Raw genomic sequence first — 102,658 nt, 5'->3', positions numbered from 1 at the left:
GAGATAGACTTTTTCGACTTTGGCGTCGGGACGCATCATGAGCGGCTGGCTCCTGAGAGGTTTCGGGAGCTCAGCATCGGGGATCAGGTTGGGGCTTGGAATGTGGGGTTGGTGAGGCGGTTACGCAGAAATAGAGTGCAGGCAGGTTCGAATCCCTCTTTCACCGCCATATTCGATACAAGCTAAAGCCCTGATTTCTGAAAAGATCTCAGGGCTTTTTCGTTTCTGGCGTTTAGGCTTAGGACCATTTCAGGACCAAAATTCCATCTTCTTACACAACCGCACATGACTTTCAGCTCTTTCCTACATCACGTGCCTGGTATCAAGCTTTTGTCAAACATCCTCTGCATCCTCATGCCTGATAGGCTAGACGCCTGCACATAGACACCTCAAGGACGATCAATAACCAGTCAGGATGAGAAATGCTGAACGAAAGAGACGAACTGGAAGTTGACAAGCTGCAGGCAGAGCTTCAAAAGCTCAATGCCGAGGCACGCAAGCTGAACGCCGAATCCACCAAACTCAAAAGGGAGGCCGTGTATTATCCGTTTGTCGCCACCAGCGGAATCATTATGGTGGTGATGAGCGCTGCTGCCTTTATCAGCAAATTGTAAGCCTTACGCATTGATAACGCCTGTTTGGCTCCAGCAATGAATGCGACCGGCACTCCCTTACTCTCTTCAAGGATGACCATGGACCGCCAACACGCTCTTCAGCAAATACGCGAAGATCGCCTGCGCCTCGAAAAAGAGTTGCGCGACTCGGCTGACCCTCGCGCTGAAATGCGCAGCATGCTGCTGTCCGCCAGCCTTGGCGCCGTGTTCACCGTGGGATTATTCGTGGCGGCCTACACGTTTTTTTCCTGAGGCTTTTACGCAGTACACCTCATCTTTCGTGTGGGTTAGCATGCACGCCCTGACCCATGCACTACCGAGCCCCATGAAGAACATCGCTTTACTGCTGTCAATGCTACTGACAACCAGCATCGCCCATGCCGCAGGCGATGCCGAAGCCGGCAAGGCGGTTTACACCCGGCTCTGCTCGGGCTGTCACAAGATCGGCCCATCGGCACGCGCAGCCTTCGGCCCGCAGCTCAATGGCGTCATCGATCGCCCTGCCGGGCAGACCGATGACTACAAGTACACCGATGCCTTACATGCCTCGGGCATCGTCTGGACCCCCGAGAAAATTGCAGCTTTCGTCAAGGATCCGGATGGCGTGATTCCCGGTACGCGCATGAAGCTGTGGTGGATCGGCAATGATCAACGCATGGAAGACCTGCTCGAATATCTCAGATCCAATCGCTGACGCTATTCGTCATCCGGCTCGTTGTAAGGTGGATAGTCGCCTTTGGGTGCGTCCTTTTCTGGCGTTTTGGCCGGGGACAAAGGATCAACCTGCGGATCCTCGACATCCGGCGACTCGGGATCGAAGTTCAGGTCATCTGATTCAGGGTCTGACATGCAAAATCTCCAGTGCAGTGATAAAGCCTCTATTACTGGTCCGAACAATGCCCGCCTCAAAAGTGCGCCATAGACAGACGAACGGCATTCGCGCCTATTCTCACCAATAAGCAAATGCTAGCCTTGCCATCCTCAAGGAGAGTTCGTATGAAAAGGCCTTCATTATTTATCGCCCCTGCGCTGTGTCTTGTTTTGTGCACATCGGTACAAGCCGAGATTTATAAGTGTGTCTCGGCGCAGGGTGCCGTCAGCTATAGCTCGATTTCCTGTCCTCAAGCGACGGTACAGAGGGCAGGGCCGCCACTGGCCATGCCGGATATGCCTCGCGATCACGTACACAAGGTCAATCTGCAGGCCATTCAAAACCTGAAAGTCAGCGGCAAGGCCAACACGTATGTCATTGAAGGCGAAGGTTACAAGCAGGTGCAGCGCAATCGCTTGCCGCCGCCGACCGTGCCTTCGCAGTGCGTCAGCCCCCGCTACGACAGCCAGTGCTTTGACCCTTCCGGCGGACAGTCTTCCATCAATGCGGCGCGGCGCAAGAACGCGGCGGGCTTGCCAGAGGGTGCCAGCCATAGATAATGGCGCTTTTTCGTATCCGCCAGCCTGTGAGGAGCCCCGCAATGAATCTTGACCAATGGCACGAAGCAGCCCTGAGCAAATACCTGGCAACCCATCCGACCCTCAAGGATGAAATCAGCCAGCTCAGCGCCAAAGAGCAACAGCAACAGGTGCAATGGGCGTTTGAGGACAGCGCCGAAGAACAAGGCATTGAGCCTTGGGAACTGGCACTGCAGTTGATCGCCGAATCCCCCGAGCAACTTAAAAGCATGCGCCTGGAAGCTCATCGGCAAGTGGCCGAGGCACTGGGCATGGAGTGGGAAGAGTACTGCGGTTTCAACGATATCGAGCCGTGAAGATTCGGCATGGCGACATGAACTGTCAGACCGCTCATGACCGATGAGTCAGTCCTTTACCTGCCCGCGCCGGGTGGGTAACGTCTGCGCATTATTACGACAACAAGGAATTGCGCCATGACCGACCTGGTCTCGTATCACCTGCAAGACGGCATCGCCACGCTGACGTTGAACAACGGCAAGGTCAACGCCCTGTCGCCGGCCGTGCTGACTGCGCTCGATGCAGCGCTGGATCAAGCCATACAGGATCGCGCCGTGGTGATCCTTACCGGGCAGCCAGGCATTCTGTCGGGCGGTTACGATCTCAAGGTCATGACGTCCGGCCCGCAGGCCGCTATCGACCTGGTGGCGCAGGGTTCTACACTGGCGCGACGCATTCTGGCCCACCCCTTCCCTGTTATCGTCGCATGCCCTGGACATGCCGTGGCCAAGGGTGCCTTTTTGCTGCTGTCGGCCGATTACCGGATTGGCGTCGAAGGTGCTTTCAACATCGGCCTCAACGAAGTACAGATCGGCATGACCATGCACCACGCCGGCATCGAGCTGGCGCGTGACCGGTTGCGCAAGTCGGCCTTTAACCGTGCAGTGATCAACGCAGAAATGTTCAACCCGCAGCAGGCGCTGCAAGCCGGCTTCCTCGATCAGGTGGTCAGCAGTGAAGCGCTGCACGACACTGCTCGTCAGGTCGCTGCACACTTGCAGAAGCTGAACATGAAGGCGCATGCGCAAACCAAGCTCAAGGTGCGCCATGCCTTGCTGCAGACGCTGGACGCCGCCATCGAGAAAGACCGCCAGCATCTGGTGTAAGCAAGCCTGCCTCACGCCGTGCCGACTCAGCCCGAACTCATGGCAGGCGCCACAATCTGATCAACGAGCGCGCAGACCCCTCTGGCGCCGTTACCCTCTGGAAGAAGCGAACTATCTATGGGCCGAGTCGTTGCAGCAGCGGTTTACAGTGCAGGCCGGAAAGTCAGCAACATCACACTGGATGAAGGCGCGTCCTGGGCCGCCAGGCCTGGCCACTTTGTCTGGATCGGCCTGGAAAAACCCGACCCGCAGGAACTGGCCAGCCTGAAGAAGCAGTTCAACCTGCATGAGCTGGCCATTGAAGACGCACTGGAAGTGCACAGCCGGCCCAAGCTGGAAACCTTTGGCGACGCCCTGTTCATCGTCACCTATGCGCCCATCAGGGAAGACGGCAAGTTACAGTTCATCGAGACGCATATCTTTGCCGGCAAGGGCTATGTGATCACCTCACGCAACGGCCACTCCAAGTCCTACAGCGTGGTACGCCAACGCTGCGAGGCGCGCCCGCTGCTGCTCGAACATGGCGAGGACTTTGTACTTTATGCCTTGCTGGATTTCGTGACGGAGAATTACCAGCCGGTCACCGAAGCCATTCACTGCGAACTTGAAGAGCTGGAACAAAGCGTTCTCAACGGCGTGATGAGTGACACCCTTATCCATCGCATTCACAGCCTGCGCCGCGATCTGCTGCGCTTGTGGCGTTACCTGGCGCCCATGGTCGAGGTCGGTGAAGAATTGCAGAAACTCAGTTTCCCCTTCATCGACAAAAACATGCGTCCGTACTTTCGCGACGTGGAAATTCATGTCAAACGGCAGATGGAAGACATCGCCAACCTGCGCGACATCGCCAGTCAGACCATCGAGATCGGCCTGCTGCTGGAATCGTCGCGACAAAGTCTGGTGCAGCGCAAGTTCGCCGCCTGGGCGGCCATCCTGGCCTTCCCTACGGCCATCGCCGGTATCTACGGCATGAACTTCGAGAACATGCCGGAGCTGAGCTGGCATTACGGTTATTTCATCGTACTGGGCGTCATCGTTGGTGGCTGTACCGGACTGTTTGCCAGCTTCAAGCGCTCAGGTTGGCTATAGACGCTGTTGCCAGCTCGGGTTTGTAGGCCACAAAGCGCATCATCCATTCGGCCACGGTGGTGCCGTGGTGGTCATGTTCCAGGCTGGCCAACGCGGTACGGTACAGCGCTTCGCCCAGCGATTCCTGGCGGATGTCCATCAACGCTTTGGAATAGTCGTGAATGAACTCCGGGTGCCCCTGAAAGCACAGCACCTGATCGTTGATGTGATAGGCCGCGAACGGACAGAAGTCACTTGAGGCAATGACCGTGGCGTGCCCAGGCAGGCGCGTCACCTGGTCCTGATGGCTGATCAGCAGTGTCAGGTCATCAAGATTCGGCGTCATCCACGGTGCAGCGGTGTGCAGCCGGTAGTGGTGAATACCGACACCCCAGCCACGGCTCGCCCGCTCAGTCTGGCCACCCAGCAGCAAGGCCAGCAACTGATGGCCGAAACAGACGCCCAGCAATTTTTCACCGCGCTGATAAAGCTTTAGCAGGTACGCCTTGAGGGTCTGGATCCAGGGGTCGCTGCCAAACGAGTCGGCCTTGCTGCCGGTCACCAGCCAGGCATCGAAATGCTCATCCTCAGCCGGGTAATCACCTTGCATGACGTTATAAATGACGAACTGCGCCTTGATCGGCTGGCGGGCGAACATCTTCTCGAACATCCGGCCATAGCTTTGGTACGGCTCGACCAGTTCTGGACGCAGCACATCGGTTTCCAGGATGCAGATACGTAACGGCATTGAAAATTGACCTGAAACAGTGAAGGAGAATTAGGACGTGCCAAGCCTGCCTTGCCAAGGCTTGCAAATCAAGTCACACCCGCAGTGACTCCCCGGACGAACGGTCAAGCACAGACTTATCAGTGATGAGGCGTCTAGACGAGGCATCGACAAGGTGATCATATTCTTTTGATAACGCAGAGAAATTAGCAATTTCATTTAAATACCAAAGCGTTCTAAGCCCGATGAAACAAGGCCTCTAAGGTTAAATCTGTATCTTGGCGGGGCGTAATAACGATTTTTATAGCGCCGCTCTTCCCGCCCCGATAACCGTTATACCTGCCCTATGGCTTCACCCTTTGCCAGCCTACCGATTTCCAGACAGAAACCGGCCGGCTGTTGTCGCTCAGGAATAACAACAAAAGGCAGTCAGCCATGCTTAATCATTCGAAATATCGTCAGGCCGGGCTTATCCTGTTTGCAACCATACTGGTATTGATCGTACCGAACCTGAGCCGCTTGTTCGGTTGAAACAGACAACGCGCCATCGATCGGTACTGGTTTGTCGTCAGGTAATCAGGGAGATCGGCTTATGCGTCAATGGATAGCTTTAGCGTTGCTGACCTGCGGTGTTGGCGCCCAGGCCGGTGTAGTGGATCAGGCCAGTGCAGTGACCGCCTTGAAGGAAGGCAAGCTGGCAGTGGATGTGCGCAGCCAGATCGAATATGACGCCGGCACGGTGCTTAACGCCGTGCGTGTCGATGATCGCCGGCTGGTCAACCAGATGAAACTGGTGCTCAACGATCGCAATTCGGTGTTCGTGATTTTTTCCAGCAGCGATGAAAAAGCCAGCCGCGCCCAGGACAAGCTGCGTAACGCCGGCTATTTCAGCGTGGTGAATGGCGGTAACTACGAAGAGCTGCATAACGCGCTCTACGACATCAGCGACGACCCCGCCGAATAACGCTCCCCACACTCAAGCTGGCAGGCCGGATTTTTTATCCGGCCTGCCCTGCTGTCATGGGTGCTGCGCTTGTGTCTGTTTTTGCGATGACGATTGTGACTGGGACTGCGATTGCTTCTGTGCGTGGATCTGAATCGGCTCGGCCGGCTCCACCAGCACTCGCGCATGCATCTGCTCGAAACCACCGCCACGGCGCATACCGCGCACCGGACAAGCGTCCAGATAATCCAGGCCAACCGCCACTTTCAGATGGCGCTCGGGGATGGCGAGCTGATTGGTGACATCAAAGCTGTACCAGGCGTCATCGATCCACGCCTCGGCCCAGGCATGGCTGGACAGGTGATCACTGTCTTCGCTGCACAGATAACCCGACACATAACGCGCCGGAACCCCCAGGCTACGGGCACACGCCAGGAACGCATGGGTATGGTCCTGACACACACCGCTACGCCCGGCAAAAGCCTGCGCAGCACTGGTATCGACCTCGGTAGCGCCCGGGGTGTACACCATGTGCTGATTCAACGCATGCATCAGATCGATCAGTGCCGCCCGGTCGGTGCGCTGCTGGCTCTGCACAGCCGCAAACTCACGCAGCGCCTGGTCAGGCTCGGTGAGCTGGGTGGAGCGCAGAAACGGCAGCGGTGACTGGGCTTCATGCTCGCACTCACGGGTAGGGTCGATCTCTACCTGGCCCCGCGCACTGATCTTGATCGCCTCATGCGGCTCGTCCAGGGTCATCACGTGCAGAATATTACCGTACGGGTCGACCTGGGCACGCACTGGACGCGGCAGGTTCAGTTGCCAGCTGAGGATTTTCTGGCGCTCGCTGTCATGCGGGGTCAGACGCAAATACTGGATGCTGGCGCGGACCTGGGCTTCATAGTGGTAGCAGGTCTCATGGCTGATCGAAAGTCTCATGCAACCTCCAGATAGGACGTGTGAATGGCATCGCCCAAGCGGGCCACCAAGGGAAGGAAGCCGTTCAGCCACTCATGCAGACCTGCATCGAGCACTTCGTCGATACCGGTAAAACGCAGACGGGCATGCAGCTCCGCTGCCAGTCGCTGGGCCGGACGACCGTTGTCACCCGGCAGGCTGGTGAGAATCTCATCGATCTCTTCCAGGCACGCGAGCAACGAGCGCGGCGTGTCGGCGCGTAACAGCAACAGCTCGGACACATGGCGCGCGTCGGGCGCATCGCGGTACAACTCGGTGTAGGCCTCGAAGCACGACAGCGCGCGCAACAAGGCGCTCCACTGATAGTAGCCGGCGGCCGAGTTGTCGGCGGCGGCATTGGCATGCGAGCCGCGCAGTTCGAGCATGTCGTAGCGAGCGTCGAGCATGCGCAATGTATTGTCGCTACGCTCGATGAAGGTGCCCAGGCGAATGAAGCGGAATGCATCGTTACGCATGATGGTGCCGTAGGTGGCGCCGCGAAACAGGTGCGAGCGCTCCTTGACCCATTCACAGAAACGGCTCAACCCGTAACGCGTCAGCCCTTGCTGGGCAATGCCACGAATTTCCAGCCACGTGGAGTTGATGTTCTCCCAGATATCGGCCGTGATCCGTCCGCGCACCGCGTGTGCACAGCTGCGCGCGGCACCCAGGCAGCTGTAGATGCTCGCCGGGTTGCTGGCGTCCAGCGCAAAGAAATGCAGCATGCGTTCAGCATGCATTTCGCCGTGGCGCTCTACATAGGCATCCAGGGTGCCGGTGATCAACAGCGGCATGGCAATTTCGTCCAGCCCGTCGCCACGCCCGTCCTGAGGCATCAGCGACAGGGAATAACTGACGTCGAGCATGCGCGCGAGGTTTTCGACCCGTTCAAGGTAACGCGACATCCAGAACAGATCAGAGGCAGTTCTACTAAGCATAGGCAGGCATCCTTAATCCTCGACCACCCAGGTGTCCTTGGTACCGCCACCCTGAGACGAGTTCACCACCAGTGAGCCTTCACGCAAGGCGACCCGGGTGAGCCCGCCGGGCACCACGCGGGTTTCGCGGCCGGACAGGACAAATGGACGAAGATCGATGTGTCGCGGGGCGATGCCGTTCTCGACGAAGGTCGGACAGGTCGACAGGGACAAGGTGGGTTGGGCAATGTAAGCGTGCGGCTTGGCAATCAGGCGCGCGCGGAAAGCTTCGATCTCGGCAGCCGTAGCGGCAGGGCCGACCAGCATGCCGTAGCCGCCGGAACCCTGGGTCTCCTTGACCACCAGATCCTTGAGATTGGCCAGCACATGAGACAGCTCGGCCGGTTTGCGGCACTGCCAGGTCGGCACGTTCTTGAGAATCGGTTCTTCATCGAGATAGAAGCGGATCATGTCGGTGACGTACGGATAGATCGACTTGTCGTCCGCCACCCCGGTGCCGATGGCATTGGCCAATACCACGTTACCGCTGCGGTAGGCCGCCAACAGTCCGGGCACGCCGAGCGTCGAGTCCGGCCTGAAGGCCAGCGGGTCGAGGAAGGCGTCATCCAGGCGACGGTAGATGACATCCACCGGCTTTGGACCCGAGGTCGTACGCATGAACACCCGGTCGTCACGCACGAACAGGTCGGCGCCTTCCACCAGCTCGACACCCATTTCCCGCGCCAGAAACGCATGCTCGAAAAACGCACTGTTGAAGCGCCCGGGCGTCAGTACCACAACGCTGGGGTTATCCAGCGGGCTGGAGCTTTTAAGGGTATCGAGCAACAGGTTCGGATAATGATCGATCGGTGCAATGCGCTGCGCGGCAAATAACTCCGGGAACAAACGCATCATCATCTTGCGGTCTTCAAGCATGTAGCTCACGCCGCTTGGCGTACGCAAGTTGTCTTCGAGCACGTAATAGGTGCCGTCGGCGTCGCGTACCAGGTCCACGCCCGAGATATGCGAGTACAGATCCCGGTGCAGGTCGAGACCTTGCATTGCCAGTTGATACTGATCGTTGGCCAGCACTTGTTCGGCTGGAACGATACCCGCCTTGATAATGCGCTGGTCGTGATACAGATCGGCAAGAAACATGTTCAGCGCCTTGACGCGCTGAATACAGCCACGCTCGACAATCCGCCATTCACTGGCTGGAATGCTGCGTGGAATGGTATCGAAAGGAATCAACCGTTCGGTGCCCTGCTCGTCCCCATAGAGCGTGAACGTAATCCCGGCGCGATGAAACAACAGATCGGCCTCACGGCGCCGTTGAGCGAGCAGCTCTGGCGGCGCGTCCCCTAGCCAACGGGCAAATTCCCGGTAATGCGGGCGAACCAGACCGCCAGCATCGTACATCTCATCATAAAAGGTGCGGATCATGCCGTACTCCTTGTCACCCAGGGCACGGAAGCCTTCGCAAGGCCCGTGCCACCGGCATAAACCCTTTGTTATCAATTATTTACGAATAGGCAAGACATTAAACGCACCATCCTTGTGCACAAACCAACCTGAAGATTCACTGACGCCTCATTCGCAGGCACTGCTCGGGTGAAAACTATAGGCCGCATAGAAAGAGTTGATTACCGGGGTGGCTATTAGTTCGCCATAATCGCCACACGCAAGCAGACAAGGCACCGGCCCTCCCCGACCGATTCTGCGTTGCACCCGATTGTTGACCGGATTCCCGTTTGAGCCACTGCTTGCAGTGGCTTTTTTTTGGCCTGTATTTTTGTTTTGGGCTTTGCCGCTGCACCGTTAAGGCGCCTCGGCAATGCTATTCAGTTCAGACGTCTGAGTTCGTGCTTGACCCCCCAGCCCTCGACTTCGCCGTCCAGCGGCAGGATGGCAGTTTGCAAATCGTGCTCGAAGTCACCGATGCCGTTGTAAGTGGCATACATGACCTTGCTGACCTGTAAATGCCAGGCACCGTCTTCACGTTCGTTGATCTGGGTATTGAGCGATTCGCCACGAAATTGTTGAGCAGCTTTACGGGCCCGTCTCTCATCGGGGAACACAGCGTAGAACTCGATGGGATGGATGCGGGCGAAGTCAAAACCGCCCTCTTTCATACAGCGCAGCACGTGGGTGCTGATGTCTTCCGAATGGGCTGTGCTCATGAAACGTCCTCCTATGCAACGATAGATAGAGTTTCAACGCAGGTGTGCACCCGGCGAAGCCTGGCGCACGCCTGGCAATCAAGCATGAAGCGCGACGACGCTGGTCTGCACCAGAGCACACGTCGACGGAAGGGGCCGTATGACCGGCCCCGCTTGCAGAGTAGTCCTATCGCCAGTCACCTGCCAAGAGGCTTGAATGATCAAGGCACTCAGGAGACTTCTTCGATGGATTTGATTTCGACGCTGTTGTGGTCTTTAAGGGTCTTGAGCGTAGGTTCGGCCGTGCGCCCTTCCAGATCGTTGAGGTTCAACTCATCGGTCACCGGAAAAAGTTTATGGCGCAGCAATCGAGCAGCTTTCTCATGGTCGGGGCGCTCTGGCGAATCGACATTCACGCATTGCGCTACACCATCCTTATCGACATACGAGACGGCCCACTGTTTCATCAATGCCTCCGCAATTCAGCCAGACGTTGGCTTACGTGATCTTGACCGGGAAGTTAAGCGGTTCGTTCAAATCCAGTGCAGGGGTTTTGCCGACTGCAGAGCCTGCAAGTCGTGGTGGATGAACGGTGCACCGACAAGAGGCCGAACACTGCATGCCTTACTTTAGACGGCGGCGCGGCATGCGGATGGCGAACCACAAAAAAAGGCCCCGAAGGGCCTTTCAAAACACGTTGTAACGCTGATCAGTTCTTGCTGGCCTCTACGCCTGCGGTGTTGTCCAGCAGGCTCTTGGTGGCCGTTTGCAGGAAGCTTTCAAGCTTGCGCTTGAGCTCGTCGCTGTCGGCGGCATCCGGCACCAGTTCGGCCGACGGTTGTGCGCCCAGACGGTAGGTCAGCACCTTGGCCGGCATGTCTACCGCCTCGATCAGGATGCGGTTGCCGCTGATGATACCGACTACCTGTTCGCTGCCGGACGGCTTGATGACACCAAAGCCCTTGTCGCCCGCAGGCAGGTTCAGCAGGTCACGACCCCAGCACTGATGACGGGTTTCGCCGCCGAGGCGGCCCATGATGGTGGGCACTACATCGACCTGGGTACCGACGATGCTGCTGCGCTTGCCGAACTTGTCCTGGATGCCCGGTGCGATCAACAGCAACGGTACGTTGAAACGACCCAGGTCCAGCTCGGTCAGCTGCCGATTGTTGCCAAAACCATGGTCGCCCAGCACCACGAACAGGGTTTCGTTGTAGTACGGCTCTTTCTTGGCCTTTTCGAAGAACTGGCCCAGCGCCCAGTCCGAATACCGCATGGCAGTCAGGTGCTCATCCAGCGTACCGTGACCGGTGACGCGCTCGACCGGCAATTGCTCCGGCAGTGCGTAGGGGGTGTGGTTGGACAGGGTCTGCAGCAAGGCATAGAACGGCTTGCCGCCCTGACGAGCCTTGAGCTCCTGAGCGCCACGGTCGAACATGTCCTGGTCGGACACGCCCCACGTCGGGTCGGAGAACACCGGGTTGACGTAATCGCCACGACCAATGAAGTTGGTCATGCCCTGGTTGCTGAAGAAGCCCGACTGGTTATCCCAGGCGAAGTTGCCGTTGTAGACATACACATCGTCGTAGTCACGACCGGCACTGAGCAACTGCGGCAAGCCGGACAGCTTGTGACTGCCTTCAGGGGTCTGCATCAGGTATTCGAAACCTGGCAGGTTCGGGAAGCAGGCCATGGTTGCGAACATACCCTGGTGGGTGTGCGTACCGTTGGAGAAGAACTGCTCGAACAGCAGGCCTTCCTGAGACAGCTTGTCGAAATAAGGGGTGATGTTGGCATTGCTGCCCAAAGCGCCCACCGAGTGACCGGCGAAGCTTTCCATCAGAATGACCACCACGTTTTTGATCGGCAGGGTGTTCTGAGCAGGCGGCGTGAAGTCGCGGCGCACAGCGGCCAGGTCCGGTTCGACCAGCTTTTCGTTCGTGCTCAGCAACATGTCGCGCACCACCTTCTGCGCTTCATCCTGCGGCAGGGTAGCCTTCCAGATATTGTCGCGATCTTCGGACATGCGGCTCTTGGCGGCAGTGATCAGGGTCAGGGTGCCGTTGAGGCCCAACTGGTTGGCGAAGTTGGAATCGGTGGTGTAGGCATCACCCCAGCGCAGCGGCGGCCCTTGGCGCAAGGTGCCGCGCGCGGCAACCACGGCAACCAGCAGAATCACGAAGAACACCAGACCGCGCGCGTACCAGGGTGCAACGGCGCGGCTGCCGAAGGTGTTCTGGCTTGGGCGTGCTACACGGTCGATGCCTTTGAACACCAGGCTCAGCAACCAGGTGACGGCAACCCAGGCCAGCAAGTAGCGCACCACCGGAAAGCCGTACCAGAGCATGCTCAGCACGGTTTTCGGGTCTTCCTTGATGTACTGGAAGACCAGACCGTTGAGCCGCTGGTGGAATTCACGGTAGAAGTCCATTTCGACCAGGCCCAGAAACAGCGTGATGCTGCCGACCAGAGTCAACCAGAAACGAAAAAACCCGCGCGCACTCATGGCCCGGACACTGAACACGGCAAAGAACAGCGGAATCAGCAGGTAGATGGTCAGACGCAGGTCGAAGCGCGTGCCGTTGAACAGCGCCTCCAGAAACGTCGACATCGGCGTCTCGCCGATCATCTCGCGGTTGTAAACCAGCAACCCGATGCGCAGCAGGGTGTACATCAGCATCAGGGCCAGGCCACTGAGCAGGGTGTAGACCAGATGGGCCTTTAATGTGGGTTTGTGCAAGCGAGACAATGCATGCCGAGCAGCGGCGTCCGTTTTGGCCATGTGTTGTAGGATCCGTAGGAATCAGGGTTACTTGAAGGGCACAAGGGGTGCAAGCGGGCAGCCATGAACAGGATTCAGGCGTGCTACGCCACCCCTCCATGGAGTATTGCCGTCGCATTCGCGCGGCCGACAATGATAGCCGGGCATGATGAGTCAGGCGATGTGAAATTTATGTTGGCCCAGAAAGACTTATGGTAACCGGCTGTTGCACGGACCCTGCGGGTGATCACATGCGCAGATTGCCCCGCGGGCCGGCAATGGCCCAGATGATCAGGCCCAGTACCGGCAGCAGCGCGATCAGCAATACCCAGAGGATTTTCATTCCCACTTCGGCACTGCTTTTGAGTACATGCAGAATGGCCCAGATATCCAGCGCCAGAATGATCAAGCCAACCAGACTGTTGAACGTCGAACCCATGGTGTTGCTCCTTGATAGTCGTTGTTCCACTACTAGAGCCTGATGATTACAAAAGGTTTCCATTGAACCAAACCATCGCCTCAAGGTTCGGAAATCACTGATTGCTCTGGTTCTTCATGAAAGGTGTCGTTTCATGCCAACACCCGCTCCACTTCGCACGCTGCGCGCCACCTGGTCGGCTCAGGTGCAGACCGCGCCGATCATGAGCCTGGGCTTTGCACTGGCCATTCTCATCATTGTCGGCCTTGGCCTTGCCAGCCTGTATAACGCCGTCAACGGCGCTAACCGGGTCAATCTCGAGCACGCCTTGCTGGGCGGCAGCGCCGGCTTTACCGCCACTGCGCTGGGGGCGATGATGGCCGTGGTGTTTCGCGACATCGCCCAGCGTACTCAGGACATCATGCTCGGCTTTGCAGCCGGCATGATGCTGGCCGCCAGCTCGTTTTCGCTGATCCTGCCCGGCCTGGCAGCCGCCCGCGAGATCACCGGCAACGGCGCACTGGCCGCCGCCATCGTCGTGGCCGGGCTGGGACTGGGCGTCTTGTTGATGCTGGGCCTGGAAAAATTCACCCCCCACGAGCATGAAAGCGTCGGGCGTCAGGGCCCCAATGCCGAGCGCATCAACCGGGTCTGGCTGTTCGTGCTGGCCATTACCCTGCACAACCTGCCCGAGGGCATGGCCATCGGCGTCAGCTTTGCAGGCGGTGACATGAATGTCGGCCTGCCGCTGACCAGCGCCATTGCGATTCAGGATATCCCGGAAGGCCTGGCCATCGCGCTGGCCTTGCGCACCATCGGGCTGTCGCCGCTCAAAGCCATGCTGATTGCAGTGGGTTCAGGCTTGATGGAGCCGTTGGGCGCGCTGGTCGGCCTGGGCATTTCCAGCGGTTTTGCCATCGCCTACCCCCTCAGCCTGGGACTGGCAGCCGGCGCCATGCTGTTCGTGGTGTCTCACGAAGTGATCCCGGAAACCCACCGCAATGGCCACCAGACTTCAGCCACGCTGGGGCTGATGGGCGGCTTTGCGGTGATGATGTTTCTCGATACCGCGCTGGGCTGACCTCAGGCGGTTTGCAAGGCCTTGAGCGCAGGTACGGCATGGATGCCCACTTCGGCGGCCAGTTCAACGACCCGCTGTTCATCGCAGCCATAAACCAGCACAGCTTGCAGCTCGTCATCCAGCGGCTGGCTGAAGTTCATCAGCACATAGCCCCCCGCCTCCTTGTTCATGCTGCTCAGTTGAATCTGGATGCGGTTGAGCGCTGTCAATGGCTCGGTTTTGGCAAGCTGTTTAGGCTTGATGTTGAACGCCACCGCTGGACCGAACGAGGCGACGATCTGGCTGAACAGGTCCATGTAGTTATCGGCCTGAAACAGCACGGTCTCGGGCAGGCTGCCGACCACCACCCATTCCCCCAGGGGAATAGGGAAGCTGTCGTCGTAGTTGATGTCGGGGTTGGCCGCCAGAAAGGCCGCCGGGTCTGCAAATGCCTGGGTCGCTTCGTCGGCAATCTGCTGGATCTCTTGCTCGCCCAGGCAGCCGGAGCTGACTTTGGTGATGAGTTCGATGAGGGAATCTTTCATGGGGCGATCCTTGGGCAAGCAAAAAGAGCCGCGCAGGATAACGGTAATTACGGCGCAGCTCTATCGCGCCCGATCAGATCGCCGCCAATTGTGCCGCCGTATCGGGTGCGCCCATGGCTTGAGCCGCACCTAGCGGGGTCACACCGCGCGCATCGCGGGCATGAGGATCGGCGCCCTGGCCAATCAGGTAATCAACAATAGCTGTGCGATTGAACATCGCCGCCATCATCAGCGCGGTGCGTCCGTCAGCCGAAGCACCTTCGACACTCGCCCCCGCCTCCACAAGCGCCTGGACCACCGCCAGATCGCCTTTGAATGCTGCACCGGCAATCGGACTCTGGCCGTTGTCGTTGCGAATTTCAGGATCGGCATGATGCTTGAGCAAGACCTGCACAGCGGATAAATGCCCGTGATAACTGGCCAGCATCAGCAAGGTGTCACCTTTGTGATTACGCAGGTTGACAGGCAAGCCCTTGTCCAGCAGTCGCTCAAGCATCAGCGCATTGCCCTGGCGGGCAACGTCGAATACCTGCTCGGCAAACTCGGCGGTTTCCTCATCGGTCATTTCTTGAGGCGGATTACGATGGGCGTCGGTCATGGAGCTCTCCTGAAGCTGGATTCGAACAATCGAACAAGCAATACGTTGTAGACACTGACCGCTAGTCTCGCCAGCGGTTCGACCAGGGTCAATGCAAGGTGAGCTATGAGCGCAATAGATAAATAGATACGGCACTTTTTGCCGGTGCCCGTGGTCGTACGACCGGCAAAATGCAGGATGCACGAAGGTCATTCATGCATTTTGCACGAGACCGAAAAATCAGTATTTTTTTAAGTTGCTGATTTTAAAGGTATTTTATTAAATCCCCATGCTGGCACAGACACTGCAACCACTAGGTCACAGCTTGATATCCCATGACCTATGGAGCCGCCAGACATGACTTTTATCCAGGAAAAATTCGCCTCGGTCTTTTCCGACTATGTTGTTACCACTCAGGCTCGTCCTGATGGCGGCGTCCTTCTTACCCTGCGCGATCATGACGGCAACCAGACCCGCCGCTGTGTGTCCTACGCCCAACTCAATACTCCGGTGCAACTGGAATGGCTGATCAGCGCCATCCGCCGCGACCTGGCAGCCCAAGCCAGCGAATTGCCCGCTATCACCATGCTGCAAAGCCAGCATCGCTTCGATCTGCCGACGTATCACACCCGCTGAAACCGCATCGCCGCCCACCTGCGGCGCTGCCTGCCTGACCGTATTGCTCCCTCGATCTGACCGCGATTGCCTAGGCTTTCGCGGTATTTTTTTGCCTTGGCAGATCAGCCTCCGGTACGACTCAGTCATCCAGCCCGGCAAACCGGCTGGCGATGTCATCATCGGTCACCTTCGCGATCTCGCCACCAGCCTGACTGAACAGCCGGATAGCCACCAGATACGGATTCTCGCCCAGATCGAACCAGTGGCGAGTCCCCGCCGGCACTGAAATTACATCGTTGCGCTCACACAACAGTGCATACACGTAATCGCCAAGGTGCAGGCTGAACAATCCGCGACCGGCAACGATAAAGCGCACTTCATCGGCATTATGAAACCGCTCCTGAAGATAGCCCGCTCGCAGCTCGGCCTTCTGCGGATGATCGTTACCCACGCTGATCACCTCCAGCACCGCCTGGCCCGCATCAAGCGTGTCGATCTGCGTCTTGAATGTCGCCACGACGTCTTGCTCACTGGCGCCCGGCACGATCGGCGCAGCAACCTGCACGCGCGCAAAGGCTATGCCTTGCTCGGCCAGGGTCGCGGCGATGTCGTCGAAGTGATTGAGCACCTTGTGCGGTACATCGGGGCAAGACAGGTGATAAACGAACAAACTGCTCATGCAGGCAATTCCTTATGAAGAGTGACGATCAGGCCGGCAGCGGCCAGTGCTGCCAGGCTGGCAATACCGAATGTCCAGGCCGGACCCAACGTGTTCCAGCTGTAACCGGCGTACAACGCACCCAGCGCGCCGCCGGTGCCCGACAGCGCCGCATACAGCGCCTGGCCCTGACCTTGCTGGCGTGAGCCGAAGCTGCGTTGCACAAAATGAATCGCGGCAGCATGAAAGCTGCCAAAGGTGGCGGCATGCAGCAGTTGCGCAAACAACAGCACGCCCGGGTATTCGGGCCACTGCCCCAGTAGCAACCAGCGCAGCGCCGCCAGCAGAAAACTGGCCAGCAGTACCTTGCGCACGCTGAAGCGCTGCAGCACCCGGCCCATGACCATGAAGATCAGGACTTCGGCCACCACGCCCAGCGCCCAGAGCAGACCGATGGCGCCACGGCCGTAGCCCAGATGCTCAAGGTGCAGGGTCAGAAAAGTGTAGTACGGCCCGTGACTGAGCTGCATCAAGGCCACGCACAGATAAAAAACCAGCACGCCGGGACGGGTCAGTTGCCGCCACAAACCGCCTTCATCGCCTCTGGCAGGCTTGACCAGAGGCTGGGCATTGGGCACCTGCCAACTGCTCAGGGCGATGCCGAGCATGATCGCCAATAACAGGTACGGGTACAGGTCCAGGCTAAAGTGCTGCAACAGTGCCCCCAGCACCACGACCGCCAGGGTAAAGCCGACCGAGCCCCAGACCCGCACCTGGCTGTAGCGCCACGGCTCGTCGCGCAGATGCGCCAGGGTAATGACTTCGAATTGCGGCAAGACGGCATGCCAGAAGAACGCGTGCAGCGCCATGACCATCGCCAGCCAGGCGTAGCTTTTGTCGATCAGAATCAGCGCGAAGGTCAGGAGCGTGCAGGCCGCGCCAAAGCGCACGATGGCCAGCCGGCGACCGCTGACATCGCCCAGCCAGCCCCACAGGTTGGGGGCGATACAGCGCATCAGCATGGGAATGGCCACCAGCTCGCCGATGCGCGCACTGGAGAAGCCCAGATGATTGAAATACAGCGCCAGAAACGGCGCCGTAGAGCCCAGCAGGGCGAAATAGAACAGGTAGAACCCGGACAGCCGCCAGTAAGGCAACTGTCCGTCGGCAGGCGGCGTCACGCCTTGGCTCTTGAGCCAGTGGTGATCACAGCTGGCCCAGCACCGGCGTGGCAACCCGAACATCGGCGTTCTGCCCGCGATGACGCAGCAGGTGGTCGAGCAGCACGATGGCCATCATCGCTTCGGCAATCGGCGTGGCACGAATGCCGACACAGGGGTCATGACGGCCCTTGGTGATGACGGCAGTGGGGTTGCCGTCGACATCGATGGAGCGGCCCGGGGTGGTGATGCTGGAGGTCGGCTTGAGCGCCAGGTGCGCGACAATCGGCTGGCCCGACGAGATACCACCAACGATGCCACCCGATTGATTGGACACGAAGCCTTCAGGCGTCAGCTCGTCGCGATGCTCGGTACCGCGCTGAGCCACGCAAGCGAAACCGGCGCCGATTTCAACGCCCTTGACCGCATTGATGCTCATCAGCGCGTGGGCCAGTTCGGCGTCCAGACGATCAAAGATCGGCTCGCCCAGCCCCGGCATGACGCCTTCGGCCACGACCGTGATCTTCGCACCGACCGAGTCCTGGTCACGCCGCAGCTGGTCCATGTAGGCTTCCAGCTCCGGCACCTTGTCGGGGTCAGGCGAGAAAAAGGCGTTCTGCTCGACACTGTCCCAGCCCTTGAACTCGATGGGGATCGGGCCCAACTGGCTCATGTAGCCACGCACGGTGATGCCCAGGCTGGCCAGGTACTTCTTGGCGATGGCACCGGCGGCGACACGCATGGCGGTCTCGCGCGCTGAACTGCGACCACCGCCACGGTAGTCGCGAATACCGTACTTGTGGTGGTAGGTGTAGTCGGCATGCGCCGGGCGGAACTGGTCCTTGATAGCCGAGTAGTCCTTGGACTTCTGGTCGGTGTTGCGGATCAGCAGGCCGATCGAGGTGCCGGTGGTCTTGCCCTCGAACACGCCAGACAGAATCTCGACCTCGTCGGCTTCCTGGCGCTGGGTGGTGTGGCGGCTGGTGCCGGGCTTGCGCCGATCCAGGTCACGCTGCAGGTCTTCAAGCGACAGCTCGATACCCGGCGGGCAGCCGTCGACGATAGCGACCAGCGCCGGGCCGTGGCTTTCGCCGGCGGTGGTGACAGTGAACAGCTTGCCGAAAGTGTTGCCGGACATGCGAGGGCTCCGAGAAAAACCAGTTCGAGAAAAGCAGGCGCGCAGTATACGCAGGCTCGGCGCACAGTTCATCCACGAACCTTCGCCGGTATGGCGCGTCCAAGCGATAACTCCCCCATGATGGCCTTGTGATGCACCCTGGAATTTTTCTGAATCGCTCCTTGCCTGCCCTACTCTGCCTGGCCCTGACGTTGCTGGCCGGCATTGCCCAGGCCGCCGCGCCCAGCGTCCTGCAACGCCCGATCAGCGTGCAGACCGGCAATGGCACGCTGTATGGCAGCCTGCTGCTGCCACGCTCGGACAAGCCGGTGCCAGTGGTGTTGATCATTGCAGGGTCCGGCCCCACCGACCGCAACGGCAACAACCCTGAAGGCGGGCGTAATGACAGCCTCAAACAACTGGCCATTACCCTGTCGCGGCACAACATTGCCAGCGTGCGCTACGACAAACGCGGGGTTGCAGCCAGCAAGGCGGCCACGCCCGATGAGCGCAATCTGAGCGTGGAGGGCTATGTCGCCGACGTGCTGGCCTGGTCGCGCCAGCTCAAGGCTGACCCGCGCATGGGCCCGCTGATTCTGCTGGGTCACAGCGAAGGTGCATTGCTGGCCTCACTGGCCGCAGAACAGTCCGGCGCCTCGGCGGTCATTACCGTGGGCGGCACCGGCAGGCCCGTGGATCAGGTGCTGCGCGAGCAACTAAAGGAGCGCTTACCCGAGAATCTACGCGAGCGCAGCAACCAGATTCTCGACGCGCTCAAGGCCGGGCGCACGACGCAAGAAGTGCCGGAACCACTGATGGTGGTGTTCCGCCCCAGCGTTCAGCCCTACCTGATCTCGTTGCTGCGCCAGGACCCGGCGGCGGCTTTCGCCAGCATCAAGGTGCCCACACTGATCGTGCAGGGACGCCATGATATTCAGGTCAGCGTCGAAGACGCACAATTGCTGCAACAGGCCCGTCCTGAAGCCCAACTGGTGCTGATCGACGGCATGAATCATGTGCTGCGCATTGTGCCCAATGACCTGGAGCAACAATTGCGCTCGTACCGCAATCCCAAGCTGCCGCTGGCCAGTGAACTGACCCGGCACATTCTGGCTTTCATCGACGAACAGGTATCAACGCAACAGAATGTTGACGTCAATACACCTTAAGTCCTTATATAGCCCCTTAAGAGTTGCGCACGCTGGCCGATAACGAAGCACTGGCTATGTGTGCGCCGTGCACGGCCGTGGACAGGATTGCCATGAATGACCCAAGCCGCCGAAACCACTGAAAAACCCGCTGAAGAGCCGGCCGCACCGCCGCAGCCCTGGGAAGATGTCGTTCCCGAGCACTTTCAGATGCTGCGCCTGGCGCCCTTGCCCACCGACCGCGCCACCGGCGGGCGGCCCCTGCGCTTCGTGCAGTTCGGCCGCGCCGAACGCCATAGCCGCGAGTTGAGCCTGCTGCGCATCAATATCCAGTTGCCGGGGCAACGGGTACGCCGCGAGCAGAACCATCTGGATGTATGGGCCGACCATCAAGAGCGCGTCGTGCGTTTCGGGCCTGACTCAGGGCTGCAAGTCGAGCCGTGGAACCGCGGCCTGGGACGCTTTCTGATTGCCCATGCGATTCACTGGGCGCAAAAACGCTGGTCGACTTACAAGCTCGAAGGCTTTGCGCTGGCCAGTAAAGACGGGCTGAACGAAGACACCCGCCAACGACGCGATCATTTTCTGCGCACCCAGGGGTTTGAAGTCGGGTATGAAGATGCCCAGCACATGAAAGGCAGTATCAAGGCCGTGCAGGTCGGCAACCTGCATAACACCTGGAACAACGACAAGGTCCAGATCGTCGACATTATCGACGCCGCTTTCATGCTGGAAAGAGCTGAACAGAACCTGGCGGCGCAGGAAGTGGAAATCCGCAAGCACGAAGAGCGGGTCAACAAGTACAAGCGTGAAGACAGCAGCCTGCGTTTTACCATCGCCTGCCTGGTCACCTTTGCGGTGTTCCAGGCTGGCCTGTTGATCTGGATTGCGACGCACCGATAGGCGCTATACCTGCGACTCGAACAGGGCGCGATGCGCACGGCACTGTTCGGCGGTCAGCATGAACACCCCATGACCACCGCGCTTGAAGTCCAGCCAGGCAAAATCGACGTCCGGGTACAGCGCTTGCACATGAACCTGGCTATTGCCGACCTCGACGATCAACAGACCCTTTTCAGTCAAGTGGTCAGCCGCCTGGCTGAGCATGCGCCGCACCAGGTTCAGGCCGTCGTCACCGCAGGCCAGCGCCAGTTCCGGCTCGTGCTGGTACTCATCGGGCATATCGGCGAAGTCTTCGGCATCGACATACGGCGGGTTCGACACGATCAAGTCGAAGCGCTGACCCGGCAACCCTTCGAAACCATCGCCCTGCACCGTGTAGACGCGCTCGTCGAGGCCATGACGCTCGATGTTCTGGTTGGCCACTTCGAGGGCGTCGAAAGACAGGTCGGACAGAATCACTTCGGCCTCCGGGAACACGTCCGCGCAAGCGATACCGATGCAGCCCGAGCCGGTGCACAGGTCAAGAATTCGTGCAGGGTCGTTGGCCAGCCAGGGCGAAAAACGTTCTTCGATCAGCTCGGCAATCGGCGAACGCGGGATCAGCACGCGATCGTCGACGATGAACGACATGCCGCAAAACCAGGCCTCGCCCAGCAAGTAAGGGGTCGGCACACGCTCGTCGATACGGCGCTTGATCAGGCGCTGCAACTCTGCAATTTCATCGACTTCCAGACGGCAGTCCAGATAGCTGTCAGTGATTTCCCACGGCAGGTGCAAGGCACCCAGTACCAGTTGCCGGGCTTCGTCCCAGGCGTTGTCGGTACCGTGACCGAAAAATACGTCTTCCTCATGAAACCGACTGACAGCCCAGCGGATATGGTCGCGCACGGTGCGCAGGCGGGAAGTGATCATGGGGCAAGCTCCTGGGAAAACGACGGAGGATTCTAACAGTAGTCAGTGACGGAAAGTTGCAGAGTGTCTACCATTGCACCCCTTCCATCAAGGCAAACAGCCATCACCCTGCCCGTGCTCCTTTGTCCTGCAGCCCTTTAAAACCGTGGCTTTGAATTGTGGCGATTCACAGAATCGCTCGACCAGAGGACAATGTGACAAAAGCCCCACTTGAAGGAGCCCCAGATGTCTTCTCTTAAGACCATGTTTCAACTCAGCGGACGGGTTCACGCCCGGGCCAGTCTGAGCAATGCCACGCTAATCATCATCGACGCCCAGAAAGAGTACCTCAGCGGTCCGCTGGCACTGACCGGTGTCAACGAGGCGCTGGCCAACATCGGCTTGCTGGTGGAAAAAGCCCGCGCTGCCAAGTGCCCTATCGTGCACATTCGCCATCTGGGTACTGTAGGCGGTCTGTTCGACCCGCAAGGCGAGCGCGGCAAACTGGTCCCCGAGCTGCTGCCGCTCGACGGTGAGCACGTGGTCGAGAAACGCCTGCCCAACGCCTTCAATGGCACCGGCCTGCATGAGCTGTTGCAGAGCCTTGGCCACCTGGACCTGATCGTCTGCGGTTTCATGAGCCATTCAAGCATCAGCACCACCGTGCGTGCCACCAAGGACTACGGCTACCGCTGCACGCTGGTGGACGACGCCTGCGCCACCCGCGACCTGCCCAGCCCCGACGGCGTGATCAGCGCGCAGGTCGTGCATCGCACTGAAATGGCGATCATGGCCGACAACTTTGCCACTGTGGTCGTTACTCAAGACCTGATCTGATTCTTATGCCAGACGATGATTTTTCCCTGTTTCACAACGAAATGCGCGGTGTGAAGCAGATCCGCCACGAGCATGCCGACCTGGGCAAACCCAAGGCCGATCGCCGCCAACTCGACAAGCTGCGTCAGTCGGCCGTGGCCAGCGTCGCCACGGTGACCATCGACGGCTTGTCCGATCAGTTCGTGATCGACGTCGGTCCTGAGGATGTCTTGCACTGGGCACGTGACGGTGTGCAGGAAGGGCAGATGCGCAAGCTCAAGCTGGGCCAGGTCTCCTTTGAGGGCAGCCTGGACCTGCACGGCATGAATGTGGAAGTGGCGCGCGAAACCCTCTGGGCCTTTCTCGCCGAAGCCACAAAACTGGAAGTCCGCTGTGTGCGGGTGACCCACGGCAAGGCGCAGCGTCTTGACGGCAAGCGGCCGATGATCAAGAGCCACGTCAACACCTGGCTACGCCAGCACCCGCAGGTACTGGGCTTTTGCTCATGCCAGGCCAGACATGGCGGCGCCGGCGCGCTGTATGTGCTGCTCAAGCGCACCATGCTTGAAGGGCGCGACGAGTAACATCGCGCCCGCCGTTACCGGCCTTAGCGCAGGCCCGGGCCTGGACCACCACCGCCTGGGCCGCCGCCACCACCGGGACCACCCTGATGGTGACCACCGCCTCCGCCGCCACCACCATGACCGCCGTGGCCACCCGGCCCCCAGAACGGCCAGCAGCCGGACACCGATGACAATACGGCGACGAAGATCGCTATTTTTGCTACTCGACTCAACATGTGCATTTCACTCTCTGACAACAATCAAGATGATCTGCAGCATCTGACTGCCTGGGCAGGCAAAAGTAGGTAGCGCCTTGGTCGCTGCTTGGTAAGCAAAGCGATACAGAGTCGTTATCTGGGTCTGCCACACGAATGGGCTATGCAGAGGCCGACAAGCGGTTACACACGTTACAGATTAAGAAGTGTATTTTGTCTCCAACTGGATACACTAACCGCCATGACCTATGAAATCCGACAAACCAGGACGTTTGCACTGGCCCAGGAGGTCTGATCATGACCGACACCCTACTGCCGTTCGATATGGCGGCAATGCTCGATACTGACGAAGCCATCACCGAGTATCTTTCTCAGGTGCTTGCCGATGGAGACACCGATGAACTGATCCGCGCGGTCGCTCACGTCGCCAAGGCACGTGGAATGGCGCAGATTGCCAGAGACTCAGGGCTTGGCAGAGCGAGCCTGTACAAAGCCTTGGCTCCCGGTGCCAAACCACGCTTCGATACCATCATGAAAGTCATGCGCGCCATGGGCGTCGAGCTTTATGCAAAAACTGCCGGCCACCCTTGATTGAGGTTTCAGGCAAAAGCGGCAGTATGACTGCACGCACACGTACGCTACCATGTGCCTCATGACGGGCATTAATCCCGCATCAGTCAGGGGCCACAGCGTGTAAAACGCTGCCATCCACGTATGCCAGATCGCTCTACTCCAGCAATGCCCGGAGTGGGGCGCATCAGTAGAGAACGAGCCTGATTGGTACGAAATCGGTACAGACACAAGACGTACCGCTCTGAAACCTGCACGGAACAACCCCCTGTGACACTGGAACACAACTACACCGCCATATTGGGTCAACTGGGTGAAGACGTCGCCCGCGAAGGTCTGCGCGACACGCCCAAGCGGGCTGCCAAAGCCATGCAGTACCTGTGCCGCGGCTATCAGCAGACGCTCGAAGAGGTCACCAACGACGCGCTGTTCAGCTCCGACGCCAGCGAGATGGTGATGGTCAAGGACATCGAGCTGTATTCGTTGTGCGAACACCACCTGCTGCCGTTTATCGGCAAGGCTCACGTGGCCTACATCCCCAATGGCAAAGTGCTGGGGCTGTCGAAGGTCGCGCGTATCGTCGACATGTACGCCCGTCGCCTGCAGATCCAGGAAAACCTCAGCCGCCAGATCGCTGAAGCCGTGCAACAGGTCACCGGCGCCTTGGGCGTTGCCGTGGTGATCGAAGCCAAGCACATGTGCATGATGATGCGCGGTGTCGAAAAGCAGAATTCGTCGATGATCACTTCGGTGATGCTCGGCGAGTTCCGCGACAACGCGGCGACACGCAGCGAATTTCTCAGCCTGATCAAGTAACAGGCCCCGGCGGCACGGCGCCCTGCCCTGCCGCCCGTTCCGCCCCAAAGAGGTATGCCCGTGCTTATGAAAGCCCTTCGGGTTGGTCTCGGCCAACTCATCGTTCTTGGCGACGCCGTCTCGCGCCCTGCCCGCAAGAAACGCAGCCCGCAAGCCCAGGCCGACGTCGAGCAAGCCGCCAGGGACCTGACCCTGTATCAGTTTCATGCCTGCCCGTTCTGCGTGAAGACCCGCCGCGCCCTGCACCGCCTCAACGTGCCGGTGGCCCTGCGGGACGCCAAGAACAACGAGGCCGACCGGCAGACCCTGCTCAATGAGGGCGGCCGGATCAAGGTGCCTTGCCTGCGTATTCAGGAAGGCGACAAGGTCACCTGGCTGTATGAGTCCAAGCTGATCATCGGCTATCTGGATCAGCGTTTCGGCGCAGTTTGAGCCGCATCAGCCTGCCGTGCCCAGATATTGCTCATCGGTGACGTGCTCCATCCAGTGCACGGCACTGCCGTCGAGCGCTTCCTGAATGGCGATATGCGTCATTGATGTGGTCGATGTGGCGCCGTGCCAGTGACGATGGCCGGGCGGGCACCAGATCACATCGCCGGCGCGAATTTCGACAATCGCCTCTCCCTCGCACTGGGTCCAGCCACAGCCGCTGGTCACGATCAGCGTCTGCCCCACCGGATGGGTATGCCAGGCACTGCGCGCGCCTGGTTCGAAGGTGACACTGGCGCACGACACGCGCGATGGCTCGGGCGGTGAGCTCAGCGGATCGATGCGCACCTCACCGGTGAAGAAATCAGACGACCCCTTGATCGAAGGTTGGGAGCCGGCACGGTGGAGCTTCATGGGTCATTCCTCTAGAACATGATGGATGACTCAAAGTACCCACTGGGCGATTGGTTGATAAGCTACGCAAATTCGAATGCTCCTGTGAGTGAGCCACACCAATGTCTCGAGAAACACTTCCCGACCTTCAGGCTTTCGTAGCAGTGGCCAGAGCGCGCAGCTTCACCAAGGCAGCGGCTCAACTGGGCATTTCCCGCTCGGCGCTGAGCCACAGCATGCTGGCGCTGGAAGCCCGACTGGGCATACGGCTGCTGACCCGCACCACGCGCAGCGTCTCGACCACCGAAGCCGGTGCGCGGCTGCTCAATACCCTGGCGCCGCGCCTGGATGAGATCGAAGCAGAACTGGAGTTGCTGGGTTCGATGCGCGACAAACCGGCAGGCCTGGTGCGCATCACGGCGCATGACCATGCAATCACCAGCGCCTTGTGGCCAAGGTTGCGCCCGATGCTTGAGCAGTACCCCGATATCCAGGTCGAACTGAACGTGGATTACGCCCTTACCGACATTGCGGGCCAGCGTTTCGATGCCGGTGTACGCCTGGGCGATCAGGTCGACAAGGACATGATCGCCGTGCGCATCGGGCCTGACTTTCGCATGGCCGTCGTCGGTTCGCCGGTCTACCTGCAAGACTGTGCTGCGCCGCAACACCCCAAAGACCTGACCGATCATCGGTGCATCAACCTGCGGCTGCCCACGCACGGCGCGCTGTATGCCTGGGATTTCGAGAAAGATCAGCAGTCATTGAGCGTGCGGGTCAAGGGCCAGACGATTTTCAACAACACCTTCCTGATGTTGCAGGCAGCCCTGGACGGTCAGGGCCTGGCCTACGTGCCGCTGGATATGGCGCAACCCCACCTGGACAGCGGCGCCCTGACGCCGGTGTTACAGGACTGGTGGCCGTGCTTTCCCGGATACCACCTGTATTACGCCAACCGGCGCCAGTTGTCTCCGGCGCTGGCGCTGGTCATCGAGGCGCTGCGTTACCAGGGCTGATCCAACGATCAATCGAGCATGCCCACATAACCAGGCCGGGACTGCACCCGCGCCAGCCAGCGGCCGATCGCCGGGTAGGCCGCAAGGTCGAAGCCGCCCTGATGCGCCACATGGGTATAGGCATACAGAGTGATGTCGGCGATGGAAAAGTCGTTACCCACCATAAACGCCGTGCGCTCAAGTTGCTGCTCCATCACCGCCAGCGCGCGATGGCCTTGCTGAAGCTTGAGTTGATACTCCTCGCGCCGCTCGGCAGGCATGCCGAGATAGAACTGGATAAAGCGCGCCACGGCAATGCTCGGCTCATGGCTGTACTGCTCGAAAAACTGCCATTGCAATACTTGCGTGCGCAGGCGCGCCTCGGCGGGCAGGTAAGCGCTGCCTTCGGCAAGGAAGTTCAGAATCGCGTTGGACTCCCACAGGCAGGTGCCGTCGTCGAGTTCCAGCACCGGGATCTTGCCGTTGGGATTTTTCTGCAAGAATTCCGGGGTGCGGGTTTCGCCCTTGAGAATGTCCACCGCCACCCATTCATAAGGCAACCCCAGCAGGCTGAGCATCAGCTTGACCTTGTAGCAGTTGCCCGAGTTGTAATCGCCGTAAACCTTGTACATCGCCGCCCTCCTCCCTTGATCGTAAAAACGTTATTCAGACCGCTTGTTCAGGCTGCGCCGCACGCACGACAGCGGCCAGACGCTTGAGTCCTTCGTCCAGACGTGCCGGATCGATATGGCTGAAATTGAGCCGCAAGTGGCCGAGGTTGGCCTGCGGATCGGCAAAGAATGGCTCGCCCGGCATGAACGCGACATCCTGCGCCAGCGAGGCATCGAGCAAGGTCCGGGTGTCGAGCGGCTGCTTGAGCGTCAACCAGAAAAACAGCCCGCCCTGCGGCGTGTTCCAGTTCGCCAGGTCGGCAAAGTGCGTTTGCAGTGCTGCCTCGAATGCGTCGCGGCGCTCGCGGTAGAACTGGCGCAGCACGCCAAGATGGTCGTTGTATTGTGCTGTGCCGATCCACTGCAGCGCTTGCCACTGGCCAATACGGTTGGTGTGCAGGTCGGCCGATTGCTTGAGCCGCAGCAAGTGCGGAAAAAGATCGGGACTGGCGATCAGGTAGCCAACGCGCAGGCCCGGCAGCAGGGTTTTGGACACCGTGCCGGTGTAGATCCAGCTGGCCTTGCGCAAGCGCGCCACGATCGGTTTGGCGCTGCCGCCATCGAAAGTCAGTTCGCGATAGGGCTCGTCTTCGATCAGGGTCACGCCAAACTCGTCGAGCAAGGCCGCTACCGCTTCGCGACGCTCTTCGCTGTAGCGCACGCCGGACGGGTTCTGGAACGTAGGAATCAGGTAGGCGAATGCCGGCTTGTGCTGTTCAAGACGCTGGCGCAAGGCCGTAAGGTCCGGGCCTTCGGCCTGCACGGGCACGGTCAGGCAGTCGGCGCCGAACAGCTGGAAGATTTGCAGCGCCGCCAGATAGGTCGGGCCTTCCATGAGGATTTCGGTGCCCTGATCGATGTACAGCTTGGCTGCCAGGTCCAGCGTCTGCTGCGAACCACTGACCACCAGCACCTGACTGGCCTGGCAGTCGATGCCCAGGGCTCGCGCCTCTGCGGCCAGGGCTTCACGCAATGCAGGCTCACCTTCGCTCATACCGTACTGGCCCAGACCGACCGGCATGGCCGACCAGTCCACCGCCGGCAGCATCGACTCGGCAGGCAAGCCACCGGCAAACGACATCACTTCGGGGCGCTGGGCAGCGGCGAGGATTTCGCGGATCAGAGAACTCTTGAGACGTGACACTCGTTCAGAAAAAGCCATGACATTCACCGGTAGCCGAGCAGAAGGGAAATACGTCAAACTGGTTGACCAAAACTACGATGCCATCAGTAGATACGTCAATATGCTTGACCTTAAAAACTGCTCCAATCAGCAAATTGCCATGGAAGCCTTTTTCTTCGGCTACCAGGCCTTCACCGCCAAGGCCGATGAAATGCTGGCGCGGCGTGGCTTTAGCCGTGTGCATCAGCGCATTCTGTTTTTCATCGCCCGCTATCCCGGGCTGAGCGTCAAAGAACTGCTCAGTGTGCTGGGCGTCAGCAAGCAAGCGCTGAACATGCCGTTGCGCCAGTTGATAGCTATGGAGATGGTCCACAGCAGCGCGCCCGAGACCGATAAACGCAAGCGCCTGCTGGCGCTGAGCGATGAGGGGCAGAAGTTCGAGCAGGCGTTGCGCCGCGAACAGGTCAAGCTGTTGCAGCGCGTATTTGCCGAAGCCGGGCAAGAGGCGGTGGATGGCTGGCTAAGTGTCAACCAGGCGCTGGGCAAGACCTTGCAGTCAGGCGTCAGCCCGCATGGGCCGGGGTTTGAGTGAACAACTGTACGGCCCAATACGCCCTTCGCTGTATCGTAATGTCTTGTAACCCTTGGGTTTAGGCTGAGCGCCCTCGTCATTTGTGCGCTTTAAGGAAAGACCTTTATGACCCAGACCGCCGTGAAGACGCCCCTTCGCCCTTTGGCAGATTCTTCGTTGTCCTCGGTGGTGGCCGGCTTCATCGCCATGATGACCGGCTGCACCAGTTCGCTGGTGCTGATGTTCCAGGCCGGCCAGGCCGCCGGGCTGAGCGGCGGGCAGATTTCCTCGTGGCTGTGGGCGCTGTTCATGAGCATGGCGCTGTGCAGCATCGGCCTGTCGCTGCGCTATCGCACACCGATCACCGTGGCCTGGTCGACACCGGGCGCTGCATTGCTGGTCACCAGCCTGGGCGGGGTCAGTTATCCCGAAGCCATCGGCGCGTTCATCACCTGCGCGGTGATGGTTACCTTGTGCGGCCTGACCGGTAGCTTCGAGCGCCTGGTACGGCGCTTGCCGGCGTCACTGGCCGCCGCCTTGCTGGCCGGCATCCTGTTCAAGATCGGCAGTGAAATCTTTATCGCCGCCCAGCATCGCACCAGCCTGGTACTGGGCATGTTTTTCACCTACCTGATCATCAAGCGGGTCTCGCCACGCTATTCGGTGCTCGCCGCTCTGCTGGTCGGTATTGGCCTGTCTGCGATACTGGGCCTGCTGAACTTCAGCGGTTTCGCCCTGGAGCTGGCCGCGCCGGTATGGACCACACCCAGCTTCTCGCTGGCCGCGACCATCAGCATCGGTATCCCGCTGTTCGTGGTCGCCATGGCCTCGCAAAACATGCCCGGTGTCGCCGTGTTGCGCGCCGACGGCTATGACACGCCGTCTTCACCCCTGATCACCGTCACCGGCCTGGTGTCGCTGCTGGTGGCGCCATTTGGCTCGCACGGGATCAACCTGGCAGCCATCAGCGCAGCGATCTGCACCGGCCCGCATGCACATGAAGACAAGAGCAAACGCTACACGGCCGCCATCTGGTGCGGGGTGTTCTATGCCATCGCCGGCCTGTATGGCGCGACCCTGGCGGCGTTGTTCGCCGCCTTCCCCAAAGAACTGGTGCTGTCGATTGCAGCGCTGGCACTGTTCGGCTCGATCATCAACGGCCTGACCGTGGCGATGCAGGAACCCCGCGAGCGCGAAGCGGCGCTGATCACCTTCATGGTCACCGCCTCCGGCCTGACCCTGTTTTCGGTGGGCTCGGCGTTCTGGGGAATCGTGGCCGGCGTGCTGACGCTGCTGATCCTGAATGCGCGCAAATCGTAATAACGACCAGGCTCTACAAGCGGAAATGCCCGACCATGCCCTTGAGCTGAGTGCCGAGCGCGGCAAGCTCGACGCTTGAGGCAGCGTTGCCCTGCATGGCCAGCGCCGATTGATCGGCGCTGCTGCGAATGCTGGTGACGCTGCGGTTGATTTCTTCGGCCACCGAGCTCTGTTGCTCGGCGGCAGCGGCGATCTGCTGGTTCATCTGCTCGATGGTCGAGACCGCTGCGGCGATGCTGCTCAGGGCGCTTTCTGTCTGCCGGGCGTCGCCGACGGCCAGCCTGACCAGCTCGCTACTGTTCTGGATCTGCACCACCGATGCACGGGCGCCGGTACGCAGGTTGACCACCAGTTGCTCGATCTCGGCGGTGGACTGCTGGGTGCGCCGCGCCAAGGCACGAACCTCGTCGGCCACCACGGCAAAACCACGCCCCTGTTCGCCCGCGCGCGCCGCTTCGATGGCGGCATTGAGGGCCAGTAGATTGGTCTGCTCGGCCACACTCTTGATCACGCCCAACACCTGATCGATGTTCTGCACCTGGGCACTGAGGCTTTCGATACTCTCACTGGCAGAGGTCGATGACTGCGCCAGTTGCTCGATACGTTGCAAACTCTGGCGTACCACTGCCTGACCGGTGCCGACCTTTTCATCGGCGCTTTGCGCTGCCAACGCGGCCTGCTCGGCATTGCGCGCGACATCGTGCACGGTGGCAGTCATCTGGTTCATGGCCGTGGCCACTTGCTCGGTTTCTTCTTTCTGGCTGCTGACTTCCAGGTTGGTCTGCTCGGTCACCGCCGACAAGTCATGGGCGGAACCGGCCAGCTTCTCGATGCCGTCCTGCAAACCACTGACAATCTGGCTAAGGCCCGTGCTCATCTGCTGCATGGCCTGCATCAACTGGCCGATTTCATCGCGGCGTTCAACCTGAATACTGCTACTCAAGTCACCCGCAGCAATGCGCTGTGCCTGGCCAATTACCTGGCGCAGCGGGCCGACGATCAGGCGGGTGATCAGCCAGGAGGCAATCAGACCCACCAGCAAGGCCACCACCGATGAAGCGATGATCTGCCAGGTGTCGAGGTTGAGTTGCTGCTGCATCGACTGATCTTCGGCGGCATACACCTGACGCACCTGCTCCACCACCTGGCGCGCATTACTTGCCAGTTGCTGTGCAACGCCTGCCTGTCTGGCCAGCAAATCGGTGTACTGCTTGAGCTGGTCGTTGAAATTGACAATATGGCCGCTGACCTCGTTGATCACTGTCTGATAGCCAGCATCATTGATCGCGCCCTTTAATTCGTCTGCCAGCACCCTGGCCTGTTCGGCTTGCTCGATGGTGCCGGTACGCACCTCTTCACCGGAGCCGGTACGCCGGCTTTTGTCCAGGCGTACCCGGGCTTCGTCCATGGCCTGCAGCATCAACCTGGAAACCTGGCTGACCTTGCCGGCCTGCTCGACAAACTGCGCACCGTCCTTGCCCTGGGAATCCTTGAGCGTCCATGTGCCATCGTCGGCCAGGCCGTTCTGCAGCACTTCAAGGTTGTTGGCGACACTGGAAACCGACCAGTTGGCCATTTCCAGCGCCAGATCCTTGCTCTGGTTGATGTCGACAAAGGCATCGAACGAGCGACGGTATTCAGCGAGTGCCTGACGAACCTGCTCCATCACCGCAGCATTGGCGGGCGAATGGGCTGCCAGCGCTTCGGCGCGGGCGCTGAGGGCCTCGACCTCGACACGAAGTTTCTCGGCCACCTTGGGATCGTTGTGCAGGGCGTAGTCCTGCTCCAGCAGACGTACATCCAGCAACCCACTGTTGAGCGACGACATCTGCTTGAGCCCGTCGAAATGCTGGCTGATGCGCTGCAGGGACCAGATTCCCATACCGGCCACCAGCGCCGTCAGCAGCAACACCAGGCCAAAACCCAGGCCCAGCTTTTTCGCCATCCCCAAGTGAGTGAATCCGGTCGACCTCATAGCGTCCCATCCCCATTCGAAGCGCGCAGTGCTACGGCAGCATTCAATATCCGTGCAGAGTCGCAACGGGCAGGCAACTGCACAAGCAGGTAACGCACGAGTGGTAGCAAAAAGCTATATAGAGGTCGCTTCCAGAATGTTTTGCACAAGGTGGCTCACCAGAAACCGGCATCACCACCCTGCGCAAGCATTCAGGCGTGAGCGGCAGCGCTCACCAACAAGGTGCCGGCGTCTACATCGAGCACCGCATCGGTGCCCAAAGGCACGGACTGATTGACATCACCATGGCCCACCGGCAGACCACCCAGCACAGGAATACCCAGATTGCCCAGGCGTTCGAGCAGCACATCGGCCGGGCGAACAGGGCCCACAGCATTCTGCGGCTCACTGAAATCACCCAGCGCAACCCCGGCCAGCCCTTGCAGCACGCCGCTGTTGAGCAGATGAGTCAGCATCCGGTCAACGCGGTAGGCTGCCTCGCCAACGTCTTCGAGCAACAGAATGGCGCCCTCAAGATCGGGCATGAACGGCGTGCCGACACAGGTGCTGAGAATACTCAGATTCCCGCCCAGCAATACACCACTTGCTTGCCCGCAGGTGCGAACACTGCCCGTACTGGCTTGCTCGACAGCGTTGAGCAGTACCGGCTCAGTGGTCATCAGTGCATGACGCAGGCCGGAGGCGAACGATTGGCTGCCGCCAATCTGGGTGGCCACCGGCCCGTGCACGCTGGCCACCCTGGCCTGAGCCCAGAACGCACCATGCAAGGCGGTGATGTCGGAAAAACCGCTGAGCAGTTTTGGATCTCGGCGCACGGCCTCCAGGTCCATCTGGCCGACAATGCGCTGCGCACCATAACCGCCACGGTTACACAGCACAGCGCGAATTTCGGGGTCGTTCAGGGCATGATTCAGGTCGGTGAGACGGTCGGCATCGGTGCCAGCGTAGAACGAATACCGGTCCAGTGCATGGGGATAGACCCGAGGCCTGAGCCCCCAGCTTTCGAGCACCTTTACGGCGCTCTCAAGCCTGTCGGCGGGCACAGGACCGGCCGGTGACACCAGAGCCACGGCATCGCCGGGGCGCAGAACCTTGGGATAAAGCGTTTCAATCAATGACATTGGGGTTATCCGAAAAATCAGTGAGCGGGCAATCTAGAGCAGCCCTGATATGCACTCAAGTCGGCCATTTCATCTGATCTTACCGGGTAACACCCTTTATACCTGACAGATTTTTCCACATCAGAGGCAGGACTCAGGCCAGCTCGGCCACCACTGCCGCCAGCGCTTGCGCAGGATCGGCAGCCTGGCTGATCGGCCGGCCGATCACCAGATAGTCGGAGCCGGCTTCCAGCGCCTGGCGCGGGGTCAGAATGCGGCGCTGGTCGTCAAGCGCACTGCCGGCCGGACGAATGCCGGGGGTAACCAGTTGCAGGGACGGGTGCGCGGCCTTGAGCGCGCGGGCTTCCTGGGCCGAGCACACCAGACCATCCATACCGGCCTTCTGCGCCAGGGCAGCAAGGCGCAGTACCTGCTCTTGCGGCTCGATGTCCAGGCCGATACCGGCCAGGTCTTCGCGCTCCATGCTGGTCAGCACCGTGACACCGATCAACAGGGGCTGCGGGCCGCTGCGCTGGTCGAGCACTTCGCGGCATGCCTGCATCATGCGCAGACCACCGGAGCAGTGTACGTTGACCATCCAGACGCCCATTTCAGCGGCGGCCTTGACGGCCATGGCGGTGGTATTGGGAATGTCGTGAAACTTCAGGTCCAGAAACACTTCGAAGCCGCGATCACGCAGGGTCTCTACGATGCCCGACGCGCTGCTGGTGAACAGTTCCTTGCCGACCTTGACCCGGCACAGCTTGGGATCGAGCTGATCGGCCAGCTTGAGGGCGGCGTCACGGGTCGGAAAATCCAGGGCAACGATGACAGGGGTCTGGCAGGCGGACATTAGCGGGTTCTCAGGCTGGTCGAAATCGGCGCGTATTGTAGCCGAACATCGACAGTGACGGGACCCGATGATCGGCTTTTGCCATTGCTTTCGGGGCAAGTTTCAGATCAAGGCTCATGTCTGGCGGGTCAGACCGGCCTACACTGGGAACCATCGGACACCGCAATGGCCAAACCGGTATGAACAAGAAGGAGTGCACGTTATGCCTTGGTATGCCTGGTTAATTCTGATCGTTGCAATCGGCTCGATCGTTGGAGGGCTGATGCTGTTACGCGATACAGCGCACAAGTTGCCCTTGACCGAAGAGCAGCTCAAGCGTGTGCATGAGCGCAATGCCGAGATGGACGCCAAGGAGGCCAAAGACCGCTAAGCCACACGTTGGCGGTGCGCTCGCGCCGCCGCCACCCTATCTGGCGATCACCCGGACACCGTAGGGCTCGAAGATTTTTGCCATCTCCCCGGTGTCGCGCACTTGTCGCAACAAATCGGAAAACGCTGAAGCGGCAATCGCGCCCTCCGGCCGTACCAGCGCAAAATGCCTGTACACCTGATCCACGCGCTCGGACACCAGAAGTTGATCGGTCGAGAGGATATTGCGCATTTGCGCATCCTTTAAAAAAGAGCGCGTCACCGGCGCAATGTCCACCCTTGCACGCGCCACCATCAACAGATTGCTCTCGTGCGAATAGGTCAGCGTCGCGTGAAAACTGGATGTCAGGTAATTGGGGTCGGCGTTATAACGGGCAAAGCCATAGTGATAACCGCTGAACAGCGCCAGATGCTTGCCGCCAAGATCGGCAAAGTAATCCTGCTGCCGGCCCTGCACACGCAGGGCAACAAAAACCTCGGCATCTTCCAGGCCCATGTCCACGCTGGAATAGTCAATGTCCTGCCAGCCCCACTGCGGGTTTTCAAAGACGACGATATCGATACGCCCCTGAGCAAAATCCCGATAACGCCGGGTAACCGACGTCGGCACGGCCACAAACTCGTAAACCTGCTGACGACGGTTGAGGGCGGCCACCAGCGCAAATAGCAGCCCCTGGGCCTGGCCATTTTCCGGACGCACGACATACGGCGGAAAATGCACGGCACCGATGCGCACCACCTGCGCCGCCTCGACCTCATCTCCTGCCGGCAGCAAAGTTGCCAGGGTCAGCGCCATAAGAGCAATAAACAGCCGTAAGGACTTCATGATTAAGGGCGCATGGAAAAGCGCACACGCTATGCGTTTTTGACCGGTTAAACAACTCCTCGCTGCTGCGGTGACATCAAGTAGTGGCACGTTTAGCGTCGTTTAGAGTCGATGTAACACATACCTGCGCAGACTCACGCGAATCTGGCTACGCTGGACAAACGTATTGGCGCATAGAAACCGATGGATGGGAGCTTGAACATGCCGCATTGGCTGGTGATCGACCTGGAGGCCACTACCGAGGAAGGCGGTTGGCCGGTCGCGGAAATGGAAATCATCGAAATCGGTGCCACTCTGGTCAATCAGGATGGACGCGAACTGGACCATTTCGAACGTTTTGTACGCCCGGCACGGCGTCCTCTGCTGACGCACTTTTGTCGTGAGCTGACGCACATCAGCCAGAGCGATGTCGACAGCGCAGCCTCATTGCCCAGCGTCTGGATGCAGTTCGAGCGCTGGCTGGGCCATCATCAGGCCCGCGTCGTAGGCTGGGCCAGTTGGGGCGATTATGACCACAAGCAACTGCAGGAAGAGTGGCGCAACCATCAACTGGACAGCGCCTTGCAGCAGTTGCCCTACGTCAATCTCAAGCGCCGTTTCGCCGAGGCGCGTCAATTGCAGCGCCCGGTGGGCCTCAACAGCGCGCTACAACTGGCCGGCATGCAGTTCAGTGGCCAGCAGCACCGCGCCCTGGTCGATGCGCGCAATACAGCGCGACTGTTACCGTTGATCCTGCCTAATTGAGTGCGCGTAAGGGTGCCTCTAAAAACGTAGGCGAGGCAGTCAGCGCAATACCGATGGCGGCCCCACAAAAACAGGCGAGCAAGCGGAGTTGACTGGTTGTCAATGAGCATTGTGAGCCTGTTTTTAACGCAGCGATGGCAACGCAGGTAGTTTTTAGAGGCGCCCTTGAAGCGAGTGACGCGATCCAAAGGGTTGGGCATACTGGCCGCCCTTTTTTAGCCATTCTTCAAGGAATCGCCATGTTCAAGGTCAACGAGTATTTCGACGGCACCGTCAAATCCATCGCCTTCAGCCAGGCTGAAGGCCAGGCCACCATCGGTGTGATGGCAGCGGGCGAATATGAATTCGGCACGGCCCAGGCCGAGATCATGCACGTTATTTCCGGCGAGCTGATCGTCAAGCTGCCAGACAGCAATGACTGGCAGACCTTCGCTTCGGGCAGCCGCTTCAATGTGCCGGCCAACAGCAAGTTTCAGCTGAAAGTCAGCGTCGACACCGCTTACCTCTGCGAATATCGCTAAACAACCCGTTACACCGCATCGGCATTGAACTGCAACGCCGCCAGGCGTGCATACAGCGGATTACCCGCGATCAACTGTCGATGCGTGCCCACCGCCACCAGACGCCCCTGATCGATCACCGCAATGCGGTCGGCGTTCTGCACGGTGGCCAGGCGGTGGGCAATCACCAGCGTGGTGCGATCTTTCATCAGGCTCGGCAAGGCCTGCTGAATCAGGTGCTCGCTTTGCGCATCCAGCGCGCTGGTCGCCTCGTCCAGCAGCAGGATCGGCGCATCGACCAATAACGCCCGGGCAATCGCCAGACGTTGCCGCTGTCCGCCGGACAATCCCAGCCCACCCTCGCCCAGGTGCGTGCGGTAACCGCTTTTCATCTGCTGAATGAATTCATGAGCGTGAGCAATACGCGCCGCTGCTTCAACCTGCGCATCGCTGGCCTCGGGTTTGCCGTAGCGGATGTTGTCTTCGATGCTGCCGTAAAACAGCGCAGGGTTCTGTGACACCAGTGCAAAACAGCGGCGCAGCTCATGCGGATCGAGCTGCTTGAGCGGTACGCCTTCGATGCGAATTTCGCCGTGTTGCGGGTCATAGAAACGCAGCAACAGATCAAACAGCGTCGACTTGCCCGCCCCGGACGGCCCCACCAAGGCCAGTGTCTCGCCGGCCTCGATAGTCAGGCTCAGCGCTTCGAGCACCTTGCGCTCGGGACGTGCAGGATAGGCAAACCCCAGATCATCCAGTTCCAGGCGACCGCTGACCCGCGCTGGCAAGCGGGACGCCTGTACCGGCGGCGCATGCACTTCATTGCGTGCTTGCAGCAACTCGCCGATGCGCTGGGCTGCGCCTGCAGCACGCTGCAATTCGCCGATGACTTCACTGATCGTGCCGAACGAGGTGCCGACGATCAGGGCGTAGAACACGAAAGCCGCCAGCTCACCGCTGGAAATACGCCCATGAATAACATCCATGCCGCCGACCCAGAGCATCACCGCCACCGCGCCCAGCACCAGTCCGATGACCAGCGTGAACAGCCAGGCACGTTGCAAGATATGCCGGCGGGCGGCTTCAAAGGCCTGCTCAACGGTGCCGGCAAAGCGTTGCCGGTCCTGAGCTTGATGGTTATAGGCCTGTACGGTCTTGATCTGCCCCAGCGCTTCGGCCACATAGCTGCCGACCTCAGCGACCCGGTCCTGATTCTGTCGCGACAGACGCCGCACCCGTCGACCAAAGATCACGATTGGCGCGAGTACCAAGGGCAAAAAGGCGACGACAATGCTGGTCAAGCGTGGGTTGGTGATGAACAGCAGCACAATGCCGCCAATCACCATCAAGGAGCTGCGCAGGAACATCGACAGCGACGCGCCGATCACCGATTGCAGCAAGGCTGTATCAGCGGTGAGCCGCGACTGTATCTCCGAGCCACGGTTGGACTCGTAGAAGCCTGGGTGCAGGTCGATCAAATGATTGAAAACCGCCTTGCGCACATCCGCAACGACCCGCTCGCCGGTCCATGAAACCAGATAAGAGCGCACGAATGTCCCGCCGGCCAGCCCCAGAACCAGAAATACGAACAACGCGATGGACTCATTGAGCGCCTCCGTGGAGCGTGTCATGAAGCCTTGATCGACCACCAGCTTGATGCCCTGGCCCATGAACAAGGTAATGCTGGCCGTCACCACCAACGCCAGCAAAGCGGCGCCTACACGCCAGCGGTAAGGTGAAACAAAGCGCCAGGCCAGACTCAGGGCCTGACGAGAATCACCGGAAAACGCAAAAACCATGAACTCAATTCCATCTGTCGTATCACATATAGGGCGAAGGCTACACCGGTTGCACCTGTGCGTCTGCCGTCAGCCACCATAGCGTGGTTATGACGACAATGCAGAGACACTGGTGCAGATTGGTCTAAGCACGCGCTGGATGTTTACAGCCGTTTCTGCTGCACTGACCGGGTACCGCAACGGTCATGCGGTGTCATGGCGCGGTCATCAAGCGTGATTAACCTGAATGCGACATCTGATGAAGGAGAAAGACCATGAGCTTGCATAATAGCGGCAATCAAGTTGAGGTCATTCGGGCCACCCCCAACCTTCCCGTGGGTGGCGCAATTGTCGATGACAATGGACGCGAAGTGCTGATTACCGAAGCAATGGTCCAGCAGGCCTGCCAGGAGTGCGACAAGCACTGGGTAACCCCCGACAAACAAGATTGATCCACCGTATAACCTTGAAACCCGACCCGTGAGTCGGGTTTTTTATGCGCGAAGGTAAAACCCTCAGGCCAGTTTGGCACCCAGCGCCCGCACGATCTGCGCCAGTACCTGAGAGTCATTGCCCTCAAGCCGGACATTCAGCGCATCGATCTCGCGGCGTGGCGGGTAATGCTTGCGCAGGGCGTCGAACGCCTGGCGCTGGCTGTCGGTATCGCCTTCCAGGGTGCGACGAAAGTCGGCGTCGTCGCGGCGCGGGTCGTAGACACCGCGACACAGCATCGCCAGTGCCCAGGCGGGATCGGTGGCGGCATCCAGACCCACGTGCGCCAGCCACTGAGGCGGCAGCAAGTCTTGCAACTGAATGCTGGCCGGCTGACCCAGAAACCCGCACAGCGCCTGATAGATCTGCGCCGTGCCGCGCTGACGACCATCCAGGCTGTAGCCTGCGATGTGCGGCGTGGCCAGGGTACACAGCTCGGCCAGTGGCACATGGACCTGCGGCTCGCCTTCCCAGACATCGAGCACCGCTTGCAGGTCTTCACGGTCGAGCATGACCTCATACAGCGCCTGATTATCGACCACCGCGCCGCGGCTGGCGTTGATCAGCCAGGTGCCGGGGCGCAGGCGATTCAACCGCTCGCGACCGAACAGGTGCCAGCTTGGGTGCTGGCCCGTGCGATCCAGCGGCGTGTGCAGGCTGATCACATCACAGCGCTGGATGATCTCGTCGAGGCTGACGTAATCGCCGCCCTGCGCTTGCTGACGCGGCGGGTCGCATACCAGTACATTCCAGCCCAGGCCGCGCAGTACCGTGATCAGCCGGCCACCCACCTGCCCCGCCCCCACCACGCCATACGTGCGCTGATGCAAGTCGACGCCTTCGATTTCTGCCAGGGTCAGCAGGCTCCCGAGCACGTAATCCACCACGCCACGGGCGTTGCAGCCGGGCGCGCTGGACCACTGGATACCGGCCTGGGCGAAGTATTCAAGGTCAAGATGGTCAGTGCCGATGGTGCAGGTGCCGACAAAACGTACCGGACTGCCTTCAAGCAAGGCACGGTCTACCGGGGTTACCGAACGCACCAGCAGGATATCGGCGTCGGCCACCGCTGCACGGTCGATGGCGCGGCCCGGCAGGCGCCGAATAGTGCCAAGGCCTGCAAAAAAGGCGTCGAGCAGCGGAATGTTTTCGTCAGCAACGATGTGCATGGGTGGCTCCTGCGAATTAATCAAAGCCATCAGTCGGCTTTCTTGCGAATCCAGTACAAGTACGTCGAGCCCTCAACCTGTTGATCCACCAGCTCATGCCCCAGAAATACACAAAACTTGGGAATGTCGCGGCGCGTCGACGGGTCGGTGGCAATGACTTTGAGCAGGCCACCGGCGCTCAGGTCACGGACTTTCTGGTGCAGCATCATCACCGGCTCCGGGCAATTGAGACCCGTGGCGTCCAGAGTCGCGTCGGCGGTGAGGTTTTCGATCGGTTCAGGCATCGGTTACTCCGAAAAACAGGGGGTGCACAAAGAGACCGCTCAGCGCTTTGACAGGTCAAGGCGACGCAGATGGCAGGTGACCTCTTCGCGGTCGTGATATAGCTGTTTGCAGCCGATGGAGACTTTGACGCCACGCGCCTTGAAGCCGTCTTCGATACGTTCCAGCAGCCGGCGCACCTCAGCATAGCGTTGCTTCATCGGCAGCTTGAGATTGACCACCGCCTCGCGGCACAGCCCCTCGCCCAGCCAGGTTTCCAGCAGGGCGGCGTTACGTGCCGGCTTCTCGACGATGTCGCAGACCATCCAGTCGACCGTCTGGCGCGGCTTCCAGGTAAAACCGTCGGTCATCAAGTGCTGCACAAGACCGGTGTCCATCAGGCTTTCGGCCATCGGCCCGTTGTCGATGGCGGTCACCAGCATGCCACGGCGCACCAGTTGATAGGTCCAGCCACCGGGGGCGGCGCCCAGATCGACGCCCGTCATGTCATCGGACAAGCGCTCGTCCCACTGATCACGAGGAATGAAGTGGTGCCAGGCCTCTTCGAGCTTGAGCGTCGAGCGGCTCGGCGCTTCGCGGGGAAACTTCAAGCGCGGGATGCCCATCGGCCACATCGCGTTGTTATCGGACTCGGCAACGCCCAGAAACACTTCACGACCGCTCTTGAACGTCAGCAACAAACGCGGCAGTGCAGGGTCGTCACGCAGCTTGTCCGCCTTGAGCAATGCCTTGCGCAGCGGCGCTTCGAACTTGCGGCAAAAGGTCGACAGTTCCTTGCCGTCATTGGTGTCGAGCACCTCAAGCCACAGGCTGCCGCATAGCGGATACGCCTGCAGGTGCTCAAGTAGCACACTGATACGGTCGGTTTCGGGCAATTCGACAAAGTCGCCGCGTGCCCACTGGCGCGGGAAAATCAGGCGATCAAAACGCTGGCCCTGCATCAGACGCCGGGCGCCTTCAGGCTCAAGGCAGATGAACTCGGCGCAGGCCGTGTCGGCTTTGGCCTTGGCATAACCCGCTACGTTCAAGCGAGCAGCGACGTCGGCTATTTCCGAGCAGACTTCGCTTTCAAAGCCGGGCCGGCAATGCATAAACAGCGTATTCATGGGCAATTCCAGAGACGGCGACGATCAAAGCCGCGCATGATAGCTGAAACAGGAACCTCTGACTCGGCTCAGGGGTCCACACCAACAGTACGGGAATTGGCGCACTGACCGTGTTGCGCCACCGATCAGGTTCCGATTTTTTCTCGGGACACCTGCTTACTGTTCAAGGAGCCATTTAATGCCCTCCCTCGATAGCCTGAAAAGCCTGAAAACGCTGACCGCCCATAACAAGACCTACCATTATTTCAGCCTGCCCGATGCTGCCCGCTCACTGGGCGATCTGGACAAGCTGCCGATGTCGCTCAAAGTGTTGCTGGAAAACCTGCTGCGCTGGGAAGACGACAAGACCGTGACCGGCGACGACTTCAAGGCGCTGGCCGCCTGGCTGCACGAGCGCCGCTCGGACCGCGAAATCCAGTACCGCCCCGCCCGCGTACTGATGCAGGACTTTACCGGCGTACCGGCCGTGGTGGACCTTGCCGCCATGCGCGCTGCCGTGGCCAAGGCCGGTGGCGACCCGCAACGCATCAACCCGCTGTCGCCGGTGGATCTGGTGATCGACCACTCGGTGATGGTCGACAGCTACGCCTCGGACGACGCCTTCAAACAGAACGTCGACATTGAAATGCAGCGCAACGGCGAGCGTTACGCCTTCCTGCGCTGGGGCCAGAGCGCATTCGACAACTTCAGCGTGGTGCCGCCGGGCACCGGTATCTGCCATCAGGTCAACCTTGAATACCTGGGCCGCACGGTGTGGACCAAGGACGAAGACGGTCGCACCTATGCCTTCCCCGACACGCTGGTCGGTACCGACTCGCATACCACCATGATCAACGGCCTGGGCGTACTGGGCTGGGGCGTTGGCGGTATCGAAGCCGAGGCGGCGATGCTCGGCCAACCGGTGTCGATGCTGATTCCGGAGGTCATCGGCTTCAAGCTCACCGGCAAGCTCAAGGAAGGTATTACCGCCACCGACCTGGTGCTGACCGTCACCCAGATGCTGCGCAAGAAAGGCGTGGTCGGCAAATTCGTCGAATTCTATGGCGACGGCCTGGCCGACCTGGCGCTGGCCGACCGCGCCACCATCGCCAACATGGCCCCAGAATACGGCGCGACTTGCGGCTTTTTCCCGGTCGATGACGTCACCCTGGATTACCTGCGCCTGTCCGGCCGCCCGGCTGAAACCGTCGAACTGGTTGAAGCCTACTGCAAGGCACAAGGCCTGTGGCGCCTGCCCGGTCAGGAACCGGCCTTCACCGACACCCTGGCGCTAGACATGGGTGAGGTACAGGCCAGCCTCGCCGGCCCCAAACGCCCTCAAGACCGCGTGCCACTGCCATCGGTTGCCCAGGCGTTCGATGACTTTCTCGGCCTGCAACTCAAGCCGACCCAGGTCGATGAAGGCCGCCTGGAAAGTGAAGGCGGCGGTGGCGTGGCCGTGGGCAATGCCGAGCAAGTGATCGACGGCACCGAATATGAATACAACGGCCAGAGTTATCGCCTGAAAAACGGCGCGGTGGTCATCGCCGCCATCACGTCTTGCACCAACACCTCCAACCCCAGCGTGATGATGGCCGCCGGGCTGCTGGCCAAGAAAGCCGTCGAAAAAGGCCTGAAGCGCCAGCCGTGGGTGAAAAGCTCGCTGGCCCCCGGCTCCAAGGTGGTCACCGACTATTACGAAGCGGCCGGGCTGACGCCGTACCTCGACAAGCTGGGTTTCGACCTGGTGGGTTATGGCTGCACCACCTGCATCGGCAACTCCGGCCCGCTGCTGGAGCCGATCGAAAAGGCTATTCAGCACTCGGACCTGACCGTCGCCTCGGTGTTGTCCGGCAACCGCAACTTCGAAGGCCGGGTGCATCCACTGGTCAAAACCAACTGGCTGGCCTCGCCGCCGCTGGTGGTGGCTTACGCCCTGGCCGGTAACGTGCGCATCGACATCAGCCGCGAGCCACTGGGCGAAGGCAGCGACGGGCAGCCGGTGTACCTGCGCGATATCTGGCCCAGCCAGAAGGAAATCGCCGACGCGGTACTCAAGGTCGACACCGCCATGTTCCACAAGGAATACGCTCACGTGTTCGAAGGGGATGCGCAGTGGCAGGCCATCGAAGTGCCGCAGGCCGCGACCTATGTCTGGCAGGACGACTCGACCTACATCCAGCACCCGCCATTCTTCGAAAACATCGCCGGTCCCTTGCCGGTCATCGAGGACATCCACGAAGCACGGATTCTGGCCCTGCTTGGCGATTCGGTGACCACCGACCATATCTCCCCGGCCGGTAACATCAAGACCGACAGCCCGGCAGGCCGTTATCTGCGCGAACAAGGCGTCGAGCCCAAGGACTTCAACTCTTACGGCTCGCGACGCGGCAACCACGAAGTGATGATGCGCGGCACCTTCGCCAATATTCGTATTCGCAACGAAATGCTCGGCGGCGAAGAAGGCGGCTACACCCTGCACGTGCCCACAGACGAAAAACTGCCGATCTACGATGCGTCGATGCGCTATCAGCAAGAAGGCACGCCGCTGGTGATCGTGGCCGGTCAAGAGTACGGCACCGGCTCCAGCCGCGACTGGGCGGCCAAAGGCACCAACCTGCTGGGGATCAAGGCGGTGATCGCCGAAAGCTTCGAGCGCATTCACCGTTCCAATCTGGTGGGCATGGGCGTGCTGCCCTTGCAGTTCAAGACACCGCACACCCGCAAGAGCCTGGGCCTGACCGGCAAGGAAACCCTGGCCATCAGTGGCCTGAGCCAGGCAGAACTGCATCCGGGCATGAGCCTGACGCTGGACATCACCTTTGAAGACGGCCGCCAGCAAAGTATCGAGCTGCTGTGCCGCATCGACACCCTCAATGAAGTGGAATACTTCAAGGCCGGTGGCATTCTGCACTACGTGCTGCGCCAGTTGATCGCGGCCTGAGGAGCGGGTCCGTCACGGGTGCAAACCGGTGACGGGCCTTTTCCTGTATCTCCCCTGTCCCGCTAGAATCGCCTGCTTTGCATTCAGGTGATTCTCATGACCGCAACACGCTGGACAGCTTTGGCCATGCTCAGCCTGGGCTATGGCATTGCGCTGTATCACGGTCAGCTTGAGCCTGCCGCGCTGGGTGCGATCGGGCTGCTGCTGATTGCAGCCTTCGCCGTGCACCCGGCCCGACCGGCAGCCATACGCTGGCTGGGCCACGGCCTGTTCATCGTCACCGGCCTGGCCCTGGCGCTGCACGCGCTACCGGGCTTCAATAATGCGCCGCTCATGGCGCTGACGCGCTCAAGCCCTGAGTCAACGCCCTTCATCACCTACTGGAATCTGGACAAGCCCTTGATCGGGCTATGGATCCTGCTGGCCTGCCCATGGCTCTTGCCAAGCGTCGACCCGGTTCGCGCACTCAAGGTCGGCGCAGCGGCAACACTACTGGTCACCAGCCTGTGCCTGGCACTGGCCTGGGCACTGGGCGTTACGACCTGGGCACCCAAGTGGCCGCCTTACAGCGTGTGGTGGCTGCTCAACAACCTGCTGCTGGTGAGCCTGACTGAAGAGCTGTTTTTTCGGGGTTATCTACAAGGCGCTTTGCAAGGTGCGCTGCAACATTACTGTCATCGATGGTCGGCTAGAGGCATACTGCCAGTTACCATTGCCGCCCTGCTGTTCGGGCTGGCTCATATTGGCGGCGGTTGGACCTGGGTGCTGCTGGCCAGCCTGGCCGGTGTCGGCTATGGCATTGCCTGGCGTCATGGCGGATTGTGGGCGGCGGTCAGCGTGCACTTCAGTCTGAACCTGGTGCATTTCATCCTCTTCGCCTACCCCATGCTGGCACGCTGAGTATTGATCACCGGCAACGCTTATGTTCATTTACGTGATCGACACCTCAATTTACTGCACCTCGTGCCGATAACTCGCCAAAGCCTTATTGGATCGAAGGATCGAATACCCATGCGTAATAATCAGCCTATCACTCAGCGTGAGCGGACATTTGCAGCACAACAACGGTTGATTTCCACAACCGATACCAAAGGCGTAATCACCTACTGCAACGAAGCCTTTCAACAGATCAGCGGCTTTAGCCAACTGGAACTGCTCAAGTCTTCGCACAACCTGGTCCGTCACCCCGATGTCCCGCCTGCGGTGTTCGAACACATGTGGGCCACCCTGAAAACCGGCCAGCCATGGATGGGGATCGTCAAGAACCGTTGCAAGAATGGCGACCATTACTGGGTCAACGCCTATGTGACGCCGATTCTGGAAAACGGCAAGGTCATCGGCTACGAGTCGGTACGCGTCAAACCCACCGCCGAGCAAATCCGCCGCGCCCAGGCCCTGTATGCACGCCTCAATGGTGGCAAATCTGCCGTGCCGAGCCGCGACAAGTGGCTGCCGGTGCTGCAAGACTGGGTGCCATTCATCCTGATCAGCCAGATCGGCTTTTTGATCGGCGTCTGGCTCAACTCCTGGTGGGGCTTCATTCTCGCCGCCGCCCTGTCGGTGCCGCTGGGCCTGCTTGGCCTGAGCTGGCAGCAACGCGGCATCAAGCGCCTGCTGCGCCTGGCCGAACAGACCACCTCCGATCCGCTGATCGCACAGATGTATACCGACAGCCGCGGCCCGCAAGCGCGCCTGGAAATGTCGATCCTCAGCCAGGATGCACGTCTGAAAACCTGCCTGACTCGCCTGCAGGACACTGCCGAGCACTTGAACCTGCAAGCCGAGCAGTCCAATGCCCTGGCTAACGAAAGCTCTGCAGGCCTTGAGCGCCAGCGCGTCGAAACCGAACAGGTGGCCGCTGCCATCAATGAAATGGCGGCCACTACCCAACAAGTGGCCAGCCACGTACAAAGCGCAGCCGACGCTACGCAACAGGCCAATGAACTGACCCGTCGCGGTCGCGACATTGCCGGCGAAACCCGCGAAGCCATTCAGCGCCTGTCGACCGCCGTCGGCGAAACCGGCCTGACCGTGACCCAACTGGCCCGCGACAGCGACGAAATCGGCGGCGTCGTCGACGTGATCAAAGGCATCGCCGACCAGACTAACCTGCTGGCCCTCAACGCCGCGATCGAAGCCGCCCGCGCCGGCGAAATGGGCCGCGGCTTTGCCGTGGTGGCCGACGAAGTGCGCCAACTGGCACAACGCACCACCGAATCCACCGGGCAGATTCATGGCCTGATCGCCAAACTGCAACAAACCGCCAACAACGCCGTACAAACCATGAACGCCGGCCATCGCCAGGCCGAAGAAGGCGTGGCCCGCGTACTGGAAGCCGATCAGGCCCTGGTCGGCATCAGCGAAGCGGTGGCCAACATCACCGACATGGCCACCCAGATCGCCGCTGCCACTGAACAACAAAGCTCGGTGGCCGATGAGATCAGCCGCAATATCTCCAATATTGCCGACCTCGCCGATCAGACGTCCGACGGCGCCCAGCGCTCGGCGGTGCTCAGTTCCGAACTGACCCATACGGCTCATTCGCAGTATTCGTTGGTAGAGCGTTTTAACCGGTAGTTTTTATGGGTATTGGAAGCCCCGTCAGGCGCAGGTCTGACGGGGTTTTTTATTGCCCAGGATTTAGGGGCGGGGTGGAAGTTTGAGTGAGTCCTACAGGATTATAAAAAACACACCGAGGGCTTGCAGGACATTTCCTAAATATTCTTGAAGTTAGTTTGGCGTCACATAGAAGGATTGACAGAGAGGCAGCGGGACGATTAGTTGGGAGTCAGGCGAGTATAAAAATGATGCCTACCTGATTACCCCCTAAACCAATCTTGCCTCGCAGCCAAGCTCATATCGGGTTGGCGTTGCGCAAGGAGAACATATGAAAACCACTACTAGATCCAACCTCCAAGCCCCTGTAATTTCCGTGGCAGAGGCCGATGGTCTCATCAAGCTTTCCGACCTGACACAAGATGTCGTGATGCAGTTTCCTGTATGGCCTGGCCTGGAACCACGAGACGCTTACCAGCTGGCACTCAATGGCTTACCCGTTGGCAGTCGTATTGAATTTCCTGACCCTGTGCCTGAAGGTATGCTTACGCTGAAAATCCCCTTGGAGCTACTTCAAGTCAATGGCGTATACAAAGTTGCTTACTTCGCTATTGGGTACCCTGGAGGCATACCCGATATCTCGCCGGAAACCACCATCCGAATTGACCGAACCTCGCCAGGGGCAGCTCTGCTGGCTCCTCTGATTTTCTCGCAGATCAATGTCGGCGACATACTGACCGCTCATATCCCAGGTTATGCCGACATGGCTATAGGTGACACGCTACAGACCTTGTGCAATGGCATTCAAGGTCCGACACACCGTGTCAGCAGTGATGACCTGGGGACACGCCCAATGCAGATCGGCTTCAGCCGGGATTTTCTGCAATTGCTCGACAATACCCAGATCGAATTCAGCTATCAGGTGACTGATCGGGCTGGCAATCAGTCGCCTCTCGCCTGGCCCGTGACCCTGACAATGTCGGCCTGAGACTTTTCCTACACCCACCTGAACATCCCCCTCTATGGCTTGCATCCTTTTGGATGCAGGACATAGATGAAAATCTTGAATGAAACGTCCTAAAACTTTACAAAAAACAAGGAGTACGAATCTTCCTACCTAAAAATAAGCAGGTCTGTCAGACACGGACTACAGGCCCATTGCCTTTACCCATCAAACATTATCTTTAAAGAGACTAACACACAGGCTTTAAACCGGGCACTTCGGGCGCACAACAACTTTCACCAAGCAACATTCCTAGAAATATCCAGAAACACCTAATCACCTTAAAACGAAGAATACGCATCTCCAGGCACGACTTGATTCATTTACCCGTAAATGCTCTTAATAAGCCTCCTTCTCCCAACCCTTAACTACTTCAGAGCACCATGAAAGAAATCACACCCGATGACATGCCAAAAGACTTGCAAGAAAATAGACAGTTTGATGATGACTCGCCCATCATCATCGAATCGCCACCGGTAGACCTTTACCTTCAACGGTACGTGGACGGTACTCGTTCGCTACTGAATCAGGTGGAGATCTCTATCAGCCTCAAGCCCATAAAACTGGGTAATGCCAACCCTGAATTGATCACCCGCGACCAGGTAAAAGCCGGTGTCAGCGTGCTGATACCGGGCTCACCCATGATGCGTAAAGAAGACGTCATCGTCTTGCACTGGGGCAAACATACCTGTTCGAACACCCTGCACCATGAATCGATCGCCCATAACATCATCTGGGTGCCGTGTATTTGTTATCCCCTTATAGACTTCCAGCAATACGGCCCGCTGGAGCTGTATTACCAGGTCTGGCGTGCCGAGGAAATCATCGGTACATCGCCCTTCTTGCACGTGGTCGTAGAGTCCAACGGCACGCGCTGATTCTAAAATAACCGAATGCGCATACAGCGCTCAGGGAGTGCACGGCCAGCTCAAACACTATGCCTCTTTATTGACCGGCCAGGCACCCTGACAGGAGCAAGGCCGGCATTGTGTTTAGCACTGACAAGACGCTATGAGGCGCAGCCTTGATGCATGAATTTGCCATTTATGAGTTGTCCTACAGCACCGAACCCAAAAGATCATAAGAAGATGTAGGAATTATCCCAAATATCTTGAAAACCTTCTAACCGCTTTAAAATACGTTGACAGAAGACACACCAGAAGATTAGTTAAATTTCAGGCAAGCCTAAACAGCAACTGCCTTTTGCTCAGCTTTTATTTTTAAGCCTACTGACAAGCAGGGACATTGACACCCTGCACATACAGGAACAAACATCATGAAAACCTCATCAAACTACGCCCCCCCTGTTGCGCCGACGATCCCTGTTGCCGAGCACGATGGACTTATCAAACTCGGCGATCTTACTCAAAATATCCTCGTGTATTTTCCTGTCTGGGAAGGAGCACGATCAACAGAGCAGTACCAGCTGTTATTTAATGATAATAAAACTGGCGACCGCATCAGCCTCCCAGACCCAGTGCCTGAAGGTCCGCTGACACTGTCAATACCGTTGCAGCTGCTGGAAAACGAAGGGGTGTATAAAATTGCGTATGTGATTATTAACCCTCTATCACTCCTAGAGTATCGCTCCTTGCCAACCATGATCCGAATTGATCGAACGGCGCCAGGAACGGCATTGCTGGCTGCACTGCTCTTTCCCGAGGGCAATACAGGTGGGGCCCTCACAGCCCATATACCTGGTTATGCCGGGATGGCCGTGGGTGATACTGTTCAAACATTATGCAATGGCGTGCAAGGTCCAACATACCGTGTCAGCGAGGAGGACTTCACTACACGCCCCATGCAGATCAGCTTTAGTCGCGACTTTCTGCAAAGCCTCGGCAATCCCCAGATCGAATTCACTTATCGAGTGGCCGATCGGGCCGGCAATCAATCTAATCTCGCCTGGCCTGTCACTCTGGTAATACCTGACTAAGTATTTCCAGGGGCATTGATCGCCAATAGCCTGCCCTATTCAAGCAGGGTGGCAAGCGCTCATCAGGCCAACAATAAAAAACCCTTGGCGATCGCTCGCCAAGGGCTTTTATCTATCACACAACCTGCTTCAAAAACTCAGGCGCAGCCCCACATTGGCACCCCAGGGCTGCTCGACACGCTTGCCATGCATGTAGTCGAAATCAGCATGCAATTGCAGTCGCTCGGACAGCGACACCGATACACCCGCCCCCAACTCTGCCCGGCTGCCGGACAAGTTGTTATCGAAATGGCTGTCGTTGACCTTCACATCGTTGTTGCGCGAGAACTCCTGAACCAGCGCGACACGTAGGTAAGGCTGCAATACTCCGCCATCCTTGAGGGCAATATCACGCCCCAACGCACTGCCTGCCTTGCCCATAACAGAACGGGTCTGACTGTTGCTGGCTTGCAGGCCATTGTCCAGGCGATAGCGCTCGCCCTGGAGCGTCACCGCTGCCAGTTGCGCGTAGGGCTCAACAAACCAGTCATCCGCCAGCTTGATATGCCGGCCAAACTCCACCGAGCCGCCAAGAGCGGTGTTGTTATAGTTACCCTTGGCCCGGGTATTGTCGCTCATCGCGACCCTGGCCTTATTGCGCAAGCGATTGAGCTTGAGCACCGCGTCCAGGTAATACCCCTGATCCGACAGCCAGGTCGCGTAAGTACCGACATACAGGCTGTCGACCTTACCGCTGGTGCCTCGACTCAAATCCAGATCCGACTGGCTGTGGCCAGCCATGATACCCAGTGCCAATTGCCCGTTACTGACCGGTATGGGCGCATCTGCCCCCAAAGTAAAACCTTGCTGCTGCTGTTTGTAGCTGATGCCGTCACCGGTGGTGGCTTCAAAACGGTTGCCATAGCCGCGCATCCAGCCACCGCCCACGCCGGTCATGCGCACTTCGCCCAGGCGGCTGCGCAAGCTCGATAACTCGCTCATCCAGATGGTCGGCCCCGCATTGAACAACGCAAGAGCGCTGGCGGCAGAGGGGCTGACCGTGCGGTGATTACCAACAATCAACCAGTCATTGCCTTGCTGCTCCAGCTCATAGGAGTAAGCGCCCAGATCCACCCGACCGCCCACCAGGCTGAATTGCGCATCACCTCCCTCAGTGTGCACCAGCAGCAACGGCTCAAGCTCTGGCGACACCACCTCTAGACCAGTATTACGCACGCGCAAGCCGAATTGACCGCTGGCCTGGCCTTGCACATCGAGCAAGTCGCCGTCGTTTTGATCCAGATCGATGCGCATGGCAAAGGTCCCGTTGCCGGACAGTTGGTTCAGCGACAGGGTCTTGAAGTCGCCATCGCCAAAGCTCATCGCCCCACCGTCCATGGACAGGGAGTTGATAGCGTTGTCGTCCACCATCTGCCAATAGCCGCCGGAATGAATGGATACCAAGTGAGCGTTGACGATATCGCCGGTCAGGCGCGCCTGGTTTTGCAACGTGACATTCAAGGTGCTGGTGTCGTCGGCCAGCAGATTGCCATTGAGGGTGCTGTTGTCAATGGTCAAATCCGCCTGCGAGCCTATTAAAACCTCAAGCAGATTGCCGTTTCCGGCTAATAACGTCGAGCCATTGAGCAAGGTGATGCTGGCTTTGACAAGACCATCCAGGTGCCACCTTTCAAGCCTGATCGCCGGACCGTGAAGCCCTTGCAACGTAGATGCATCGACCACGATGGTATTTGTGGAACCGTCCAGCGCCTTGAACGCATTCCCCACCCCTGAGTGAATCGATAGACCGGTCTGTTCACCCGAGACATGGCTGCCATCGGCGATCTTGACCCATGAACCGGATGCCCGGATCCCCGAGCCCGTGCCTGGCTCACTCGTTGATGCGTAGACATCCGTGGCATGGAGCGTCAACTCACCGTAGGCCCCCACAGAGATGCCTTGCCCAGCCCCAGAAACAGTACTGTTACGCAAAACAGCCTGTGAGCCTGGTTTTAAAACCTCCATAGTCGCCGCCACTGTCAAGCCAGCGCCTTGTTCATTGCGTATGGACCCGTATTCAACATCAAGGCTGCTGTCCCCCAGATGGATTCCCCCGACAATATGCCCACCACGCACATGCACTCTGGATTCATAAGCTGCTATATGATTTGCAATCCCACCCTCGACAATGTTCAACACGCCCTTTTTTTGCACGCTCCATGAAAGAAAGGGTGTTGTCACATCAATGATTTTCTCCTCACCAACAACACTTTCTGCGCACGCTTCAAAACCCAACGCATTAACCATCAACAACAAGCCGCTCACACAGGGGTATTTCACCCTATGTAACACGGTTGAAAAACATTGATTCCCGCTCACGCCACTCTCCTGATCACTGCCCAATAGAGGACATGATTAGAGCTCATTTTTTGCAGCGAAAAATCCTACAATAAAAAGAGAAACATGTAAGAAACCTCTCAAATAAAGTAAGAGCAATCCTACAGACTTTCCTACATCAGGATTTTCTTGAAGGAATATTCCGACAACGACTCAAAAAAAGAAAATATTCACCAATCAAGTGTTGACCCCATTCAAAAAAAACGATTACGTCTTGTCGTGCTGGGAGACGGCCCCTCAAGAAACACCAAGCGCCGCTCACCTGGTAAAACTTTATTTATATTCAGTCGGCTATAAGCCAAGGAATCATTCATGCGCCTATCAACCACCCAACCTACCATTATCCCAAGAACACTGATTGCACAGGAGCTCGACCTGGTCGCACCCGATGTGAACGTCGCCTTTCATGACGAGGACGACTTCGGGCTTATTCCCATCATTGCTTTGCAAGAGCCTCTCGTTCTTGACTTCCCTGTCTGGCCAGGGGCACGCCCAGGTTATTTTTACATTGCATCCTGGAACGGCACTAAAGTCGGCGAACGAAAAGTCATTCTCGACACCGATCAGCCGGGAGACACGTTAACACTGGAGATTTCTGTCGACCTTCTTGTGGCAGGTTCCCACACGCTGCGATATGTAGCGGTTAACCCATTAAGCCTGCTTGAAAACTTTTCTGACCCCTTCCCGGTTATTATCGACAAGACCCCGGCTGGCGACCCCGAACTAAGCGCTATTCTTTTCCCGCCTGAAGTACAGGACGGACTGACACTGGCTGAACTGGCTCAATTGGGCGGCAAACTGGACGGGCACGTTGCCGGTTATACCGGTATGGCCAAGCATGATGTTATCCAGACCTATTGGGGCACGGTCACCGGCCCGACAGCCACTGTCACCGAGACCGACATGGGGCTTGACCGGGTCGTGGTGACTTTTGACAAATCCTTTCTCGACAGTATTGGAGAGAGTGAGCAGCAGGTTAAATACACGGTTATCGATCGGGCAGGCAATCTGTCTATCGACTCCAACCCGGTCCCGGTTACGCTCAAGTTGAAAGAGATCCCCAATAACTTTCCCGCACCGATCATCGACCCTCAGGTCCTGCCACTGATTGATCACGCCGAAGCCCAGGCAGGTGTGCAGGTTGATATTCCTCACTACCCGGGCGCCCGGGCCAACGATCTGATCCAGCTGTTCTGGGGAGACGATAACCCTCTGGTGCCGGTGCAACTGCCACCCGGTAACGAAGATGAGGTTATCGTCCTGTCTCTGAAAGTGCCGTTCGATGCAATCAACCACAAGCCTGTGGGCCAAGTGGGTGTTTCCTTCACGGTGACCCGGCAAGGCGAGCTGGAGGGCACTTCTCTACGCAGCACTGTCGATGTATTCCTGACGTTGCCTGTGCCAGATCCCTTGAATGCACTGATCGTTCAGGGCACCAGCGTTGAGAACCCAAATACTACAGACAACTTTATCGATGAAGACGACTATGAACTCAATAGTCGAGGCATTGTTGCCTGGAACACTGACTTTGAAGTCAGTGATGATTTGAATCTGCACTGGGGCGATCAGGTAAAACTGCAGTGGCGGCAGATCAGGTCCAGTGACGTGGCGGCCGGCATCGATCTGACCGTCCCTATCGATAATGCCTTGATGAAAGCACAGGGCACAGGGGCAAAAATCCCAGCCTACTTTACGCTGACACGATCAAACAACCCAAATCCGGTAAAAAGCCCAACCCAAGAGGTGACGGTGCGTTCAATAGAAGAACTTCCAGGCGGACCGGATGGTTTGACGCCTCCGCCATTCAAGCTTAATGCCGTCGGTTATATTGCGCCCATTCTAAATCCGAACGGAGCAGACATAAAGATCTCACCTTACACTAACATCGCCGAAGGCCAGATCCTGACACTGACCTTCAAAGGATTCGACAACCTCAACAACCCTATTAATGCGGCCACCTATATAGCGGACCGACGACTTGACAGAAATGATGTTCTCAATGGCTACACCTTTACGGTACCCGATCTTAATCTGCGTTTGATCTGCACCGGCTTTGCCGAGGCTTATTATCGTGTAGAACCGCCAGAGGGTAGTAACCAGAGCCCCGCCAATTCTACGACCAGTCGAGCCCCCGTAAACATGCTGGATGCCGTACAACCTACCTGCCTCGTTCGCTGACTCACTGCGGGCTGCTTGCAGCCCGCACTTTAAATTTTAAAAGGAATTACAAATGTACGAGACTACGGCGCTACCTGTGCCCATGAACCTGGATGTCCCTTACATTCCTGCGGCACTTGAAAACGGTATTTTACCCATTGAATTTCATAACCGGCCGGTTGCCGTAACCTTCCGGGTCTGGGAAGGATCCATGGTCGGTTATATCTACCAACTGAGATGGAATGGCATGGAGGCAGGTCCTAAAAAAACCATTCTTGATCACGAAAAACCTGGAGATCCTTTGACACTGGAAATTCCGGTTGCTCTACTTACCGAAGGTAATCATGAGGTTTCTTACCTCGTGAAAAACCCTTTCAGCCTGATCACAAATTACTCTGAGCAGACCCCGCTTATTATTGACCGCACGCCGCCCGGCAAACCGGCTCTGGGCCCTATCCTGTTTCCCGATGTGATAAAGGATGGTTTGACATCAGAAGAACTGGAGCGCTTGGGCGATGTGCTTCAGGGCACCATTGCCAGTTATAGCGGTATGAAAGCCAACGATGCCGTTCGCACCTACTGGAATGACACGCCGGGTCCAATAGCTATCGTCAGCGAAGACGATATGGGCTTGAAAAGGGTCATGGTCGATTTCATCAAACCGTTTCTGGAATCTGTAGGCGACGGAGAGGCCTCTGTTTATTACACGATCACTGATCTTGCCGGCAACGTATCGCCAGACTCCATCCCTGCGCCAGTGACGTTGAAACTGTCTTACACCCCCCCACTCCCCACCCCCACCGTAAAGGAAGCTCAGGGCAACGTACTCGACCCCGCGCACGCCACCGCCGGAGCAACGGTGCGTATCGAGGCGCTTGCCCAACTGCGCGCCGGCGACCGGGTCACCGTCCAGTGGCAGGGCCCCAAGGGCAGTGACAATCAGGAGAAAGCGATCACCGAAGCCGATGCCGGCCAACCGCTGGAGCTGCGTTTTGCCTATGCGCTGGTTATTGCCAATGCCGGCGAAACCGTCGCGATTGCCTACACCGTCAACCGGGCCAACGGCCAGGTCCAGACCTCCGATACCTTGCACCTGAACATCCGCGCCGGGCTCGATAGCCTGCCGACGCCGAGCATGGACACGGTGGGTGCCGACGGGGTGGTAACGCCGTCAAGAATTCCTGAATCCGGTGCCACGGTGCGGGTTCGTTATCCAGGCATGAGCCGTGACGACCGGGTGATCGTGAGCTGGCGCGGCGCGTCGAACCATGACACGGCGAACCAGACGGTAGGCGCCAGCACCGAGTTGCTGTTCAACGTGCCCAAAGCCTTGATCGTGGCGAGCAGCGGTCGTACGGCGACGGTGTTTTACACCGTGCGGCGTGCTGACAATCAGGCCGAGTCTGTGCCGTTGTGGTTGTCGGTGTATCAAGGGCTGGTTCTGGACACCACGCCGGTCACTCTGGATGGCAAGGTGTATCTGCTGCCGGGCTCGCCGGATCTGCTGCCGACCCTGCCTGCCGGCACCACGGTGCAACGGGTCGCGCGTGGTGGTCAGGCACCTTATACCTACAGTTCCAGTGACACGCTGGTGGCCAAGGTCGATGGTAATGGGCTGGTTACGGTGCGCGGCAAGGGCACGGCGAGTATTCAGGTCAGTGATAGCCGCGGTGAAAGCCTGAGGTATACCGTCAACGTCACCGGGGTGATTCAGTGCCTGGGCCTGGGCAGCGGCAGTTTCACCACGGTGTCGACCGCGGCCGCCAATCAGGGGGCTCGCCTGTGTTCTATAGAAGAGCTGCGCGAGATCCATGCCGCTTATGGCGCACGCTGGCCGATGGGTAACGCCAACTACTGGTCCTCCACGGTCGCGATGACCAATCTGGTGGGCTGGAAATGGTACTTCGTAAAAAATCTGGTCAGCGGCGGAGAGTTCAAACTGCTGCACCACAATGCCAGTCTTGGCGTCGCGATCCGCTAGACAGCGTTTACCCCTGCACGACTCACGGGGGCACAGCCTGTACGGCAGCGCCCCTTTCCATCCCTGCTGTCGATCAAGACCCACATCATGCCAGAGCTCGCTCCCGCTAACGCTTGCAGTCACAGCCATTTTCAGGCCTGCGTCAACGGCCAGCCCTTGCAGGTCAACTCGTTGCTGGGCCGGTTATTGATGCGCCCGGAACGTTCGCAAACCACCGACCATTGGGTCTGGAAAATCATTGCCGATGGCAGGGTCGGTCGGCGGCGCACCAGCATCGGTCTGTTTTTTGATCGAGACTTGCAGCCGGGTACTTACCCCTTGGTGGGCAACCCGCACATCCAGGTGGTCTATAACGAATCGCCGCACTGGCAAAGCGTCATTTATTACTCAACGCATTTGCAAAGCGGCTCTCTCACCTTGCTGGAGGTCGACTCACAACGTCAGCAGGTACAGGGGCACTTCGAGTTTGGTATTTCGGCCATGGATTTCGAGGTCAGCCAAGGCCATTTCGCCCTGCGCTGTGCGTAACGGCTATGGGTGACGCACAAAGGCAGCGATGCGCTCGGCCGCCTGCGCCAGGCATTGTGGGTGGCTCAGGCCCGACGCTTTCAAAGGCTTGAGGTCATGGTCGGCGGTGGGCAGCCAGTGCAGCTCGATGCGTGGCGACAGCGTGTAGGTTTGCACGGTGTCTCGATTGCCCAGCGCATCGCGCTCGCCCTGCACGATCAGCGTTCTGCTCTGCAACCCGGCCAGATGCGCTACGCGGGGTTTTTCCGGTTTGCCGGCAGCGTAAAACGGATACCCCAGGCACACCAGCGCATCGGCCTGCAACTCATCGGCCAGCAGGCTGGCCATGCGCCCACCCATCGACTTGCCGCCGATTGCCAGTTGCCCGGCGACATAAGGTCGCACCACGGCATGGACCTGCCGCCAGCTTTCGAGCAGTTGCGCCTGGGGATTGGGCGGGCGCTTGCTGCCACCGGTACGACGCTGGGCCATATAGGGAAATTCGAAACGCAGCACATTCACGCCCTGCTGCCCCAGCAGGTGTGCCATTTCGTTCATGAAGCCGCTGTCCATCGGCGCGCCGGCACCGTGCGCAAGGATCAGGGTCGCGGGCGTTCGAGTGCCCTGCACGGTGGCGTCGGTCCACAGCCAGCCGTGCTCTTGCGCCAGTTGTAGGCAGTGATGAGTGTTCATTTCGGTTGCACTGTTGTCCATTGGTTTGTCAGTTGGCCATTATGGGCACTTTTAGCGATGACTTCCCTCACCGCCGCTTCGGCATTAAGCTTGCCCGCGTTCGATGCAGGCAGCTCTACCGTCTGAACGCGTGGGTGAAATCCGTAAAATTTCTACCGCCATCACTCGTCTCTGAAGTCTGGAACCGCTAATTAATGAGTACAGCCATCAGCCCGACTGCCTACAACTATAAGGTGGTCCGCCAGTTCGTCATCATGACGGTGGTCTGGGGGATCGTGGGCATGGGGCTTGGCGTGTTCATCGCCTCGCAACTGGTCTGGCCAGAGCTGAACTTCGGTCTGGAGTGGGTCACCTTCGGCCGCCTGCGCCCCTTGCACACCAACCTGGTGATCTTCGCCTTTGGCGGCTGCGCGTTGATGGCCACTTCATATTACGTGGTGCAGCGCACCTGCCAGGTACGGCTGTTTTCCGATCGGCTGGCGGCCTTCACCTTCTGGGGCTGGCAAGCGTTGATCGTCGCGGCCATCGTCAGCCTGCCACTGGGCTACACCACCACCAAGGAATACGCCGAACTGGAATGGCCCATCGCAATCTGGCTGGCCATTGTCTGGGTCGCCTATGCCACGGTGTTCTTCGGCACCCTGGCGCGACGCCGCACCTCGCACATCTATGTCGCCAACTGGTTTTACGGCGCCTTTATCCTGGTCACCGGCATGCTGCATGTAGTCAATCACCTGGCGATACCGGTCAGCCTGTTCAAGTCCTATTCGATCTACGCCGGCGCCACCGATGCGATGGTGCAGTGGTGGTACGGCCACAACGCGGTGGGGTTTTTCCTGACCACGGGCTTTCTCGGCATGATGTATTACTTCGTGCCCAAGCAGGCCGAACGCCCGGTGTATTCCTATCGGCTGTCGATCGTGCACTTCTGGGCGTTGATCACCTTGTACATCTGGGCCGGCCCACACCATTTGCACTACACCGCACTGCCCGACTGGGCGCAGTCGCTGGGCATGGTGATGTCGATCATCCTGCTGGTGCCCAGTTGGGGCGGCATGATCAACGGCATGATGACCCTTTCCGGCGCCTGGCATAAATTGCGCAGCGACCCGATCCTGCGCTTTCTCGTGGTGGCGCTGGCGTTCTACGGCATGTCGACCTTTGAAGGCCCGATGATGGCGATCAAGACGGTCAATGCCCTGTCGCACTACACCGACTGGACCATCGGCCACGTGCATGCCGGCGCCCTGGGCTGGGTGGCGATGATCACCATCGGTGCGACTTATCACATGATTCCGCCGCTGTTCGGCCGCAAGGCAATGCACAGCGTGACGCTGATTCATGCGCATTTCTGGCTGGCGACCGTCGGCACGGTGCTGTACATCGCCGCCATGTGGGTCAACGGCATCACTCAGGGCCTGATGTGGCGGGCGGTGGATGCCGACGGCACCCTCACTTACACCTTTATCGCCTCCCTGGTGGCCAGCCATCAGGGCTACGTGGTGCGCCTGATCGGCGGCGCGCTGTTTGCCAGCGGCATGCTGCTGATGGCCTGGAATACCTGGCGGACGATCCGCAGCGGCGATCCTCTGGTGGCCGAACAAGCGGCGCAGATCAGCGTGGCAGGTGGGCATCGATGAGGCATGAAATCGTCGAAAAAAACATCGGCCTGCTGACCCTGCTGATGGTCATCGCGGTGAGCATCGGCGGCCTGACGCAGATCGTGCCGCTGTTTTTTCAGGACGTGACCAATACACCGGTCGAAGGCATGAAGCCCTACACCGCGCTGCAACTCGAAGGCCGCGACGTGTACATCGCCAACGGCTGCGTAGGTTGTCACTCACAGATGATCCGCCCGTTTCGTGCCGAGACCGAGCGTTACGGCCACTATTCGGTCGCCGGCGAAAGCGTCTGGGATCACCCGTTTCTATGGGGTTCCAAACGTACCGGCCCGGATCTGGCGCGCATCGGCGCACGCTACACGGATGAATGGCACCGTATTCACCTGATCAACCCGCGTGATCTGGTACCTGAATCGAAGATGCCGGCCTATCCCTTCCTGGCGCATAAAACTATCGACGCCAGCCAGACCCCAACCAAGATGCAGGCGTTGCGCAGTCTGGGCGTGCCGTACACCGATGCCGACATTGCCGGCGCCACCAAGGCCGTACAAGGCAAGACCGAACTGGATGCGCTGGTGGCTTACCTGCAAGGTCTGGGCGTGCATATAAAGAGCAAACGGTGACCGGCATGGATATCGGAACGATTCGCGGGCTGGGCACACTGGTGGTGCTGCTGGCCTTTGTCGGCCTGGCGCTGTGGGTGTTCAGTCCGCGCCGCAAGCGGGACTTCGACGAGGCAACCTTATTGCCGTTCGCCGATGAGCCGCCGCGCACTGATGAAACGCCAGAAACCCCACGGAAACCCGACGCATGAGCAGTGGCTGGAGCCTGTACATCACCCTGCTGACCCTCGGCACTCTGGCGGGCCTGACCTGGCTGTTGCTGGCAACCCGCAAGGGCGAGCGCAAGGGGCCTGGCGAACAGACCACCGGCCACAGTTACGACGGCATCGAGGAGTACGACAATCCGCTGCCGGGCTGGTGGTTCAAGCTGTTCATCGCCACCATCGTATTCTCGCTCGTCTACCTGCTGCTCTACCCCGGGCTGGGTAACTGGCGCGGCCTGTTGCCCGGTTACGACTATGTGGACGCCGATACTCAGACGCGCTTTGCCGACGGTCAACAAGGCTGGACCGGCGTGCACGAATGGGAAAAGGAAATGGCCCGTGCCGATGCGCAGTACGCGCCGACCTTCGCCCGCTTTGCCGCAATGCCCGTCGAGGCGGTGGCCAAGGACCCCGAAGCCCTGCAAATGGGCGCCCGACTGTTCGCCTCCAACTGTTCGGTGTGTCACGGCTCGGACGCCAAGGGCGCCTACGGCTTTCCGAACCTGACCGACGAACACTGGCGCTGGGGCGGCGATGCGCAATCGATCAAGACCAGCATTCTCAACGGCCGCCACGCCATGATGCCGGCCTGGGGACCCATTTTGCGCGAACAAGGCGTCAACGATGTCGCCGCCTGGCTGCTGACCCGCCTAAACCGGCCACTGCCCGAAGGCATCAAGGTCGACCCGGCCAACGGACAGAAACTCTATGCCACCACCTGCATCGCCTGTCATGGCCCCGAAGGCAAAGGCAACCCGCTGCTGGGCGCCCCGGACCTGACCCAAGCCGGTGCGTATATCTACGGCACCGGTTTTGCGCAGTTGCAAGAAAGCATCGCCAAGGGCCGTATGGGCCAGATGCCGGCGCAAAAAGCACTGCAGGGGGATGATCGGGTGCACGTGCTGGCGGGCTATATCTACAGCTTGTCGCGGCAGCAAAACGCCGTTGAGCCGCAGTGATACGGTGTCGTTACATATCTACCGCGTCGCTGCCGGCAGATGGTAGTAACATTGCTACATCACTTTCTCCAGGAGCGGCATTCATGACGACGATCATCTCCAGTCGCGAATTCAATCAGGACACCAGTGGTGCCAAGAAGTCGGCTCTTGAGGGGCCGGTGTTCATCACCGACCGGGGCCGCCCAAGTCATGTGCTGCTGAGCATCGAAGGCTACGAGCAACTGACCGGCAATGCACCGGACATCGTGCAGATGCTGCGCATGCCGGGCGATATCGAATTCGAGCCACAACGAACCTCTATCGGCTCACGCGCCGTGGACCTGCTCTGATGTATCTGCTCGACACCAGCGTCATCGCCGAGCTGCGCAAGCCCAAACCAGACCCGCATGTCATGCACTGGGCAAGCCGCCAGCCACCCGCCAGTCTGTTTATCTCGGCCATCACGGTCATGGAACTGGAAACCGGTGTTTTGCGTGCTGAGCAGCGCGATGCCAGCCAGGGCAGACAGCTCAGGCACTGGCTGGAAAGTCAGGTTCTGGTCTCGTTCAACAGACGCATTCTGCCCATCGACACGGCAGTCTCCAGGCGTTGCGCGCCACTGCTTGCTTCTGATTCACAAAGCGACTGCAATGCCCTGATCGCGGCCACGGCACTGGCGAATGGCCTGACGCTGGTCACCCGCGACGTTGCAGACTTCCAGCACTGTGCAGTGCCTGTGCTTAATCCGTGGGTGAGTCAATTGAATGAAGATCGACCGCGCTATGCGCCTGTCTGACGGGCGCATACCGCTGCAAGACATCACCCCGCCCGCCGAGCCAGTGGCGGGCAGCGTCGACCTGTATGCGGCCCGTGAAAAGATTCATACCCGGGCCTTCAGCGGCTTTTTCCGCAACGTGCGCATGATCGGTGGCGCGCTGCTGTTGCTGATTTATTTCGGCACCGTATGGCTGGGCTGGAACGGCCGCCAGGCAGTGTGGTGGAACCTGCCGGAGCGCAAGTTCTACATCTTCGGGTCAACCTTCTGGCCGCAGGATTTCATTTTGCTGTCGGGCATCCTGATCGTCGCCGCCTTCGGCCTGTTCTTCATTACCGTGTACGCCGGCCGCGTGTGGTGCGGTTATACCTGCCCGCAAAGCGTGTGGACGTGGATGTTCATGTGGTGCGAAAAAATCACCGAAGGCGACCGTAATCAGCGCATCAAGCTCGACCAGGCGCCGATGGGGGCCGGCAAACTGTTGCGCAAAACCGTCAAACACAGCCTGTGGCTGTTGATCGGCCTGGTGACCGGGATCACCTTCGTGGGTTACTTCTCACCGATCCGTGAGCTGTGCATCGAGCTGTTGACCGGCCAGGCCGATGGCTGGGCGTACTTCTGGATCGGCTTCTTTACCCTGGCCACCTATGCCAATGCCGGCTGGCTGCGTGAGCAGGTCTGCGTGTACATGTGCCCGTATGCGCGCTTTCAAAGCGTGATGTTCGACAAGGACACACTGATCGTGTCCTACGACCCGCGTCGTGGCGAACAACGGGGTCCACGGCGCAAGGATGCCGATCCACAAGCCCAGGGCCTGGGCGATTGCATCGACTGCACCCTGTGCGTGCAGGTCTGCCCGACCGGCATCGACATTCGCAACGGCCTGCAAATCGAATGCATCGGCTGCGCGGCGTGTATTGACGCCTGCGATAGCGTGATGGACAAGATGGACTATCCACGCGGCCTGATCAGCTACACCACCGAACATAACCTGGCCGGTCAGACGACCCGGACCTTGCGCCCCCGCCTGATCGGCTATGCCGCCGTGCTGCTGCTGATGATCGGCCTGCTGGCCTGCGCCTTCCTGCTGCGCCCGCTGACCGGCCTTGAAGTCAACAAGGACCGCATGCTGTTTCGTGAGAATACCCAGGGCCATATCGAAAACGTCTACAGCCTCAAGGTGCTCAACAAGGATCAGTTCGCCCACACCTATCTGCTGCAGGCCACCGGCCTGCCTGACCTGCGCCTGCAAGGGCCGCGAGAAATACGTGTGCCGGGCGGTCAGAGCCTGACCCTGGCAGTGCAGTTGTCCAGTGCACCAGCCACATTACCGTCGAGCAGTAACGAGGTGACCTTCATTCTTCAAGACATCGATAACAGCGATATTCGTATTGAGGCCCGCAGCCGCTTTACCGGCCCACAGGCTCGCCCATGAGCATGCCCGCATGAGCGCTACTCCGTGGTATCGACATCGCTGGCCGTGGTTCATCATCGGCCTGCTGGGCTGCTCGGTGACCCTGAGCCTGAGCCTGGTGGTGATTGCCGTGAACAACCCGGTCAATCTGGTCAGCGACAACTATTACGAGGCCGGCAAGGGCATCAACCGCTCGCTGGACCGTGAACTGCTCGCCCGCCAGTTGAACCTGCATGCGCGCCTGCACCTGGACGAACTGACCGGCGAAGTCGACTTGCGCCTGAGCGGCGACAGCCTGCCCGCGACGCTGGAACTGAGCCTGCTGTCGCCCACCCAGCCAGACAAGGACCGGCACCTGCGGCTGAACCGCAGCACCAGCGAACCAGGGCGTTATATCGGCCAGCTCGACGACCATATCGAAGGCCGTCGCTTCGTCGAAGTGCTCGGCCAGGAGCAGCAGCGGACCTGGCGTTTGTTCGAAGAAGAAGTGCTGGCTCAGGGCGAGACGCTGGTGCTGGGTGATGAGCCGTTGCAGGCCGTGCAGGGTCCCAAGCCTTGAGCCCGGCGCCGATTGCCTGCTACCACTGCGCCCTGCCCGTTTCAGCGGACAATCGCTTTACCGCGGTCGTGTTCGGAGAACCCCGGCCGTTCTGCTGCCCCGGTTGTCAGGCTGTGGCCCAGACTATCGTTGCCAGTGGGCTTGAGCATTACTACCGGCATCGCAGTACGGCGGCGAGCAATCCACAAGACTTGCCTGCGTCGTTGCCCGACGAGTTGCAGCTTTACGACCGTCCCGAGGTGCAGCACGGTTTCGTGCGTCAGGACGGGCCTCTCAGCGAAACCACGTTGCTGATCGAAGGCATCAGTTGCGCCGCCTGCGGCTGGTTGATCGAGCGCCAGTTGCGCGCGTTGCCAGCCATTGTGGAGGCGCGCCTGAATCTGTCGACCCATCGCCTGCATCTGCGCTGGCAGGCCGGGGCGTTGCCGTTGAGCCAGATCATCGAGCGGTTGCGGCACATCGGCTATGTCGCCCATCCGTGGCAGCCCGATCCTGCCTGCGAACAGTTGGCCCAGGAAAACCGCCTGGCGCTGCGACGTCTGGGCGTGGCCGGACTGCTGTGGTTTCAGGCGATGATGGCGACCATGGCCACCTGGCCCGAATTCAACAACGACCTGAGCCCCGAGCTGCACACCATTCTGCGTTGGGTGGCGATGTTTCTGACCACACCCATCGTGTTCTACAGCTGTGCACCATTGTTTCAAGGGGCGCTGCGGGATCTGCGTCACCGGCAATTGAGCATGGACGTTTCGGTGTCGCTGGCCATCGGCGCCGCCTATGGCGCCGGCATCTGGACAGCCGTTACCGGCAGCGGCGAGCTGTACTTCGATGCGGTGGGCATGTTCGCGCTGTTTCTGCTCAGCGGCCGCTATCTGGAGCGCCATGCCCGACAGCGCACTGCCGTGGCCACCAGCCGGCTGGTCAAGCTGTTGCCGGCGTCGTGCCTGCGCCTGAACAGTGACGGGCAGCAGCAACGTATCCTGCTCAGCGACCTGCGCCTGCACGACCAGGTGCTGGTGCTGCCCGGCGCCGTCGTGCCCGCCGACGGCTGCATTATCAACGGCCATTCCAGCCTCGACGAATCGCTGCTGACCGGCGAATACCTGCCGCAACCCCGAGGGTCAGGAGATACCGTTACCGCCGGCACCCTGAATGTCGACAGCGCACTGACCGTGCAGGTGCAGGCGCTGGGCGGCGACACGCGGCTGTCGGCCATTGTCCGTCTGCTTGAGCGCGCCCAGACCGAAAAGCCGCGGCTGGCGCAACTAGCCGAGCGTGCAGCGCAGCAGTTTCTGCTGGTGTCGCTGATCGCGACTGTGCTCATCGGCGCACTCTGGTGGCAGCTGGATGCCGGCCGCGCCTTCTGGATCGTGCTGGCCATGCTGGTCGCCACCTGCCCGTGTGCCCTGTCGCTGGCCACCCCCACCGCGCTGACCGCCGCCACCGGCAGCCTGCACGGCCTTGGCCTGTTGCTGACGCGCGGCCATGTGCTTGAAGGGCTGGAACAGATCGATACGGTGATCTTCGACAAGACGGGCACGCTCACGCAAGGCCGTCTGCAACTGCGCCGCATCCTGCCGCTGGCCAATCTGGATGCCGACACCTGCCTGGCCCTGGCAGCCGCGCTGGAAAACCGCTCCGAACACCCTATTGCCCGCGCCTTCGGCCGCGCACCACGGGCTGCCGGGCATGTCGAAACGCATCCGGGCCTTGGTTTGCACGGCAGGCTCGATGAGCAGCGCCTGCGTATTGGCCAGCCAGCGTTTGTCTGTGATTTGAGTGGCAGCACGCCACCCGAACCGCCGGAGCGTACCGGGCAATGGCTGTTGCTCGGAGATCAAAGCGGGCCTCTGGCCTGGCTGGTGCTCGATGACCCGTTGCGCAGCGATGCCCATGCCCTGCTTGATGCCTGCCGTGCGCGGGGCTGGAAAACGCTATTGCTGTCCGGCGACAGCTCACCGATGGTGGCGCAGATCGCGGCTGAACTGGGCATCGACCAGGCCCACGGCGGCCTGTGCCCGGACGAGAAACTGGCGATGCTGCAACGACTGCAGCAAACCGACCGCAAGGTGCTGATGCTCGGCGACGGCGTCAACGATGTGCCGGTGCTGGCGGCGGCCGATATCAGCGTGGCCATGGGCTCGGCCACCGACCTGGCCAAGACCTGCGCCGACGCCGTGCTGATGTCCAATCGCTTGCAAACGCTGGTCGATGCGCTGGTGCTGGCGCGACGCACGCGGCGAGTTATCCTGCAAAACCTGCTCTGGGCAGGGCTCTACAATGGCCTGATGCTGCCCTTCGCCGCGCTGGGCTGGATCACCCCGGTGTGGGCAGCCATCGGCATGTCGCTCAGCTCGCTGGTCGTGGTACTCAATGCCCTGCGTCTGAGCCGTGTACCCTCTGAACCCTCGACACTGACGGAGCAACCATGCCTGCGCTCTACATCATGATTCCGGCGGCGCTGTTGCTGGTGGCCGTGGCCGTCTACGTGTTCTTCTGGGCCGTCGACAGCGGTCAGTACGACGACCTCGAAAGCCCCGCTCACAGCATCCTGTTCGACGATCAGGATCCGGGACACCAGGCGGCCCTGCAAGAATCGTCGGCGCCCAAAGACCTGGACAAACATGCCTGAAATCATTGCCCTGTCAGGGACGGCGGTCATGTTCGGTCTGCTCGGCGGCGGGCATTGCATCGGCATGTGCGGCGGGCTGATGGGCGCCTTGAGCCTGGGCATCAAAGACCCGCATCGGCGCGGGCGCCTGCTGCTGGCCTATAACCTGGGGCGCATCGCCAGCTATACGCTGGCCGGCCTGCTCACCGGCCTGCTCGGCCATGCCGTGGCCAATGGTCCGGGCGCCATCGTGCTGCGGGTCATCGCCGCCCTGCTGCTGATCGCCATGGGTCTGTACCTGGCCGGCTGGTGGAACGGTCTGACCCACATCGAACGTCTGGGTCGTGGCCTGTGGCGCCATGTGCAACCGCTGGCGGCCCGCCTGCTGCCGATTACCAGCCTGCCCCGCGCCCTGCTGGTCGGCGCGCTGTGGGGATGGCTGCCCTGCGGGCTGGTCTACAGCATCCTGTTGTGGGCCGCCATTCAGGGCAATGCCCTGACCAGCGCCGCACTGATGCTGGCTTTCGGTCTGGGCACGCTGCCGGTGCTGTTGCTGACGGGCCTGGCCGCCGAGCGCACTCGCGCCCTGCTGCGCAAGCGTGGCTTGCGCACGGCCGGTGGCCTGCTGGTGATGCTGTTTGGCGTGTGGAGCCTGCCGGGTCCTCATCAACGGCTGCTGATGGGCCATTAAGTCTGTTGATGCACATCAACAAGCCGGGCCACCCGCTCACCTACACTCGGGCATCGCCAGCTTCTCCAGGGGAATGCCCGTATGCTCGATGCCATTCGTTGGGATTCTGACCTGATCCGTCGTTACGATCTGGCAGGGCCCCGTTACACCTCCTACCCCACGGCCGTACAGTTCAGCACCCGCATCGGCGCCTTCGACCTGCTGCATGCGCTGCGCGACAGCCGCAAGGCGCACAGGCCTCTGTCGCTGTATGTGCACATCCCGTTCTGTGCCAACATTTGCTACTACTGCGCCTGCAACAAGGTCATCACCAAGGACCGCAGCCGGGCGCAGGCGTACTTGCAACGCCTGATGCACGAGATCCAGATGCTGGGCTGCCATCTGGCGCCTGATCAGGTGGTCGAGCAGTTGCATCTGGGCGGAGGAACACCGACGTTTCTCAACCATGACGAGTTGCGTCAGTTGATGTCGACGTTACGGGCCAATTTCAACCTGCTCGATGACGACTCAGGCGATTACGGCATCGAGATCGACCCGCGTGAGGCCGACTGGTCGTCCATGGGGCTGTTGCGTGAGTTGGGTTTCAACCGGGTCAGCCTGGGGGTGCAGGATCTCGACCCGGCCGTGCAGCGGGCGGTCAATCGCCTGCAAAGCCTGGAGCAGACCCGCGCCATCGTTGAGGCAGCACGTACCTTGCAATTTCGCTCGGTCAATATCGACCTGATCTACGGCCTGCCCTTGCAGACGCCGCAAGGTTTTGCGCGCACGGTGGACGAGATCATCGCCTTGCAGCCCGACCGCTTGTCGGTGTTCAACTATGCCCATTTGCCCGAGCGCTTCATGCCGCAAAGACGCATCGACAACGCCACCCTGCCCGCACCGGAGCAAAAGCTGCAAATGCTTGAAGGCACCATCGAGCAACTGACCGGCGCCGGCTATCGCTACATCGGCATGGACCACTTTGCCCTGCCCGACGACGAACTGGCGATTGCCCAGGAAGAAGCCACGCTGCAGCGCAACTTTCAGGGTTACACCACCCATGGGCACTGCGACCTGCTTGGCCTTGGCGTATCGGCGATCAGCCAGGTCGGCGGTCTGTACTGCCAGAACAGCAGTGATCTGAACGATTACCAGACGCTGCTGGCCAGCGATCAACTGGCAACCAAACGCGGGCTGGTGTGCACCGAAGATGACCGGATCCGGCAGGCCGTGATTCAGCAACTGATCTGCCATTTCGAGCTGGATTTCGGCCATGTCGAACATGCGTTTACCATCGAATTCAGGGGCTATTTCAGCGATGTCTGGCCGCAGTTGGTGACGATGAGCAATGACGGCCTGATCGCGCTGGACGACCGGGGAATAAGGGTCTTGCCCGCCGGCCGGCTATTGGTGCGAGCAGTGTGCATGCTGTTCGACAGCTACCTGAACCCGCAAACCATTCAGCGCTTTTCCAGGGTCATTTGACATCATCAGGCCATCTACATGACATTTCCTACGCTGGTCGAAGCTACCGCCCCTGAGTTACCCTACATCCTGTGTGTGCTTATCCCACAAGGAATAGAGTGATGTCCGAGCCAGTCAAGTTGCGCTCCCATAATCAGGCTCATTGCAAGGATTGCAGTCTGGCACCGTTGTGCCTGCCCCTGTCGCTTAACCTGGAAGACATGGACGCGCTGGACCAGATCGTCAAGCGTGGCCGCCCGCTGAAAAAGGGTGAGTTTCTGTTTCGCCAGGGCGATACCTTCGAATCGGTGTATGCGGTGCGTTCCGGCGCCCTGAAGACGTTCAATATCAGCGACGGCGGCACCGAACAACTGACCGGTTTCCACCTGCCCAGCGAACTGGTCGGCATGTCCGGGATGGACTCCGAGGCCTACCCGGTTTCGGCGCAGGCACTGGAAACCACTTCGGTGTGTGAAATCCCCTTCGAGCGCCTGGACGAACTGTCGGTGCAATTGCCGCAGTTGCGCCGTCAGTTGATGCGGGTCATGAGCCGGGAAATCCGCGATGACCAGCAAATGATGCTGTTGCTGTCGAAAAAAACCGCCGACGAGCGTATCGCCACGTTTCTGGTCAACCTGTCTGCCCGCTTCAGGGCACGGGGCTTTTCGGCCAATCACTTCCGCTTGAGCATGTCGCGCAACGAGATCGGCAACCACCTTGGCCTGGCGGTCGAAACGGTGTCCCGCGTGTTCACCCGCTTTCAGCAAAGCGAGCTGATCGCCGCTGAGGGCAAGGATATCCAGATTCTCGACCCGATCCAGCTCTGCGCGCTGGCCGGCGGCGCCATGGAAAACTGAGAAACAGCTCAAACGTGCGATCCAGAGCTGACCGACCTACACTGTCGGCCTAACTCGCCCCTGGATCGCCCGTATGACTTTTGACGACAGCCTTCTCAAATCCCTGATCCGCCCGGTCGTGGACTTCCCCAAGCCCGGCGTGGTGTTTCGTGACATCACCCCGCTGTTCCAGTCGCCCAAGGCCACGCGTCAGGTCATCGACCATTTCGTGCAACGCTACATCGATGCCGACTTCAACCAGATCGGCGTGATGGATGCGCGCGGCTTTCTGATCGGCTCGGTGGTGGCGTATGAGCTGAACAAGCCGCTGGTGCTGTTTCGCAAACAGGGCAAGCTTCCCGCCGATGTGCTGTCGCAGGCCTATCAGACCGAATACGGCCAGGCGTTTCTGGAGGTGCATTCCGACAGCCTGTGCGATGGCGACAGCGTGGTGCTGTTCGATGACCTGATCGCCACCGGCGGCACATTGATAGCCGCCGTCAACCTGATCCGCCGCATGGGGGCACGCGTGCATGAAGCTGCGGCGATTATCGACCTGCCGGAGCTGGGTGGCTCCAAACGGCTGAATGACCTGCAAGTATCGACCTTCAGCCTGACGCACTTTTCGCTGGATGAGTTGTAGGAAAATCTCGTTACAGCGCGATCGGTTTACGGCCCGCGAACGAGTGGGCCAGGGTGCCGCCGTCGACCAGGTCCAGTTCGCCGCCCAGCGGGATGCCATGGGCGATGCGTGAGGCGACCAGGCCCTTGTCGCTCAATAACTGGGCGATGTAGTGCGCGGTGGCTTCACCTTCCACCGTGGGGTTGGTGGCCAGGATCACTTCGGTAAAGCTGCCTTGTGCGGCGATGCGCTCCAGCAGTTGCGGAATACCGATGGCCTCAGGACCCAGCCCGTCCAGCGGCGACAAGTGGCCCTTGAGCACGAAATAGCGGCCGCGGTAGCCGGTTTGCTCCACCGCATAGACGTCGGTCGGCCCTTCGACCACGCACAGCAGTGTGTCGTCGCGACGTGGGTCGGCGCATTGCGGGCAGAGTTCTTCTTCGGTCAGGGTGCGGCAGCTCTTGCAATGGCCGACGCCGTCCATGGCCTGGCTCAACGCCAGGGCCAGTCGCGAGCCGCCGCTGCGATCACGCTCCAACAGCTGCAATGCCATACGCTGGGCGGTTTTTTGGCCGACACCTGGCAGCACCCGGAAGGCATCGATCAGTTGGCGAATCAGAGGGCTGAAGCTCATGAAGAAAAGTCCCACACAATCGAAAGACGCGGTTTATACCCGCGCCTTGTCGTCAGCGTCAATCAAACGCTAGAAAATCAAAGCCCCGAAAAATCAAAGCTTCGAAACCTCGACCACCAGCTTGCCGAAGTTGCGCCCTTCAAGCAGGCCGATAAAGGCTTCGGGCGCCGCCTCCAGGCCCTGCACCACGTCTTCACGGAATTTGATCTGCCCGGAGGTGACCAACGGCGTCATCGCGTCGATGAATTCCTGGCGACGCGAACCGTACTCCTCGAAGACGATAAAGCCCTGAATCCGCGCACGCTTGGTCAGCAAGGTGCGCATCAGCAGTGGCAACTTGTCGGGGCCGGCGAACTCGCCCTGGGCGTTGTACTGGGCAATCACGCCACACAGCGGAATCCGCGCCCGCGCATTAAGCAGCGGCACTACGACCTCGAAGACCTTGCCACCCACCAGCTCGTAGTAGATATCGATACCTTGGGGGCAGGCTTCGGCCAATTCGGCGGCAAAGTTGTCACTGCGGTGATCGATACAGGCATCGAAGCCCAACTCATCAACCACATAAGCGCACTTGTCGGGCCCGCCGGCAACACCGACCACACGCAGGCCATGCAGTTTGGCGACCTGACCGACCACCGAGCCGACCGCGCCGGAAGCGGCGGCCACCACCAGGGTTTCGCCGGCCTTGGGTTTGCCGATGTCCATCAGGCCCATATAAGCCGTCATGCCCGGCATGCCCAGTACCCCCACGGCCAGCGAAGGACTGGGCAGGTTTTTCGGCAGTTTCACCAGCGCCGAACCGTCATGAATACTGTGGGTCTGCCAGCCAGTCGAACCGACGACCAGATCGCCCACCTCGAAGTTGGAGTTCAGCGATTGCTCGACCACGCTGACCGCGCCACCTTCCATCACCGCGTCGATCTGCACGGGGTCGGCATAGGACGGTGCATCGCTCATGCGTCCGCGCATGTAAGGGTCGAGCGACAGGAACAGGGTGCGCAGTTGTACCTGGCCACCTTTGAGGTCCGGCAGCGCTTCACGTTCCAGGCGGAAGTTTTCCGGGGTCGGTTTGCCTTGTGGCCGGGAGGCCAGGACGATTCGCTGGTTCAGAATCAGTTCTTGCGTCATTGCCAATACTCTCCACTGGTTAGGCTGGACATACAGGGCAGACCACTGCTCATCCCTGGCGTTCGATTTTCATTGTTTCGTGTTGCGCAGACAAAAAAATGCCAGGACATGAGCCTGGCAATTTTTTACCTGCACAAAAACAGCCGTTAGAACGGCAGTTTCATGCCCGGCGGCAGCTGCATACCGGCAGTCATGCTCGCGGTTTTTTCCGAGCTGGCCTGCTCGATCTTGCGCACGGCGTCGTTGACGGCGGCGGCGATCAGGTCTTCCAGCACTTCCTTGTCTTCCTGCATCAGGCTGTCATCCAGGTTGATGCGCTTGACGTCGTGACGACCGGTCATTACCACGCTCACCAGGCCTGCGCCCGATTGACCGGTGACTTCCGCATTGGCCAGTTCTTCCTGCATCTTGGCCATTTTTTCCTGCATTTGCTGGGCCTGCTTCATCAGGCCAGCCATGCCACCTTTCATCATGGGGTATCTCCTTCAAACGGATGGTTGGTTTGCACAACGCCTATGAGCGCTGTGCGTTCAATCAGTGAGCTTGCACTTCAGGAGCGTCGACCGGCTTGATCGTATCCTCGCGAATCACCGCACCAAACTGCTGCATCATTTGCTGGACGAACGGATCGGCCTGAATCGACGCCACGGCCTGGCGTTGACGCTCGGCGCGCAGCCGTGAGGCGGCCTGGGCCGGGGTTTCCTGCTCCGGGCGGATCAGTTCGATACTCAGTTGGATCGGGCGGCCATGGTACTGGTTCAACGCATCGCTCAGGCGACGCTGCTGGGTGGCGTTGAACAATGCGCTGTGCGCCGGGTCCAGGTGCAGCAGCCAGCGGGCACCCTCGGCGCTGATCAGCGTGCAGTTGGCGGCAATGCTGCCGGTCATGCCCGAGATTTGCAGTTTGGGGAAAATCTCCAGCCATTCCAGCGCCAGCCCGGTGGCCGGCATGGCAGCAGGCTCGGGTTCTGGCTCCGGTGCTTCCTGGTGCTGCACGCTTTCGTGGGCGAGTTCGTCGAGGTAGCTGAACGAAGCCGGGTCGATATCGACCTCAGGCTCGACATAGTCATCGTCCAGCGGCGGCTCGTCGTCACGCGCCAGCGGCGCCGACAGGTAGGCGCTGTCGGGAATGTCTTCGAGGGCGCCGGCGCCTCGATCCGGGGCCATGACCGCCACCGGCTCAGGCGCAGGTTCTTCCACCTGAGGTGCATCAGGCACCGGGCTGGCCGGCGTCGGGACCGGCATCGGGGTCAGTTCGGGCGGCTCGGCGGCAGTTTCGAGCACAGGTTCTGGCGCGACGGGGGCCGTAACCTGCTCAGGCGCTTTGGGCTCGTTCCACGGCAGATCGACCTCTTCGACCGGTTGCGGCTGAGGTTCAAGCTCACGAACAGGAGCAGGAGCAGGCTTTGGCGCAACGGGTGCGGCCGGGGCTTGCAGCGCTGGGGCCACCGCCGGACGGGGATCAACCTTGGCCTGGCTGATCCCCACTGGCTTTAGTGGCTGGCTCGGTGCGTCGCTGCTGTCGGCGGGCCGGAATGCCAGCATGCGCAGCAGAACCATCTCAAAGCCGCCACGTGGATCGGGCGCCAGCGGCAGGTCGCGCCGGCCGATCAGGCCCATTTGATAGTAGAACTGCACGTCTTCGCCGGGCAGCGCCTGGGCCAGCGCCAGCACCCGCTCGCGGTCGCCATGACCGTTGTCGAGCGCTTCAGGCAAGGCCTGGGCAATCGCCACACGGTGCAACACATTAAGTATTTCGGCGAGCACGCCACTCCAGTCGGGGCCCTGTTCGGCCAGGTGGCGCACGGCTTCAAGCACGCCACGGGCATCGCCTTCAAGTAACGCGGTCAGTACATCGAACACCTGACCATGGTCCAGCGTGCCGAGCATGGCCCGCACATCGGCCGCCTGCACCTTGCCCTCGCCAAAGGCGATGGCCTGGTCGGTCAGGCTCATGGCATCGCGCATCGAACCGTCGGCGGCGCGCCCCAGCAGCCACAGCGCATCGTCTTCGAAAGGAATGTTTTCGGCACCCAGCACATGGCTCAAGTGCTCCACCACCCGCTCGGGGGTCATGTTTTTCAGCGAAAACTGCAGGCAACGCGAGAGGATGGTCGCCGGCAGCTTTTGCGGATCGGTAGTCGCCAGAATGAACTTGACGTAGGGCGGCGGCTCTTCGAGGGTCTTGAGCAAGGCATTGAACGAGTGACTGGAGAGCATGTGCACTTCGTCGATCAGGTAGACCTTGAAGCGTCCACGGCTCGGCGCGTATTGCACGTTATCGAGCAGTTCGCGGGTGTCCTCGACCTTGGTGCGGCTCGCGGCGTCGATCTCGATCAGGTCGACAAAGCGGCCTTCGTCGATCTCCTGACACACCGAGCAGGTGCCGCAGGGCGTCGAGGTGATGCCGGTTTCGCAGTTCAGGCACTTGGCGATGATGCGCGCGATGGTGGTCTTGCCCACCCCTCGCGTGCCGGTAAACAGGTAGGCATGGTGCAGCCGCTGGCTGTCCAGGGCGTTGATCAGAGCCTTGAGCACATGGGTCTGGCCGACCATTTCGCGGAACGAGCGCGGACGCCATTTACGTGCAAGAACCTGATAACTCATCGAAAACCGTCGCGAAGGGAAGCTGAAGACCGCTAATGCTAGCGGAGCAAGGCTAAAATTGCATCTGGTGTCATGTACTGGACACGTTACCGGCCTGCGTGCACGATCCCGACCTAGCCTCGAACAGGTACAGACATGCCATCGAATCTGCCGCGCCCTGGTCTCTTCACGCTAAAAATCGCCCTGTGCAGCGCGCTGCTGAGCGTGATGCTGCCGTTTGCCCAGACCACCGGTGCCGCCAGCGAGCCGCCGCTGCGTTTCTCGGTGACCGAGAGCTGGTCAATGCCGCTGATTCGTATAGAAGGCCACCAACCGACCACCGGCATTCTGTTCGACATCATGCAGAGCCTGGCTCGTCAGGTCGGGCGCACAGCCGAGTTTCACGTGTTGCCGCGCCTGCGCATACAGACAGCGATGGAACAAGGGGATATCGATGTGCGTTGCTACACGTCACCGGCCTGGCTGAGCAGCCTGTCGGGCGACTATTTCTGGAGCCTGCCGATCCTGATCCAGCGCGACCTGCTGCTGGCTTCGCCTGAAACCGTCGGCCCCTACCCCGAGCAATTCGACAATGAAGTGGTCGGCACCGTGCTGGGCTACACCTACCCGGAGCTGAAGCACCTGTTCAACAACCACAACCTGCTGCGCGAAGACGCCCGCAATGAAGAACAAGTGCTGAGAAAACTGGTGGCTGCTCGTTATAACTATGCAGTGGGCAGTCAGTTGGCGCTGGACTGGGTCAACCGCGACCTGTCGACAAAACGGCGCTTGAAGGTGGTGTCGGTGATCAGCGAACAGCCCGCCGCCTGCATGGTGCGCAACGACTCGGCCTTACCGGCACAAAAGATCCTGCGCACCCTGCTGCGGATGAAAATGTCCGGTGAAATCCAGCAGATCGTCGACCGCTATACCGCCATGCCGGCCAATGATGGGCCTTGACAGGGCATTCGCCTAAATCAACCGTAATGGTCGCCGGGCCGGCGCCAGCGCGCCCTCGCCCAGGCGCTCGACCACCAATGCATCGGCCTGGCGCGCCAGGCGGTCCAGATGCCGGTCGCGGTTTTTCTCGGCGTCGCTCATCGCCCGCCGGCCATGCTGGTTAAGCAGGTAGGCGTGAATTTGCAGCACTTGCTCGCTGCGATAGATCGGCTCGACATCCAGCACGGCAAGCCGCCCGTCCGAGCTGTGGTCGCGATTGTTCATCAACACCTGCGGGCCACGCGCGCCCAACACCTGAAAGCCCAGCGCTTCGAAACACGGCACCTTGCTGGCAAAGCAGGCCAGCTCCGCATGCGGGTAACGCGCAAGCATCGCGGCCAGCATGCCCCGTGCCACGCCCTGGCGGCGCCGGTTGGCCAGCACCGCCATATAGGCCACAGCACACGCCTGCGGATCGTCTTCATAGGGCAGATACAGCAGAAAGCCAATCACCGTGGCCGGGTCTTCGGCATCCAGCGCCAACACCAGCTCTACCGACAAGCCCAGCGAACCATCCATGGCCTCCTGATAGCGATTGACCTCGAAACCGACTCCGTACTGATACAGCGGGTACAGCGGGTTACTCGGCAGGATGCCGACCATGCCGATGTCACTGACATAGTCGATGACCATCTGCATGATCTGGCTCTTGATCGATTCGGGCGGCGGATTTTCCAGGCGGGTGATGGTGAACATGGGTGACGGCAGGCTCGCGGTTGACTGGCGTGCATCATAACCCGCATGGACGAATCAGACGCTGACCGGGTCGGTCTTTTCAGAATCGATACCCAGATCGACCAGCGCCCTGGCCACCACCTCACGCTCGATCACGCCGTCATCGGCCAGCGCCTTGAGCGCCGCCAGCACGATGAATTGCCGGTCGACCTCGAAGTGCCGGCGCAAGGCCTCGCGGGTATCGGACTGGCCAAAGCCGTCGGTGCCCAGCCCCACGAAGCGCCGGTCGCCCAGCCACGGACGAATCTGATCAGCATGAATCTTCATATAGTCAGTGGCCACGATCACCGGCCCCGGATGGCCCTCCAGGACCTGGCGCACATACGGTACTTGCGGTTCGTCCAGTGGATGCAACAGGTTCCAGCGCTCCGCCGCCTGCGCGTCGCGACGCACCTCGGTGAGGCTGGTGGCGCTCCACACTTCGCTGCTGACGCCATAGTCGCGCTCAAGGATTTCGCCGGCAGCCAGCACCTCGGGCAAAATCGCACCGCTGCCCATCAGTTGCACATGCCGCGCGCCATTCACCGCACGCTCGACCGGCAGGCGGTACAAGCCCTTGATGATGCCCTGCTCCACACCCTCGGGCATGTCCGGGTGCGTGTAGTTTTCATTGAGCACGGTGATGTAGTAGTAGACGTCCTGCTGCTCGACGAACATTCGCTGCATGCCGTCATGAATGATCACTGCCAGCTCGTAGCTATAAGTCGGGTCGTAGGACAGGCAGCACGGCACGGTCGCCGACATGACATGGCTGTGGCCGTCGTCATGTTGCAGGCCTTCGCCCATCAGCGTGGTACGCCCGGACGTAGCGCCGAGCAAAAAGCCACGAGCACGGGCATCACCGGCCGCCCACAGCAGGTCGCCGACGCGCTGGAAGCCGAACATCGAATAGAAGATGTAAAACGGCAGGGTCATTACGCCGTGGTTGGCGTATGAGGTGCTGGCCGCGATCCACGACGAGGTGGCGCCCGACTCGTTGAGGCCTTCCTGCATGATCTGGCCGTCGCTGCTTTCCTTGTAGTACGACAGGGTTCCTGCGTCTTGCGGGGTGTAGAGCTGGCCGACATGGGAATGGATGCCGATCTGGCGAAACATGCTTTCCATGCCGAAGGTGCGCGACTCGTCGGGCACGATCGGCACCACCAGACGACCGATCTGCGGGTCCTTGAGCAAGGTGCTGAGGATGCGCACGAACGCCATGGTGGTCGAAATGGTCCGTTCGCCAGTGCCCTTGAGCTGGCCTTCGAGTGCCGACAGCGGCGGGATGGCCAACGGCTCGACCTCAGCCTGGCGTGCCGGTATCTGCCCGCCCAGGCTGGCGCGGCGTGCTTGCAGGTAGCGGGCTTCGGGGCTGTCGGGCGCCGGACGCAAGTACGGCATTTCGCCGAGCTGGTCGTCGGACAGCTCCAGGCCGAAGCGGTCACGGAAGGCCTTGACCGCATCACCGCCCATTTTCTTGAGCTGGTGGTTGATATTCTGCCCTTCGCCGGCCTCGCCCATGCCAAAGCCCTTGACCGTCTTGGCCAGGATCACCGTCGGCCGGCCCTTGTGGCGCATGGCGGCGCTGTAGGCGTTGTAGACCTTGACCGGGTCGTGACCGCCACGCGACAGCTTCCAGATCTGCTCATCGGTCATATCGCTGACCAGCGCCAGCAGTTCCGGGTATTTGCCGAAAAAGTGCTCGCGCACATAAGCGCCGTTCTGCGACTTGTAGGTCTGATATTCGCCATCCACGCACTCCATCATGCGTTGGCGCAGCAGGCCGCTCTGGTCTTTTTCCAGCAAGGCGTCCCAGCCGCCGCCCCAGATGACCTTGATCACATTCCAGCCGGCGGCGCGGTACAGGCTCTCGAACTCCTGAATCACCTTGGCGTTGCCACGCACCGGGCCATCGAGGCGCTGCAGATTGCAGTTGACCACGAAGATCAGGTTGTCGAGCTTCTCGCGACCGGCCAGAGAAATGGCCGCCAGTGATTCCGGCTGGTCCATCTCGCCGTCGCCCAGAAAAGCCCAGACCTTGCGCCCTTGATGCGCCTTGAGGCCGCGATTTTCCAGGTAGCGCATGAAGCGCGCCTGATAGGCGGCGGTGATCGGCCCCAGGCCCATGGAGACGGTCGGGAACTGCCAGAAATCAGGCATCAGCCGTGGGTGTGGATAGGACGAAATGCCGCCGCCATCGGTCTCGCGGCGGAAATTATCCAGTTGCTCTTCGCTCAGGCGGCCCTCAAGGTAGGCTCGGCCATAAATACCCGGCGACGAGTGGCCCTGGATATACAGCATGTCGCCAGCAAAGGCCTCGGTGCGGCCACGGAAAAAGTGCTCGAAGCCCACGTCATACAGCACCGCCGCCGAGGCGTAGGTGGCGATATGACCGCCCACCCCGGAATGCTTGCCGGCACGCAACACCATGGCCAGCGCGTTCCAGCGGATGTAGGCGTTCAGGCGCTTCTCTACCGCCAGATCGCCCGGATACGGCAGCTCGCGCTCGGTGCCGATGCTGTTGATGTAAGGCGTGGTGACCCGGCCATGAAAGTCGCCATGCAGCGAGACATCGAAGTCCAGCAACTGGTCGATCAGAAAATGCGCACGCGGGCGGCCTTCTACCTCGACCACCGAAGCGATCGAGTCGAGCCATTCGCGGGTTTCCTGCGGGTCAGCATCAAGGTGAGGGGAGCTTTGCGCCATCGAAAATCCTCCTGGACGGGCAGCGGCCAGCACGTGTGTGCCAGGCCATTTGATTGCACTTGCAATTGAATCTATCGTTAAGCGCGCTATGATTGCAACTGCAATTACTACTCAGCCCCTTCTCTGGAGCCTGCATGGCCACCCCTTCCCCGGACCTCTGGTTCAACTTCGTTCGCGCCCATCGCAGCCTTATCCGCGAAATCGAACGACGCCTGGCCGACGAGAAACTGCCGCCCTATGCGTGGTACGACGCCCTGTGGGGCATCGAAAGCGGCCCGGACGGTTGCCGGCGCATGCACGAACTGGCCGATGTGATGGCGATCGAACGCTACAACCTGACCCGTCTGGTCGATCGCCTGGAAAAAGACGGGTTTGTGCAGCGCATCAAGGCTGTTGAAGACGGGCGCGGCGCCACGGCCTGCATCACCGACAGCGGGCGGGAATTACGCAAACGGATGTGGGTGATTTACAAACAGGCGGTCGATGAGCTGTTTCTCACGGCGTTCGATGACGAGCAGCAACGGGCGTTTGCCATGGCACTTGAAGAAACCATTGGCAATGCCCGTAAGCCGGCTCACACCAGGCGATAACGCTGCTGCGCCTGGCACAGCACCTGAGCGCTGAACTGTCCTTCACGCACCAGCGCCTGCAACGCGCTGTAAACCATCCAGTAACGGTTCAGGTGCTGGTCAGGCGCCAGGCTGTCAGCCCCCAGCGCACTGAACGGTGCTGTCAGGTGAGCGCCGATCTGCGCTGCCACAAATTCGGCATAACCGGTCACCGCCAACACCGGTTCATGGGTCGCTGCCAGGCACTCATGCAGGTGACAACGACGCGACGTTTCGTTGCGATGCCGGCGGTTCCAGCGCTGCACCGCCTCGGCATCACGCGCCAGCCGGGTGTAACTGGGGCAACTCCAGACTTCACCGTTGACGCCCCACTCCTGTTCAAGCAACTGCGCAGCCGCGCGGACTTCACGCAGCATGAGCCCCGCGCCCAGCAAACGGATACACGGACCTGTTTGCTCGCTACCGGACGGCAAACGGTACATGCCCAGCCAGGCCTGGGTGCGGTCGCAGGCAACGTCTTCGCCGGGCTCGTCATGCAGGGTCATGTAGCAGAAGGCTGGCTGCGCATCGAGATACAACGACTGCAACGCGCCGGCCAGCACCACCAGGGCTTCCTCGCCACAGGCCGGGTCGAACGGCAAACAATGCCGGTTGGCAGCCAGCCATAACGGTAACCAGGGATGCGCGCCCTTGGCCCAGCGCGACGGCGACGACTCGATGTCATTGAGCACAATGCCGCGCTCGCCGATCTGGCTCGTCAGCATCGACACGTGTGCCGACGTCGCCGATTGAGTCAGGTAGAACAACGGCTGCTCATGCCTGGCGCGCTCACTGAACCACAGCGGCCAGGCACTGATCGGCGTGTCGCTGCGCTGATTATCGGCGCGGTCGTTGATCACCTGCAGCTGGCCATGCAGAGACGCTTCTTGCTCCAGGCGCCGTAACACCTCAAGGCTGGTAAACAAGGGCGAGCTGCAACTGCCGGCGCCCTCCTGACGCCACTGTTCGATACGCTGGATACAGACCTGAACCGCACTATCGGTTGGCGCGTTATGCTGAAGACGCTGGGTGTCCATCCCTTCAAACTCCTCTGGGTTACATACCTCGGAGGTGAAGGAATAATCCAATGTGATTGCATATGCAACAAAAATTAAAAATGCCGGACAGCCGAAAACGCAGCTGTGGGCTGTGCAGGAAAAAGACGAAGAGAGGCTGAATCGAGGTGACCCGTGGGTAAGCAAGAAGAGTAATTTGATGCAGCTCAAGAACATGAGCTCAAGAAAGGTGGCAGCCCCACCAGCCACACCCCGGCACACAATGTTCCCGCTATGGCTGCTTCCTTCCGGATCTGACCAGGTTCACGGGTAATCGTTGCGAGGGGACCGATAGGGCTACCATAACGACACTTGCCAGTGACAAGCCGCGCCATTGTACCTACCTGAAGCGAAGTTACAACCTTTGAATAAAATTAAAAATCTGAAGAGGTTCAGATACTTGGATCAGGCCTGCAACACCTCATCGGCCTTGCCGCCCGCATCCTGAATCACCAGATGAATGAAATGCAGCTTGGCAATCACCGCCGGTGGCAGGACGAACGGGTAGAAATCTGGCTGGCCCATGCTGCGCGACAGTTCGTTGAGCATGCTGGCCAGCTCGATCCAGGCGTTGACGAACGACAGGAACGCCGTGCCACTGGGGTGCTGCGGGTCATACAGGGTATCGAGCGGGAATGGCTGGAAATCCAGCTCCATGTCCCGTGCGCTCATGCCAAAGCCCAGTGCGGTGTCGACGGCATCGACCATGTGCAGGTAGTGCGCCCAGGTTTCGGCCCAGTCTTCCCACGGGTGCATGGTCGCGTAGGCGCTGACATAGCGCTCTTGCCAGTCAGCCGGCGCGCCCTGCTCATAGTGGCGATCCAGTGCTTCGGCATAGCTGGCGCGTTCATCGCCGAACAGTTGACGACAACCCTCTTCCCACTTGGTATTGGCGATCAACCGATCCCAGTAGTAATGCCCCACTTCGTGACGGAAATGGCCGAGCAAGGTGCGATACGGCTCGCGCATCTGCACGCGCACCGCTTCGCGATGGGCGTCGTCGGCTTCCTTGATGTCCAGCGTGACCAGGCCATTGGCGTGGCCGGTCGTGGGCTTGCGACCCTCAAGGTCGACACCGATGAAATCGAAGGCCAGACCGCGCTCTTCATCCACCGATTTGGGAATGACCCTGAGCCCCAGCGAAATGAGTTGGGCCACCAGGCGCCGCTTGGCGGTTTCAACCTTGCGCCAACGCTCGTGATTTTCAGGGATCGACAGGTCGGGAATGGTCCGGTTGAGGCTGCACGCGACACAGAACTCGCCCAGATCATGGGCCGGGAACAACCAGTTGCAGGCTGCTGGCGTCTGCAGGTTGGCACAGCGCCGGTACAGACCGATGCCCGGCTCGTCGCTCAGGCGCCAGGTGTTCGGCTCTGCAGCCGGCTCCAGCGCCACGACCCGGCTCTGCTCGGGCAAGTAACCCAATGCGGCCTCACAGGCCAGGCACTGGGTGTTGGGAAAAAACACCGACTGGCCACAACGGCACTGCCAGACCTTGCTATTGCGCCGGGTTTCACCCATGAACGGCGCTGCGATACGCGAACTCAATTGCTCGAAAAAATGAAACATGGCGGATTTCCCCTGTTGGCCTGAATGACTAGATCATGGGCGTATACAGGGGTTCCGTCTAAATAAACGCCGCCCGTCAAGCAATCCCCTGCCCAGCCAGAAACTCGATGAATGCGTCTTCATCGAGCACTTTGACCCCCAGTTCATTGGCCTTGGTCAGCTTGGAACCGGCACCGGGACCGGCGACCACCGTGTGGGTCTTGCCCGACACGGAGCCTGAGACCTTGGCGCCCAGGCTTTCCAGCTTGTCCTTGGCGATATCGCGGCTCATGCGTTCCAGAGAACCGGTCAACACCCAGGTCTGGCCAACCAGCAGCAGGCCTTCGACGGTTTTCTTCTCGCTTTGCCAATGCATGCCGAAGTCCTTGAGCTGGGCTTCGATGGCACGGGCGCGCTCGGCGTTGGCCGGGATATCAAAGAACTCGCGCACCGATTTTGCCTGTTTTTCAGGCAGGGTCTGGCGCATGTCCAGCCAGTCGGCCTGAATCACGTTGTCCAGCGAGCCGAAGCGCTCGGCCAGCTTCAAGGCGCCGCCCGGCCCCACCGAAGGAATACCCAACTTGTCGAGCATTCCGTCAAGGGTCGCGCTGGCGGCGAATTCGGCGCCCAGTGCGCCTTCATCCTGCAATTGCAGGCCGCGTTCGCCCAACAAGGCATCGATGACGTTGCGGTTATGTTCGTCTTCAAAGAAGTTGTGAATCTCGTGAGCGACTTCCAGGCCGACGTCCGGCAGGTAAGTCAGTACCGGCGGCAACGCGCGCTTGACCCGCTCCAGCGCACCCAGCGAGCGGGCCAGGACCTTGGCGGTCTCTTCACCGACATCCGGAATGCCCAGCGCATAGATAAAGCGTGCCAGTGTCGGTTGCTTGCTGTCGGCAATGGCCGCGAGCAGCTTCTTGCTGGAGACCTCGGCAAAGCCTTCCAGATCGATGATCTGATCGTATTGCAGGGCATACAGGTCGGCCGGCGAGCCAATGAGTTTCTCGTCGACCAGTTGCTCGATGGTCTTGTCGCCCAGGCCTTCGATGTCCATGGCCCGGCGCGAGACGTAATGAATGATCGCCTGCTTGAGCTGCGCACCACAGGCCAGCCGGCCAATGCAGCGATACACGGCACCTTCGCTGAGGGTTTCCTTGCCTTTGCTGCGCTTGACCAACTGGGTGCGCTCGACGTGCGAGCCACACACCGGGCAGGTCTCGGGCACCTGCACCGGGCGGGCGTCCTCGGGACGGCGCTCGGTGACCACCTGCACCACCTGTGGAATCACATCGCCGGCCCGGCGAATGATCACGGTGTCGCCGATCATCACATCCAGACGGGCGACCTCATCCATGTTGTGCAACGTAGCATTGGCAACCATCACGCCCGCCACCTTGACCGGCTTGAGCCGCGCCACCGGGGTCACGGCGCCGGTACGCCCGACCTGGAACTCCACGTCAAGCAGCTCGGTCAGCTCTTCCAGTGCCGGGAACTTGTGCGCAATCGCCCAGCGCGGCTCACGGGCGCGAAAACCCAGTTCGCGCTGATAGCCGAGGGTGTTGACCTTGAACACCACGCCGTCGATTTCGTACGCCAGGCCCAGGCGTCGCTCGCCGATGTCGCGGTAATACGCCAGACACTCCTCCACACCCTCGGCCAGACGCAATTCGCGGCTGATCGGCAGGCCCCAGGCCTTGAGCTGATTGAGCATGCCGACGTGGGTATCGGCTATTTCCGCAGACACCTGGCCCAGCCCATAGCAGCAGAATTCCAGCGGGCGGCTGGCGGTGATCTTAGAATCCAGTTGCCGCAGGCTGCCAGCCGCCGCATTGCGCGGGTTGGCGAAGGTCTTGCCGCCCACTTCAAGCTGGCTGGCATTGAGCTTTTCAAAGCCGGCCTTGGACATGAACACTTCGCCGCGCACTTCCAGCACTGCCGGCCAGCCGCTGCCCTGCAACTTGAGCGGCACATTGCGGATGGTGCGCACATTGACGCTGATGTCTTCACCGGTGCTGCCATCACCGCGGGTCGCGCCGCGCACCAGCGCACCATCGCGGTACAGCAGGCTTACCGCTAGGCCATCGAGTTTTGGCTCACAACTGTACTGCACCCTGGCGCCGCCACCGAACAAGTCACCGGCCGGCAAATCCAGCCCCTCGACCACACGACGGTCGAAGTCGCGCAGGTCGTCGTCCTCAAAGGCGTTGCCCAGGCTGAGCATCGGCACTTCGTGACTGACCTGGGTGAATGCCGACAACGCCGCGCTGCCGACCCGCTGAGTCGGCGAGTCCGGGGTTACCAGGTGCGGGTTTTCGGCTTCCAGCGCCTTGAGCTCATGAAACAGACGGTCGTATTCGACATCCGGGATGCTGGCCTCATCGAGCACGTGATAACGGTAGTTATGCAGGTCCAGCTCTGTGCGCAGTTCCAGGATTCGGGTTTCGGCAGCCTTCATGGTGGGTCGTCTCTCGAAAAGCAAAAAGAGCAGCCGTGGCTGCTCGATCAGTAAAGAAGATAGTCGGCAAACGGGCGGGCATGCGCTGTGCCGCCCTGCCCGAACACTCAGCGACGCTGAGTCAGCGCACGGCGCTCGAATTCGACGATGCGCTGGCGATAATGTTCGATGGTTTGCGCGGTCAGCACGCTGCGCTGGTCATCCTTGAGCTCGCCGTCGAGTTCATGCGCCAGCTTGCGGGCTGCGGCGACCATGACATCGAACGCCTGCTTGGGATGGCGCGGGCCTGGCAAGCCGAGGAAGAAGCTCACGGCACGGGTGCTGAAATGGTCGATATCGTCCAGATCGAACACGCCGGGCTTGACCGCGTTGGCCATGGAGAACCAGACCTCACCGTTGCCAGCCATGCTTTCGTGACGGTGGAAAATATCCATTTCGCCGAAACGCAGTCCGCTTTCCAGAATGTTCTGCAACAGCGCAGGACCTCTGAAACCGCCTTCGTCACGGGAAATGACACTGATTACCAGCACTTCTTCCAGTGGCACCTGATCCTTGTCTTCGATAGACGATGCAGAAGCCGTTGTGCGTGCGGCAGGCTTGTCGGCGTCCACTTCATCGTCGCGGGCCGAGAATAGGCCAGGGCCGTCGTCGTTCAGGTCCAGATCACCCGATGCCGGCTCGTCCTTGCGCTTCTTGCTGGTGTCGTTATAACGACGCCGCGGCTCGCGGGCCTCGCCACTGACCGAAGGCAGGTCGTGCTCGTCGAGCTGCGGCTCTTTCTGGGTGTCGAGTACACGCGAAGGTCCGAGCAGGTCGGCAGACGGTGTATCGTCCTCGTCCGCTGCGCTGGAATGACTGCGGTCGAGCCTGAATTTCAGTTTTCCCTTGCTACCGCGCATGCGGCGCCAGCCGTCAAAGAGAATACCGGCGATGACAATGATGCCGATGACGATCAGCCACTCGCGCAGACCGATTTCCATGTAATCCCGTGCCTCTAATGAGAAATTCTGTAAACAAGGGCCAAGGGCACCTCTGAAAACTACCTGCGTTGTCATCGCTGCGTTAAAAACACGCTCGAAATGCTCATGTACTTGAGTACATTCCGCGTCCTCGCCTGTTTTTGCCTTGCGCTGACTGCCTCGCCTACGTTTTCAGAGGTGCCCTAAACCCCTTTAATGCGCGGTGCCAAGTCTATGTTCTAACTGGCATTTTGCCCACGATATAGATAAAAAAAGTGGTCATTAAACTAGCACGACCTCAGGCAACTTAACACCGTCTATTCCACCTGTTGGTCAAGAATCGATACATACCGCACAACCGGCACTACAAAACGCCCCTTACGCCCCCTCGGCAGAGCGGTTTCAGGCCTCCACCATGGCCATGGCTTCCTCGACATCGACCGCCACCAACCGCGAACACCCCGGTTCATGCATGGTTACGCCCATCAGTTGATCGGCCATTTCCATGGCGATCTTGTTGTGGGTGATATAGATGAACTGCACCGTTGCAGACATTTCTTTCACCAGTCGCGCATAGCGCCCTACGTTGGCGTCATCCAGCGGCGCATCGACCTCGTCGAGCATGCAGAACGGCGCCGGATTGAGCTTGAAAATCGCAAAGACCAGAGCCAGTGCCGTCAGGGCTTTCTCGCCGCCGGACAACAAATGGATGGTGCTGTTCTTCTTGCCAGGAGGACGCGCCATGATTGTCACTCCTGTATCGAGTAAATCTTCGCCCGTCAGTTCCAAATAAGCCGAGCCACCACCGAAAACTTTTGGAAAAAGTGCCTGAATTCCGCTGTTTATCTGATCGAAGGTGTCCTTGAAGCGGTTACGGGTTTCCTTGTCGATCTTGCGAATCACGTTTTCCAGCGTGTCCAGCGCCTCGACCAGATCGGCATCCTGCGCATCCAGATAGCGCTTGCGCTCGGACTGCTGCTGATACTCGTCGATCGCCGCCAGGTTGATCGCGCCGAGACGCTGAATACGCGCGCCGATATTTTCCAGCTCTTGCTCGGCATGGCTTTCGTTGAGGTCGGCGTCCAGCGTGGCAATGACGCCGGCCAGGTCATAGCCGTCCTCATGCAATTGCTCTTCGAGAGCCTTGCGCCGCACCGTCAGCGTTTGCCACTCGAGGCGCTGCTGCTCCAGTTGCCCGCGCAGCAGTTGCGACTGCTGCTCGGCCTGGGTGCGGCGCTTCTCGACATCGCGCAGTTCGCGGTCGGCGTCTTCCAGTGCATTTTTGGCAATGCGCATTTCGTCGTCGACGGCCATGCGCCGCTCCAGCAGATCTTCAAGCTTCAGGCGCAGCTCTTCCAGCGGGGCGGCGCCCTCTTCCAGGTTCAGGCTCAGTTGTTCGCGGCGCTCATTGAGCCGCTCGGACTGCATGCGCAAGCGCTCCAGCGCCTGATGGGTCGAGTCGTGCTGAGCCTTGAGCGAGCCAAGGCGCACGGCCAGTTGATGACTGCGGTCCTTGTGCTGGCGCGCTTCCTGACGCACCCGGTCGAGCCGCTCGCGCAGGCTGTCACGCAACCCTTGCAGCACTTCGCGCTGCTCGGTGTCGAGCGCCATGGCATCCAGTGCCTCTTGCAGCTGCAGGCGCGATTCACCGAGATTTTCGTGTTCAAGTGTGCGTTGCTCGGCCAGTTCGGCCAGCTCTTGCTCAAGCCGCACACGGCGCAGGGTCAATTGCTCGGCCTTGGCCCTGGAGGCCGACAGGCGTGCCTTGAGCTCGCCTTGCTGGCGGTGCTCGTCCTGCAACTGGCGACGCAGCGCCTCACGGGCTTCTTCTTGCTGCGCCTGCTGCTCACGTACCGTTTGCAAGCGCTCTTGCAGGTCGGCCAGCGTGGCCTCACGCTCATCGCGTTCAAGGCCCAGATGCTGGATTTCCTGACCACGCGCCAGCACACCGCTTTGTGCCTCACTGGCGCGGCGGACACGCAGAAAATCGCGCCCCACCCAATAACCATCGCGGCTGATCAGGCTTTGCCCGCCTTGCAGCGTGGCGCGCCTGGCCAATGCTTGATCAAGATCTTCGACCGGTATCACCTGGCCTAGCCAGCTCGACAGGTCGATACGGCTGTCGACCTTGTCGAGCAAGCTGCCCGACACACCAGAGCCACCTGCCACAGGGCTTACCAGACGCAGGTCGCCCTGGCTGAAGCCTGCCAGATCAAGCCCCGCCAGATCATCGACCAGCACCGCCTGCAAGTCGGCACCCAGCACGGTTTCTACCGCCAGCTCCCAGCCGGCCTCGACGTCAAGGCCTTCGGCCAGCCTCGGGCGCTCGCTCAATTGCTGCTCACGCAGCCACTCGGCGGTGCCAGTGCCCGGGTCCAGCGCCGCCTGCTGCAAGGCTTCGAGCGACGCCAGACGGCCGTGCAAACGCTGCAAGTCGCCTTGTGCCTGCTGTTGATCCTGGGTCGCCTGCTGCAAGCTTTCACGCAGGTGCTCCAGCCGCTCGACGGCCTGCTCTTCGCTCAGTTGCAGCTCTTCAAGGGTCAGCTCGCGGATCGCCAGCTCTTCTTCCAGGCCTTGAATCGCGGCATCTTCGGGGTCGGCGGCGAGCAGTTGCAGCTCTTCGCCCAGCCGCCGTTGACGCTCGGCCAGCCGCTCCAGCGCTTGCTCAAGCTGCTGGATGCGCGACTGCTGCACCTGAGCCTGACGCTGTGGCTCGGCCGACTGCTGGTTGAAACGGTCCCACTGCTCCTGCCAGCCGTGCATAGCGCTTTCGGCGTCTTCCAGAGCCATGGCCGACTCTTCGGCGGCAGCGGCGGTAATTTCCTGCTCGGGTTCGAGCATTTCCAGCTCTTCGCCCAGCGTCGCCAGCAAGGTGCTGTCATGACCCAGATGCGACTCGGTTTCCTGGCGCGCCTGCTCTGCTTCACGCAGGTCGTCCTGTAACTGGCGCAAACGCTGCTGGCCATGCTGAATGCTTTGTTCTATTCGGGCAATGTCGCCGCCAACCGAATAAAACCGCCCCTGGACCAGATTGAAGCGCTCCGACAGGTCGTGATGACCGTCGCGCAAGCGTTCGATGCCAGCATCGGCATTGCGCTGTTCGGCCACCAACGCCTCAAAACCGACTTCCTGATCGCCGATCACCGCCTCGCGCTGACGCACCTGCTCGTTCAGCGCCTGCCAGCGCAGGGCTGACAGTTGCGCCTTGAGCTGGCGTTCTTCGGTCTTGTACTGCTGGTACTTCTCGGCGGCCTGGGCCTGGCGGTGCAGGCGTTCGAGCTGGCGTTCAAGCTCTTCGCGCAGGTCGCTCAGGCGCGCCAGGTTTTCCTGGGTACGACGAATACGGCTTTCGGTTTCCCGACGCCGCTCCTTGTACTTTGAAATACCGGCGGCTTCTTCGATGAAATTGCGCAGTTCTTCGGGCTTGGCTTCGATCAGCTTGGAGATCATGCCCTGCTCGATGATCGAGTAGCTGCGCGGCCCCAGGCCAGTGCCAAGGAAGATGTCGGTAATGTCCTTGCGCCGGCATTTGGTGCCGTTGAGGAAATAGGTGTTCTGACTGTCGCGGGTCACCTTGCGACGAATCGAGATTTCCGCGTAGGCGGCATATTCGCCCACCAGGGTGCCGTCGGAGTTGTCGAACACCAGTTCGATACTCGCCTGGCTGACCGGTTTGCGGCTGGTCGAGCCGTTGAAGATGACATCGGTCATCGACTCGCCGCGCAGGTTCTTGGCCGAGCTTTCGCCCATGACCCAGCGCACCGCATCGATGATGTTGGACTTGCCGCAGCCATTGGGACCAACCACCGCCGCCATATTACTGGGGAAGTTCACCGTGGTCGGGTCAACGAAGGACTTGAACCCGGCAAGCCGGATGCACTTGAGGCGCATGCGCTCAGTCCGCAGCGAGGGCTGCCAGCACCAGCTGGCAGTTGCGTTGACCGTAAGCGGTCAACACCGTACGGATACGCAGCGGATCACGCTCGATCACCGCGTGCAGCAGCTGCGCGAACAGCTCGAGAAAGTCCCCCATCTCGGCCTTGCGCTGCTCCAACGCCAGGTAATAGTTGCGGCTCATGGACGGTTGCAGGTTCTCGATGGTCTCTTGCAGGTACGGGTTATCGGCGAACGGAAACGCCGCCCGCATCACGCTGAAGCTGTCTTCGACGAAGGCCTGCACGTCCTGACGATCGTGACTGGCCTGCAAACGCTGCTGAATGACCAGAAACGGCTGCAAATCGGCCTGCTCTTGCCAGCGTTCGGACACCGCCAGGGCCAACAGGATGTACAGCTCGCCCATCAGTGTGCACAGGCTGGTCACATGATGCGCATTCAGCGCGGTGACCTGGGCGCCACGGCGCGGCAGGATCACCACCAGATGGCGGCGCTGCAGAATCAGCAAGGCTTCACGCACCGAACCGCGACTGACGTTCAATGACTGCGTGACTTTCTGTTCCTGGATACGCTCACCAGGCTTGAGTTCGCCACGGATAATCCGCTCGGCCAGATGCTGGGCAATTTGTTCGGCCAGGCTGTCGGGAGCCTTGAACATCGTTTGATTCCTTAGCAAGCAACTACAGACTCGATACAAGCGGCGCAGTGTATCTCAAGCGCCGGGGCATTGGCGCAATCTCTTGCGGCCAGAAACGACTGTGCGCAAGCCTTGAGGGCCTGCGCACAGAATGAGTCAGAACATTGCTGCAAGGTATTGCCGGTTTACGCGCTCTCGGCGACTGCCGCACTCGCCACTGCCGCCTTCTGCGGCGGCTTGATCGAGCCGATATACACCGCAACGATGGTCAGCAGCGCACCGCCGATCTGGATGGCAGAACTGTCCTTGCCCAGCAGGGTGATGTCGATGAAGTAAGTGATCACCGGCTCCAGCAGCAGAATCAACCCCGCCAGCCCCAGGCTCAACGCGCCGATCGAGCGGTTGACCAGCAGCCAGCCGACGAACTGCACCAGCACCCCATAAATGATCAGCATCAGCAGGGTCTGGCCGTCGACGATCGCCAGACTTTCATTGTTCACCAGCGCATAACCAAGCAACACCAGCGCCGCCCACAGGCTCAGGTTGAGCATCTGCGCAATCTTGTCGCCGCCACCGTCCGGCAACTGGGTATTGACCTTCAGGAAGTACACGCAAATCGCGTACGCCAGCCCCGACAACACGCCATATACCACGCCCTTGATGCCCAGCGCACTGCGCATTTCCGGCATCAGCAGCAGGTACAGCCCCACAAATGCCAGACAAATGGAGATCACAAAATAGATCGACGGCTTTTCCTTTAACAGGTAAAGCCCCAACAGGGTCATGAAGAACACCTGGCAGTTGGTCAGAATCGAACCGATGCCGGGACCGACGATATAAATGCTCTGGTGCCACAGCACCAGGTCGATGGCCAGAAACACCCCGGCCAGTGCCGTGTACATCTGCGCCCTCAGGCTTTTGAGCAGCACCGGGGTCTTGCGCACTTTGAGCAGCAGATAGAACAGGATCGAGGCAAACAGCATGCGGTAGAACCCTGCCCCGCCCGCGCCGATATTGGCGAAAGCGACGGCCAGGGCCGACAGGCTGAGCATCAACCCGCCGATGGTCAGCTCGATGATTGCCCGATTGTTATTAGTTGACATCAGCGATCTCCCGGATCGTACGCGGTGTATCGAAATCTTTGCTCAGCACCTGCTGCATGGCCTCGAAAATACGTTGCAACCCCATTTGCAGGGTCGACGTCTCGATGGTCAGCGCCGGCATCAGCTTGAGCACCTGATCTTCAGGCCCGCAACGTTCGATGATCAGGTGCCGTTCAAAGCAGGCACGCATCACCGCCGCCGCCCGCGACGCTTCGTGGAACTCAATGCCATAAAACAGCCCACGCCCGCGCACCGCTTTGATATGCACGGCAAAACGTTCGGTTACGGTACCAAGCCAGGCCTGCAAGTGTGCTTCACTGGCCTTGATATGCTCGACCAGCAGCTCATCGCACCAGAACGCTTGCAGCGTTCGGGTGGCCGCGACAAAAGCCAGGCTGTTGCCACGGAAGGTACCGTTGTCTTCACCGGGTCGCCATTGATCCAGCTCAGGGCGATGCAACAGCAGCGCGAACGGCAAGGCGTAGCCACTGAGCGATTTGGACAGGCAGACCATATCGGGGGTGATGCCAGACGGTTCAAAGCTGAAAAACGTGCCGGTACGGCCACAGCCGGCCTGGATATCGTCCACGATCAGCAGAATGTCGTGCTCGGCCGTCAGTTGCCGCAGCCGGCGCAGCCACTCGGCCGACGCTATATTGATGCCGCCCTCACCCTGCACGGTTTCCAGGATCACCGCCGCAGGCAGGTCCAGACCCGAGCTGTTGTCGTTGAGCAGGCGCTCGAAATAGGCAATCGTATCCAGGCCCGGCAAATAGTTTTCATACGGCAGGCGGAACACATAGGGGTCGACACCCGGCTGGCGGTTGTCGCGGCTGCCGGTCAGACCCAGCGAGGTGCCGGACATGCCGTGAAAGCCGTTGGTGAAACTCACAACGTGCCGACGCCCGGTGACCTTGCGGGCCAGCTTGATCGCCGACTCGACCACGCTGGTGCCGGTCGGCGAGGTGAATTGCATCTTGTAGGCCAGCGCACGCGGCTCAAGAATGATCTTGCGAAAGTTATAGATGAACGCCTGCTTGGCGCGGCTGTGCATGTCCAGCGCGCCCTGGATGCCGTCGTCTTGCAGGTAATCGATCATCGCCGTCTTTACCACGGCCGGGTTATGGCCGTAGTTGACCGAACCTGCACAACTCAGAAAGTCGATGTACGCCTGCCCTTGAAGGTCATACAGGTAGCTGCCCTGAGCGCGGTCGAAGATCACAGGAAAGCTGCGGCAATAGCTGCGCGCCTGAGACTCGACCTCGGTAAATATACTGCGCTCATCCATTCCAGAAATATCCATCGGTTACTTACTCATAAAAGGTCGAATGCGGTACAGCAACGACGGCTCAAGCGATTTTTTGCGCGGCAGGCTCAAACCCCAGCTGCGCATTCAGCGAAGTGAAAATATCCCGGGCACGCAACGACAGCAGGCTGAAAGAGCCGGCATCGCCATAACCGTGGGACGATTCGCACAAACCATTGAGGTAAAGCGCCGGCAGGCTGCAGCCTTCGCGGGCCGACAGGCGATAATCGCGACCAATACGAATCACTCCGCCTTCATCGCAGTCCAGGCACTCGGCCAGGTCTTTGAGCACGGCAGGGAAACGCTCGTCCTGCTCGCCAGTCCCCAGGTTGCGAAAACCGGTGGCCAGCACGATGGCATCGAGGTCGTCGAGGGTTTCGCTGACCTGGCTGCGCGTGTCGAGCACGTTCAGTGCGTAGCCGTGTGCGGCGGGTGTGCACCCCTGGATTTCACTCAGGCCCTTGATCACGACCCGCTCTTTGCCCTTGAGACGATCTTCGTACATGCCCACGTACAACTCGCCGATCACATCGGCATCGGCGGCCGAGTAATTGGTGTAATGCAGGTGCCGATTGATGTTGCGCTTGGCTTCTGCGGAGCTGTAGTAGTACTGGTCGACAAAGTCCGGAAAATACACATGCTCGCTGAACTGGCTGGTGTCCTTGAGGCGGAAACCATAGCCGCGCTGCACGTTGATGATTTCCAGCTGCGGGTAGGTGTGACGCAGGTGCAGGATGATTTCGATAGCACTCTGGCTGCCGCCGACCACCGCCACCCGCTTCAACTCGCCCTGCCGCGACAGTTGCTCCAGACGCCCCAGGTACTGGGTCAGGTGAAATACCCGATCCTCAGTGCAATTGGCAAAGACCTTGGGAATGACCGGCGTGCGGCCCGGCGCCAGCACCAGCGAGCGGGCATAAAACCGGTCGCCGGCCTGAGTCGTTAGGCAATACACCTGGCTGCTCGGGTCGGTATGGATCGAGGTCACCGTCTGGTTATAAGCGACGTCTTCGGCAAAGAAGCCGGCGACCCAGCGCACGTATTCGGCAAATTCGCTGCGCAGCGGAAACTCCAGGCCGAGGTTGAGGTGCTCGAACAACCGATCGTTTTCGAACAGAAAGTTGGTGAACGTGTAGCGGCTGCGTGGATTGCGCGGCGTGACCAGATCACGACTCGGGTGGTTCTGGATATCGCTGCCCGCCAGGAGCATTTCCGGCTGCCACCGAGGGCTGGCATGGCGCTCGAGAAACAGACGTGTGCCGGTAAATTGCAACTCTTCCAGCGCAATGGCCAAGGCAATGTTGGCCGGACCAAAACCGATACCGATCACATCGTAAATCTGCCCATCACGCCCGACGGTCCTGGCATTGACTGTATGAACGCTCATCCTTGCTTTCCTTTATCCCATTAAGCCTGCCGACTCGACGCGTCGGAAAACCCTTGGATTTTCCGACGTCAGATCAATGTCGATAAATGTGTTGTGTCACAGAGGGCGCGGATCAGACTTCTTGCGCGGCCAGCTTCAACCATTGCTGCACCGGCGCATACGCCAGCAGGTTATTCACATAACCCTGCAACGACTCGGGCACCTCGATGCCGTAACGACGCAAGCGAAACACCACGGGAGCAAACATCGCATCGACAATGCCGAAGGTGCCGCACAAGAATTGCTGCGAACCGCTGCGCTCACGCAACTGGGTCCAGATGGCGAAAATTCTCTGGATCTCTTCGCGGGTCTCAGCCGTCAGGGGCTCTGGGGTTTCGCCGGTTTGCAGGCCAAACGACATCTGCGTGCGCAGGCTGGTGAAACCCGAGTGCATCTCGGCCGCTGCCGCACGGGCCAATGCCTTGAGTTGTACGTCTTCAGGCCACAGGTTGGCTGCCGGGTAAACGCTGGCAACGTATTCGCCAATGGCCAGGCTGTCGTTGATGACGATGTCATCGAGCACCAGGGCCGGCACTTTGCCCGAAGGCGAATGGGCCAGGATGCGTTGTCGGGTGTCGCTCTGCTCCAGTTTGATCTGGATGATGTCGAACGAGACATCGGCAGTGACCAGCGCCAGCCATGCGCGAAACGACCATGAAGACTTGTTGAAATCCCCAATAACCAGTGTTGTAGACATTGAACGCTCCGCACCGCGTGTGCTATGAAATGGGCGCTTAATGTATAAACCTTGCGTTCACCGGTATTGCACAAAACTGGACATTTCATGGAAGAGTTACAACACAGCAAAGCCCCTGATACGGGTAAGGATTTCGTGCACTTCTGGCGTATTCCCGAAGGCGACTGTGAACTGTTATCCGCGCATTACAGCACCCAGTCGTTTGGCCGGCATTCGCATGACCGCTATGCGCTTGGCGTGATCAGTGACGGCGCCGAAAAACTGTTCTATCGCGGCAGTTACGCACTCGGTGGCGCCGGCAGCGTAGTCACTATCAGCCCCGGCGAAATTCACGATGGCCTGCCCGGTAACGACCAGGGCTGGACTTATCGAATGCTGTATATCGATCCGCAGTGGGTCAGCCGCCGTGTGTTTCAGGGGCGCTTTTGCGAGGATCATATTCACCTGTTCCAAACGGCGATGAATCAAACTCCGAACATTGCCACGCTGTTTTTGCAGCGCCATCAAATCATTCAATGCTCCCCGCCCAGCCTGGAGCGCGAAACATTATTACTGGATCTGGTGGCACAGCTGTTTGAACGCAGCGGCGCACCGGTCATGCGGGTCGAATCATGCGAGCCGCAGGCGGTCAAACGCATCAGGCAGAAACTCGAAGACGACTTCGACAAGGCCGTATCTCTGGAAGAACTGGCGCACATGGTCAATCTTGATTCGTTGTATCTGATTCGCGTGTTTAAAAAGTGTGTGGGCGTTACTCCGCACAGTTATCAGATTCAAAAGCGTATTGCCCACACCCAGGAACTGCTGCGCCGTGGCGCGGGACTGGCAGAAGCGTCGTTCGCCTGCGGCTTCTTCGACCAGAGCCACATGAGCCGGGCGTTCAAGAAAGTGGTCGGTATCACGCCCGGCAGCTTTCGCAGGTTGTGCCATTGATCAACGCCAAACGTACAGCCCACCGCGCCGCCATCCTCTATAGCATCGCCGACCCTGCCGAGAGCGGCATACACGCCAGCCATGTGTATTTCGCCGATGGCCTGCTGCTGGTCGAGGATGGGCACATCAGCGCTGTCGGTCATGCAGCCGACCTGTTACCAGGGCTTGGGTCTGATGTGCAACTGATCGAGCACCCGAACGCGCTGATCACTCCTGGCTTTATCGACACCCACATCCACTTGCCCCAGGCCGGCATGATCGGCGCCTGGGGCGAGCAACTGCTCGACTGGCTGAACACCTATACCTTTCCGTGCGAGCGGCAATTTGCCGACGCTGCGCATGCCGCTCATGCCGCCGAGCTGTTCATTCAGGAACTGCTGCGCAACGGTACCACCACCGCCATGGTCTTTGGCAGCGTGCACAAGGCCTCGGTAGACGCCTTCTTCGAGGCCGCCGAACGGCGCAACCTGCGCATGATCGCCGGCAAGGTGATGATGGACCGCAACGCCCCCGACGACCTGACCGACACGCCGCAATCGAGCTACGACGACAGTAAGGCGCTGATCGAACGCTGGCACGGCAAAGGCCGCCTGAGCTACGCCGTCACCCCGCGCTTTGCGCCCACCAGTTCCGCCGAGCAGTTGACCCTGGCCGGCCAGTTACTCCGCGAATACCCTGGGCTGTACCTGCAAACCCATATCAGCGAAAACCAGCAGGAAGTCGCCTGGGTCAAGGCGCTGTTTCCCGAGCGTAAAAACTACCTGGATGTTTACGATCACTACCGCTTATTGGGCGAGCGTTCGGTGCTGGCGCATGGCGTGCACTTGTGCGATGACGAATGCGCGCGCCTCGCGCAAACCGGCTCGGCCATCGCTTTTTGCCCGACCTCCAACCTGTTTCTGGGCAGCGGCCTGTTCAACCTGCCAATGACCGAGCGGCACAAGGTCAACGTGGGCCTGGGCACCGATGTCGGTGCCGGCACCAGCTTTTCGATTCTGCAAACGCTCAATGAGGCCTACAAGGTCATGCAGTTGCAGGGCGCGCCACTGCACCCGTTCAAAGCGTTTTATCTGGCGACACTGGGCGGCGCCCGCGCCCTGCGCCTGGACGACCGCATCGGCAGCCTGCAAGCCGGGCTCGAGGCAGATTTTGTGGTGCTCGACTACCACGCCACGCCGCTGCTGAGCTATCGGCTGGCGCAGGCACGCACGATTGAAGAAACGCTGTTTGTGCTGATGACTTTGGGCGATGACCGCGTGGTCCGCCAAACCTGGTCGGCGGGCGAATTAGTGCATGAACGTGATGCATCATCACCACCTCATAAAATGCATTTTTAAAATATTAGCTTATACCCAAAACGAATTTCCCTTCGATCGTAATTGCCAATAGTCTTATAAGCATTGGTTAGGCCACAGTGCCTGCTTATAAGAAAAAACCCTACCGTACACACGACTGGCAGCGATCGAAGGAGCGTCTCATGAGCGTCGAAATCATCGGCATGATTACCGCCACCCCCAGTGCCGAGGTGGATCAGCCACTGGGCGAAGCCGTGGATGCCGACTTTGTCCGGCGTTTCGCTCAGGCCCATGAGCAGGCCGGCTTCGACAAGGCACTGGTCGGTTATTTTTCCAACGGTGCCGAGGGCGCGGTGGTCAGTTCGTTCATCGCCGCCGCCACCGAACGCCTGGGCATTCTGCTGGCTTACCGCCCCGGCGTGATTGCCCCGCCACTGGCGGCCCGGCAACTGGCAACCCTGGACCAGTTCAGCAACGGGCGCTTGTCGCTCAATGTCATCAGCGGCGGCAGCGATGTCGATCAGCAGCGCGATGGCGACTGGCTCGATCACGACCAGCGCTATGCGCGCACGGATGAATACATCGAGGCGCTCAAGGCCATCTGGACCGCCGAAGGCCCGGTCGACCACGAAGGCCGCTTCTACCGCTTCAAGGGCGCACTGCCCAACGTACGGCCCAGACAGAAACCACACATTCCTATCTACTTCAGCGGCTCGTCGCCAGCAGCGCTCGATGTCGCGGCGCGGCACGCCGACACCTACATGCTCTGGGGCGAACCGCTGGCCGACTTTGCCGAACACGTACAGCACCTGCGCAAGGCCGCTCAGCTTCAGGGACGAAGCCCAGGAATCTCGGTGTCGTTCCGGCCCATCGTCGCCGACACCGAAGAAGCCGCCTGGAAGCGCGCCGCCGAAATCCTCGAACGCATCCGCGACAACCGCGAACGCTTCGGCTTGCCCCTTCATGGTCACGCGCCCGGCAATATCGGCTCGCAACGCCTGCTGGCCGCCGCCCAACGCGGTGAAGTGCTGGATGAGCGGCTGTGGACCGGCGTCGCCCGACTGACCGGCGCGCAATGGAACTCCACCGCGCTGGTCGGCACGCCCGAGCAAGTGGCAGCCGCGCTGGGCCGCTACTGGGAACACGGCGCCAGCACCTTTCTGATTCGTGGCTTCGACCCGCTGGACGATGCCCGACTCTATGGCCGGGGCCTGATCCCGGCGATTCGCGAACATATTGCCCGCCTGCAAACCCGCAAGGCCGGCTGACCTGGAGAAGTCCCCATGAAATTGCTTCGTCTGCTGCGCCGCAGCCTGGTCGCGCTGGCCATTGCTGCGCCTGTTACCGTCCTGCACGCGGCTGAACCCACCGTGCTGCGCGTCGGCGATCAGAACTACTACAACGTGCGCGCTTCGGTAGAGGCCTCCGGCGTGCTCAAGGACGCGCCTTACACCGTCGACTGGAAACACTTCCAGTCCGCCGCCCCGGTGGCCGAAGGGCTGGAAGTCGGCGCGCTGGACCTGGGCTTTCTCGGCGATTCGGGCTTTATCTTCCTGGCTGCCAAGGGCGCGCAGGTGAAACTGATCGGCGTCTCGCGGCAGAACCCCGACACCATCGCCCTGCTGGTGCCCAAGGACTCGACCGCCAAGACCATTCAGGACCTCAAAGGCAAGAAGGTCGCCTACTGGCCCGGCGCCTGGAGCCAGCAACTGACCTTGCGCGCCCTGGATAAAGCCGGCTTGCCACACGACTACGTCGAGTTCGTCAAACTGATGCCGATCGACGCCGCCGCCGCTTTCCCGCGTGGCAGCATCGACGCCTTCCCGGTGTGGGAACCGTACATCTCCCAGCAAGTGGTGTTCTCCGGCGCCAAGCCGATCATCACCGCCCGCGACCTGATGCCGGGGCTGTCGAGCATCGCCGCCAACGCCAATTCCATCGACCCCAAGCGTGAAGCCATCGCCGACTTCCTCGGCCGCCTGCAAAAAGCCCGCGCCTGGGTTGAAGCCAACAAGGAAACCTACGCCGATATATGGGCGAAAAAAGCCAACCTGGACCCGGCCGTCTCGCGCCACTGGATCGGCCAGGCCAACATGACTGTGGGTCCTGTGGACGAACAGGCCGCCAGGGACTATCAAGGCACTGCCGACTTCCTCCAGCAAACCGGCGCCCTGCCCAAGGCGTTCAACACCAGCACCATCATCGACACCTCGTTCAGCAAGGCTTTCAGCCAATAAGGGCGGCAAGAGACATGCACCGTGTTGGTGCCAGTGTTTTCGGCCAGACCTGATAAGGCGCACCACGGTAGGACTGGTCTGACCAGATACCAGCAAAATAAAAACCCTTGAGCCCCGTAATACGGGGCTCAAGGGCTTAATCTTTCATGACAGGCAAACAAATTGCATAGGAAATACCATCCTATTCAGACGCCCCTTTGCACAAGGCCACTGCCCATGAAAGTCCACGCTGCTCCGTTCGAGAAATACGTCAACCTGGCCGATGCCCGTCTCGGCACGCGCATCCTGTCGGTCACCGATGACTGGTTCGCCGACGCCAACCGCCTGTTCCAGCCACACCCGGCGGTGTGGAAGGAAGGCGTGTTCGACGACAACGGCAAATGGATGGACGGCTGGGAATCGCGCCGCAAACGCTTCGAGGGTTATGACAGTGCGGTCATTCGCCTCGGCGTGGCCGGGGTGATCAAGGGCGTCGACATCGACACCTCGTACTTCACCGGCAACTACCCGCCTTCCGCCTCGCTGGAAGCCTGCTTCCTGGCCGAAGGCGATCCCGACGACAGCACCGAATGGTTCGAACTGCTGCCTTCAGTCGAGCTGCAAGGCAACAGCCACCACTATCACGCCATCGACGCCAACCAGCCGTTCAGCCACCTGCGCTTCAACATTTACCCCGACGGCGGCGTGGCCCGCCTGCGCGTGCATGGCATTCCCTACCGTGACTGGTCGACGGTCAGCACCGAACAGACCCTAGACCTGGCCTCGGCCCTCAACGGTGGCCGCTCGATTGCCTGCTCCGATGAGCACTACGGCAGCATGGGCAACCTGCTCAACCCAGGCCGCGGCGTCAACATGGGCGACGGCTGGGAAACCGCCCGCCGCCGCACACCGGGCAATGACTGGGTGATCGTCGCGCTGGGTCATCCGGGTGTCATCGAGCAAGTGATCGTCGACACCCTGCACTTCAAAGGCAACTACCCCGACAGTTGCTCGATCCAGGGCGCATTCGTCAAAGGCGGCACCGACAGCCAGATTGAAACCCAGAGCCTGTTCTGGCGCGAACTGCTGCCCAGCCAAAAGCTGAACATGCACGCGGAGCATGCGTTCAGCGAGCAAATCAAAGACTTGGGGCCGATCACCCACGTGCGCCTGAACATCTTCCCTGACGGCGGCGTCAGCCGGCTGCGATTGCTGGGTAAGGCCAGCCGCTGATACTGACGACCCTGTGATCCCCGTAGGAGCGGCTTTAGCCGCGAATGGCGCGAATCAGCGGCGCTTTCCCCCCGACTAAAGCGGTTCGCCGCCCGGTCGGTCCTACGGATTAATACCGATCAGTTAAGCCGGATTTCGCCAGATTTTACGTCTGACACTCAATTGTAGGAGGGAGCGGGCGGCGATCCGTCTCTGCTGGCGATGAGGCCAGTAAAACCGGCACATTTGTAGCGGCTGTACCACAGCATTCGCCAGCAGAGCTGCCTCCTACAGATTCGCCCGACGGATCGCCCCAGCTTGCCCTACCACGTACTAATAGAAGCCACCATGCGCAGCCTGATTATCGAACCATTGACCAAACACGCCTTCGCCCCTTTCGGCGACGTGATCGAAACCGAAGGCAGCGCGCACTTTGCAATCAACAACGGCTCGACCCAGCGCTACCACCGCCTGGCCGAGGTGCAAACCGCCACGCCCGACGACCAGGCAATCATCAGCATCTTCCGCGCCCAGACGCTGGAATGGCCGCTGACCATCAACATGCTCGAACGCCACCCGCTGGGCAGTCAGGCGTTTATCCCGTTGCTGGGTAATCGTTTTCTGATTGTGGTCGCACCGGCGGGGGATGAACCGGATCCGGCGTTGATTCGCGCCTTTGTGACCGACGGCAAACAAGGCATCAACTACCATCGCGGCGTCTGGCATCACCCGGTGCTGAGCCTGCAGGCGCAGGATGATTTTCTGGTGGTGGATCGCAGTGGTGAGGGGAATAACTGCGATGAGCACTTTTTTACCGAGGATCAATGGCAGGTGCTGAATCCTGAGCAGCACCTGCGACCTTGAAACTTGCAACGCGATCAGACGAGGCTGTCGACCACGCCACCATCGACCCGCAGCGCGGCGCCGGTAGTGGCCGAGGCCTGTGCCGAGCTGACATAGATGATCATGTTCGCCACTTCTTCGACGCTGGCTGCGCGCTGGATGATCGATGAGGCGCGGTGGGCATTGACGAAGTCGGCCGCGACCTTTTCCAGGCTCTCGCCGCTGCGCTCGACTTCAGGCTGGAGCATTTCGGCCACACCTTCGGACAGTGTCGGCCCCGGCAATACCGAATTGACGGTCACGCCGGTGCCTGCCAGGCGCTTGGCCAGGCCGCGCGAAATGGCCAGTTGGGCGGTCTTGGAGAAGCCGTAGTGGATCATGTCCGAGGGGATATTCAGCGCCGACTCGGATGAGACAAACACGATTCGCCCCCAGCCGCGTTCGACCATGCCCGGCGCATAGGCACGAGCCAGGCGCACGCCAGACAAGACGTTGGTGTCGAAGAAACGCTGCCACTCGCTGTCAGGCGTATCGAAGAAGTCCTGCGGCTGATAAATGCCCAGGTTATTGATCAGGATGTCGACGTGCGGATGTTGCTCGATCAGTTGCTGCGTCGCCGTTTCGCTGGCCAGGTCGCCGGCAAAGCCGATGGCGTTGGCCGCCAGCGGCCCGAGGCGCTCAAGGGCGCTTTTCACAGAGGCGTCGCTGCGACCGTTGATGATCACTGACGCGCCGGCTTCGAGAAACCCTTTGGCAACCGCCAGACCAATGCCATTGGTTGAGCCGCTAACCAGTACCTGCCGGCCGGTGAAGTCGATGTTCATGGTGAGTTCTCCATAATCGGGTTGATTGAGACCACTGTGCAGCATTTTCAAATCCCGGATAATCCGTGATTTTCGAATATCACTTTTCGAATTTGTCGAATAATATCCCGCACTTTTAGGCGACTACCTGTGGACACATTCGATGCCCTGCGCCTGTTCGTCAGCATTGCCGAAACCGGTAGCCTGAGTGCCGCCGCCCGACGCCAGGCAGTGGCCACCTCGACGGTGACGCTGGCCCTGCAACAGCTGGAAGAACGCGCCGCCACCCGTTTGATCAACCGATCGACGCGAAAGTTGACCTTTACTCACGAGGGTGAACGTTTTCTGGTCGACGCCCGGCGTTTGCTGGCCGACTGGGAGGGCTCGATCGACAACATTCGTCAGGACGGTCCACTCAAGGGCCCGATACGCATGACCGCCACGCGGGATTTCGGGCGTACACAACTGGTGCCGCTGCTCGACCGCTTCATGCAATTGCACCCGGACATTCAGATCAGCCTGCACCTTGAAGACGGCGTGTTCGACCTGATCGAAAACAATCTCGACCTGGCGTTGCGCAATGGCCCGCTGGCCGATTCAGCGCTCAGGTCGCGCCTGCTCATCCGCAGCCAGCGCATCGTGTGTGCCACTGCGCAGTACTGGCGAACCCACGGCAAGCCCGAGCATCCCGAGCAATTGAGCCAGCACAACTGCCTGGTCTTGCAACGGCCGGACGTGCCCTTCTCGACCTGGCCATTTATTGTCGACGGCAAGCCGGTGGCGATCCGTGTCGCCGGCAATCGGGTGGCCAATGACGGCGCGGTGCTGCGCCACTGGGCGCTGCAGGGCCATGGCGTGATGATCAAGAATTGCTGGGAAGTGCGCGAAGAACTGGACAGCGGCCTGCTGGAAACCGCGCTGGATGCGTACATGCCACGGCAT

General features: G+C 60.0%; 102 protein-coding genes, 1 other RNA gene and 1 pseudogene. 56 read left to right on the top strand and 48 right to left on the bottom strand.

Going from position 1 to position 102,658, the window contains the following annotated elements:
* Positions 1-422 precede the first annotated feature (422 nt).
* The 3 genes from ACYP2A_RS22200 (at position 423) to ACYP2A_RS22190 (ending at position 1,308) form a co-directional block, all read left to right on the top strand.
* Positions 423-614 carry a hypothetical protein gene (locus tag ACYP2A_RS22200; RefSeq protein WP_459748090.1) on the top strand — a complete coding sequence of 64 codons (192 nt, stop codon included), beginning with the start codon at positions 423-425 and terminating at the stop codon, positions 612-614.
* 78 nt (positions 615-692) lie between these two features.
* A complete protein-coding gene (locus tag ACYP2A_RS22195; RefSeq protein WP_459748088.1) occupies positions 693-866 on the top strand; it encodes a hypothetical protein in 174 nt (57 codons plus the stop codon).
* Positions 867-939: 73 nt separating this feature from the next.
* A complete protein-coding gene (locus tag ACYP2A_RS22190; RefSeq protein WP_459748102.1) occupies positions 940-1,308 on the top strand; it encodes a c-type cytochrome in 369 nt (122 codons plus the stop codon).
* 2 nt (positions 1,309-1,310) lie between these two features.
* On the opposite strand, the gene ACYP2A_RS22185 is transcribed toward ACYP2A_RS22190, so the two are convergent.
* Positions 1,311-1,463: a DUF6021 family protein gene (locus ACYP2A_RS22185; RefSeq protein WP_459748086.1), complete on the bottom strand. Its 153-nt coding sequence runs from the start codon at positions 1,461-1,463 to the stop codon at positions 1,311-1,313.
* A 147-nt stretch (positions 1,464-1,610) separates the two neighbouring features.
* Between ACYP2A_RS22185 and ACYP2A_RS22180 the strand changes: the two genes are divergently transcribed.
* The 4 genes from ACYP2A_RS22180 (at position 1,611) to ACYP2A_RS22165 (ending at position 4,276) form a co-directional block, all read left to right on the top strand.
* Positions 1,611-2,045 carry a DUF4124 domain-containing protein gene (locus ACYP2A_RS22180; protein WP_459748085.1) on the top strand — a complete coding sequence of 145 codons (435 nt, stop codon included), beginning with the start codon at positions 1,611-1,613 and terminating at the stop codon, positions 2,043-2,045.
* Positions 2,046-2,086: 41 nt separating this feature from the next.
* The gene (locus ACYP2A_RS22175) at positions 2,087-2,380 is read left to right on the top strand and encodes a DUF6388 family protein (protein WP_459748084.1); all 294 of its coding nucleotides are present in this window, start codon (positions 2,087-2,089) and stop codon (positions 2,378-2,380) included.
* Between the two features lie 117 nt (positions 2,381-2,497).
* Positions 2,498-3,187: a crotonase/enoyl-CoA hydratase family protein gene (locus tag ACYP2A_RS22170; RefSeq protein ID WP_459748083.1), complete on the top strand. Its 690-nt coding sequence runs from the start codon at positions 2,498-2,500 to the stop codon at positions 3,185-3,187.
* A 117-nt stretch (positions 3,188-3,304) separates the two neighbouring features.
* Positions 3,305-4,276 carry a magnesium and cobalt transport protein CorA gene (locus ACYP2A_RS22165; RefSeq protein ID WP_459748082.1) on the top strand — a complete coding sequence of 324 codons (972 nt, stop codon included), beginning with the start codon at positions 3,305-3,307 and terminating at the stop codon, positions 4,274-4,276.
* Here the strand turns inward: ACYP2A_RS22165 and ACYP2A_RS22160 are convergent.
* Positions 4,254-5,003: an amidotransferase gene (locus ACYP2A_RS22160; RefSeq protein WP_459748081.1), complete on the bottom strand. Its 750-nt coding sequence runs from the start codon at positions 5,001-5,003 to the stop codon at positions 4,254-4,256. The genes ACYP2A_RS22165 and ACYP2A_RS22160 overlap by 23 nt on opposite strands.
* Before the next feature lie 571 nt (positions 5,004-5,574).
* On the opposite strand from ACYP2A_RS22160, the gene ACYP2A_RS22155 reads away from it, so the two are divergent.
* Entirely contained in the window at positions 5,575-5,946 is a 372-nt protein-coding gene (locus tag ACYP2A_RS22155) for a rhodanese-like domain-containing protein (protein WP_459748080.1), read from the top strand.
* A 54-nt stretch (positions 5,947-6,000) separates the two neighbouring features.
* Here the strand turns inward: ACYP2A_RS22155 and ACYP2A_RS22150 are convergent, their stop codons facing one another.
* The 7 genes from ACYP2A_RS22150 to ACYP2A_RS22120 all read right to left on the bottom strand — a co-directional run bounded on the left by ACYP2A_RS22150 (position 6,001) and on the right by ACYP2A_RS22120 (position 13,158).
* The gene (locus ACYP2A_RS22150; protein ID WP_459748078.1) at positions 6,001-6,864 is read right to left on the bottom strand and encodes a transglutaminase family protein; all 864 of its coding nucleotides are present in this window, start codon (positions 6,862-6,864) and stop codon (positions 6,001-6,003) included.
* Positions 6,861-7,820, bottom strand: coding sequence for an alpha-E domain-containing protein (locus ACYP2A_RS22145; protein ID WP_459748076.1), 960 nt, complete (start codon positions 7,818-7,820; stop codon positions 6,861-6,863). Before ACYP2A_RS22145 ends, ACYP2A_RS22150 begins: the two co-directional genes overlap by 4 nt.
* A gap of 12 nt (positions 7,821-7,832) precedes the next feature.
* Positions 7,833-9,242 carry a circularly permuted type 2 ATP-grasp protein gene (locus ACYP2A_RS22140; protein ID WP_459748075.1) on the bottom strand — a complete coding sequence of 470 codons (1,410 nt, stop codon included), beginning with the start codon at positions 9,240-9,242 and terminating at the stop codon, positions 7,833-7,835.
* Between the two features lie 398 nt (positions 9,243-9,640).
* Positions 9,641-9,979: a ribonuclease E inhibitor RraB gene (locus ACYP2A_RS22135; RefSeq protein ID WP_459748074.1), complete on the bottom strand. Its 339-nt coding sequence runs from the start codon at positions 9,977-9,979 to the stop codon at positions 9,641-9,643.
* Between the two features lie 209 nt (positions 9,980-10,188).
* The gene (locus ACYP2A_RS22130; RefSeq protein ID WP_459748073.1) at positions 10,189-10,425 is read right to left on the bottom strand and encodes a hypothetical protein; all 237 of its coding nucleotides are present in this window, start codon (positions 10,423-10,425) and stop codon (positions 10,189-10,191) included.
* 242 nt (positions 10,426-10,667) lie between these two features.
* Entirely contained in the window at positions 10,668-12,740 is a 2,073-nt protein-coding gene (locus ACYP2A_RS22125; protein ID WP_459748071.1) for an LTA synthase family protein, read from the bottom strand.
* A gap of 226 nt (positions 12,741-12,966) precedes the next feature.
* Positions 12,967-13,158 (bottom strand): PLD nuclease N-terminal domain-containing protein, encoded by a 192-nt coding sequence (locus tag ACYP2A_RS22120; RefSeq protein WP_459748070.1) that lies wholly within the window; start codon positions 13,156-13,158, stop codon positions 12,967-12,969.
* Positions 13,159-13,291: 133 nt separating this feature from the next.
* Here ACYP2A_RS22120 and ACYP2A_RS22115 point away from each other — a divergent pair, with 133 nt between their 5' ends.
* Entirely contained in the window at positions 13,292-14,218 is a 927-nt protein-coding gene (locus tag ACYP2A_RS22115) for a ZIP family metal transporter (protein WP_459748069.1), read from the top strand.
* Positions 14,219-14,220: 2 nt separating this feature from the next.
* On the opposite strand, the gene ACYP2A_RS22110 is transcribed toward ACYP2A_RS22115, so the two are convergent.
* Positions 14,221-14,742 (bottom strand): hypothetical protein, encoded by a 522-nt coding sequence (locus ACYP2A_RS22110; protein WP_459748068.1) that lies wholly within the window; start codon positions 14,740-14,742, stop codon positions 14,221-14,223.
* Between the two features lie 73 nt (positions 14,743-14,815).
* Positions 14,816-15,340, bottom strand: coding sequence for an ankyrin repeat domain-containing protein (locus ACYP2A_RS22105; protein WP_459748067.1), 525 nt, complete (start codon positions 15,338-15,340; stop codon positions 14,816-14,818).
* A 336-nt stretch (positions 15,341-15,676) separates the two neighbouring features.
* On the opposite strand from ACYP2A_RS22105, the gene ACYP2A_RS22100 reads away from it, so the two are divergent.
* Positions 15,677-15,955 carry a DUF3509 domain-containing protein gene (locus tag ACYP2A_RS22100; protein ID WP_459748066.1) on the top strand — a complete coding sequence of 93 codons (279 nt, stop codon included), beginning with the start codon at positions 15,677-15,679 and terminating at the stop codon, positions 15,953-15,955.
* 121 nt (positions 15,956-16,076) lie between these two features.
* Here the strand turns inward: ACYP2A_RS22100 and ACYP2A_RS22095 are convergent, their stop codons facing one another.
* Genes ACYP2A_RS22095 through aroC form a run of 3 tightly spaced genes read right to left on the bottom strand, consistent with a single transcriptional unit; the run spans position 16,077 to position 18,893 of the window.
* Positions 16,077-16,616: a 1,2-dihydroxy-3-keto-5-methylthiopentene dioxygenase gene (locus ACYP2A_RS22095; protein ID WP_459748065.1), complete on the bottom strand. Its 540-nt coding sequence runs from the start codon at positions 16,614-16,616 to the stop codon at positions 16,077-16,079.
* Positions 16,613-17,776, bottom strand: coding sequence for an MFS transporter (locus ACYP2A_RS22090; protein WP_459748064.1), 1,164 nt, complete (start codon positions 17,774-17,776; stop codon positions 16,613-16,615). The genes ACYP2A_RS22095 and ACYP2A_RS22090 overlap by 4 nt, the downstream gene beginning before the upstream one ends.
* 25 nt (positions 17,777-17,801) lie before the next feature.
* Positions 17,802-18,893 carry a chorismate synthase gene (gene aroC, locus ACYP2A_RS22085; RefSeq protein WP_459748063.1) on the bottom strand — a complete coding sequence of 364 codons (1,092 nt, stop codon included), beginning with the start codon at positions 18,891-18,893 and terminating at the stop codon, positions 17,802-17,804.
* 131 nt (positions 18,894-19,024) lie between these two features.
* Here aroC and ACYP2A_RS22080 point away from each other — a divergent pair, with 131 nt between their 5' ends.
* Complete coding sequence (locus ACYP2A_RS22080) at positions 19,025-20,041, top strand: alpha/beta hydrolase (RefSeq protein ID WP_459748062.1); 1,017 nt, start codon at positions 19,025-19,027, stop codon at positions 20,039-20,041.
* A gap of 96 nt (positions 20,042-20,137) precedes the next feature.
* Positions 20,138-20,923 (top strand): hypothetical protein, encoded by a 786-nt coding sequence (locus tag ACYP2A_RS22075; protein WP_459748061.1) that lies wholly within the window; start codon positions 20,138-20,140, stop codon positions 20,921-20,923.
* A gap of 3 nt (positions 20,924-20,926) precedes the next feature.
* On the opposite strand, the gene prmB is transcribed toward ACYP2A_RS22075, so the two are convergent.
* Complete coding sequence (prmB, locus tag ACYP2A_RS22070; RefSeq protein WP_459748060.1) at positions 20,927-21,835, bottom strand: 50S ribosomal protein L3 N(5)-glutamine methyltransferase; 909 nt, start codon at positions 21,833-21,835, stop codon at positions 20,927-20,929.
* Between the two features lie 225 nt (positions 21,836-22,060).
* Between prmB and ACYP2A_RS22065 the strand changes: the two genes are divergently transcribed.
* Positions 22,061-22,651: a cysteine hydrolase family protein gene (locus ACYP2A_RS22065; RefSeq protein ID WP_459748059.1), complete on the top strand. Its 591-nt coding sequence runs from the start codon at positions 22,061-22,063 to the stop codon at positions 22,649-22,651.
* Between the two features lie 5 nt (positions 22,652-22,656).
* Positions 22,657-23,214, top strand: coding sequence for a Smr/MutS family protein (locus tag ACYP2A_RS22060; protein WP_459748058.1), 558 nt, complete (start codon positions 22,657-22,659; stop codon positions 23,212-23,214).
* A 23-nt stretch (positions 23,215-23,237) separates the two neighbouring features.
* Here ACYP2A_RS22060 and ACYP2A_RS22055 read toward each other — a convergent pair whose 3' ends face one another.
* The gene (locus tag ACYP2A_RS22055) at positions 23,238-23,429 is read right to left on the bottom strand and encodes a hypothetical protein (protein WP_459748103.1); all 192 of its coding nucleotides are present in this window, start codon (positions 23,427-23,429) and stop codon (positions 23,238-23,240) included.
* Between the two features lie 276 nt (positions 23,430-23,705).
* Here ACYP2A_RS22055 and ACYP2A_RS22050 point away from each other — a divergent pair, with 276 nt between their 5' ends.
* The 3 genes from ACYP2A_RS22050 to ACYP2A_RS22040 all read left to right on the top strand — a co-directional run bounded on the left by ACYP2A_RS22050 (position 23,706) and on the right by ACYP2A_RS22040 (position 25,226).
* Positions 23,706-23,999 (top strand): addiction module antidote protein, encoded by a 294-nt coding sequence (locus ACYP2A_RS22050; protein WP_459748056.1) that lies wholly within the window; start codon positions 23,706-23,708, stop codon positions 23,997-23,999.
* A 249-nt stretch (positions 24,000-24,248) separates the two neighbouring features.
* Entirely contained in the window at positions 24,249-24,794 is a 546-nt protein-coding gene (gene folE / locus ACYP2A_RS22045) for a GTP cyclohydrolase I FolE (protein ID WP_056840245.1), read from the top strand.
* A 54-nt stretch (positions 24,795-24,848) separates the two neighbouring features.
* Positions 24,849-25,226 (top strand): glutaredoxin family protein, encoded by a 378-nt coding sequence (locus ACYP2A_RS22040; RefSeq protein WP_459748055.1) that lies wholly within the window; start codon positions 24,849-24,851, stop codon positions 25,224-25,226.
* Between the two features lie 6 nt (positions 25,227-25,232).
* On the opposite strand, the gene ACYP2A_RS22035 is transcribed toward ACYP2A_RS22040, so the two are convergent.
* Positions 25,233-25,637, bottom strand: coding sequence for a (R)-mandelonitrile lyase (locus ACYP2A_RS22035; protein WP_459748054.1), 405 nt, complete (start codon positions 25,635-25,637; stop codon positions 25,233-25,235).
* A 101-nt stretch (positions 25,638-25,738) separates the two neighbouring features.
* On the opposite strand from ACYP2A_RS22035, the gene ACYP2A_RS22030 reads away from it, so the two are divergent.
* On the top strand, positions 25,739-26,632 hold the full coding sequence (locus tag ACYP2A_RS22030; protein WP_459748053.1) for a LysR family transcriptional regulator: 894 nt from the start codon (positions 25,739-25,741) through the stop codon (positions 26,630-26,632).
* Between the two features lie 8 nt (positions 26,633-26,640).
* Here the strand turns inward: ACYP2A_RS22030 and ACYP2A_RS22025 are convergent, their stop codons facing one another.
* Positions 26,641-27,243 (bottom strand): glutathione S-transferase family protein, encoded by a 603-nt coding sequence (locus ACYP2A_RS22025; RefSeq protein ID WP_459748051.1) that lies wholly within the window; start codon positions 27,241-27,243, stop codon positions 26,641-26,643.
* A gap of 34 nt (positions 27,244-27,277) precedes the next feature.
* The gene (locus ACYP2A_RS22020) at positions 27,278-28,444 is read right to left on the bottom strand and encodes an aminotransferase-like domain-containing protein (protein WP_459748050.1); all 1,167 of its coding nucleotides are present in this window, start codon (positions 28,442-28,444) and stop codon (positions 27,278-27,280) included.
* An 82-nt stretch (positions 28,445-28,526) separates the two neighbouring features.
* On the opposite strand from ACYP2A_RS22020, the gene ACYP2A_RS22015 reads away from it, so the two are divergent.
* The gene (locus ACYP2A_RS22015) at positions 28,527-28,997 is read left to right on the top strand and encodes a MarR family transcriptional regulator (RefSeq protein ID WP_459748049.1); all 471 of its coding nucleotides are present in this window, start codon (positions 28,527-28,529) and stop codon (positions 28,995-28,997) included.
* 105 nt (positions 28,998-29,102) lie between these two features.
* Complete coding sequence (locus ACYP2A_RS22010) at positions 29,103-30,296, top strand: benzoate/H(+) symporter BenE family transporter (RefSeq protein WP_459748048.1); 1,194 nt, start codon at positions 29,103-29,105, stop codon at positions 30,294-30,296.
* Positions 30,297-30,309: 13 nt separating this feature from the next.
* Here ACYP2A_RS22010 and ACYP2A_RS22005 read toward each other — a convergent pair whose 3' ends face one another.
* From ACYP2A_RS22005 to pyrF, 4 genes and pseudogenes are all read right to left on the bottom strand, one after another.
* Complete coding sequence (locus tag ACYP2A_RS22005; protein WP_459748101.1) at positions 30,310-31,173, bottom strand: methyl-accepting chemotaxis protein; 864 nt, start codon at positions 31,171-31,173, stop codon at positions 30,310-30,312.
* Positions 31,168-31,395: pseudogene (locus ACYP2A_RS22000) on the bottom strand (HAMP domain-containing protein); the annotation flags it as partial. The pseudogene ACYP2A_RS22000 and the gene ACYP2A_RS22005, both read right to left, overlap by 6 nt.
* 1,067 nt (positions 31,396-32,462) lie before the next feature.
* Positions 32,463-33,392: a S66 peptidase family protein gene (locus tag ACYP2A_RS21995; protein ID WP_459748047.1), complete on the bottom strand. Its 930-nt coding sequence runs from the start codon at positions 33,390-33,392 to the stop codon at positions 32,463-32,465.
* A gap of 133 nt (positions 33,393-33,525) precedes the next feature.
* Entirely contained in the window at positions 33,526-34,224 is a 699-nt protein-coding gene (pyrF, locus tag ACYP2A_RS21990; RefSeq protein WP_459748046.1) for an orotidine-5'-phosphate decarboxylase, read from the bottom strand.
* Positions 34,225-34,426: 202 nt separating this feature from the next.
* Here pyrF and ACYP2A_RS21985 point away from each other — a divergent pair, with 202 nt between their 5' ends.
* Complete coding sequence (locus ACYP2A_RS21985) at positions 34,427-34,594, top strand: DUF2897 family protein (protein ID WP_459748045.1); 168 nt, start codon at positions 34,427-34,429, stop codon at positions 34,592-34,594.
* Between the two features lie 36 nt (positions 34,595-34,630).
* Here ACYP2A_RS21985 and ACYP2A_RS21980 read toward each other — a convergent pair whose 3' ends face one another.
* On the bottom strand, positions 34,631-35,389 hold the full coding sequence (locus ACYP2A_RS21980; protein WP_459748099.1) for a substrate-binding periplasmic protein: 759 nt from the start codon (positions 35,387-35,389) through the stop codon (positions 34,631-34,633).
* Between the two features lie 231 nt (positions 35,390-35,620).
* On the opposite strand from ACYP2A_RS21980, the gene ACYP2A_RS21975 reads away from it, so the two are divergent.
* Together ACYP2A_RS21975 and ppnP are read left to right on the top strand one after the other, a co-directional pair.
* Positions 35,621-36,163, top strand: a complete 543-nt coding sequence (locus tag ACYP2A_RS21975) for a 3'-5' exonuclease (protein WP_459748098.1) — start codon at positions 35,621-35,623, stop codon at positions 36,161-36,163.
* Between the two features lie 239 nt (positions 36,164-36,402).
* A complete protein-coding gene (ppnP, locus tag ACYP2A_RS21970) occupies positions 36,403-36,684 on the top strand; it encodes a pyrimidine/purine nucleoside phosphorylase (RefSeq protein WP_459748043.1) in 282 nt (93 codons plus the stop codon).
* A gap of 8 nt (positions 36,685-36,692) precedes the next feature.
* On the opposite strand, the gene ACYP2A_RS21965 is transcribed toward ppnP, so the two are convergent.
* The gene (locus ACYP2A_RS21965) at positions 36,693-38,462 is read right to left on the bottom strand and encodes an ABC transporter transmembrane domain-containing protein (RefSeq protein WP_459748042.1); all 1,770 of its coding nucleotides are present in this window, start codon (positions 38,460-38,462) and stop codon (positions 36,693-36,695) included.
* Positions 38,463-38,716: 254 nt separating this feature from the next.
* Between ACYP2A_RS21965 and ACYP2A_RS21960 the strand changes: the two genes are divergently transcribed.
* Positions 38,717-38,893 (top strand): PA1571 family protein, encoded by a 177-nt coding sequence (locus ACYP2A_RS21960; protein WP_459748040.1) that lies wholly within the window; start codon positions 38,717-38,719, stop codon positions 38,891-38,893.
* A 63-nt stretch (positions 38,894-38,956) separates the two neighbouring features.
* Here the strand turns inward: ACYP2A_RS21960 and pdxB are convergent, their stop codons facing one another.
* The 3 genes from pdxB to rlmM are packed head-to-tail and all read right to left on the bottom strand — an operon-like array spanning position 38,957 to position 41,490.
* Positions 38,957-40,102 carry a 4-phosphoerythronate dehydrogenase PdxB gene (pdxB, locus tag ACYP2A_RS21955; RefSeq protein ID WP_459748039.1) on the bottom strand — a complete coding sequence of 382 codons (1,146 nt, stop codon included), beginning with the start codon at positions 40,100-40,102 and terminating at the stop codon, positions 38,957-38,959.
* 29 nt (positions 40,103-40,131) lie between these two features.
* The gene (tusA, locus tag ACYP2A_RS21950) at positions 40,132-40,386 is read right to left on the bottom strand and encodes a sulfurtransferase TusA (RefSeq protein ID WP_459748037.1); all 255 of its coding nucleotides are present in this window, start codon (positions 40,384-40,386) and stop codon (positions 40,132-40,134) included.
* 39 nt (positions 40,387-40,425) lie between these two features.
* Positions 40,426-41,490: a 23S rRNA (cytidine(2498)-2'-O)-methyltransferase RlmM gene (rlmM, locus tag ACYP2A_RS21945; protein ID WP_459748036.1), complete on the bottom strand. Its 1,065-nt coding sequence runs from the start codon at positions 41,488-41,490 to the stop codon at positions 40,426-40,428.
* A 178-nt stretch (positions 41,491-41,668) separates the two neighbouring features.
* Here rlmM and acnA point away from each other — a divergent pair, with 178 nt between their 5' ends.
* From acnA to ACYP2A_RS21915, 6 genes are all read left to right on the top strand, one after another.
* Positions 41,669-44,413, top strand: a complete 2,745-nt coding sequence (acnA, locus tag ACYP2A_RS21940; protein WP_459748034.1) for an aconitate hydratase AcnA — start codon at positions 41,669-41,671, stop codon at positions 44,411-44,413.
* Between the two features lie 96 nt (positions 44,414-44,509).
* Positions 44,510-45,313: a CPBP family intramembrane glutamic endopeptidase gene (locus tag ACYP2A_RS21935; RefSeq protein WP_459748033.1), complete on the top strand. Its 804-nt coding sequence runs from the start codon at positions 44,510-44,512 to the stop codon at positions 45,311-45,313.
* Between the two features lie 111 nt (positions 45,314-45,424).
* Positions 45,425-46,990, top strand: a complete 1,566-nt coding sequence (locus ACYP2A_RS21930; protein WP_459748031.1) for a methyl-accepting chemotaxis protein — start codon at positions 45,425-45,427, stop codon at positions 46,988-46,990.
* Between the two features lie 310 nt (positions 46,991-47,300).
* Positions 47,301-47,957 carry a hypothetical protein gene (locus ACYP2A_RS21925; RefSeq protein ID WP_459748030.1) on the top strand — a complete coding sequence of 219 codons (657 nt, stop codon included), beginning with the start codon at positions 47,301-47,303 and terminating at the stop codon, positions 47,955-47,957.
* A gap of 398 nt (positions 47,958-48,355) precedes the next feature.
* Entirely contained in the window at positions 48,356-48,850 is a 495-nt protein-coding gene (locus tag ACYP2A_RS21920) for a hypothetical protein (RefSeq protein WP_459748029.1), read from the top strand.
* A gap of 398 nt (positions 48,851-49,248) precedes the next feature.
* Positions 49,249-49,908, top strand: coding sequence for a hypothetical protein (locus ACYP2A_RS21915; protein WP_459748028.1), 660 nt, complete (start codon positions 49,249-49,251; stop codon positions 49,906-49,908).
* Positions 49,909-50,037: 129 nt separating this feature from the next.
* Here the strand turns inward: ACYP2A_RS21915 and ACYP2A_RS21910 are convergent, their stop codons facing one another.
* Positions 50,038-51,912 (bottom strand): autotransporter outer membrane beta-barrel domain-containing protein, encoded by a 1,875-nt coding sequence (locus tag ACYP2A_RS21910; protein WP_459748097.1) that lies wholly within the window; start codon positions 51,910-51,912, stop codon positions 50,038-50,040.
* Positions 51,913-52,596: 684 nt separating this feature from the next.
* Between ACYP2A_RS21910 and ACYP2A_RS21905 the strand changes: the two genes are divergently transcribed.
* The 3 genes from ACYP2A_RS21905 (at position 52,597) to ACYP2A_RS21895 (ending at position 56,950) form a co-directional block, all read left to right on the top strand.
* Positions 52,597-54,462 (top strand): hypothetical protein, encoded by a 1,866-nt coding sequence (locus tag ACYP2A_RS21905; protein WP_459748027.1) that lies wholly within the window; start codon positions 52,597-52,599, stop codon positions 54,460-54,462.
* Positions 54,463-54,514: 52 nt separating this feature from the next.
* On the top strand, positions 54,515-56,422 hold the full coding sequence (locus ACYP2A_RS21900) for an Ig-like domain-containing protein (RefSeq protein ID WP_459748026.1): 1,908 nt from the start codon (positions 54,515-54,517) through the stop codon (positions 56,420-56,422).
* Between the two features lie 87 nt (positions 56,423-56,509).
* Positions 56,510-56,950: a hypothetical protein gene (locus tag ACYP2A_RS21895; RefSeq protein WP_459748025.1), complete on the top strand. Its 441-nt coding sequence runs from the start codon at positions 56,510-56,512 to the stop codon at positions 56,948-56,950.
* A gap of 3 nt (positions 56,951-56,953) precedes the next feature.
* Here the strand turns inward: ACYP2A_RS21895 and ACYP2A_RS21890 are convergent, their stop codons facing one another.
* Positions 56,954-57,622 carry an alpha/beta family hydrolase gene (locus ACYP2A_RS21890; RefSeq protein ID WP_459748024.1) on the bottom strand — a complete coding sequence of 223 codons (669 nt, stop codon included), beginning with the start codon at positions 57,620-57,622 and terminating at the stop codon, positions 56,954-56,956.
* A gap of 194 nt (positions 57,623-57,816) precedes the next feature.
* Here ACYP2A_RS21890 and ccoN point away from each other — a divergent pair, with 194 nt between their 5' ends.
* The 14 genes from ccoN (at position 57,817) to ACYP2A_RS21820 (ending at position 69,980) form a co-directional block, all read left to right on the top strand.
* On the top strand, positions 57,817-59,262 hold the full coding sequence (ccoN, locus tag ACYP2A_RS21885) for a cytochrome-c oxidase, cbb3-type subunit I (RefSeq protein WP_459748023.1): 1,446 nt from the start codon (positions 57,817-57,819) through the stop codon (positions 59,260-59,262).
* The gene (ccoO, locus tag ACYP2A_RS21880) at positions 59,259-59,867 is read left to right on the top strand and encodes a cytochrome-c oxidase, cbb3-type subunit II (protein ID WP_459748022.1); all 609 of its coding nucleotides are present in this window, start codon (positions 59,259-59,261) and stop codon (positions 59,865-59,867) included. The genes ccoN and ccoO overlap by 4 nt, the downstream gene beginning before the upstream one ends.
* A gap of 5 nt (positions 59,868-59,872) precedes the next feature.
* Complete coding sequence (locus ACYP2A_RS21875) at positions 59,873-60,058, top strand: cbb3-type cytochrome oxidase subunit 3 (RefSeq protein WP_459748021.1); 186 nt, start codon at positions 59,873-59,875, stop codon at positions 60,056-60,058.
* A complete protein-coding gene (gene ccoP, locus ACYP2A_RS21870) occupies positions 60,055-61,029 on the top strand; it encodes a cytochrome-c oxidase, cbb3-type subunit III (RefSeq protein ID WP_459748020.1) in 975 nt (324 codons plus the stop codon). Before ACYP2A_RS21875 ends, ccoP begins: the two co-directional genes overlap by 4 nt.
* A gap of 83 nt (positions 61,030-61,112) precedes the next feature.
* Positions 61,113-61,358: a type II toxin-antitoxin system Phd/YefM family antitoxin gene (locus ACYP2A_RS21865; RefSeq protein WP_459748019.1), complete on the top strand. Its 246-nt coding sequence runs from the start codon at positions 61,113-61,115 to the stop codon at positions 61,356-61,358.
* Positions 61,358-61,804 (top strand): PIN domain-containing protein, encoded by a 447-nt coding sequence (locus tag ACYP2A_RS21860; RefSeq protein ID WP_459748017.1) that lies wholly within the window; start codon positions 61,358-61,360, stop codon positions 61,802-61,804. The genes ACYP2A_RS21865 and ACYP2A_RS21860 overlap by 1 nt, the downstream gene beginning before the upstream one ends.
* Positions 61,791-63,218 (top strand): cytochrome c oxidase accessory protein CcoG, encoded by a 1,428-nt coding sequence (gene ccoG / locus ACYP2A_RS21855; RefSeq protein ID WP_459748095.1) that lies wholly within the window; start codon positions 61,791-61,793, stop codon positions 63,216-63,218. The genes ACYP2A_RS21860 and ccoG overlap by 14 nt, the downstream gene beginning before the upstream one ends.
* A 10-nt stretch (positions 63,219-63,228) precedes the next feature.
* On the top strand, positions 63,229-63,756 hold the full coding sequence (locus ACYP2A_RS21850) for a FixH family protein (RefSeq protein WP_459748015.1): 528 nt from the start codon (positions 63,229-63,231) through the stop codon (positions 63,754-63,756).
* Complete coding sequence (locus tag ACYP2A_RS21845; RefSeq protein WP_459748013.1) at positions 63,753-66,206, top strand: heavy metal translocating P-type ATPase; 2,454 nt, start codon at positions 63,753-63,755, stop codon at positions 66,204-66,206. The genes ACYP2A_RS21850 and ACYP2A_RS21845 overlap by 4 nt, the downstream gene beginning before the upstream one ends.
* Positions 66,185-66,388 (top strand): cbb3-type cytochrome oxidase assembly protein CcoS, encoded by a 204-nt coding sequence (gene ccoS, locus ACYP2A_RS21840; RefSeq protein ID WP_459748011.1) that lies wholly within the window; start codon positions 66,185-66,187, stop codon positions 66,386-66,388. The genes ACYP2A_RS21845 and ccoS overlap by 22 nt, the downstream gene beginning before the upstream one ends.
* Positions 66,381-67,058 (top strand): sulfite exporter TauE/SafE family protein, encoded by a 678-nt coding sequence (locus ACYP2A_RS21835; protein WP_459748008.1) that lies wholly within the window; start codon positions 66,381-66,383, stop codon positions 67,056-67,058. The genes ccoS and ACYP2A_RS21835 overlap by 8 nt, the downstream gene beginning before the upstream one ends.
* Positions 67,059-67,139: 81 nt before the next feature.
* The gene (gene hemN, locus ACYP2A_RS21830) at positions 67,140-68,522 is read left to right on the top strand and encodes an oxygen-independent coproporphyrinogen III oxidase (RefSeq protein WP_459748006.1); all 1,383 of its coding nucleotides are present in this window, start codon (positions 67,140-67,142) and stop codon (positions 68,520-68,522) included.
* A 101-nt stretch (positions 68,523-68,623) separates the two neighbouring features.
* Positions 68,624-69,358: a fumarate/nitrate reduction transcriptional regulator Fnr gene (fnr, locus tag ACYP2A_RS21825; protein ID WP_459748005.1), complete on the top strand. Its 735-nt coding sequence runs from the start codon at positions 68,624-68,626 to the stop codon at positions 69,356-69,358.
* Positions 69,359-69,431: 73 nt separating this feature from the next.
* Positions 69,432-69,980, top strand: a complete 549-nt coding sequence (locus ACYP2A_RS21820; RefSeq protein ID WP_459748004.1) for an adenine phosphoribosyltransferase — start codon at positions 69,432-69,434, stop codon at positions 69,978-69,980.
* Positions 69,981-69,990: 10 nt separating this feature from the next.
* Here the strand turns inward: ACYP2A_RS21820 and recR are convergent, their stop codons facing one another.
* From recR to dnaX, 4 genes are all read right to left on the bottom strand, one after another.
* Positions 69,991-70,593 carry a recombination mediator RecR gene (gene recR, locus ACYP2A_RS21815; protein WP_459748003.1) on the bottom strand — a complete coding sequence of 201 codons (603 nt, stop codon included), beginning with the start codon at positions 70,591-70,593 and terminating at the stop codon, positions 69,991-69,993.
* Between the two features lie 93 nt (positions 70,594-70,686).
* On the bottom strand, positions 70,687-71,721 hold the full coding sequence (locus tag ACYP2A_RS21810) for an NADP-dependent oxidoreductase (protein WP_459748001.1): 1,035 nt from the start codon (positions 71,719-71,721) through the stop codon (positions 70,687-70,689).
* Positions 71,722-71,867: 146 nt separating this feature from the next.
* On the bottom strand, positions 71,868-72,194 hold the full coding sequence (locus tag ACYP2A_RS21805; RefSeq protein WP_459748000.1) for a YbaB/EbfC family nucleoid-associated protein: 327 nt from the start codon (positions 72,192-72,194) through the stop codon (positions 71,868-71,870).
* 61 nt (positions 72,195-72,255) lie between these two features.
* Positions 72,256-74,328, bottom strand: a complete 2,073-nt coding sequence (gene dnaX / locus ACYP2A_RS21800) for a DNA polymerase III subunit gamma/tau (RefSeq protein WP_459747999.1) — start codon at positions 74,326-74,328, stop codon at positions 72,256-72,258.
* Positions 74,329-74,535: 207 nt separating this feature from the next.
* On the opposite strand from dnaX, the gene ACYP2A_RS21795 reads away from it, so the two are divergent.
* Positions 74,536-75,267, top strand: a complete 732-nt coding sequence (locus ACYP2A_RS21795; RefSeq protein WP_459748094.1) for a substrate-binding periplasmic protein — start codon at positions 74,536-74,538, stop codon at positions 75,265-75,267.
* Between the two features lie 12 nt (positions 75,268-75,279).
* Here the strand turns inward: ACYP2A_RS21795 and ACYP2A_RS21790 are convergent, their stop codons facing one another.
* Complete coding sequence (locus tag ACYP2A_RS21790) at positions 75,280-76,002, bottom strand: GNAT family N-acetyltransferase (RefSeq protein WP_459747998.1); 723 nt, start codon at positions 76,000-76,002, stop codon at positions 75,280-75,282.
* Positions 76,003-76,056: 54 nt separating this feature from the next.
* Positions 76,057-78,726, bottom strand: coding sequence for a pyruvate dehydrogenase (acetyl-transferring), homodimeric type (gene aceE / locus ACYP2A_RS21785; protein WP_459747996.1), 2,670 nt, complete (start codon positions 78,724-78,726; stop codon positions 76,057-76,059).
* Positions 78,727-78,860: 134 nt separating this feature from the next.
* Here aceE and ACYP2A_RS21780 point away from each other — a divergent pair, with 134 nt between their 5' ends.
* On the top strand, positions 78,861-79,316 hold the full coding sequence (locus ACYP2A_RS21780; protein ID WP_459747995.1) for a MarR family winged helix-turn-helix transcriptional regulator: 456 nt from the start codon (positions 78,861-78,863) through the stop codon (positions 79,314-79,316).
* Here ACYP2A_RS21780 and ACYP2A_RS21775 read toward each other — a convergent pair.
* The 11 genes from ACYP2A_RS21775 to ACYP2A_RS21725 all read right to left on the bottom strand — a co-directional run bounded on the left by ACYP2A_RS21775 (position 79,301) and on the right by ACYP2A_RS21725 (position 94,414).
* Positions 79,301-80,371 (bottom strand): transketolase-like TK C-terminal-containing protein, encoded by a 1,071-nt coding sequence (locus tag ACYP2A_RS21775; protein ID WP_459747994.1) that lies wholly within the window; start codon positions 80,369-80,371, stop codon positions 79,301-79,303. The genes ACYP2A_RS21780 and ACYP2A_RS21775 overlap by 16 nt on opposite strands.
* A gap of 215 nt (positions 80,372-80,586) precedes the next feature.
* An RNA gene (ffs, locus tag ACYP2A_RS21770) (signal recognition particle sRNA small type) lies at positions 80,587-80,683 on the bottom strand.
* Between the two features lie 111 nt (positions 80,684-80,794).
* Positions 80,795-81,958 (bottom strand): zinc-binding metallopeptidase family protein, encoded by a 1,164-nt coding sequence (locus ACYP2A_RS21765; RefSeq protein ID WP_459747993.1) that lies wholly within the window; start codon positions 81,956-81,958, stop codon positions 80,795-80,797.
* Positions 81,959-82,034: 76 nt separating this feature from the next.
* Positions 82,035-84,392: an NAD-dependent DNA ligase LigA gene (gene ligA / locus ACYP2A_RS21760; protein WP_459747992.1), complete on the bottom strand. Its 2,358-nt coding sequence runs from the start codon at positions 84,390-84,392 to the stop codon at positions 82,035-82,037.
* 107 nt (positions 84,393-84,499) lie between these two features.
* A complete protein-coding gene (gene zipA / locus ACYP2A_RS21755; RefSeq protein ID WP_459747990.1) occupies positions 84,500-85,372 on the bottom strand; it encodes a cell division protein ZipA in 873 nt (290 codons plus the stop codon).
* Between the two features lie 381 nt (positions 85,373-85,753).
* Positions 85,754-89,242, bottom strand: coding sequence for a chromosome segregation protein SMC (gene smc, locus ACYP2A_RS21750; RefSeq protein ID WP_459747988.1), 3,489 nt, complete (start codon positions 89,240-89,242; stop codon positions 85,754-85,756).
* A gap of 4 nt (positions 89,243-89,246) precedes the next feature.
* Complete coding sequence (locus ACYP2A_RS21745; protein WP_459747986.1) at positions 89,247-89,903, bottom strand: GntR family transcriptional regulator; 657 nt, start codon at positions 89,901-89,903, stop codon at positions 89,247-89,249.
* Positions 89,904-90,067: 164 nt separating this feature from the next.
* The gene (locus ACYP2A_RS21740; RefSeq protein ID WP_459747984.1) at positions 90,068-90,985 is read right to left on the bottom strand and encodes a DMT family transporter; all 918 of its coding nucleotides are present in this window, start codon (positions 90,983-90,985) and stop codon (positions 90,068-90,070) included.
* On the bottom strand, positions 90,975-92,273 hold the full coding sequence (gene ectB, locus ACYP2A_RS21735; protein WP_459747982.1) for a diaminobutyrate--2-oxoglutarate transaminase: 1,299 nt from the start codon (positions 92,271-92,273) through the stop codon (positions 90,975-90,977). Before ectB ends, ACYP2A_RS21740 begins: the two co-directional genes overlap by 11 nt.
* A gap of 61 nt (positions 92,274-92,334) precedes the next feature.
* On the bottom strand, positions 92,335-93,678 hold the full coding sequence (locus ACYP2A_RS21730; RefSeq protein ID WP_459747980.1) for a SidA/IucD/PvdA family monooxygenase: 1,344 nt from the start codon (positions 93,676-93,678) through the stop codon (positions 92,335-92,337).
* A 112-nt stretch (positions 93,679-93,790) separates the two neighbouring features.
* Positions 93,791-94,414, bottom strand: coding sequence for a glutathione S-transferase family protein (locus ACYP2A_RS21725; RefSeq protein ID WP_459747978.1), 624 nt, complete (start codon positions 94,412-94,414; stop codon positions 93,791-93,793).
* An 87-nt stretch (positions 94,415-94,501) separates the two neighbouring features.
* On the opposite strand from ACYP2A_RS21725, the gene ACYP2A_RS21720 reads away from it, so the two are divergent.
* From ACYP2A_RS21720 to ACYP2A_RS21695, 6 genes are all read left to right on the top strand, one after another.
* Positions 94,502-95,347, top strand: a complete 846-nt coding sequence (locus ACYP2A_RS21720) for a helix-turn-helix domain-containing protein (protein ID WP_459747976.1) — start codon at positions 94,502-94,504, stop codon at positions 95,345-95,347.
* Positions 95,347-96,684 (top strand): guanine deaminase, encoded by a 1,338-nt coding sequence (gene guaD / locus ACYP2A_RS21715; protein WP_459748093.1) that lies wholly within the window; start codon positions 95,347-95,349, stop codon positions 96,682-96,684. Before ACYP2A_RS21720 ends, guaD begins: the two co-directional genes overlap by 1 nt.
* A 161-nt stretch (positions 96,685-96,845) precedes the next feature.
* Positions 96,846-97,910 carry an LLM class flavin-dependent oxidoreductase gene (locus tag ACYP2A_RS21710; RefSeq protein ID WP_459748091.1) on the top strand — a complete coding sequence of 355 codons (1,065 nt, stop codon included), beginning with the start codon at positions 96,846-96,848 and terminating at the stop codon, positions 97,908-97,910.
* 15 nt (positions 97,911-97,925) lie between these two features.
* Positions 97,926-98,879: an ABC transporter substrate-binding protein gene (locus ACYP2A_RS21705; RefSeq protein ID WP_459747974.1), complete on the top strand. Its 954-nt coding sequence runs from the start codon at positions 97,926-97,928 to the stop codon at positions 98,877-98,879.
* Between the two features lie 216 nt (positions 98,880-99,095).
* Complete coding sequence (gene alc, locus ACYP2A_RS21700; RefSeq protein WP_459747972.1) at positions 99,096-100,091, top strand: allantoicase; 996 nt, start codon at positions 99,096-99,098, stop codon at positions 100,089-100,091.
* A 327-nt stretch (positions 100,092-100,418) separates the two neighbouring features.
* Positions 100,419-100,934 (top strand): ureidoglycolate lyase, encoded by a 516-nt coding sequence (locus ACYP2A_RS21695; protein WP_459747970.1) that lies wholly within the window; start codon positions 100,419-100,421, stop codon positions 100,932-100,934.
* A 14-nt stretch (positions 100,935-100,948) separates the two neighbouring features.
* On the opposite strand, the gene ACYP2A_RS21690 is transcribed toward ACYP2A_RS21695, so the two are convergent.
* On the bottom strand, positions 100,949-101,737 hold the full coding sequence (locus ACYP2A_RS21690) for an SDR family NAD(P)-dependent oxidoreductase (RefSeq protein ID WP_459747968.1): 789 nt from the start codon (positions 101,735-101,737) through the stop codon (positions 100,949-100,951).
* A gap of 129 nt (positions 101,738-101,866) precedes the next feature.
* Here ACYP2A_RS21690 and ACYP2A_RS21685 point away from each other — a divergent pair.
* Positions 101,867-102,658 (top strand): LysR family transcriptional regulator (locus ACYP2A_RS21685; protein ID WP_459747967.1); only part of this gene is annotated, 792 nt, incomplete at its 3' end.

Source organism: Pseudomonas sp. 3A(2025) (assembly GCF_054589175.1).
This window is presented reverse-complemented; position numbering and strand designations above follow the sequence as displayed.

Coding starts and splice junctions, on each gene's coding strand:
- ACYP2A_RS22050 (WP_459748056.1), top strand. CDS start 23,706: ATGACCGACACCCTACTGCCGTTCGATATGGCGGCAATGCTCGATACT.
- ACYP2A_RS21865 (WP_459748019.1), top strand. CDS start 61,113: ATGACGACGATCATCTCCAGTCGCGAATTCAATCAGGACACCAGTGGT.
- ACYP2A_RS21930 (WP_459748031.1), top strand. CDS start 45,425: ATGCGTAATAATCAGCCTATCACTCAGCGTGAGCGGACATTTGCAGCA.
- ACYP2A_RS21740 (WP_459747984.1), bottom strand. CDS start 90,985: ATGTCAACTAATAACAATCGGGCAATCATCGAGCTGACCATCGGCGGG.
- ccoN (WP_459748023.1), top strand. CDS start 57,817: ATGAGTACAGCCATCAGCCCGACTGCCTACAACTATAAGGTGGTCCGC.
- ligA (WP_459747992.1), bottom strand. CDS start 84,392: ATGAAGGCTGCCGAAACCCGAATCCTGGAACTGCGCACAGAGCTGGAC.
- ACYP2A_RS21910 (WP_459748097.1), bottom strand. CDS start 51,912: ATGGAGGTTTTAAAACCAGGCTCACAGGCTGTTTTGCGTAACAGTACT.
- pdxB (WP_459748039.1), bottom strand. CDS start 40,102: ATGCACATCGTTGCTGACGAAAACATTCCGCTGCTCGACGCCTTTTTT.
- ACYP2A_RS22150 (WP_459748078.1), bottom strand. CDS start 6,864: ATGAGACTTTCGATCAGCCATGAGACCTGCTACCACTATGAAGCCCAG.
- prmB (WP_459748060.1), bottom strand. CDS start 21,835: ATGATCACTTCCCGCCTGCGCACCGTGCGCGACCATATCCGCTGGGCT.
- ACYP2A_RS21805 (WP_459748000.1), bottom strand. CDS start 72,194: ATGATGAAAGGTGGCATGGCTGGCCTGATGAAGCAGGCCCAGCAAATG.
- ACYP2A_RS22055 (WP_459748103.1), bottom strand. CDS start 23,429: ATGTTGAGTCGAGTAGCAAAAATAGCGATCTTCGTCGCCGTATTGTCA.
- pyrF (WP_459748046.1), bottom strand. CDS start 34,224: ATGTCCGCCTGCCAGACCCCTGTCATCGTTGCCCTGGATTTTCCGACC.
- ACYP2A_RS21935 (WP_459748033.1), top strand. CDS start 44,510: ATGACCGCAACACGCTGGACAGCTTTGGCCATGCTCAGCCTGGGCTAT.
- ACYP2A_RS21765 (WP_459747993.1), bottom strand. CDS start 81,958: ATGTTTCATTTTTTCGAGCAATTGAGTTCGCGTATCGCAGCGCCGTTC.
- smc (WP_459747988.1), bottom strand. CDS start 89,242: ATGCGCCTCAAGTGCATCCGGCTTGCCGGGTTCAAGTCCTTCGTTGAC.
- ACYP2A_RS21790 (WP_459747998.1), bottom strand. CDS start 76,002: ATGTTCACCATCACCCGCCTGGAAAATCCGCCGCCCGAATCGATCAAG.
- ccoS (WP_459748011.1), top strand. CDS start 66,185: ATGCCTGCGCTCTACATCATGATTCCGGCGGCGCTGTTGCTGGTGGCC.
- ACYP2A_RS21920 (WP_459748029.1), top strand. CDS start 48,356: ATGAAAGAAATCACACCCGATGACATGCCAAAAGACTTGCAAGAAAAT.
- ACYP2A_RS22135 (WP_459748074.1), bottom strand. CDS start 9,979: ATGAGCACAGCCCATTCGGAAGACATCAGCACCCACGTGCTGCGCTGT.
- ACYP2A_RS21995 (WP_459748047.1), bottom strand. CDS start 33,392: ATGTCATTGATTGAAACGCTTTATCCCAAGGTTCTGCGCCCCGGCGAT.
- ACYP2A_RS21820 (WP_459748004.1), top strand. CDS start 69,432: ATGACTTTTGACGACAGCCTTCTCAAATCCCTGATCCGCCCGGTCGTG.
- ACYP2A_RS22060 (WP_459748058.1), top strand. CDS start 22,657: ATGCCAGACGATGATTTTTCCCTGTTTCACAACGAAATGCGCGGTGTG.
- ACYP2A_RS22075 (WP_459748061.1), top strand. CDS start 20,138: ATGACCCAAGCCGCCGAAACCACTGAAAAACCCGCTGAAGAGCCGGCC.
- ppnP (WP_459748043.1), top strand. CDS start 36,403: ATGTTCAAGGTCAACGAGTATTTCGACGGCACCGTCAAATCCATCGCC.
- ACYP2A_RS21725 (WP_459747978.1), bottom strand. CDS start 94,414: ATGTCTACAACACTGGTTATTGGGGATTTCAACAAGTCTTCATGGTCG.
- ccoG (WP_459748095.1), top strand. CDS start 61,791: ATGCGCCTGTCTGACGGGCGCATACCGCTGCAAGACATCACCCCGCCC.
- ACYP2A_RS21710 (WP_459748091.1), top strand. CDS start 96,846: ATGATTACCGCCACCCCCAGTGCCGAGGTGGATCAGCCACTGGGCGAA.
- ACYP2A_RS21780 (WP_459747995.1), top strand. CDS start 78,861: ATGGCCACCCCTTCCCCGGACCTCTGGTTCAACTTCGTTCGCGCCCAT.
- ACYP2A_RS22065 (WP_459748059.1), top strand. CDS start 22,061: ATGTCTTCTCTTAAGACCATGTTTCAACTCAGCGGACGGGTTCACGCC.
- ACYP2A_RS21980 (WP_459748099.1), bottom strand. CDS start 35,389: ATGGCGCTGACCCTGGCAACTTTGCTGCCGGCAGGAGATGAGGTCGAG.
- zipA (WP_459747990.1), bottom strand. CDS start 85,372: ATGGAAATCGGTCTGCGCGAGTGGCTGATCGTCATCGGCATCATTGTC.
- ACYP2A_RS22115 (WP_459748069.1), top strand. CDS start 13,292: ATGCCAACACCCGCTCCACTTCGCACGCTGCGCGCCACCTGGTCGGCT.
- acnA (WP_459748034.1), top strand. CDS start 41,669: ATGCCCTCCCTCGATAGCCTGAAAAGCCTGAAAACGCTGACCGCCCAT.
- dnaX (WP_459747999.1), bottom strand. CDS start 74,328: ATGAGTTATCAGGTTCTTGCACGTAAATGGCGTCCGCGCTCGTTCCGC.
- ACYP2A_RS21895 (WP_459748025.1), top strand. CDS start 56,510: ATGCCAGAGCTCGCTCCCGCTAACGCTTGCAGTCACAGCCATTTTCAG.
- ACYP2A_RS21795 (WP_459748094.1), top strand. CDS start 74,536: ATGCTGCCGTTTGCCCAGACCACCGGTGCCGCCAGCGAGCCGCCGCTG.
- ACYP2A_RS21775 (WP_459747994.1), bottom strand. CDS start 80,371: ATGGACACCCAGCGTCTTCAGCATAACGCGCCAACCGATAGTGCGGTT.
- ACYP2A_RS21695 (WP_459747970.1), top strand. CDS start 100,419: ATGCGCAGCCTGATTATCGAACCATTGACCAAACACGCCTTCGCCCCT.
- ACYP2A_RS22030 (WP_459748053.1), top strand. CDS start 25,739: ATGTCTCGAGAAACACTTCCCGACCTTCAGGCTTTCGTAGCAGTGGCC.
- aroC (WP_459748063.1), bottom strand. CDS start 18,893: ATGTCCGGCAACACTTTCGGCAAGCTGTTCACTGTCACCACCGCCGGC.
- ACYP2A_RS21875 (WP_459748021.1), top strand. CDS start 59,873: ATGGATATCGGAACGATTCGCGGGCTGGGCACACTGGTGGTGCTGCTG.
- ACYP2A_RS22165 (WP_459748082.1), top strand. CDS start 3,305: ATGGGCCGAGTCGTTGCAGCAGCGGTTTACAGTGCAGGCCGGAAAGTC.
- ACYP2A_RS22010 (WP_459748048.1), top strand. CDS start 29,103: ATGACCCAGACCGCCGTGAAGACGCCCCTTCGCCCTTTGGCAGATTCT.
- ACYP2A_RS22035 (WP_459748054.1), bottom strand. CDS start 25,637: ATGAAGCTCCACCGTGCCGGCTCCCAACCTTCGATCAAGGGGTCGTCT.
- ACYP2A_RS22190 (WP_459748102.1), top strand. CDS start 940: ATGAAGAACATCGCTTTACTGCTGTCAATGCTACTGACAACCAGCATC.
- ACYP2A_RS22170 (WP_459748083.1), top strand. CDS start 2,498: ATGACCGACCTGGTCTCGTATCACCTGCAAGACGGCATCGCCACGCTG.
- ACYP2A_RS21745 (WP_459747986.1), bottom strand. CDS start 89,903: ATGTTCAAGGCTCCCGACAGCCTGGCCGAACAAATTGCCCAGCATCTG.
- ectB (WP_459747982.1), bottom strand. CDS start 92,273: ATGGATGAGCGCAGTATATTTACCGAGGTCGAGTCTCAGGCGCGCAGC.
- ACYP2A_RS22200 (WP_459748090.1), top strand. CDS start 423: ATGCTGAACGAAAGAGACGAACTGGAAGTTGACAAGCTGCAGGCAGAG.
- ACYP2A_RS21835 (WP_459748008.1), top strand. CDS start 66,381: ATGCCTGAAATCATTGCCCTGTCAGGGACGGCGGTCATGTTCGGTCTG.
- ACYP2A_RS21900 (WP_459748026.1), top strand. CDS start 54,515: ATGTACGAGACTACGGCGCTACCTGTGCCCATGAACCTGGATGTCCCT.
- ACYP2A_RS22025 (WP_459748051.1), bottom strand. CDS start 27,243: ATGTACAAGGTTTACGGCGATTACAACTCGGGCAACTGCTACAAGGTC.
- ACYP2A_RS22120 (WP_459748070.1), bottom strand. CDS start 13,158: ATGGGTTCGACGTTCAACAGTCTGGTTGGCTTGATCATTCTGGCGCTG.
- ACYP2A_RS22175 (WP_459748084.1), top strand. CDS start 2,087: ATGAATCTTGACCAATGGCACGAAGCAGCCCTGAGCAAATACCTGGCA.
- ACYP2A_RS21965 (WP_459748042.1), bottom strand. CDS start 38,462: ATGGTTTTTGCGTTTTCCGGTGATTCTCGTCAGGCCCTGAGTCTGGCC.
- aceE (WP_459747996.1), bottom strand. CDS start 78,726: ATGGCGCAAAGCTCCCCTCACCTTGATGCTGACCCGCAGGAAACCCGC.
- alc (WP_459747972.1), top strand. CDS start 99,096: ATGAAAGTCCACGCTGCTCCGTTCGAGAAATACGTCAACCTGGCCGAT.
- ACYP2A_RS22160 (WP_459748081.1), bottom strand. CDS start 5,003: ATGCCGTTACGTATCTGCATCCTGGAAACCGATGTGCTGCGTCCAGAA.
- ACYP2A_RS21905 (WP_459748027.1), top strand. CDS start 52,597: ATGCGCCTATCAACCACCCAACCTACCATTATCCCAAGAACACTGATT.
- ACYP2A_RS21705 (WP_459747974.1), top strand. CDS start 97,926: ATGAAATTGCTTCGTCTGCTGCGCCGCAGCCTGGTCGCGCTGGCCATT.
- ACYP2A_RS22140 (WP_459748075.1), bottom strand. CDS start 9,242: ATGATCCGCACCTTTTATGATGAGATGTACGATGCTGGCGGTCTGGTT.
- ACYP2A_RS22040 (WP_459748055.1), top strand. CDS start 24,849: ATGCCCGTGCTTATGAAAGCCCTTCGGGTTGGTCTCGGCCAACTCATC.
- ACYP2A_RS21720 (WP_459747976.1), top strand. CDS start 94,502: ATGGAAGAGTTACAACACAGCAAAGCCCCTGATACGGGTAAGGATTTC.
- ACYP2A_RS21810 (WP_459748001.1), bottom strand. CDS start 71,721: ATGACGCAAGAACTGATTCTGAACCAGCGAATCGTCCTGGCCTCCCGG.
- ACYP2A_RS21850 (WP_459748015.1), top strand. CDS start 63,229: ATGAGCGCTACTCCGTGGTATCGACATCGCTGGCCGTGGTTCATCATC.
- ccoP (WP_459748020.1), top strand. CDS start 60,055: ATGAGCAGTGGCTGGAGCCTGTACATCACCCTGCTGACCCTCGGCACT.
- ACYP2A_RS22020 (WP_459748050.1), bottom strand. CDS start 28,444: ATGGCTTTTTCTGAACGAGTGTCACGTCTCAAGAGTTCTCTGATCCGC.
- ACYP2A_RS21915 (WP_459748028.1), top strand. CDS start 49,249: ATGAAAACCTCATCAAACTACGCCCCCCCTGTTGCGCCGACGATCCCT.
- rlmM (WP_459748036.1), bottom strand. CDS start 41,490: ATGAATACGCTGTTTATGCATTGCCGGCCCGGCTTTGAAAGCGAAGTC.
- ACYP2A_RS21975 (WP_459748098.1), top strand. CDS start 35,621: ATGCCGCATTGGCTGGTGATCGACCTGGAGGCCACTACCGAGGAAGGC.
- ACYP2A_RS21860 (WP_459748017.1), top strand. CDS start 61,358: ATGTATCTGCTCGACACCAGCGTCATCGCCGAGCTGCGCAAGCCCAAA.
- ACYP2A_RS22125 (WP_459748071.1), bottom strand. CDS start 12,740: ATGGCCAAAACGGACGCCGCTGCTCGGCATGCATTGTCTCGCTTGCAC.
- ACYP2A_RS22155 (WP_459748080.1), top strand. CDS start 5,575: ATGCGTCAATGGATAGCTTTAGCGTTGCTGACCTGCGGTGTTGGCGCC.
- ACYP2A_RS22105 (WP_459748067.1), bottom strand. CDS start 15,340: ATGACCGACGCCCATCGTAATCCGCCTCAAGAAATGACCGATGAGGAA.
- ACYP2A_RS21890 (WP_459748024.1), bottom strand. CDS start 57,622: ATGAACACTCATCACTGCCTACAACTGGCGCAAGAGCACGGCTGGCTG.
- tusA (WP_459748037.1), bottom strand. CDS start 40,386: ATGCCTGAACCGATCGAAAACCTCACCGCCGACGCGACTCTGGACGCC.
- ACYP2A_RS22145 (WP_459748076.1), bottom strand. CDS start 7,820: ATGCTTAGTAGAACTGCCTCTGATCTGTTCTGGATGTCGCGTTACCTT.
- ACYP2A_RS22180 (WP_459748085.1), top strand. CDS start 1,611: ATGAAAAGGCCTTCATTATTTATCGCCCCTGCGCTGTGTCTTGTTTTG.
- ACYP2A_RS21730 (WP_459747980.1), bottom strand. CDS start 93,678: ATGAGCGTTCATACAGTCAATGCCAGGACCGTCGGGCGTGATGGGCAG.
- ACYP2A_RS22130 (WP_459748073.1), bottom strand. CDS start 10,425: ATGAAACAGTGGGCCGTCTCGTATGTCGATAAGGATGGTGTAGCGCAA.
- ACYP2A_RS22015 (WP_459748049.1), top strand. CDS start 28,527: ATGCTTGACCTTAAAAACTGCTCCAATCAGCAAATTGCCATGGAAGCC.
- ACYP2A_RS22005 (WP_459748101.1), bottom strand. CDS start 31,173: ATGAGCACGGGCCTTAGCCAGATTGTCAGTGGTTTGCAGGACGGCATC.
- ACYP2A_RS22080 (WP_459748062.1), top strand. CDS start 19,025: ATGCACCCTGGAATTTTTCTGAATCGCTCCTTGCCTGCCCTACTCTGC.
- ACYP2A_RS22095 (WP_459748065.1), bottom strand. CDS start 16,616: ATGAGCAGTTTGTTCGTTTATCACCTGTCTTGCCCCGATGTACCGCAC.
- ACYP2A_RS22185 (WP_459748086.1), bottom strand. CDS start 1,463: ATGTCAGACCCTGAATCAGATGACCTGAACTTCGATCCCGAGTCGCCG.
- ACYP2A_RS21960 (WP_459748040.1), top strand. CDS start 38,717: ATGAGCTTGCATAATAGCGGCAATCAAGTTGAGGTCATTCGGGCCACC.
- ACYP2A_RS21690 (WP_459747968.1), bottom strand. CDS start 101,737: ATGAACATCGACTTCACCGGCCGGCAGGTACTGGTTAGCGGCTCAACC.
- hemN (WP_459748006.1), top strand. CDS start 67,140: ATGCTCGATGCCATTCGTTGGGATTCTGACCTGATCCGTCGTTACGAT.
- ACYP2A_RS22100 (WP_459748066.1), top strand. CDS start 15,677: ATGACTTTTATCCAGGAAAAATTCGCCTCGGTCTTTTCCGACTATGTT.
- recR (WP_459748003.1), bottom strand. CDS start 70,593: ATGAGCTTCAGCCCTCTGATTCGCCAACTGATCGATGCCTTCCGGGTG.
- ACYP2A_RS22110 (WP_459748068.1), bottom strand. CDS start 14,742: ATGAAAGATTCCCTCATCGAACTCATCACCAAAGTCAGCTCCGGCTGC.
- fnr (WP_459748005.1), top strand. CDS start 68,624: ATGTCCGAGCCAGTCAAGTTGCGCTCCCATAATCAGGCTCATTGCAAG.
- ccoO (WP_459748022.1), top strand. CDS start 59,259: ATGAGGCATGAAATCGTCGAAAAAAACATCGGCCTGCTGACCCTGCTG.
- ACYP2A_RS22195 (WP_459748088.1), top strand. CDS start 693: ATGGACCGCCAACACGCTCTTCAGCAAATACGCGAAGATCGCCTGCGC.
- ACYP2A_RS21985 (WP_459748045.1), top strand. CDS start 34,427: ATGCCTTGGTATGCCTGGTTAATTCTGATCGTTGCAATCGGCTCGATC.
- ACYP2A_RS21925 (WP_459748030.1), top strand. CDS start 47,301: ATGAAAACCACTACTAGATCCAACCTCCAAGCCCCTGTAATTTCCGTG.